We start from the raw sequence: 90,129 nt of genomic DNA on the forward strand, positions 1-90,129 counted from the left end.
GCACTATCCACGAGCAATAAAAAGGCGACCGCAACGTTATCCGATGCGGTCGCCTAGAAAAAATGCTAGTCGTTAGCTTAACTGACAAGCATTAGCCCTAAGGCAGCTCTTCATAACTCAGTAACATATTACTTAGTTGGAACCACTTTTACAGTGATGTTAGCGAACACGTCAGCGTGCAAGTGTAGTTCGATTTCAAACTCACCTACTTCACGCAATGTGCCGTTTGGCATAAGTACTTCGCTCTTCTTCACTTCAACGCCAGCCGCAGTAACTGCGTCCGCGATATCACGAGTACCGATAGAGCCAAATAATTTACCTTCGTCACCCGCTTTAGAAGCGATAGTAACAGATTCCAAAGCATTGACTTTTTCAGCGCGCGCTTGAGCTGCAGCTAATTGGTCAGCCAATTTCGCTTCGTAGTCAGCACGACGTTGCTCAAAAAGCTCAACGTTTTCTTTAGTTGCAGGAACCGCTTTACCTTGTGGGAACAAGAAGTTACGCGCGTAACCTGACTTAACAGCAACCTGGTCGCCTAAGCTACCTAGGTTAGCGATCTTATCTAATAAGATGATATTCATTTTCGCTACCTCTAAATCTTGGTATCCGAGCCTTTGCTAACTTACTGATGTGAATCAGTGTAAGGCAGCAAAGACAAATAACGAGCACGTTTGATAGCACGTGCTAACTGACGCTGATACTTAGCTGACGTTCCAGTGATACGGCTAGGAACAATCTTGCCAGATTCAGTGATGTAGTTTTTTAGCGTAGCGATGTCTTTGTAATCGATCTCTTTTACGCCTTCAGCCTTAAAACGGCAGAATTTACGGCGACGGAAAAAACGAGCCATTATGGCCTCCTTAAATCATTTCTAGATGCTGAGCGTGAAGAACTAGCTTGGCTAACCCTTGCTTGTCTTCATGACGATGCAAGAAACCCTCGGTATGTACTTCACTGCCCACCGTCAATTTATCCAACCAGTGCGTAAGCCCTTCGCCACTCATGATGACTTGTAAACGAACAAATGATTGTCGGCTCATTCCTGCTTCTGCTTGCATTGAGCGGTGCTCAAGAGAGAATTGGATGTGCTCAATACCTGATGGGCTCTTTTCGAGTCGAGCAGGTTTACAAACGTGTCCAGTTAAATGAAGTCGATTCATAGTTGCTAAAGGAGCAAAACCTCAATTAAGCGGCTTCGCTATCACCTTTACGCTCTTCCTTTTTAGTTAAAGGAGATGGTTCAGTGATCGCTTCTTTTTTACGCATAACAAGGTTACGTAAAACAGCGTCGTTGAAACGGAAGGCTGTTTCCAGCTCGTCAACAACTTCTGCGTTCGCTTCAATGTTTAGCAACACGTAGTGCGCTTTATGAAGCTTGTTGATTGGGTAAGCTAGTTGACGGCGACCCCAGTCTTCTAGACGATGGATCTGGCCACCACCTTGCTTGATCGTTTCGCTGTAGCGCTCGATCATGCCAGGTACTTGCTCGCTTTGGTCTGGATGGACCATAAATACGATTTCGTAATGACGCATTACTGCTTCCTTTTGGTTCAGTAGCCTCTGTTCAGTTCAGCCAAACTGACATAGAAGCAAGGAATACTCTATTTAAAAAGATAAAACGGCTGATTTGAGCCGCGCGAGTTTAACTAATTTATGCACAAAATGCAATGATTAATAATCTCGCACTTCAGGGTGGGACGCTTTGTGTGCTGCGCTGACTTCGTCGGTCACTAAAGATACTAATCGCCCTGCCAGTTCAGTTTTGACGCCTTCTGGCCCTCTTACCATGACTCTATCAAGAGGCGTCTCGGACCGAACGATGTCGGCTTGTAATGTCAAGAAATCATCTTGCTTATCCACTTCAACACGAATCGCATATTCCGCATTCTTCGCCGATTCGATATGCCATTCGTGTCTCACATCAAACCGATTCTGTAAATCTTCGAGCACCTGATTAACAATCGCCTCATCTGTTTTCGATTCGTAACTGATGCTGACATAAGGCTTAGTTGATCGCACAAAGGTACTTTCATTCCAATTTGGCGTCCAACTGAGGAACAGTAAACCAATCAGTGCCAGTGCGATAATTATCGGAAGTAAACGGCGGCTAATTGGCATGACGCTGTCTCACCGCCTCAAAAAGACAAACCCCACTGGCAACAGATACATTTAAACTGCTTACAGAGCCATCTAATGGGATAGATGCCAATTCATCGCAAGTTTCACGGGTCAGTCGACGCATTCCCTTGCCCTCGGCTCCCATAACTAATGCGAGCGGACCCTTAAAATCGATTTGATAAAGTGATTTATCGGCTTCACCTGCTGTACCAACCACCCACACATTGAGCTCTTGCAGTGTGCGAAGCGCACGTGCCAAGTTGGTTACAACAACCAAAGGAATGTTGTCTACTGCACCGCACGCTACTTTTCGTACGGTAGGCGTAACCTGTGCTGATTTGTCCTTAGGCACGACCACAGCTGTCGCGCCAGCGGCATCGGCCGTGCGCATGCATGCACCTAGGTTGTGTGGATCAGTCACGTTATCGAGTACTAAAAATAACGGGGCACCTTGGGCTTTTTCAATCAATGTTGAAAAATCATTCTCATTTAGTGGCGGTAAAGCTTTTATTGTCGCTACCACGCCTTGATGGTTACCAAACTCGGCTCTTTTATCAAGCGCTTGACGCGGTATCCACTGAGGCCGAATACCAATCGCCTCCGCTTGACCTATCACCTCAGCAACGGAAGCATCCTGACGTTCACGTGAAACAAATAACTCTATTAACCGATCGGGGTGCTGTGTTAGCACTGAGCGAACCGCGTGCAAACCAAAAACTGTAACCTTCTGACTCATGATTTATTGCGCCCCTTACTACTTGAATGACCGCGACTATTTTTTTGACCCGATGTTTTTTTACTTGACGGCTTGCGCTTATTCGAGCGCTTACCACGGCTATTTTTGTCACCCTTTTTAGCGTTACGCTGCTGTCCTTTATTGCCTTTAGGCATACGAGATTTACCCGTAGGACTCTCAGCACTTAACAACTCTAAGTCAATTTTACGGTCGTCTAGATTGACTTGTTTAACACGCACTTCTACTTTATCTCCAAGTCGGAACACGCGGTGACTATTTTCACCCACAAGCATATTTTTGGTGTTATCAAACTGATAATAGTCGTCACCTAAATTACTGATGTGCACCAGACCATCAATTTGATATTCGTCAAGCCGCACGAATAAACCAAAGTTTGTAACCGCCGCGATAACACCAGTGAAACTTGAGCCGATATGGTCTTGCATGAACTCACATTTGAGCCACTCATCCACCTGTCGCGTTGCATCATCAGCACGGCGTTCAGTGTGACTACAATGAACACCTAAATCATCGAGCTCAGTATCATCATATGCCCATGCACCGGTCAACGCGCCCTTAAACTCGCCCTTGCGCTTTAAAATTGCCTTAATCGCGCGATGTAAAATGAGATCAGGATAGCGCCTAATCGGAGACGTGAAGTGTGAATACGATTTTAATGCCAAGCCGAAGTGACCTGTGTTATCAGGTTGATAGACTGCTTGTTGCATTGAGCGCAGAAGCATCGTCTCTATTAGTTCTCGATCAGGGCGTTGTTGAACCTCAGACAAAAGCTTGCCGAAATCCGTCGGCGTAGGCTCGTCGCCACCTCCTAATTCAAGACCTAATTCACCCAGGAAGCTACGAAAGTTAGTCAAACGCTCATCGGCAGGCGGTTCATGGACACGAAACAATGCATTGATATCGTCGACTGACTCAACCAGTTTAGCGGCCTCTACATTAGCCGCAATCATGCACTCTTCGATGATTTTATGTGCGACATGACGTTTTACCGGTTCAATACGCTCGATTTTACGCTCGGCATTAAAAATAAATCGAACTTCTTGCGTATCAAACTCGATCGCAGAGCGTTTCTTCCTGACCGAAGCCAGTGCTTTATATAGGCTATGCAACGACTCGATATTCGTTAATACATCTTTGTATTGCTCGCGTAGTTCTGTATCACCATCTAAAATTTGTTTAACTTTAGTGTAGGTTAAGCGCGCGTGACTATTCATTACTGCCGGATAGAAACGCGATGATTTCAACTTGCCGCGCGGCCCCACTTCGATTTCAGCCACCATACACAACCGGTCGACATTCGGATTGAGGGAGCAAAGACCATTCGAGAGTTTTTCTGGCAGCATGGGAATCACGTTGTTAGGAAAGTAAACGGAGTTGCCTCGATTCCACGCTTCTTGATCAAGTACCGTATTGGGCTTCACATAGTAGGACACGTCTGCAATCGCCACCCATAAACGCCAACCGCTCTCTTCGGGCATCGCTAAGACCGCATCGTCAAAATCACGAGAATCTTCCCCATCAATCGTGATGAGCGGTAATTCACGTAAATCGATACGTCCCTCATACGCTTGCTTAGGAATTTCATCAGCTATTTTATTAAGCTCTTGATCTAACCCTTCAGGCCATTCATTAGGAATGTCATGTTCTCGAATGGCGACTTCAATCTCCATTCCAGGTGCCATGTGATCACCGAGAATTTCGGTAATCTCACCAATGGGGCTAGTACGTTTGTTAGGTCTTCGTGTAATCTTGACCACAACCAATTGGCCGTGACGCGCACCCGCGGTCGCATGGTTGGGGATCAAAATATCTTGGTTAATGCGACTATCATCAGGAACAACAATACCCATATCATGATCGACAAAGTAACGTCCGACGATATCGTTATCACGGGGTTCTATAACCCTCACCACACGACCTTCACGTTTTCCTTTGCGATCTTGCCCTGACACTTTAACCAGTACCACATCGCCATGGAGTACCGAGTACATTTGGTGATGAGGAATAAAGATATCACCACCACCTTCTTCAGGCTGACAAAAACCAAAGCCTTCGCGGTGACCGATGATACGCCCTTTAATCAATTGCATTCGGTCTGGTAATCCGTAGCTATTGGCTTTGGTATACACTAACTGACCGTCACGTTCCATCGCTCGCAAGCGACGTTTGATGCCTACTTGTTGGCGTTCATCACCAAGCTTGAAATGACTTACAAATTCATCAAACGAAACAGGTTTAAGATGCTTCTGCACCAACCCAAGCAACGCTTCCCTACTTGGTATTTCAACCTCGTAGTTAGGGGTGGGTTGGTCGTTCGAATTTGTTTCTGACATAAGTTCTCTTATAAGTTGAAATTAAATATTGACTACTATGCATGCAGTATACGCTTTATAACCACTATTGTCAGTGACAGAAAAAAGAAACCCCAGCCGAGGCTGGGGTTTTGGTACGTCATGTTAATTCGCTTGTGATTGCGTAATGGTTCGTTCCTCAATGACGTTATTATCAATATCTGCATTATCAAACCAAATCGGACGCAGTTGTGGCTCCTGAGAGTACAGCTGAGTTTGGTCAATGTAGTGATCAGACAGGATATTACGAGACTGAGAATAGCTCAGTAAACCTTGAGCCTGCGGACCGTCATCGGTGAACTCCATGGTGAACATCCAGCTCGAACCATAACTGATATGATAGCCAGCACCATTTGCCGCTAGGTTTGAGCCTTCCACTTGTGGATAAATCAAGCGCGGATAAATCGTGCCATCAGAGCCCGTGTTTGCGCGGAACACGTTAAAGCCCCCTTCGATGTTATTGGCACCACCCCAGGGCAACCGATTACCACTCGGTGTTCCATCTGGAAGCGCACGCTCAACGAATTGAACCTCGCCTAGCGGGGCGTCAATCGACAAGCCTACCGACTGAATACGCGCCATAGCATTGCCTAATAGCGTCAAGACCGCTGTTGATTTCTTCAAACCGCTGGGGGTTGTGAGCGGTTGCGAGGCATCGTAGGGCACCTGCCACTGCGGGTTACGCGACCATTCTGAGGCAAACTCACGGAATAGCATCGCACCGACACTGTCTTTATTCATCGTACCATCCCACTGTGCAAGTACATCGCACCCAGGTTTAATACTCATTGCGCCAGCCGCAGTGTTGACAGGATTACTACCTTGCGCGGTACAAAGGTCAACTAAGTCGTCGAGTACCGCTTCAGCAAGAAATGCGCGGTTGCTCAAGAGCTTATTTGCAATGTCTTCTCGACTAAACAAGCCATTAACAGAGCCCCCTTCCGCTAACATTTTTTGACCCAAACGAGAGCGCAAAGACTGTTGGTTACCGATAGGTCCCCAAAGTGGGGATACGTTTTCGATTGGATTATTGGGGTTCGTTAGCCAAAAGCTGTCATTAGAGTTCTGCACGAAATCGTTCCGAAGCAGTTGTGGAGCCTTGCTAAAAGGCATTTTTCCGTCCGCTTTGTGACTGGCAGAAGTCCCCGGAACGACAGGAAACCCTGCCGACGCACTGATCCCCTGCAAAACAGCGTTGCTTTGCCACTGTGCAATCGTCTCATCACTCAAGTTAGGGACCGATGAGCCGTCCGTAAAGAACACATCACCATCTTCGTCAGCCGCCATGGCATTGTTAAATACCGTGCCCGTGTAATCGACAAATGACTGGCGATATTCTTCAATGTTGCGTGCGCGGTTCATTGCCAACCAGTGATCGAAAATTTCAAAATTAGGCAGATTCGCATCATAGATCGCGTAAGCTACGTCCTTCCCATAAGGGTCGGTACCCCAAGTTAGCGGTGAATTAGGAACTTTAATAATTGTGCCAAACTCACTGTGATAACTGGTTTTTTCAAGGGTTATTAGGCCATTGCCCGTATTCACTTGGATCTGATGTGTTTTTGTTGTCATCGGAACCGACTCACCATCGACTAGATAGTGGGTCCCCGTTTCGTCTTCTGGATCTAACGCTAGCTGATGAACGACAAACCGATTGGCCGTTGAGAACGTATGCGTCCACGCAACATGCTCATTAAAGCCGATATTGACGATACCGGGCATACCCGATAGCGATCCACCAACGACTTTTAATTCACCAGGAATTTCCGTTCCAAATTGCCAAAACCGTTGGTTCCCGGTATGTGGGAAGTGCGGGTTAGCCAACACCATGCCGTTCCCCGTCGCAGACATTTTTGAGCCGATAGCCCAACCATTAGAGCCCATTTCCGTTGGATTAGGTTCTGGCATCTCAATATGAACTGGATTCAGCGTCATTGCTTGTTGAGAAGGTGCAACCGGCTGTGGCATGTAACTCTGATTTGGTGGCGCGGCAACAAAGACGGCGCCGGTAAAGTTGCTAGCCCCTGGCAGTAGCGCAACACCCTGTGCGTACGTAAGCAGATCGATAGGTGTAATTTCTTGTACGAAAGGCTGCCCAGCGCAGGTCGGATCGATGTTGTTTACGCCTGTCTCGCTCAGGTATTCGTTGTATCCTGCCGCATAGCCCGTCAACAATGCTTGAGATTCTTCACTCAAAGAATCGAAGCCCTGTTCGGCGTTATCGCGAATACCTAGCGCAAGAAAGCCAAAATCATCTATTAAGTTTTGATTATTATTCGAACCAATCGGATTATGTGGGCCAAAGTACATTGAGCGCTGCGAATTAAATTTCACGATTTGGTCCGCTAAAATACAGATATTGTCTTTAGCAAAAGCAAAGCCAACGCCAAATCCTAAACTTTCTAGGTTATCCGCTTTTATGTATGGCACACCATAGGTCGTCCAGCGAATGTCGGCACTCAGTTCATCGTCATCGTCAAATGTTGATAAAGGATCTTGTGCTGGTAAGGGGCTACTATAATCTGGTTCTGACGGAGTTTCAGGAGCTTGATACTCAGCCACTTCGTTACTAAAGTTACAACCGCTCAGCGAGACTACACCGGCCATTAGCAAGGCTCGATATAGCAGTGAGGTTTTGTAAGTTCTCATCGCGCTTTCCTTGTGAAGTTTAAGTTATTGTTATCGCCACATGAGCGAGACTACTTTATTCGCTTGTGTACTGCCTAAATCATCAGCGCATAGTTTAGCTTAATGTAAAATACACGCATAATTTATACCCTCTGTTATAACGCGTTATTACAGCATGGTCCAACCACTAAATCGTGATTGTTCCTCGCAAATATTCGACGGCTTGTCCAAAAAGCTTCACGCGATCCTGTTCAACCTCGCAAATCACGCGACCACCTCGTGACGATAGCTGCTCCCCAATAACCCGCGTCTTATTTAATCGCTTACTCCACAAAGGAGCTAACTGGCAATGCGCTGAACCTGTAACAGGGTCTTCGTTCACATTAAGCTTTGGAAAAAAGCAACGACTGACAAACCCATCTCCTTCAACTGCGGTTGCGACAACACCTCGCGAATCGAGCTTTTTTAATTCATTGAAGTCAGGCGATAAAGCACGCACTTGCGCTGCATTTTCAAGTATCGCAATATGATCAAAGCCACGTAACAGTTCTACGGGGTCACAACCAAGTCCATGGCTGACAACTGCATTCGGGGCAATCGATTGGGGTTCTGTTGCAGGAAAGTCCATCATCATCCCCGATGATGTACGCGTGACAATCAAACTACCGCTGCGTGTATTAAAGTGGACTTGCTCAATGTCGGGGCGCAAATGGCTAAAGACCACGAACGCCGAGGCGAGCGTTGCATGACCACAGAGATCGACTTCAGCCGCCGGGGTAAACCAACGTAAATCGAATACACTGGGCGAGCGTGTTGATGATAAAAACGCCGTTTCCGATAAGTTATTCTCTTCCGCGATATACTGAAGCATATCATCAGATAGTGTATGGTCGAGTAGAGGCACCACGGCTGCTGGATTACCACCGAAGGTTCTATCTGTAAAGGCATCAACTTGATATAAAGAAAGTTGCATTGAACTATTTCCTTGTGTTTTCCTCTAAATAGGTATAAACCTATGACTGTGATCAAAGAAGAGTCATTTTTATTATCTATAAGACTCATGTTGATTGCATAAGCTGTAAGTTAAATTAGTTGAGAGCTGAACGCTAAGATGTATCGTAAATTTTTTGCTCTACTCATTGTCACTATTTCGCTACTCGCGCAACCTGCGATGGCGTCATTGAGTGCGCACAACGTTCAAAGCGTCTCTTCTGATTGTGATTTATCGGTTTATCATGCTGAGCATTCCCAAGGTATTATCCAAACCTCTGGCGCTAACGATATCGGTTCAGAACAACCCGATCATTCGCCAGCTATTACAAGTCAGAACTTTTCTCCCTCTTTAGCCATCACAGACGAGCGAGTTCAAATCACCGTTCGGTTTGTTACCGGCGTTGATTTTATTCGCCCACAACTAAGGGCTCCACCAACGACTGTTTAATTCCGCTGTATTGACATTTATTTTTAGGAATTAAGGAGTACGTTATGACTGAGTTTAAATCACTTAAATCAGTATCTCATGGTGATGCCGTTTCACTCTCTTCGCAAGCTCGCGACCCTTTCAACTGTGATTGGCATGCGAACGCCTTGCATGTGTTCGATGACTTCGAGCGCCACGATCCGTTACTACTGCGATCAAATACAAGTCTCGACCGTGCTGAGCAGCTCATGAATTCTGCGAAGGTTCGTTACGCTTGTGTCGTGAATAGTAATGAACAAATTGTGGGCTTAGTCGCGTTGCGCGAGTTTCATAGCCGTCATGCTATGCAAGTGAGTCAATCGACCCAACTCCCGTGGGCGGATCTAACTGTTGGCGACTTAATGAGAAAACTTGATGAGTTGCCGCAGGTTGAATATAAACAACTACAGAAAGCGCGTATTGGTGATACAGCAGCCACGCTTAAGTCTGCTGGGCGCGATTTCTTACTGGTATTTGAAGCAGGTTCAATCCGTGGCGTTGTGTCGTCGCTGCGCATCGCGCAAGTAACCGGAGAGTCAGTGAATATTTATCACTCGGCTTCCACTTTCGCCGAGATTATTTCAGCAGTGAATCACTCCCACTTAAATGACTAGACATTAATAACAAAATAAGGCGGTTAAACCGCCTTATTTCTTTTCGGAAGATACTTTTTACGTCGTTTTAGAAGGTATAACTTACCTCAAACCGCACAGTTCTCGGCTCCATCACGTGATAATGTAAATCTTCGACCCCCGCAGCGGGTTCCCCTTGCAAACGCGATGCATAGTAATAATCGATATCATGGTCATTACTGTCTAATAAGTTGAGTATTTGAACTTGAGCCGACCAATTCTGCCATTGCTTAGCAAGTAAAAAGTTGACCACCGTGGAGCTATCAGAACGCACACTATTATCCTCAGTCAACGGACGCTCACCGATATAGCGCACACGTAATGTAGACAACCAATTATTCCCAAACCTATGGGTTGCGCCCAATTGCAGAATATCTTCAACCGCCCCTGGAATATAATCATTAGGTAGCGCATCATCAAATTCAGCATCTGTATAAGCATATTCAAAGTCAAAGCTGAGGTTATCATTTACATTATAGTAGGCAGCCACTTCAATACCATTTCTGTATGATGGCCGACTCGCTTCCGTATTGCCCGCATCACCCACAAACAATAACTCGCTATCCTGCTCAAGCGCCCAAAGCGCGACTGAGCTGTTAAACTGGCTATTTGGACGCCAACGCATTCCAACCTCGTAACCTAAAGCACGAACAAGCGGGTCGACAGGCGCGACACGATCACCGGAGTTAGGATCAACACGCGTGACAGTGCCTCGCGCATCGTTAGAGTGAAAGCCCTGTCCCGCAGATAGGTATACTTCCATATCATCCAATAACAGATAATTAAGGCTACCTTTTAGTGACCATAATGCATCGGATTCTTGACCATTGTTATGGGTTAACTGAACATCATAAATATTTTGTTGCAGTCGGCTGTTCACATCAAAGTCAAAGTAATCATAACGGAGTGATACGGTACTACGCAGTCGCCCTGTCCACTGGTAATCATGTGTCACATACGAGCCAAAGCTCCACTCATCAACACGGTCACTGCGCACGGCTCCAATACGCTCGCGTGCCTCGCTTTTATAAAGCCCGACTTCGCCGATATCGTCATAGCGCGTATCAAACCCTACCGTGAAATTATTGTTGATATGCCAACTACCTGAGGCACCATAAATCATTCGATCGTCGACCTGTTCAAATTGGTCACCATTGACAGGATCATCAAGGTAGTATGTGAAATTAGAGAAAAGAGACAAACCATAGTCGATGGCATAAGCGCTTAATGCGTAGTCCGCTGTCGTGTAAATAGCGTTGAGACTGTAACGATGTGTCTTACCACCGAGTGTCGGGTCAATCGAGCCGAGCTCATCAATTAATCCAGACTCCACTGCACGAGCAGGAATTTGATCAGCACTATTCCACTCATTATGGTAGCCCATGGCTCCGAGTGTTAGAACACCGTCATCTAGGCGAATACTATGTCTCAAAACACCGTTGAGCTTATCAACATCCTCATCGATATCAGACCACGGTCCATCATAAGTTTGATACTCAAGCGCATACAAGGTCGCATTCCGGCTTCCTGAATTCACACTATCAGCTACCAAAGCACGTCGATAATTATCTTCGCCTAGGGTCACGGATGCGAGCCCATTGCGCCGCGTCATTTGAGTGCTAAAACCAACACTGCCTGCTCCGGAGAAATCACCTACATCTCCATAATAAGTGCCCTTTTGATACGTCACTTGAGCAATGATCTCGGGAATTAAAAAGTTAATGTCGGTATAGCCCTGACCATGACCGTGGCTACGCATATTAACCGGCATACCATCAACGTATGTAGCAAAGTCAGTGCCATGGTCTAAGTTAAAACCACGCAAAAAGTATTGGTTGGCTTTACCACTACCGCTGTGTTGCGTTGCACTCATTCCTGGAATGAGTTCCATCAGTTCACCCGTTCTTAACATCGGACGAATTTCAATTTCGGGCTGTCCTAAGACGCCTTCGGAAGCCGACATCGACTGACCTAACAAATTAGCTTGATGCCCAGAAACCAAGATACGCTCAATACCATCATGTGCTTGAACGCTCGCCAAAGGAAGCGCACTGATAAGGGCGCTAAGTACCATAGAACGTCGAAATTTGACCACGAAAACCTCATAACAAATTGAATAACTTATTTAGCATACTAAAAATTGAATAGATAAACATGAAAACTGCGAGAAAACGGGGGCATACCAGGTTAAGTGGTGCGAAGTGTGAAATACCGATTAGATTAATCGTTTTTAACAATCAGAAACCAGGGGATATATCCATAAAACTGGTCTATATTACATTGCGAAAATGGTTAAACAGTCAACATGAGGTTAACAAAATGAGTGTCACACGAAAAATGAGTATCTCACTGGTGTCGGCCGCTGTAGCACTGACTTTATCGGGTCAAGCATTAGCGCAGCAAGGTCATAACTACCACAAGAATATGCAGCAAACCGAGCAAGCTAAGGAAAATAGCTTTTGGTGGCCAAACAAACTTAATTTGGAACCTCTGCGCCAGCACAGCCCAGAGTCCAACCCACTCGATGCCGATTTTGATTATGCAGAGGCCTTTAATGCACTTGATCTAGAAGCGGTTAAAAGGGACATCGAAGCACTGATGACATCGGATCAAGATTGGTGGCCAGCCGATTATGGACATTATGGCCCTTTCTTTATTCGCATGGCATGGCACGGTGCGGGCACCTATCGTGTACAAGATGGACGCGGCGGTGCTGCGGGAGCGCAACAACGCTTTGAACCGCTTAATAGCTGGCCCGACAACGTTAGTTTGGATAAAGCACGTCGTCTGTTATGGCCTGTGAAGCAAAAATACGGCCGCAATATTTCTTGGGCTGATTTGATGGTACTGACAGGCAACGTAGCGCTCGAATCAATGGGCTTTAAGACCTACGGTTTTGCTGGCGGTCGTGAAGATGCCTGGGAGCCTGATATTGTTTACTGGGGACCTGAAACCGAGTGGCTCGGTGACAAACGCTATCAAGGTGAACGTAAACTCGATAACCCATTAGCCGCGGTACAAATGGGGCTAATTTACGTCAACCCAGAAGGTCCAAATGGCAACCCCGATCCACTGCTCGCCGCAAAAGATATTCGAGACACGTTCGGACGCATGGCGATGAACGATGAGGAAACCGTTGCATTGATCGCCGGCGGACATACGTTTGGTAAAGCGCACGGCGCGCACAAACCTGAAGAATGCTTAGGCGCTGAACCTGCTGCCGCCCCCGTAGAACAACAAGGTCTCGGTTGGAAGAATAGTTGCGGAAAAGGTAATGCTGAGGACACGATCACCAGTGGCTTAGAAGGTGCATGGTCGGTCAATCCTACTGCGTGGACGACCCAATACTTGGATAATTTGTTTGGTTTCGACTGGGAACAGACGCGCAGTCCAGCGGGCGCTATTCAATGGATACCTAAAGATGGTCAAGCGGCTAATATGGTACCTGATGCACACGTCGAAGGTAAGCGTCACGCGCCTATCATGTTTACTACCGATCTCGCACTAAAGTTCGACCCTGAATATCGCAAAATCGCGAAGCGTTTTCACGAAAACCCAGAAGAATTCGAACTTGCGTTTGCTAAAGCTTGGTTTAAATTGACCCACCGCGATATGGGTCCCAAAGCACGATACCTTGGCAGTATGGCACCTAAAGAAGACCTTATTTGGCAAGACCCAATCCCTAAAGTCGATTACACGCTGATTAACGAAAGCGAAATTAGCGAGTTAAAAAAACAGATCTTGGCCAGCAAACTGACGGTGCCAGAACTCGTTCGTACCGCCTGGGCAGCGGCTTCAAGCTTCCGTGCCACAGATATGCGCGGCGGAGCCAATGGCGCGCGGATCGCTTTGGAACCACAAATAAACTGGGAAGCGAATAACCCTGAAGAGTTGAGGCGAGTACTGAATGAACTTAAGCGCATTCGTGCTGAGTTCAATCAATCGCTCTCTGGCAATAAGCAAATATCTCTAGCGGATACTATCGTGCTGGCAGGTGCCGCTGCTATCGAAAAAGCAGCTGAAGATGCGGGCTATCGCGTAAAGGTACCTTTCATACCTGGACGCGCAGATGCGACCCAAGAGATAACCGACGTGCAGTCATTTAAGTTCTTGGAGCCAACTGCAGACGCTTTTCGAAACTATTACAGTGAAGAGAGCCGTTTGAATCCAGCGCAAATGATGGTCGATAAAGCCGACACGCTCGACTTAACTGTCCCAGAACTGACCGTTTTATTGGGAGGTTTACGCAGTTTAGGGGCGAACTATAAAGGTACTGAGCACGGAGTTTTCACGGAGCAGCCAGGTACACTCAACAACGACTTTTTCGTAAACTTGCTGAGTATGGATACACAATGGGAACCCTCTCAGGATGACGAGTCGCTATACATTGGTCGTGACCGCACTACGGGTGAGCCAAAGTACACCGCAACGACGGTCGACTTAATTTTTGGTTCGAACTCCGAGTTACGTGCAGTGGCGGAGATTTATGCCCTTGATGACTCAAAAGACAAGTTCGTCGACGACTTTATAAATGCATGGGTTAAAGTGATGCAGCTCGATCGCTTTGATCTAGAAAAGTCCTAACCGTTAATACAACGAATCTGCATGCCGGTTGATTGGAAACAATGAGCCGGCATTTTTATTTCACCGAATGAAAGCCATTGGGTAGTAATGAGTGTCGGGTGAAACGTTAGATTAGCATTGAAAACGTGATAGGAAGAGCTTACTAGAAGCTTGGTGCCGAGGGGGGGACTTGAACCCCCACGCTGTTACCAGCGGTGGATTTTGAATCCACTGCGTCTACCAATTCCGCCACCTCGGCATTAAGATAGGTTGTCTTGGTCGACGGAGGGGATTATACCCGTGACATCTTTCTAATCAAGCAAATATTGCAGAATTTTTTCGGTTTTAAGTTTGTTTGGTCATTCCTTAACCGAACCATCCTACTGCGCGTCGGTCCGGGTCATGGTAAACTCTCCCCGTTACAGGTTGTTATGGATAAAAATATGCCATCAGAAGCTCAAAAACTGCATGCGAGTTTTCCATCAGCAAACTTTCTTCGTCGGTTTGCCGCATGGATTTACGATTTTTTAGTCGCTTGTGCGATGGTTATGCTTGCCACCGCACTCGCGCTCGGAGCGTCAGCTATCGCCACCAGCTTAGGCTGGCTCACATTACCGGAAGGTATGGATCATGCGGAGTTTATTGACCAAGGTCCTTGGCTCACAATTTTTCTGCTAACCGTCTTAGCGGTGTTTTTTGGTTACTTCTGGAAAACATCGGGTCAGACCGTAGGCATGCGAGCTTGGCGCTTAAAATTACAACAGCGAGACGGTTCTCGACTCACTTACAAACAGGTAATTATAAGGCTTTTGACATGCATGTTGGGCGTAGGAAATATCTGGGTTCTCGTGGACTTAAAACACCGCCGAGCTTGGCAAGATTACGCCGCAAAAACAGAGCTGGTCACTCTATCAAAAGAAGCTAACCAGCTATTTTATTGGAAAGAGCTTTAGCTCTTCCTCTGCATGACAAAAATAGCAACACTGGCAAAGACTAAGCTCGGCAACAAGGCCCCTAGCACCGCCGGCACCTGGTAGACTTGTGCTAGGGGACCAAAAATTTCGTTACTGACATGAAACGCAAATCCTGTAATTACGCCCAACAGTATACGCGCTCCCATACTGGTTTCCCGTAATGGGCCAAAAATAAAGGACAATGCGACCAGTAACATCACTGCCACAGTCACCGGTGATAATACCTTACGCCACAACGCCAACTCGTAACGCTGAGCAGACTGCTCGTTCGACTTAAGGTAGGTGAGGTAATCAATCAGTCCCGATATTGATAATGACTCCGGTTTTATAGTGACGACGCCCAATTTATCCGGTGTCAGGCTTGATTGCCACACAGTGCTATCAAGGCGTTTTTCAATCACTTTTTGTTGTGTAAGTCGAGTCTCGACCACCTGACTTAAACGCCAAGACTCATTACTATACACAGCCGTCTGAGCGTATGTGACTGTTTCGAGTTGCTGTTGTCCATCAAAGTCGTAAATCAGCACACCATTCAAACGTCCGGTGTCTTCAACTTCCGAAATATTAATAAAATCATCGCCATCTTTCGCCCAGACGCCACGTTGAGCGGAAATAAGACTACCTCCGGAGATTTCTTGTGCACGGATTAGCCGACCTTTAGCTTCCATCGGTGGAGCAACCCATTCGCCAATGGCAATTACAGCAATCATCATAACAACTGCAGTTTTCATCACCGCACCAGCAATATTAAGCTTTGAGCGACCCGCGGCTTGCATCACGATAAGCTCAGAGTTACTCGCCAGCACCCCCATACCTATTAAGCCACCCAGTAATGCAGCCATCGGAAAGAAAACTTCAACATCACGCGGAATACTGTAAAAAACAAACAGCGCCGCGTCGATCACCTCATAACTACCTCGTCCGACCGACTTGAGTTGCTCGACAAAACGTATTAACCCCGAAAGCCCGGTCAGTACGATTAAACTCATTAGCGAGGTTTTGAGAACTGTCGCGCCAATATAGCGATCCAAGATACTAAACATCGTTACACTCTCCGGTTTCGCTGACGCCAGAACATCAAGTGTGCCCAAAATCTCAACCCGACAGGTCGTGCTCGGCTGAGCAACGCAATACCGAATACCAGCAAAGCAACATGTATCCACCACAGACCGATAAAGGTTGGGATAACTCCATCCCGTACCGCCGATTTGGCAGCCATGAGAACAAGAAAATATCCTAGATAAATTAAAATAGCCGGCGCCATTCGCGCGAATTTACCTTGTCTCGGATTGACTCGGCTTAATGGAACAGCAATCAGTGTCAATAATGGCATTGCCAACGGTATTGCTATACGCCATTGCAGCTCAGCCGCTGCCGCATTTGATTGTTCCTGCCACAACTCATTGACAGTATAAGCTTCTAGATCTCGTAACTGTTCGTCTACAGGCTGCTCTTTGATTTGCAACCTATACTGCTCGAAACTCATCAACTGGTAATGTTCACCATCGCCTGCAAAGCGTTTACCGTCGCGCAGCTCTAACCACTGAGAGCCAGAGCTTTCAGTATTCACTTCACCCGAGGTTGAAACCACCACGCTACCGGAGCGAATCCGTCCCTGCTCTGCCTGATGCTGCGCCACAAACACATTCTGCAAATCACCTTGATCATCTTGGCTTTGAATAAAAATGACTGCCTTGCCATTGCTAGATTGCTGAAAGCGACCTGGAATAAGGGCTGTTAATCCACTATCCGCGCGAGCCTTGTCCTCAATTTTTTGCTCTTGCTCCAATGACCAGGGCACTACGTACATAGTCAACGCCGCAGTCAATAGAGCCAGTATCACCGCAACAACCAGTGTCACTCGAGTCACATACCACTCACTGACGCCACAGGCATGTAATACCGTCATTTCGTTGTCTGCATAGATGCGTCCGTGAGCCAATAAAATGCCCAGAAATAAGCTCAATGGGATGATCAGTGCCAGTAGCGCCGGTAGATTCAGCGATAACAACTGAAAAATAATAGAACTAGGAATATCGCCTTCTGACGCATCCGACAGTACGCGAACAAATTTTTGACTGACAAATATCGTCATCAGTACAACCAATACCGCGATTTGAGACTTTAATGTCTCAGCAATCAAATATTTAAAAATGCGCACGTTGCTCGACTCATAACTTTGGTTTTTACTGGAATAGCTGTGATTTTTAAGTAAACTTGTTATTTTAACAACAAATTTGTTTATTAGGCTAACTATAGCAGTCCTTGCGGCCTACCGAAATAGGAGCACAGTCCATGGAGTTCAGCGTAAAAAGTGGCAACCCAGAAAAACAACGTTCCGCGTGTATCGTTGTGGGTGTCTTCGAACCGCGGAGATTATCCGGTGTCGCAGAACAACTTGATAACGTCAGTGAAGGTTATCTTAGTAACCTTTTACGACGAGGAGACTTAGAAGGCAAGACCGGTCAAGTGCTCTTACTTCATCACGTCCCTAATGTACTCGCAGAACGCGTACTGCTCGTCGGTTGTGGTAAGGAGCGCGAGCTTGATGAACGCCAGTATAAGCAGATTATAGCTAAGACGATTAATACACTAAACGAAACGGGCTCAATGGAAGCGGTTTGTTTCTTAAGTGAGTTACATGTAAAAGGCCGTGATACTTATTGGAAAGTACGTATGGCGGTCGAAGCTGCACACCAAACGATCTATAGCTTTAATCAGCTGAAAACCAAAAAAGAAGAACCGCGTAGGCCATTACGCAAACTCACTTTTAACGTACCGAGTCGCAAAGAATTAACCATTGGTGAGCAAGCGATTAACCACGGTTTAGCCGTTGCCGCAGGTATGGATAAATGTCGTGACGTCGCCAATATGCCGCCTAACATCTGTACACCGCGCTATTTAGCCGATCAAGCCCATGCCCTAGCAGAAAAATATGCTCAACTGGAAGTAACCACGGTTGAGGAGAAGGAAATGGCCGAGCTCGGTATGAACGCTTACCTAGCCGTTGGTCGTGGCTCTGAGCATGAGTCAGTACTTACACTGATGCATTATAAAGGAGCCGCTGACGATCAGGCGCCTATAGTTTTAGTCGGTAAGGGACTGACCTTTGACTCAGGGGGGATTTCAATTAAACCGTCCGCCAATATGGACGAAATGAAATACGATATGGGTGGCGCTGCCGGCGTCTTTGGTGCGATGCAAGCGTTGGCTGAAATGCAGTTACCTATTAACGTGATTGGTGTGATGGCCGGCTGCGAAAATATGCCCGATGGTAAAGCGTATCGACCGGGTGACATTCTCACCACCATGAGCGGCCAAACCGTTGAAGTGCTAAATACCGATGCTGAGGGCCGATTGGTCTTATGCGATACGCTCACATATGTTGAGCGCTTTGAGCCAGAGCTTGTTATCGACTTGGCGACTTTAACCGGCGCTTGCGTAGTGGCGCTGGGTTCACACGCCTCAGCAGTGTTAAGTCAGCACAACCCATTAGCCAGCGAAATTTTAAATGCGGCGTCACAAAGTGGCGATAAAGCATGGCGTTTACCACTGTGGGACGAATACCAATCGCAATTGGATAGCCCCTTCGCTGACATGCAAAACATTGGCGGTAAAGAAGCTGGCACCATTACTGCCGCTTGTTTCTTATCTCGGTTTACGCGTAAATATAACTGGGCGCATATGGATATCGCGGGCACCGCCTGGAGTGGTGGCGCTAATAAAGGTTCCACTGGCCGTCCTGTACCCTTGCTTAGCCAATTTTTGATCAACCGCTGCCAACAAGTGGATGCAAACGACTAGTTATGCCCAGTGCAACGTTTTTTTTAGTACAAACGACCGACGAAGACGAGAAAAATAACCTGATTTGCGATAAAATCGCCGATCTTTTTCGTCAGTATCGCAAATTGCTTGTGGTATGCGAGGATCAGCAGCAGGCCGAACTGTTCGACGAACTGTTATGGCAGCGGCCTGCCGATGGGTTTATCCCCCATGCGTTAGTAGGTGAAGCCTTGCCGAACGGTGCGCCGGTGACGCTCTCGTGGCGTCAGTCAGAGCAACAACCGCGTACAGGCATGGCTCTGTTTAACTTGGCAAGCCAAGTGCCAGAGATTGCACAACGCAGCCAACATATTTTTGACCTTGTGCCGGCGCCCGAAGATGAAAAAGCCGTCGCACGAGAGCGATACAAACATTATCGTGCTCGCGGATGCCAAATGCGCACCGAGCCGTTAACAGCAAAGCACAATTAAGGCCATTATGGACAAGACGTACTCTCCTAAAGACATTGAAGAATCGTTATATCAAACGTGGGAAAGCAAAGGCTATTTTAAGCCTTCTGGCGAAGGTGATGCATACTCAATTATGATCCCACCCCCCAATGTGACAGGTAGCTTGCACATGGGTCACGCGTTCCAACACACCATTATGGATATCCTGACCCGCTATCAGCGGATGGACGGGAAAAACACATTATGGCAGGTCGGCTCCGATCACGCGGGCATTGCAACCCAAATGGTTGTTGAGCGTCAACTTGCAGCAGAAGGCAAAAGCCGCGCCGACTTAGGTCGTGAAGCGTTTATCGACAAAGTCTGGGAGTGGAAGCAAGAGTCTGGCGGCACTATTACCTCACAAATGCGTCGCTTAGGTGATTCTGTCGACTGGGATCGCGAGCGTTTTACGATGGATGAAGGTCTGTCTAAAGCAGTGCTAGAAGTCTTCGTAAAGCTTCACAAAGAAGGTCTTATATACCGTGGCAAGCGCTTGGTTAATTGGGATCCAAAGTTACAAACAGCGATTTCTGACCTTGAAGTTGAAAATAAAGAGCAGCAGGGTCACATCTGGCATCTACGTTATCCGCTAGCGGATGGCGAGAAAACGGAAGACGGTAAAGATTATTTGGTTGTCGCGACGACTCGACCCGAGACGATGCTGGGAGATGTTTGTGTTGCCGTTCATCCAGAAGACGCGCGTTACAAACACTTAGTCGGTAAGCACATTGAGCTACCACTCGTTAATCGCAGAATTCCAATCATTGCCGATGACTATGTTGACCGTGAGTTCGGTACTGGCTGCGTTAAAATCACCCCTGCTCATGACTTTAATGACTATGAAATAGGTAAACGCAACGAACTGGGCATGATTGCGGTACTTGATGATACGGCACATGTTTTAAGTACTGCGGGTTTGTATACGAGCAAAGGAGAAGCGGTTGAGTCGCTTGGTGAGTTTAAGGGCGAACTGCCTCAACAGTTTGCAGGGCTTGAACGCTTTGAAGCACGTAAACAAATCATCGCCGCGTTTGAAGAGCTCGAGCTCCTCGATAAGATTGAGAAGCATACCAACAAGGTGCCTTACGGCGACCGCGGCGGCGTACCAATTGAACCCCATTTGACGGATCAGTGGTATGTGCGTGTTGAATCATTAGCTAAACAGGCGACTGAAGCTGTTGAAGATGGTCGCATCGAGTTCGTACCCAAACAATACGAGAATATGTACTTCAGTTGGATGCGTGACATCCAGGACTGGTGTATTTCACGTCAACTGTGGTGGGGACACCGCATTCCAGCATGGTACGACGAACAAGGTAACGTCTATGTTGGACGCTCTGAGGAAGAGGTGCGCAAAGAAAACGACCTAGGCGACATCAAATTGTCTCAAGATGATGATGTCCTCGATACCTGGTTCTCCTCTGCGCTTTGGACTTTCTCGACGCTAGGTTGGCCAGAGCAAACTGACGATTTAAAAACGTTCCACCCGACTGATGTGCTGGTCACCGGTTTTGATATTATTTTCTTCTGGGTTGCGCGCATGATTATGATGACCATGCACTTCCTGAAAGATGAAAATGGTCAGCCTCAGGTCCCCTTCAAAAAGGTCTATGTCACTGGGCTTATTCGCGATGAAGAAGGCCAGAAGATGTCTAAGTCGAAAGGTAACGTACTGGATCCATTAGACATGATCGACGGCATTAGCGCTGATGCATTAGTCGAAAAGCGTACCGCTAATCTCATGCAACCTAAAATGCGCGAGAAAATTGCTAAAGCAACACGCAAACAGTTCCCTGAAGGCATCGCTGCACATGGTACCGATGCGTTGCGTTTTACTCTGACTGCGCTGGCTTCGACGGGTCGTGATATTAACTGGGATATGAAACGTCTTGAGGGTTATCGCAACTTCTGTAATAAGTTATGGAACGCTAGCCGCTATGTGTTGATGAACACGGAAGAACATGATTGCGGCCAGTCAGGTGAAGACTATCGCTTATCGCTCGCAGATGAGTGGATTATTGCGCGCTTCAACCACACTGTTAAAGAGTTCCGTCATGCACTCGATACCTATCGGTTTGACCAAGCCGCAGCGATTGCTTACGAGTTTACTTGGAACCAGTTCTGTGACTGGTATTTAGAGTTAACCAAGCCCGTACTTAATAATGGTACTGAAGCAGAGCAACGTGGCACGCGCCGTACCTTGGTCACTGTACTCGAGCAACTATTACGACTACTGCATCCTGTGTTGCCTTATATCACCGAGACTATTTGGCATCGTGTCAAACCGTTGGCCGGGGTTGAGGGTGAAACGATTATGTTGCAACCGTTCCCACGAGCAAACGCCGATGTCGATCATCAAGCGATGCAGGATATGGAATGGTTAAAACGGGTGATCTTGGCGATCCGAAATATCCGTGGTGAGATGGATTTATCGCCTAACAAACCATTACCGTTGCTAATATCTCATTATGATGAGATGGCACGGGGCCGTATTGAAGCCAACAGAACATTCTTGCAGAGCCTGGCCAAACTTGAGCAAATCGACTACTTGAATGAAGGCGATGAGCCGCCAGCGAGTATGACAAGCCTTGTGGATAGTATGCAGTTGCACATCCCGATGGCTGGCTTAATTGACAAGGACGCCGAGTTAAAACGTCTCGATAAAGCCCTGCAAAAAGCCGAGCAAGAGCAAAAGCGCCTAAGCGGCAAGCTCAGTAACGAAAACTTCGTGAGTAAGGCACCTGAGGCCGTCATTGCTAAAGAGCGTGAGAAGCTGGCAGAAGCTGAAGAAGCGTTAGCTCAACTCAAGCAGCAGCACGCCAAAATAGCCTCTCTGTAATAGGTTTCGAGCATAAGTGAAGGCGCCTTTATGGCGCCTTTTTTCATCCAATTATCATCTCTCTGCGTAGAACATAAAACGCTTAACTTAAGGAGAGAGCAATGAATATCTTTGACGAACTTAAGACCGATCATGATAAGCAGCGCGCATTGTTGGACAACTTGAGCGACACGCAGGGGGATGAAGCAGAACGTCGCACCCAATTCAACGTTTTGAAAGCGCAACTTCAAGCACATGCTACGGCTGAAGAAAGGTATTTCTACTCACCATTGATTAACAACGATAGTACCGTCGACTTATCACGTCACGGTATTGCTGAACACCACGAGATTGACGAGCTCATTGAGACGATAGAGCAAACCGATATGTCATCGCCAGCTTGGCTTCAGCACTTGAAAAGCCTCAAACATAAAGTGCTTCACCACCTCGAAGACGAAGAACAGGGCTTTTTTCAGCAGGCAGGTAAGGTGCTTAGCACCCAACAAAAATCAGAGTTAGGTAGTGACTATCGCTTAGAAATGGATCAACAAGGTATATAGCAATAAGTTCGAGGACGAATTATTCGTCCTCGAAATCTTCCTCGTCTTCGTCAAGGAAAGTACCCCAACCGTCGTACTCAACTTCACATTCTTCAGCCACGACTAAAATCTCGCGAATTTGACGCGAAAGGACATCTCGGTCAAGCGTACTTTCTGTGGAAGCTGCAAAAGCAAACCACCGCTCGCCTTGCTCGTCCTCAAACTCGTCCGCATCATCAACGTGATAGCCTTCTTTTACCATTTCTACAGCGGCCTTTTCGAGCTTGGTAAAGTCCTGTGACGCCAAATGATGCTCTATTAAATAGTATTCACTTGGATCGACACCATCTTCTAGCATGGCATCAATTGTTTCATTACTCTGCTCGAGCAAGACATCTAGCATTGAACTCATAAATTTCCTTCATCATTTTCACTGACGTGTTTATCTAGTAGAGCAATTTTGTTCTTCATCACCTCGTGAGTCTCACGAGAGAGTTGTCGTAGTGATTCTTTTGAGTAATTGGCTATGTTAATAGGTTCAAGGAACTCTATTTTTAATACACCGTTGCTCCAACGATTCATTTTAATCTTTTCGTGTAAATTTGAAACACATACGGGAACAATATTTACTTGAGCTTTTAGTGCGGTGTGAAACGCGCCATTTTTAAATGGAAGCAGCCCTCTTCCATAACTTCGCGTTCCTTCAGGAAACATCCACACTGAAATATCTCTACGTTTAATCGCATCAGCCGTTTGCGCAATCGTGCCGTGTGCACGCCCTTTATTCTTTCTATCAATTAGAATATTGCCGGCGAGCCAGTATAATTGACCGAAGAATGGGATGTAACGCAGACTTTTTTTGCCGACCGTGACGGTATTTGGCGGTAGCATCGCCGCAATAGTAAAAATTTCCCAGCTATTTTGATGGTTGCAAATATAGACATAAGGTCCGCCCGTCGGTACATCAGGGTGCACCTTGACCTCGAGTTTTACACCCAATATGCGTGTAACCGAGCCGAAGATACGTGCCCATACGTATGTATTATTACGATGAAATGGCCTTAATATACAGAATATACAGCCGATAACTCCGAATAGGACGATAAAGATCCCTAAAAATATCCAGCGTATCGCAGCTAACATCATTACTCCTTGTTGTTTTGCTCGGCTAGTATATCGTGTTTATTCAAAATAAAACTCCGATCAGTCAAATATTAGGTAAGCTATGGCTCTATTTACCCGACCCGATATCTCAACCGATGTTTATATCGAGCTTATGGATGAGATTAAAGAGCTCCATCAACAAGCAGAGAACAGCGTAATTGCTCTAGAGTCTTCGCCAGACTCCGTTTCTCACCAAGCATCACTGTACCGCGCGATCCATACCATCAAAGGCGACTTAGGCATTATCGGGCTTACCCCCTTAATACCGCTCATCGGTGCTGTTGAAAATCTGCTGGACGACGTTCGCAATCAACGATTCTCTTTTAACGCGAGCATGGGTGACATCGTATTTAACTTAATCGATCACGTTTACAACTTTGTTCAATCTTGTAAAGACAGTGTTCGAGTTGAGTATCCAGACCAGCGCTATCAACGGGTAATTGGACTATGCCAAGCACTGGACTACAAACATATTGATACCGCTTTACGAAAAGTTCTAGTAACGCTAGCGCCTGAGCTAGTTATCACCGCCGACCTCAATAATAAGCCAACTTATACCCTCAATGCCCAAGACAATGCAGAAGCGGACTTATCGTTCTTTGAATCACTCATAACTCATGCGGAACAACGTTCAAGTTATTGGCAAGGTAGAGCCCAACGCCAACTAAAACTTGCCCTAATTATTAACAGACATGCAGGCTCACCAGTTGATGATAGACAATTAACAGCCGCATGCTTTGTACACGACTTCGGAATGTCGTTTTTACCTCTGTCCATTCTTCATGCGAAAGATGCGTTATCAGATGCGCAAAGTAACACGTTAAAAACGCATGTTTACCTGTCAGCCAAGTTACTCGAAAATCTACCACAATGGCAAAAAGCAAAACAAATGGTGTTACAACATCATGAGCGAGTCGACGGAGAGGGTTACCCCAATGGACTCAAACAATCCGACATCTGCGATGGCGCTAAAATATTAGCGATTGTTGACACATTTGACGCTATGACCCATGAACGCGCCCATAATCATCATTTAAAGAGACCGTATAGCCGAGCCCACGCTGAAATAAAACGGTTAGCAGGGACACAACTGTGTCCCTATTGGGTGACTGTATTTAATGAAGCGATGACTGAACTCATTAGAGTAAAACGGACGCTCTAGATTTAATCCTCGCTCGCATCGGTTTCCGATGATGAGTCGATCGTGTTACTAACCGCCTCTACTTCGATCCTATCGACACGTTGTAGACCACGCGGTAATTTATTGCCTCGACGACCACGTTCACCATGGTAATGCGCAAGATCAGCAGGCTTCAGTGTCAACTTACGGCGGCCTGCATGCAAAGTTACCGTGCTCTCTGGGCTTGCAACACTCACTGCGACCACATACTCCTCCCGCGACTGAGCTCGCAATGTTGGAATACTGATCATTTTGTTACCTTTACCTTTTGCTAACTGTGGTAGGTCAGCTATCGGAAACACCAGCATGCGTCCCTCATTGGACACAACTATCACCTGTGCTTGTGCGGTATCTTTTACCTCTACAGGCGGCATTACCTTGGCCCCTGTGGGTAGCGTCAGGATCGCCTTACCATTTTTATTGCGTGAAACTAAATCTTTAAACTGACACACAAAACCATAACCAGCGTCAGAACTTAGTAGATAATACTGTTCGTCTCTAGCCATCAGTGCATGCTGAACCATTTCTCCCGCCACCATATTAAAACGGCCTGTTAACGGTTCACCTTGGCTTCGAGCCGAGGGCAATGAATGGGCTTCGCAAGAATAGCTGCGCCCCGATGTATCAAGAAATACGACCGGTAGGTTGCTTTTGCCCTGAGCTGCTGCTTGGAAACTGTCGCCCGACTTGTAGCTCAGTTTCTCGCCATCGACATCATGCCCTTTGGCACAACGCACCCAGCCTTTAGCAGAGAGCACTACGGTCACCGCTTCAGCAGGCGTAAGTTCGGTTTCACTGAGAGCTTTAGCTTCAGCGCGTTCAACTAGAGGCGAACGACGCTCGTCGCCATACTTCTCGGCATCAGCAAGAATTTCTTTTTTGATAAGAGTTTTTAAGCGACGGTCTGAGTTGAGTAGCTGTGAGAGTTTTTCACGCTCTTTTTCAAGCTCCTCTTGCTCGCCCTTTAACTTCATTTCTTCTAAACGCGCTAAATGGCGTAATTTCAACTCCAGAATAGCTTCTGCCTGAGTATCCGTCAGCGCGAAACGCTTGATTAGTTCTTTTTTCGGCTCGTCTTCATAACGAATAATTTCAATGACTTCGTCAATATTCAAAAACGCTATTAATAGACCCTGCAAAATATGCAAACGCGCTTCTACTTTGTCGAGACGGTATTGCAATCGCCGCGTTACCGTTTGCTTACGGAACTCTAGCCACTCACCCAAAATACCGACCAGAGGTTTAACTTGTGGCCGACCATCCAAGCCAAGGATATTAAGGTTTACACGGTACTGCTTCTCGAGATCTGTGGTAGCAAACAAGTGCTTCATCAACTGCTCTGTATCAACACGATTCGAGCGCGGCACCACGACCAAACGAGTAGGGTTTTCGTGGTCTGATTCATCACGTAAGTCAGAAACTAAGGGCAGTTTTTTGGCTTGCATCTGTGCGGCTATCTGTTCCAACACTTTCGCGCCAGAAGCTTGATGAGGTAATGCAGTGAGTACGATCTCGTTTTCTTCAAGATGATACTTAGCACGCATTTTTATCGTCCCACGCCCCGATTCGTAAAGCTTTTTTAGATCCGCTTTCGGCGTGATAATTTCCGCGTCCGTTGGATAGTCAGGTCCTTGTAAGTGCTCCATCACCTCATCTAAATCTGCGCTCGGCCTATCAATTAATAACGCACATGCATTAGCCACTTCACGGGCATTATGCGGCGGAATATCTGTTGCCATACCGACAGCAATACCAGTAACCCCATTAAGCAGAATATGGGGTAAGCGTGCCGGTAACATTTTCGGCTCGCGCATCGTGCCATCAAAGTTGGGAATCCAGTCGACCGTGCCTTGCCCAAGCTCGCTCAACAGTACCTCGCTAAAGTGCGATAACTTAGCTTCGGTGTAACGCATGGCAGCGAACGACTTAGGATCATCCGGCGATCCCCAGTTTCCTTGACCATCAACGAGTGGGTGACGATAGCTAAATGGTTGCGCCATCAGTACCATTGCTTCATAACAGGCGCTATCACCATGCGGATGAAACTTACCAAGTACATCACCCACGGTACGAGCAGACTTTTTATATTTAGCCAGAGCCGAAAGCCCGAGCTCTGACATTGCGTAAATAATTCGACGTTGCACCGGCTTTAGGCCATCGCCAATATGCGGTAGCGCACGGTCCATAATGACGTACATCGAGTAGTTGAGGTACGCATCCTCAGTAAACTTACTCAGCGGTGTGCGTTCGGTTACTTCACTCGACATTGAGCTGTTCTCCATTTAAATTCATTTCGCGCAGTGGTCATTTTTATAATTCTGCCAAATCGGCCATATTGCCTTTGCTCTCTAGCCAAGTACGACGATCGGCTGCACGCTTTTTCGCTAATAACATATCCATCAATTCCTCCATCGCCTCAGCATCGTCAATAGTGAGCTGTACGAGTCGACGGGTATTAGGGTCCATGGTCGTTTCACGGAGTGTCAATGGGTTCATTTCACCTAACCCTTTGAAGCGCTGCACGTTGACTTTTCCTTTGCGCTTCTCCGCTTCGATACGATCAAGAATGCCCTGCTTCTCGCCTTCATCAAGGGCATAGAACACATCTTTGCCAACATCAATGCGATACAGCGGAGGCATTGCCACAAAGATATGCCCATTTTCGACCAAGGGTCGGAAGTGTTTTACGAACAAAGCGCACAATAAGGTGGCGATATGCAGACCATCCGAGTCAGCATCAGCAAGAATACAAATCTTGTTGTATCTCAGCTTGTCCAAATCCACCGAGTTCGGATCAACCCCCACGGCGACGGATATATCGTGTATTTCTTGGGAAGCAAGGATCTGTTCTGGGTCGACCTCCCAGGTATTGAGAATTTTTCCTCGTAACGGCATCACCGCTTGAAACTCACGATCGCGCGCCTGTTTAGCTGAGCCGCCTGCAGAGTCACCCTCGACCAAAAATAGCTCACTACGCTCACTGTCTTGACCCGAGCAGTCTGTCAGCTTGCCGGGAAGTGCAGGGCCAGACGTTACTTTTTTACGAACAACCTTTTTACTGGCTTTCAAGCGACGCTGCGCATTAGAGATACAAAGTTCTGCAAGCGCCTCAGCTTGTTCGGTATGCTCATTGAGCCACAGGCTGAATGAATCTTTTACGACACCTGAAACAAAACTCGCCGACTGGCGAGACGACAAACGTTCTTTAGTCTGCCCGGCAAATTGCGGGTCTTCCATCTTCAGTGAAAGAATATAACTACACCGCTCCCACACATCATCAGGCGTCAATTTAACACCGCGCGGCGTTAAATTACGGAATTCACAGAATTCTCGCATGGCTTCTAACAAACCTTGTCGCAAGCCATTGACGTGCGTGCCGCCTAAAGCAGTGGGAATTAAGTTCACATAACTTTCAGTAACCGCTTCACCACCTTCTGGTAACCAAGTCACTGCCCATTCTGCCGCCTCAGTTTTACTGACAAAGCTCCCGTCAAAGGGCGCCTCCGGCAGTGTGGGGTATTCTTCAACGGCTTCTCGTAAGTAGTCCGTTAAGCCATCCTCGTAAAACCAGCTTGTTTCCTCGCCGTCAACATGATTGATAAAGCGAATGGTCAATCCCGGACAAAGAACCGCTTTTGCACGTAGCAGATGGGTCAGCTTTAAAACTGAAAATTTACTTGAGTCGAAATACTGTTCATCGGGCCAAAAGTGAACGCGGGTGCCCGTATTACGTTTACCACAGGTACCGGTGACGTCCAGTTCTGAAACTTTGTCACCGTTTTCAAACGCCATTTCGTACACTTGACTGTCACGGCGAATCGTTATTTCGACGCGTTTGGATAACGCGTTAACAACCGAAATACCGACGCCATGAAGACCACCTGAAAATTGATAGTTCTTATTAGAGAATTTCCCACCCGCATGGAGCTTACTCATTATCAGCTCCACGCCGGGGATTTTCTCCTCTGGGTGAATATCAACAGGCATGCCTCGACCATCGTCAGTCACTTCGAGTGACTGATCTTTGTGTAATACCACTGTAATGGTTTTAGCATGCCCTGCGAGCGCTTCGTCGACACTGTTATCGATAACTTCTTGGCCAAGATGGTTAGGGCGCGACGTGTCTGTATACATACCCGGTCGACGTTGGACCGGCTCAAGGCCGTTTAAGACCTCGATCGAATCGGATTTATAATCTGTCATGGTTATGATCTAATTTTTGGACCAGCGCGACACATTGTCGTGTATATGGTTATTATTGTGGATTCAATGTACCGCTATTATCGGTCTATTTGAAGTCGTGTGGTAAAAATTTATCTAAGCGTAGCATCGGCACTTGTCCACGCGTTTTAATGAGCATCAACCAATCTGCTAGGAACTGATTCACTTGATGTTTTTCATCAGGATGTCGCATTTCTGGATTGGGCTGCTGATAGTTTACACGCAGCCGACTCACCCCCTGACTCGAGAGCACCTCTGCCATCCGAACATCATGATATAGACGCACGTCGAGTTGTGTCAGTAAGTAATCAGCTGACCAATGCTCTCGCTTTTGCGCAATGCGGACATCACTGGTGTATTTTGACTCACTCAACTGAGTAATTTCAAACGTTAGGTGCGCGCCAGCACGAATGACATGTGGGTGTTCTGAGTCCGGTACAAGTCGTACCAACCCGGCATAGTTGCGTTCATTAATACGATGTAACTCAGCTACATCAATAACGTACCGCTCATCTCTCATAGTCGACGCTTTACACCTTAATTATTTGGCAAATGGTAGCTTATTAATATGTAATTGAAGCCATTGTAGACCAATCACACTAGCCGCATTATTAATGCGCCCTTGCTCTAACCATTCTATCACGCTTTCGAAGGGTTTGACGTGCACGCGGATATCCTCATGTTCCGACTCGACTCCTGCTAGCTCAGCCGCTTGGCTGGCATCGACTTCAGCAATATAAATAGTTAAGCGCTCGTCAGTCCCCCCGGGGCTTGAATAATAACTCAATGCTTTGACTAACTGCTTAGCGCGCAGCCCCGCCTCTTCAAATAATTCACGATGCGCCACTTGTTCGGGCGTTTCATCGCCATCAAACATGCCAGCAACAAACTCTAACAACCAAGGACCGTATTCGTTTTTCATAGCTCCCATACGAAACTGCTCTAAAACCACGAGTTCCTGAGTGATTGGGTCATAGGGAATCACCACTACGGCATCACCGCGCTCCATCAGTTCGCGCGTAATCGAGGGTCCCCACCCGCCAGCAAACAATTTATGTTTGAGTGTGTACTGGTTTACCGACAAAAATCCCTTATAAAGTGAATCTTTACTTTCAATTTGAACATCATCTTTACTAAACTGTTTCACCATGACTCCTAACTAACGCTAAAAAGAAGCAGCTCATCTATTTGCATACATTCTGTTACACTTAAGCGTGATCTGAAACCTTCTTTCGCTTAAAGTTAAGCCAGATTAAGTTTAAACTGGTAATCATTCAAACGTGTATGTAAACTTATTGAATATTCAAAGCGACTCATACACTGATTACACTGTCGAATACCATCAGCACAGGGCAACGTTAGCAATGAAAAAACATTTAGTGTCCATTACTGTTGGCTTAGCGCTAGCCACAGCGAGTTTTACTACCAGCGCAGAAGATTTACGTGACGTATACCAGTTAGCTGTGAAGAACGATCCAGCTTTACTCCGGGCAGCCGCCGAGCGTGATGCCGCACAAAAGAACGTCGATATCGCTAATTCCGCATTCTGGCCACAGATCGCGGGCGAAGTTGGCATCAGTGATTCTTCATCAGAATCATTCCAGCCAGGCTTAGGCACATACAAGCGCGATTCAAATGGCTGGAGCGCTGGCGTTAGCTTAAATCAAAACATTTTTGACTGGAGCACATGGAAAGAGTCAGATATCGCTAACAAACAAGCCTATCGCGCTGAAGTCGCTTATCAAGCCGCGGAACAATCATTGCGCTTACGCGTCGTAAACGCCTACTTTGGTGCACTGCAAGCAAAAGACGACTTAGCCTTTGCCCAATCTGAAAAACGAGCAATCGAGCGCCAGCTAGAACAGACTAAACAACGGTTTTCAGTCGGTCTGACTGCGATTACTGACGTTCATGAAGCGCAGGCTCAATATGACAGCGCTGTTGCTCGCGAAATTCAAGCGCGTAACGCCGTTGAAATTGCGATGGAAAATATTCGCGAAATCACAGGTCAGTATCCGCAATCCTTAGCCGGTCTCAATACCGATACTTTTTCGCCTTCTGACCCTCAGCCTGCGGAAGTCCTCCGTTGGGTTAAAAAGGCTGAAAATAACAATCTAAATCTCATGCAAAGCATGGTGAATGTTGACATCGCCGAGCAGCAGATCGAAGTTAATCAAGCCGGTCACTACCCGACTGTTGGCTTAACAGCAAGCTACAGTACTCAAGACAGTGAAACCACGATCGACGGTACCACCATAGACTTACCTCGACTTGACACGCGCTCTATTGGTGTAAAAGTTTCTGTACCAATCTTCAGCGGTTTCCGGACCTCATCACAAGTTGCTCAGGCACGCGACAACTATGTTGCTGCAAGCCAATCAATGGTGGAAACTCAGCGCTCGGTTGAGCGTCAAGTTCGCAATGCCTACTACGAGGTCAATGCATCAATTGCGAGTATCCGTGCATTCCAGCAAGCAGTAACCTCAGCCGAGAGTGCACTAAAAGCAACGGAAGCAGGCTTTGAAGTGGGTACTCGGACTATCGTCGATGTACTTAACAGTACCCGTAATTTGTTCGATGCACGCCGTAATCTAGCGCAGGCACGCTACGGCTATATTCGTCAGCGTATCAACCTCGAACAAACGGTTGGGGAATTGCAAGCTGATGATTTGCAAGCCATCAACGAAAGCCTCTCTGAAAATGTTGATAGCACGGCGGCTGAATAAGTCGTTCAATTAAGCTTCAACACTGAACGTGCAGTGAATGGTCGGTTCACTGCACGTTTTTGATTTGTGTTAATCTACGTATTATTCGTTCCAAAATAAGAACTGTGTCCGTGATCGAACAACCCAAGTTTAAACTCTATTTTTTACACCCTAAGTTCTGGCTAACTTGGCTCGGTGTTATTTTCCTTTATTCTGTTTCATGGTTACCGTATCGCCTACAGATCGCCATGGGTAAAGGCTTGGGCCGATTGTTAATGAAGGCGTTACCGCGTCGAGTCGCCATTGCACGCCGTAACTTAGCACTGGCATTTCCCGATAAACCGGCCGATGAGATCGAACGATTAGTTAAGAAAAACTTAGAAAATACGGGAATCGCCTATTTCGAAGTGGGTATCGCGTGGTGGTGGCCGAATTGGCGTATCAAACGCAAGCTGCACGTCCATGGCGAAGAAAACCTAAGAGATGCTCAAGAAGGCGGCAAAGGCGTATTAATGCTCTTGTTCCACTTCTTGAGTTTAGAGGTTCATGCACGTTTACACGGCTTTGTTGAGCCTGCAGTTGGACTCTATCGTCCTCACAACAATGCCGTTATGGAGTACTTACAGACTAAAGGGCGCGCGCGTTCAAACAAGTATATGATCCAACGTCGCGATGTAAAAGGCATGGTCAATGCTATCAAGAACGGTGAAATAGCCGGTTATTTACCGGATCAAGACTATGGCCGTCGCCGCGTCGTATTCGCTCCCTTTTTCGCAGTCCCTGACGCTTCTACAACCACCGGCACCATGCTGTTCGCCAACCACAAAAACTGCAACGTTATTGTCAGTCGTTGCGTTCGACGTGAAGATGGCACGGGCTACGATGTTTACTACGAGCCTAAGTTAGTCAACTTCCCGATAGGCGATGACCTCGCCGACGCAACGCTCATTAACCAACTGGTTGAGCAAGCCGTATTGAAAGCGCCTGAACAGTACCTATGGGTCCATCGACGCTTCAAAACACGACCCCAAGAGGATATGCCGAGCTACTACAGCTAAATGCCGCTCGCATTTTCGCTCAGTAAACGCGACCAAACACGACGAACTGCATCACGCTCTGTGGTTAAGTCGTGTTGGCTTAACGCATCTTCGCCCTGTAATGCCAACGCATGGCTCTCACAGCGAAAAATTTGATACGCGTTGATAAGATCTTGTGCTTCCACAGGATCGATTAAATGACACTGTTCGGCGCAAGTTAGGATACGAATATTGTCCGAATACTCGGTCAATTGTGGATAATCATGCGCATAGTTGAGTACTAGATACTGCGCAATAAACTCGATGTCCGCTATCCCGCCTGGATCTTGCTTGATATCGAAGTGAGTGCCCCCGCTTGAAAGATGTGCCCGCATCTTTTGGCGCATCGCAAGAATATCTTCCCGTAAGCTAGTTGCTTCTCGCGTACGCGACAAAATGGCGCAACGGATATCTTGTAAGTCAGCTTGCACAGCATCGGTCCCGTATATCGGGCGCGCACGCACCAAAGCCTGCAACTCCCAAGTCCATGCATCATCGCGTAAGTAGCGGATAAACGAATCTAACTGCGTTACCAATAAGCCAGCTTGACCAGAGGGTCTTAAGCGTAAATCAACCTCGTATAAAACTCCCGCCACGGTTCGTGTAGTAAATAAGTGCAGAATACGCTGCGCCAATCGCAAGTAAAATTGTTGCACTTCGATAGGTTTGGCACCATCAGTGTAGCCTTCGTACTGCGCGTGAGTCACAAAGACCAAATCAAGATCTGAGCCATATCCGAGCTCCAACCCCCCTAGCTTACCGTATGCCAGTACGCCAAAGCCCGTATCCTGTATCGAACGTCCTGGCGGTGTGCCGTGACGCTGCGCCATTTGTCGCCAAGCCAGATGCACGACTTCTGCGGTCACCGCCTGAGCCAAATAACTCAAGTGGTCACTTACTTTCATAAGCTCTAAGCCACCCGTGATATCCGCAGCCGCAATTTTAAGCTGCAACACCTGTTTCGCTTGCCGTAACGCATCCATTTGTGATTCTAAATCATCTTCGGGCGTGCGTATCAGAAACTCATTGAGTACGCTTGGGTAATCAGTCAAATCAGGTAGTTGGTACAAGTGCTGCGGATCGATCAGCTCGTCGAGTAAAATAGGATGCAGTGCCAATTGCTGCGAAACCCACGGTGAAGCGGCACACAGACGACAAAGTTGAACTCGGGCGCCTGGGTTTTCGGCCAACAACTCAATGTAAGCTGTTCTACTCATAATGGCGCGAATAACAGTAAGCACACGCTCAAGAATCGTCATCGATTGAGGTTGCGCTATCATCTGCCGAAATAACAATGGCATTAAACGCGCTAATGCGGCTCGACCTCGCGGCCCCGAACTTCGCTTACGAGCTTCACTGCGAAAATGCTTGATTAAACGCCAGATACCGTCAACATCTTGCTCACCTTCTGCAGCAATAATTTCCAGTGCCGCGTCGTCTTCGAGCATATCTTGCCATAGTACTTGTAGACTTTGCTCTTCCTCGTCGCACTCAGATCCTTCACCTACCACTTGCTTAAATTCATTGTGAATAAAGTCCATCGCTTGAACAATGCGTTGTTCAAGCTGAGCAAAGTCTTCCTCACCCATGAGATAAGCAAGTTTCTTTTGCGCTGATTCATCGTGAGGTAGCTTTTGCGTTTGCTCATCAGCTAGTTGTTGCAGTCGATGTTCAACTTCACGAAGCAACTCATAGGCTTGCAGTAGACGTTTTGCCACTGACCCTTGGAAGATGTCGAGGTTGACCATTGCCTCGTATGCACGATAGATTGAGCGCGTTTGTAACGACTTCTCGCGTCCACCACGGATCAACTGATGGGCTTGGGCAATGAACTCAACTTCTCGTATCCCACCCGCTGCTAACTTAATATTACCCTGTGCGCCCTGTCGCCTGGTCTCCTGAGTAATCAGAAGCTTCATTTTGCGCAGCGCTTCAATAGCACCGAAATCAATGTAACGTCTGTAGACAAACGGTCGGATGAGTTCTTGAAATGCATTTGTCTGCTTCTTGCCTAAACGATTGAGCAGCCGTGCCTTTACCATCGCATAGCGTTCCCAGTCACGCCCTTGCTCCTGATAGTAATGCTCTAAAGCCGCTAAGCTCGTGACCAGCGGGCCTGACTGTCCAAAAGGCCGAAGCCGCATATCGACACGAAACGCTTGACCATCAAACGTGTTTTCATCCAAAACAGCGATTAACGCCTGAGCTAACCGAGTAAAAAACACGGAGTTTTCTACCGACCGCGAGCCGCCCTGTGTTTCACCCTGCTCTGGATAATAAAAAATAAGATCGATATCAGAGGAAAAGTTAAGCTCGCGACCGCCGAGCTTGCCCATACCGAGCACATAAAGATGCTGCAGTTCGCCATCAATATCGAGCGGACGCCCTAAACGTTGATAAAAGCGCTGTTCAAGCCAGTGTAATGATTCGATAATCAATGTATCGGCGAGTTCCGAATAAAAGGCGAGTGATTCAGCTAAGCTGCGTTGACCTTGCCATTCTAATAGCGCACTCGCTGCCATGTGAGCATGCCTGAATCGCCTCACAGCAGCTTTTAGTTCATTCTCGGACTCAACCGCTGCAATATGAGTTAAAAAAGCCGCTCGAATCTCATTTGCCGAAATCGGTTCAAGCCACGCTGCGGCTAACGCTTCGGGATACCGCTCAGCTACCTCGCCAATAAAAGAGGATACGGCGACACCATGACGTAGTGAATTGAGCATGCCTTGCGGTAAACGGATCTGCTCGTGAATACGCTGCCAAACTGGCTCCGAGGCTTCAATAAAGTGTTTTGCCGGTACTCGGTCTAATCGATTTTGCATGGTCACCCACTTATTGTTGCCAATAAGGTTCACGACGTAATGCCGCCTTGCGTGAGTACTCTAAAGCAGTTAGTAAGGATTCGCGTTGAACTTTTTGCCATTCCAGTAATTTCTCATCGGCAAGATCATCACTGTTTTTTACCATTTCATGTAGAATGTGGAGCGCGTTAATTTCACGAATCCCCCGCGCTAGGTCAAGCCACGGCGAACGGAAGTTATCACGCTGCTGAGCATCGTACAGCTGACCTAAGCAGGTACCTAGCATTAAGCTATGTTGTAAAGCCGGCAACAACTTTAAATAACGCTCTTCTGACATATCCTCAACTTCCTCGAACGCCGCTTGAACGTCTTTCCAGTCGTTGCGTAAAAGTTCTGTACTCCAACTTTGACAAGGCTGCTCAAGCGCCTCGTTAGTCGGCTTTTCCATTAAAAATTGAGACAAATCGAGCAATACACATTGATAACTATCAGAACGCACCACCTTGACCAATTCTGCTAGTTGTATCACTTGCTGTTGAGTATCCTCTACATGCTCGTACAAACTTGATTGCTTTTTTAACGCTCGATGATAAGCGCCATCTTCGGCCGTGAGCTCAGCCAATCCTTCAAAACGCTTTAGCCAGCTTAGCGACTGGTGGATTTCCGCTAATTGTTCAGGCAGATCGCGACAGTCAATGTCGAGACTTCTCAGCTGATCAATGACTGCGCGGCAAAGATAAATTCCGTCGGCCATACCTTGAGCAGCGCGAACGTGGGCGTGATACTCCAGACATGCCTCGTTGTGTTGCCAATGGCGCAAACCGTACTCGAGCGCCTTATAAAGTGCGTCGGCGAGCGAATAATCCGAATTAATATCAACAAAGTGTGTTTGAACAAAGGGTTCCAACGCACTCTTTCCTGCTAATAAGTAACCACGCGCGGCTTTACTGAGAGAACCCATTCGTGCGTTCGCTTTTTTCACGAGACGTTCCGCTAAACGATAGACATCAGCAAGGTCGCCGCCTTGTAGCTCTAGCTCCATCTCAACGATTCGTTCTGTTTTTTCACCCGCGACAATCTCACCCATATCAAGCACAAGTTCAATCTGACCATCCCCGCTTGGAATGTGCCATTTGTGGCGAGTGAAGTCCGTTTTGAAAAGCGCTTGTAGATCGCGCTGGATATCGTATACAGGGAAATCATCCGGCCATATCCCCTCATCAAATAAGGTGATATCCGGCTCCATCGAGTCAACATTAAGGTTATATTCTGGTCGTTCGTGCATGCCACCAAGAACTCGACCTGCCAACTTGATTGTTTGCTCTAATTGATCTCCTGAACGTCTGATACGTAAACCCATATCATACTGTCGTAATCGCAGATCGCTGGTATCAAAATATGCGTTCGCCAATTCGAGCGCCTGATAAGACGATTCTGCTCCGTGCTCTTGAGCCACGGTTCGACATTCATTGAGTGTATTCTCACGCTGTTGTGGCTCAATTAATAGTTTGAGCTCAATTTCTTGTGACATGTTGGGGTACCCAGTGCTGGAAGCTTTGTGCTAAAGGTACTGACTTGTTTCCAAAGGGTCAATAAACATTGTTTTCAAGGCTTTATTGACAGCCATCGAGAAAATATGCAACGTAGCTTTGGAAAGTCTTTACCGGCGCAAAAATAATCGTATACTTGCGCCCGATTCCCATCGTTGGGGAAGCACGCCGAGCTTCGGCCTGGCCAAACAGGAGATGCTATGTTCAAAGCGAGTGAGGTGCTATCCAAAAGCCATCAGGCAGAGGATCTGAAGTCCTTGCAGCAAGCAATAACCGACAATTATATCGTCGATGAAGATGCATATATGCGTGAGTTGTTGCCGCTGGTGCCGTCAGATGATGACGCGGTTAGTACAGTGACGGAGCGCGCCGCCAAGTTAGTCGAGCAAGTGCGAGAGCAAGCCGACAACGGTATGGTCGATTCGTTTTTGCAAGAGTACAGCTTAGACACCAAAGAGGGTATTATCCTCATGTGTCTCGCCGAGGCTCTGTTACGTATTCCCGATGCAGCCACTGCAGACGCCCTGATACAAGACAAATTGTCAGGCGGTGATTGGCAAAAGCATATGGGCCAAAGTGCTTCATGGTTAGTTAATTCCGGTACTTGGGGGTTAGCGCTTACCAACGGCGTTATCAATCCCACCGGAAAAGCGATGGAAACGCCACGAGGCACCTTCCGCCGCATGATCCGCAAGCTAGGTAAACCCGTGGTTCGTAAAGCAACGTATGCCGCGATGCAAATTATGGGTAAACAGTTTGTTTTAGGCCGTACGATTGAGGAAGCCTTAAAAGAAAGTCGTGAAAATCGCGACAAAGGCTATACCCACGCTTACGATATGCTCGGCGAAGCCGCATTAACGATGAGTGATGCAGAGTACTACAAGCAACAGTACGTCAATTCGATTAAAACCATCACCAATGAAAAATTCAATAATCCGGATGCACCGCGCCCCACGATTTCTATCAAACTATCGGCGCTGCACCCGCGTTACGAGGCATCGAACCACGAACGCGTATTAACTGAGTTGGCGACGACGCTCACCGACCTCGTCAAGCTTGCGAAAGAAGCTGATGTTGGCGTGACCATCGATGCTGAGGAGGTGGATCGCCACGAATTATCACTCGAGTTATTCGAAAAAGTGTATCGGAGTGGTGTGTGTAAAGGCTGGCCGCGCTTTGGTTTGGTGGTTCAAGCCTACTCTAAGCGCGCATTGCCCACCTTATGCTGGATTACTGCGCTTGCCCGCGAGTGCGGCGATGAAATTCCTGTACGTTTAGTAAAAGGTGCGTACTGGGATAATGAGATTAAATGGAGTCAAGAGAATGGTGTCACAGGATATCCTGTGTTTACCCGCAAGGCTCACAGTGATCTTTCTTATATTGCCTGCGCACGTTACTTACTAAGCGATGATACGGATGGTGCCATCTATCCACAGTTTGCAACTCATAATGCGCAGACCATTATGTCTATTGAGCACATGAACGAGACGCATAAGCGCCGCATTGAGTATCAACGCCTACATGGTATGGGTGATAATCTTTACGACACGCTGATGAAGCAGAAGCCAGGTATGGTTGTGCGCATATATGCGCCCGTGGGTCCTCATCGCGATCTATTACCTTACTTAGTGCGCCGCTTACTCGAGAACGGTGCTAACTCGTCATTCGTTCATAAGCTACTTGATGCTGATACCCCCGTCGACGAATTGGTTGTACATCCGCTGAAGACAGCAATGCGTCACGAAGTTTATGCTAACGACAAGATTCCACTTCCTCCTGCAATGTATGAGGAACGCAAAAATTCATTAGGATTGAATATGAATATTCACTCACAAGCAGATGATTTCATTGCCGCGGTACAACAGTATCGCGACAAACAATGGCAAGGTGGCCCAATTGTTGACGGTAAGACCGTAGAGACCGACCACCAAGTAAGCATCACTAGCCCGCAAGAGACTACAAAACAAGTGGGTAGTATTTATTGGGGCGATAAAAAGCTTGCTGAACAAGCATTGCAAAGCGCTAATAAAGCCTATCGTGCATGGCGTGAGGTGCCGGTTGACGAACGTGCGACCTGCCTCGAAAAATTTGCCGACTTAATGGAAGCTAACCGTAATGAATTAATTGCGCTGTGTTCCGTTGAGGCGGGCAAAGGCTTGCAAGACGGTATTGATGAAGTCCGTGAAGCCGTTGATTTCTGCCGCTACTATGCGAAAGAAGCGCGTAAATTAATGGACGGCGAGATTCAGTTGCCAGGCCCCACAGGCGAAGACAACAAACTGAAACTCGAAGGTCGCGGTACCTTTATTTGCATCAGCCCGTGGAACTTCCCTCTTGCTATTTTCGTTGGCCAAGTCGTCGCTGCACTGGTAACCGGTAACTCTGTTATCGCTAAACCAGCTGAGCAAACTGGGCTTATAGCATATCGTGCAGTACAACTTGCTCTGGAAGCCGGTGTGCCAGGCAATGTCTTGCACTTTATGCCAGGTAGTGGTGCCGAAGTCGGTAGTTTCCTGACTTCTCAGGAAGACATCGGCGGTGTCTGCTTTACCGGTTCAACTTATACCGCTCAAGCGATTAACCGCGCTTTAGCAGCGCGCACTGGTCCTATCGTGCCGCTGATTGCCGAAACAGGCGGTCAGAATGCCATGTTAATCGATTCAACGTCGCTACCTGAGCAAGTGGTCACTGATGTTGTCGCAAGTGCATTCCAAAGTGCCGGACAGCGCTGCTCAGCACTGCGTGTTTTGTTTGTCCAAGATGATATTGCGGATCGTATTTTCGACTTACTGCGCGGTGCGATGGAAGAACTTGAAGTCGGCGATCCGTTGTTGCACGAAACCGATGTCGGTCCAGTCATTGACGGTATTGCTAAAACTAATTTGGAACAGCATATCTCAGATATTCAACAAGCGGGTCGTCTGATCGCTCGAGCGCCGATGCCTGATTATACTCAAGGCGGCACTTTTGTTGCGCCAACGGCTATTGAAATCGACAGCATCAGCCAGTTAGTCAAGGAAAACTTTGGTCCAATTCTTCATGTCATCCGCTACAAAACTGAAGAGTTGGATGATGTAATCGACAGTATCAACGGCACAGGTTACGGCCTTACATTTGGCATCCATAGCCGTAACGAAACGTTCGCGTATGACATCGCAAGCCGCGTTGATGTCGGTAACGTTTACATCAACCGTAACCAAATCGGTGCGATTGTCGGCGTTCAACCATTCGGTGGACGTGGTATGTCAGGTACTGGGCCGAAAGCAGGTGGACCGCACTACCTCACGCGTTTCATTACTGAAAAAACGCGTTCCGACAACATCACTGCTGTCGGTGGTAATGCGACACTACTCTCGCTGGACGACTAATCGATCGAGTTGTCTATCGATGCAAACAAAAGCGGCGGCGCCTCAGGCGCCGCTTTTTTGTAGGCTATCGGTTATCCTTAATAACAATGTCGGTTCCCTCAAGCTGCTGCTCAAGAGCTTCATCGTAAATAATATAAACTTCATGTTTACCACCTCCGTCACTAAATTCGACGGCGGCTATATCCGCCTCATGACGGACAACCCGCGGTGGTTCATTTAGCAGATAGTGTTTGGGTGGCAAGATAAAACGCCTTTCAACGAGTTCTCGCCCGTCCCAATACGCAGCTTCCTGTTTTGGTCGGAACTTAATTACGATAATAATAAATATCGTCATCGTTAACAGTACGCCAATAGCTATCAGCCACAACGGAACCTTTCCACCAATATAAATCGCCATCCATAGGGCTAAAAAAAAGCCGCCCCAACCTTGGGGGCGGCGACTATCGCGGTAAAAGCTAATTGTTTGTTTAGAAGTCTTCGTCGTCATGTAAATATAAACTCTCACTACCGTCTTCGATGGCACTGAGCAATGACGAAATACGTGGCAATATCCGCGCAAAATAAAACCGTGCTGTCTTAATTTTGCTCGCCAAGTAAGGCCGTTCGCCTTGTTTTGTCTCTGCAACCAATGCCATACGTAACCATAAGTATGCATACGCAATATAACCGACCAAATGCAAATACTCCACCGCAACGGAGTTGACTTGATTCTCATCATTTTGCGTGCGCTCAATGATTTGTCCGGTCACGCGTTCTAGTTCATCAACGGCCTGCTTGAGTTGATTAAATTGAGCATTCCAGTTGTCGGTGGCAGCTTCATTAACAAATGCTTTAATCTCGGCAACAAATGGATGTAGCAGCTGACCTTTAGAACCAACCACTTTGCGCCCGAGTAAGTCGAGTGCTTGAATACCATTGGTGCCTTCATAAATTTGTGCAATGCGGGTGTCACGAATGAGTTGCTCTTGTCCCCACTCCCGAACATAGCCGTGACCGCCGAAAATCTGTTGTCCATGAATTGTTGACTCAAGACCCGTGTCCGTCAAAAAGGCTTTTGCAACAGGGGTTAGCAGTGCCACCATTGCGTCCGCCTGTTGCTTCACTTCATCTGACTCACCGTATTTTGCTCGGTCCAATTGTTGCCCAACCCAGGTTGAAAACGCACGTCCACCTTCGGTAAGTGACTTCATGGTTAACAACATCCGACGGATGTCGCCATGCACCAATAAAGGATCAGCAGCTGCACTCATATCACGCGTCGCTTTTGCACCGCGTCCCTGAATACGTTCTCTCGCATACTCCAACGCATTTTGATAAGAGCGTTCTGCGGTACCAAGACCCTGAATCCCTACTCCCAGACGTTCATAGTTCATCATGGTAAACATCGCAGCCAAACCACGGTTAGGCTCACCGACCATCCAGCCGCGTGCGCCGTCAAAGTTCATCACGCAAGTAGCTGAACCATGGATTCCCATTTTATGTTCAATGGAGCCACAACTGACCGCATTACGCTCACCGACTGAGCCATCGTCGTTGACTAAAAATTTCGGTACTACAAAAAGCGATATACCTTTCGTGCCAGCGGGTGCGTCAGGCAGTTTTGCCAGCACTAGGTGTACGATATTATCGACCAAATCATGTTCACCACCGGTGATGAAAATCTTGGTTCCTGAAATGAGATAGCTATCGTCACCTTGTGGTTCGGCTTTAGTTTTTATAATCCCTAAGTCAGTACCCGCATGAGGTTCAGTTAAGCACATGGTGCCGGTCCACTCGCCTTGCACCATTTTCTCTAGATAGGTTTGTTTGATGTCGTCGCTACCATGCAAATCAAGCGTCATGATGGCGCCAGAGGTTAGCCCAGGGTAAAGGGAAAAAGCGACATCGGCCGAACACAGCATTTCTTCATACTGAGCTGAGAGTGATTTCGGTAGCCCCATACCACCAAAATCTGGGTTTGCGGTAACCCCGACCCAGCCACCTTCAGCTAATTGGCGGAAGTTTTCCTTATACGCTGCGGGCGTCGTGACTTCACCGCCATTAAAACTCACGCCTTCCTCATCAGCTTGACGAGATACCGGCGCGATGAGCTGCTCAGCGACCTTTGCGGCTTCATCAAGAATCGCTGACGCTGTGTCTTGATCCATCATCTCCGCAAGCATGTCGCTTTTTTGCCAATCGGCGGTGACATTAAATACATCATGAAGGACAAAATCCATGTCATCTCTTGGCGCACGATAATCGGCCATGACCTACCTCTCTTTATACAAAGTTGAACCCGTTCGACGTTTTTCAAACAGGCGTTTAATTCAGTTGTTTAAAGAGTAAAAAGGTCACGCTCAATTGTCAATCATTGGGCGCCTTTCCAATCAACCAGCGCTTCGACCGCGAAAAGCTTACCCTGTCTGCGTAAAACCACTCGTTGTGGCTCGATCTTTACAACTTGCATGTCGCGAAATTGATCGCCAACCATTAGTTTTTGTTGATCAAGCTCTATCCACCGACGACTCTCATCAGAAACGTACATATGTGCATCGTACGTGAACGCACGAATCTGTCGCTGTAACGACGGATTGAGTTTCGATAAAGTAGGAATCACGCTATCGACGTCATTTTGCTTAGCATCGGCCGTTGCTTTAACAGCTTGTTCAAAGCGACTCAGCAAATCCTCAGAAATGCCCTCAGTAGCCAACGCATCTTGCTGACTTGCTGGCTGCTGAGCTGCTTGTCCTCTTGGATTAACAATTATCGGCTCGGGTTCAGCCGGCTTAGGCTCAGGTGCTGCCGCCCAATCGATGGTAGGTACTGTAGCCGCATCTCCCCAACGATAGACCTCTGGTTGCTGGGCCTGTTGCGCTACCGCGTTGTCTTGTTCACCCAAAGGGAGATACAAAACCACTAAACTGCAGGCTATGGCAGCTACACAAGCACCGATAGCCCACTTGGCAGCCCCTGAAGCCGAGTTTTTTTGCGCTGCGAATAGCTCGTTATTAAGTTGGCTTTGTGTGCGCACGATGGGGGACTGCTGTTGCTTTAGCGCTTTTAAGATAGAAGACATCAGTTAACCTCCTGTAAGCGCGGACCGGATTCAAAGTAGCGTGCACTTAACCACGCCAATGTAACTTGATTTAACTCGCCAGTGATCGGTAGTCCAGCTTGTCTTTGAATCGCTTGTAATTGTGCTTGCGCATTCAAACGCTGCTGGGTATCGCTTAAATAACGCGCCAGTTGCTCCTTAACCCATTGTGTCAAAGCTTCAGATTCCGTAGCCCCATCTTGGTATCGAATATCGGGTCGCTGATATAAGCCGATGACTTCTCCTGTCCACCCCTGGGTATCAACCGGTTCCATCGACTTCAATACGATGCCTGTTTGAGTATCTCGCAACAATAGCGCCGGGTAGTTTATTTGCTGTAATTGCGACACGCTGACCGCATTGGTTTTTAAGCAAGCGAGCTGATAATTCTTTACCCAATCACAAAAGGCTTGTTGCCGAGGCGGTTGAGGCAATTGCCACGCAGTCGCCAGTAATTGCGCATTTTGATAGTCATAGTTGCTAATCGGTTCTTCCACCTGAATCTCGGGAACCGACCACCAGCGCATCAGAGCGGCTATTATTACTGCCGCGATTGGCAGTAGAAGCCACGGCCAACGTGACGCCGTCTGAGCGCGTTGTTGAGGCTCGTCAAATTGGCCCAGCTCTTGTGAGGCGCGTTTAACATGCGCTTTGTCGACTTGCATTTGACCATCTGCGTAAGCAACTAAGAGCGCGCGATCGCAGAGTAAATTTAATAGCCTGGGTACTCCGCCCGTCAGTTTGTGGGCCGTCATCGCCGCAGGCTGAGTAAACAGTGCTCGGTTGGCGCCCGCCATCTGACAGCGATAAGCGATATATCGTTCGGTATCGTAGTTGGTCAATGGTAACAAGTGATAACGGGCTGTAATGCGCTGCGCCAGCTGTCGAAGCTCTTGCCGTTTTAATAAGGTTTGTAGCTCAGGCTGTCCGATTAAAATGACCCGTAGTAACTTATTTTTTGTCGTTTCTAAATTGGTGAGTAACCGCAGCTGCTCGAGTACTTGGGGCTTTAAGTGTTGCGCTTCATCAATCAGCACGACACACTGACGATCCTGTTGATGAGCGTCGAGTAGAAACTGACTGATTTTATCGGTCAGTACTTTACGTGTTGCACGTCCTTTTTGATAGCGGATCCCCCACTCATCACATAACGTCGCCAACAACTCATCCTCGTTAAGCATCGGGTTTAGGATAAAGGCAATTTCTGTCGACTCGGGCAGTTGCTCAAGTAACGCACGCGATACCGTGGTTTTTCCCGTACCGACTTCTCCGGTCAGTAGAATAAAACCACCACTGCCTTGCAACCCCTGCACTAAATGCGCGAGCGCTTCTTGGTGACGCTCACTATGATAGAGAAAGTGCGGATCGGGCGCGATCGAAAATGGTTCTGCGGTTAATCCAAAATGCTGTTGATACATAGTCATGCCAAACTTTTTTAGCCTCAGTGTAACGAGTTACTTGCGCTTAAACTAGTGATTCGCGATCATCACCTTAAAGCATGGAGGTGCACTTGGATATATATTTAGTCGGTGGAGCCGTTCGAGACCAGTTATTGGGCTGTCCTGTCGGTGATAAAGATTATGTTGTGGTGGGCGCAACCCCTGACCAAATGCTCGCTTTAGGTTATCAACAAGTGGGTAAGGACTTTCCTGTGTTCTTACACCCACAGACACGGGAAGAGTATGCACTGGCGCGTACTGAGCGTAAGCAAGGACAAGGATACACGGGGTTTCAAGTTAATACAGAGGCCACGATAACGCTCACCCAAGACTTAGAGCGTCGAGATTTAACCATTAATGCCATCGCTGAAGACGAGCACGGACACCTGATCGATCCCTATGGCGGACAGCAAGATATTGAACGCAAGCTATTGCGTCACGTTTCGCCTGCGTTTGTTGAAGATCCCTTGCGAGTGCTTCGCGTGGCACGGTTCTATGCACGATTTAAACCCTTGGGCTTTACGGTCGCACAGGAAACCAAAAACCTGATGAAAGCCATGGCTCGTTCGGGCGAGTTAAAGACACTCGTTGCAGAACGAGTATGGCGAGAATGGGAAAAGGCGCTCGCCACCGATGCGCCAGCAGCGTTTATTGAGCTATTAGTCGAAATTGATGCATGGTCGCAGGTGATGCCTGAATTGACGATATCGCCCTCATCAGTGAGCGACCTACAACAAATTAGCCAAGTCACACAGTGCACTCACACACGATTTGCAACGCTCATGTTACGTCAAGGCGATACTTTTGAAATTAATTTGTTGAGTCAAAAGCTACGTCTGCCCAATCAGTATAAACGGTTAGCACAAGCAGTGTTTGGTAGCCGCAAGTGGTTATTGCAACCCTCACCACTCAGTCCCGCACAACTATTAGAGCTTGCTAATGGCGCTGATATGTGGCGCCAACCAGAGCGTATCGAGCAATTGGCACACATCCGCCATATCGCACGACCTAATATCAGTGATGGCTGTATTGTAAGTGCCTTGACTCAGGCAAGATCGATTGATGCCTCATCTATCGTTGCACGAGGCCTTAAAGGGCCTGAGGTAGGCCAAGTACTGAATGAGGAGCGCTTGTTAGCGATAAAACGTGGCTTAATTTAAAACGGCAGCCAACGCTCATCTTTGAGCGGAGCTAGCTGTTGTGTTCGGTTATAAGTTTGCCACAAAGCACGATAGGTTTTGCCGTTAACCGGATGTCTGCGCATCGGTGCGATATCCGCTAGGGGCAATAAAACGAAGGCATTCTCTAAAATTTCAGCACGCGGTAATTGAGGCTCTGATTCGCGAACCAAGTCATCGTATAGCAGTACGTCGATATCCAACGTACGGGGACTAAATTTAGGCCCCCCGTGAGTACGTCCATGTGCTTTTTCAATCGCCTTACACTGCTGAAGGACCGATTCGACATCGAGCGTTGTGGTTACTTCAACTACGAGGTTATAAAACGCATGTCCTGCAAAGCCAACCGCTTCACTTTCATAGACCTGGGAACGCTGCACCCAGTTAAAGTGCTCGTTGATATCAATCAGCCCATTAAGAATGTGGCGCTCTCGGTCGGAGTTCGAACCCACACCTAAAAATACACGTGCCATCGCAATTATCCGAACGGTCCGTCTACACGGGTCCGCTGTATTTTTACAGCTACATTGTTTGCCGTTGGCACAGCGCCAGGCTTACTGACCTTTACCTGGACTTCATTAACACCAAAATCTTTAAATAATAACTCGGCAATACCTTCTGCAACGGTCTCAATTAATGCTCTCGGCTTCGCTTGAATCCAACGTTCAACGGCTTGGCTGACTGCGGCATAATCGAGCGCATCATCGATACTGTCCGACTGACCTGCGCGCTGGCAATCCCATGCCAGTGTGAGATCAATGATCAGCTTTTGTTGAATATCTTGTTCCCAGTCGTAAACGCCGATAGTTGCGTCAACTTCTAGCCCCTCAATCAGTACTTCATCTAATCCTTGTTGGGACATAAATTTCCTCATTGGTAATTCGACTAAAAACCGCTTATTCTAGGTCTATAAAGCTTAACCTAATCTTAGGAAGAATCGAACCCTATGAGCGCACTGACTTTACTGATGATACTCGCTGCCTATCTACTGGGCTCGATCAGTAGTGCCGTGCTCATTTGTAAGCTTTGGCGACTGCCCGACCCCAGATTATCGGGTTCCGGTAATCCCGGAGCGACCAATGTATATCGAGTTGGGGGTAAACTGCCCGCAATATTGACGCTTCTGTTCGACGTGCTCAAGGGGATGATCCCTGTCTGGAGCTCCTATTTTTTAGGGATCGAACCGTTTTTTCTTGGCTTAATAGCTGTCGCCGCTTGCCTGGGCCATATCTTCCCCTTGTACTTTAATTTTCGTGGCGGCAAAGCCGTCGCAACCGCCCTAGGCTCAATGTTTCCTGTGGCTTGGGCGATGGCGCTGTTGCTGATCGCGACCTGGCTTCTGGTCTTCAAGCTGAGTCGCATTTCTTCTCTTGCTGCGCTCGTTACCGTGTGTCTTGCGCCGTTTTATGCATATTGGATAAAACCTCAATACACCGTGCCTGTAATTATGATTTCAGCGCTCATTCTGTGGCGCCATCAAGCGAATATTATACGACTCACATCAGGTAAAGAAACTTCATTTCGTAGAGATCAATAACTTTAACAACCGTGCGCAGCAAGATCAGTTAATGGCCAACGCGGGAAAGTTTTGATCGCCAACCCTGTTTTTTCGCCCGCCTCCAAACGAAGGGCGCCTGCTAACGCAATCATGGCACCATTGTCAGTGCAAAACTCTGTTCTTGGATAGAACACCTGCCCTTTCAATTTCTTCATTAAATGTTCAAGTTGTTGACGCAAGTGTTTATTAGCGCTCACCCCGCCCGCAACAACTAGTCGCTGGCGTCCAGTTTGTTTGAGCGCACGCTTACATTTAATAGCCAGAGTATCAACGACAGCATCCTCGAATGCGCGGGCAATATCAGCTCGCGTTTGATCATCATTAGGACTGCTCGCCAACGTATTGGCGGTAAACGTTTTTAAGCCACTAAACGAAAAATCGAGACCTGGACGATCGGTCATTGGACGCGGAAACTTAAAACGTTCAGAACGCCCACTTTCAGCAAGTCGAGCCAGTCGAGGTCCTCCCGGATAATCCAGCCCCATCAATTTGGCTGTTTTATCAAACGCTTCACCAGCCGCATCGTCGACCGACTCTCCAAGCAACTCGTATTGTCCAATTCCTTTCACATCAACTAGTTGCGTGTGTCCCCCAGAAACGAGTAGCGCGACAAAGGGAAACTCGGGACGTGCATCTTCTAACATCGGAGCCAGCAGGTGCCCTTCCATGTGGTGAACGCCCACCGCTGGAACATCCCAAGCGAAAGCGAGGCTTCGACCTATACAACTACCGACAAGCAAAGCTCCGACTAGACCCGGGCCACAGGTGTAAGCTATCGCATCAATATCTTCCCGCGATAGCTCGGCTTCGGCAAACGCTTCCTGTATAAGCGGCAACACTTTACGAACGTGGTCCCGGGAAGCCAACTCCGGAACTACACCACCATAATCTGCGTGCAGTTTTACTTGTGAGTATAATTTATGCGCCAGTAGCCCGTTCTCAGTGTCATAAATAGCGATCCCCGTCTCGTCACACGACGTTTCGATACCCAGAACTTTCATACCTATACAACCTGCTATAAATCTCAATATTCCGCTATTCTACCTTATTTTTTCTCGCCTTACCTAAGAAGGTGTGCGATTTTAGTGCAACATAAAAATAACAGGGATGAACTCGATTATGGCTCTATCCAAACTTAGCAAAACAACCTTATCACTCAGCTTGGCTTTAGCGTTAACCGCATGTCAAACGTTGCCGACAGAAACGAATCCCGCCACGGTCAGCAGCCAACAAAGTGAAGCCACGTTTCAATTCGCACATGCCGATTATCTAACGATTCAAGACGCACTAGCACAAGGCGAGCTCTCTTCAGCGGAACTGATAACGCATTATTTACGTCAGATAGAAGCAAACAACCAACAGGGCGCTCAATTGCGTGCGGTTATCAGCCTTAACCCTGATGCGTTAAATCAAGCTAAAATGTTAGATAACGAACGTGAACAAGGCAATGTCCGCGGTCCTCTTCACGGAATTCCTGTGTTACTGAAAGATAATATCGATACAGCGGATGGACTCGCCAATACCGCGGGATCCGTTTTATTTGCCGAGAACTATCCCGAGGATGACGCCACTTTAGTGACAAACCTTCGTAAGCAAGGTGCAATTATCTTAGGCAAGGCCAATTTGAGTGAGTGGGCTAACTTTCGTTCAACACGTTCAAGCTCGGGATGGAGTGGTGTTGGCGGCTTAGCGCGTAATCCATACGATCCTACCCGCTCCACGTGTGGCTCAAGCGCAGGCTCAGGAGCGGCCGTCGCTGCCGACTTCACCACCTTCGCAGTCGGTACTGAAACCGATGGTTCACTCGTCTGCCCCGGAGCGGTAAACGGTATTGTCAGCATCAAACCAACGTTAGGTTTAATTAGTCGTGACGGCATCATCCCTATCTCGCACAGTCAAGATACCGCAGGTCCAATGGCACGAACCGTGGCGGGCGCAGTTACACTAATGCAGGCAATGGCATCCTACGATGGGAGCGATTCCGCTAGCTTCCGCTCCGACACCGTGTTGACCGACTATTTGAACGAAGATGGGCTCAAAGGTAAGCGTATTGGAGTCGTTCGTAATTTAATGGGGTATAACGAATTACTTGATCAGCAGTTCGAGCAACAATTGGACGTGCTAAAAGCGCAAGGCGCTACGCTAGTTGATGTGGAAATGCCAACTTATGGTGAGTACGGCGATGCCGAATTCACCGTTTTGTTATATGAATTCAAGCACGATATGGCGGCGTACCTTGCGACCACTAATCTGCCGTACCGCAGCATGTCGGACTTAATTGAGGCTAACAATCGGATGGCAGATAAAGAACTCCCGTATTTTGGTCAAGAGCTCTTTATCATGGCAAACAATATGACCGCTGCTGATGAATCTCGCTATTTAGATGCGCTGGAGAAAAGTAAGCGTCTAGCTGGACCCGAAGGTATCGATAAGATGCTTACTGAGCATGATCTGGATTTGTTAGTTGCGCCCACGACCGGTCCTAGTTGGAAAATCGACTTGGTGAATGGTGACCATTACGCTGGTTCCGCAAGCTCACCGGCAGCTGTTGCGGGGTATCCGCACATTACCGTACCGATGGGCTATATTGAACTTCCCAAGCAGCCAAAACTACCCGTTGGCATTAGCTTCTTTTCCACGGCGAATGCAGAGCCTGTATTGATCGAGGCCGCCTACAGCTACGAGCAAGCGACCCAGCATCGTCAACCGCCACAATTAAACATTACTGCAAGTCACGCAAATTAATTGTCGTTTGAGTCAATGGCCGCCCGTTGACGTCTCTCAATGAGAGCGTCACGGTCGGTTGTTCTGACCATGTAATCTCGATCATACCAAACCGCGTACTTGGCTCGCCCAAACCTTGTCGCTGACTAAACTGATACGGCGTCCCATTGTCTCTATTAATGGTGCCCGAACTGACTTGCCAAACAGGATAGTCTAGTAACTGAGGCGCTTTGACAATTTGACCAAAATGAATACCACCATGCCCCAGCACAACATGTTTTACATTTAGGTTTTTTAACAGCGCAAACAGTCGCTTCTGCTCCTGCGTAAACAGAGCCCAGCTCGGGTATCCGTTCTGTGGTGCTAAAAATGGCATTTCAGAAAGCAAAATACGTATTTCTGCTTCTTTCGACAGTTGCTGTTCTAACCACTGCCATTGGCCTTCACCCAGCAGTCTATTGGCGTCACCCACTTGTAGGGGACCATTATTGTCATCGAAGTAAAGGCTGACTCGCTCAAGCAAACCTCTTTTCTTTAACGGCTCGCGCGCCCAGCGCGTGTCCAATAAAATCACCTGAACCCGCTGCGGCGCTTCCCCGATGATAAAGCTTTTAGCAATACCATGCTCTTGGAACATACGTTCAGACGTCAGCGGCTCACGCCAAAAGGTCAAAAAGTGATTGCGTACCGCATAACGTTGCGGGTTGTCAGCACCGACGTGTCCATCAATACTGTAATCATCCTCTCCCCACGTCGAGACAAAAGCGCTGTTTCTGCGTAGCATCCGCGGACCTCGGTAACGATTAAACACCTCGTACGCCGCAAGTAAGTCATCCATATCATCAGCGTTTGCAGCAACCCCATTACCGAGTAAAGCAAACACCTCGGGTTCAGCCAGGTTCAACGCATCCCATACCGCCTGTCGCTCACTCTGGTCGACACAACAACCTAGCGCAATACGTGTAGATTGCTGCGCCTGAACAGCCAGCGAAAGGGTCAAAATGACAACCGCGCACCCGAGTCGTATCACTAGAAATCCTCTTTATTCGCAGCGCAACGACGCGCCTCTTCACTATCTATATCGCCTCGCGAGAGTAATTTCTTTAACGACTGATCGAGTGTTTGCATTCCTTTCTCCTGTCCCGTCTGGATAACAGAGTACATTTGTGCGACTTTATCCTCCCGAATCAAGTTCTTAATCGCCGGGGTTGTCAGCATGATCTCATGTGCCGCCACACGACCTCCGCCCACGCGTTTTAATAAGCTTTGCGAAATGACTGCCCGTAATGATTCTGAGAGCATCGAGCGCACCATGGGTTTATCGTCTCCAGGGAACACATCAATAATACGATCAACGGTTTTAGGCGCTGAAGTGGTATGCAACGTACCCAACACCAAATGCCCGGTTTCTGCCGCAGTCATGGCTAAGCGAATGGTTTGCAAGTCGCGCATCTCACCGACCAAAATGACATCCGGGTCTTCCCGCAACGCCGAGCGTAAAGCGGCTTCAAAGCTGCGTGTATCACGATGCACTTCGCGTTGACTGATTAAGCTTTGTTTATTCTCATGCACAAACTCAATCGGATCTTCAATTGTTAAAATATGTTGTGAACGTGAACGGTTAATGTAATCAACCATCGCCGCCAACGTTGTTGACTTACCCGATCCCGTGGGTCCTGTAACCAACACCAAACCGCGAGGCGCATCGACAATGTCTTTAAATATCTCTGGCGCATTGAGCTCTTCTAAGGTCGTAACTTCGCTTGGGATGACCCGGAAGGCAGCCGCGATACCGTGCCGTTGAGTGAAAACGTTGACACGGAAGCGCGCAACAGACTCAATGGAAAACGAGAAGTCACATTCGAAACGCTCGTTAAACTCTTCCTGCTGACCTTCTGACATAATATCGAACAACATGGTACGAAGTTCTTGATGTGAATGAGGGTCCATTTTAAGTGGTCGAATATCACCATCCACTCGTATCATAGGCACACTGCCTGCAGAAAGATGCAAATCTGAAGCCGATTGCTTCATACTAAAGGAAAGCAGTTCGCTTACATTCATCGTTGAATTCTCTATCTGATAAACAAGGAATAATGGTGACCAAGGTAGCAGAAAATATTGTCAAAAGTCTTGGACAAATTCGTCAAAACATTAACGCTATGGCCGAACAGACTACCTATAGGGAGTCCGTGCGGCTGCTCGCTGTGAGTAAAAAGCATTCAGCCGAAGCTATTCGGGTTGCGTACGAAGCCGGCCAACGCGAATTTGCTGAGAATTATGTTCAAGAAGGGGTTGCCAAGGTGCAACAGCTGCAAGCGCTGGATATAACCTGGCACTTTATTGGTCCGCTACAGTCCAATAAAACTAAACTTGTCGCTGAACACTTTGACTGGGTTCAAAGTATCGATCGAGAGAAAATTGCTCGTCGTTTAAATGACCAGCGTTCAGGTGCTTTGCCCCCGCTCAATGTACTCTTACAGGTAAATATCGATAACGACCCGAATAAATCCGGTGTAAAAAAAAGTGATATTAATGCACTCGCAAAGTTTGTCAGCAAGTGCCCGCACTTGAAACTACGCGGCATCATGACCATCTTAGAAGCAGATACCGATGAAAAGCAGCAACTTGATAGCTTCACGAGCATGCGTGAACTTTACCAACAGCTGCAACAACTGCACCCATCTGTTGACACCCTTTCTATGGGAATGAGCGGTGATATGCGACAAGCAATACACGCAGGTGCTAACATGGTACGTATTGGAAGTGCAATTTTTGGACAACGGGAGTGATAATGAACGATATTCGTAAGATCGCATTTATTGGCGCAGGTAACATGACACAAAGCATCGTTGGTGGCATGTGCAAAAGTGGCTATCCAGCTGACCATGTTTTTGTCAGCAACCCGAGCCCTGAGAAACTTGAAAAGATGAAGTCCAACTTAGGCGTCAATACTAGCCAAGACAATATTGAGGTTATTGAGCAAGCCGACGTTATCGTGCTCTCAGTTAAGCCGCAATTAATGGAACAAGTTTGTGCTGATATTAAAAGCAAAGTCAGTAACCTTGCCGACAAACTGATTATCACCATCGCTGCTGGTATTCGTATGCCGAAATACCGCACTTATTTAGGTGATGACATCACCATCATCCGCGTGATGCCTAATACGCCATCGTTGGTCGGTCAGGGCATGTCAGGTTTAGTGACCGATAGCGCCGATGACAAAGATAAAGCCTATGTGACTGACGTATTCGATGGCGTGGGTGATACCTTGTGGGTCGCCGATGAGGATCAACTCGATATCCTAGGCGCCGTAGCGGGCAGTGGCCCAGCGTACTTCTTCGAATTTATGGATAGTTTAGCCAAAGGCGCAATGGAACTCGGCTTTGACCCAGAAAAAGCGCGCGCTATGGTTCAGCAAACCTGTTTAGGTGCCGCTCAAATGGCGAAAGAAAGCGACTTAACATTAGAAGATTTACGCAAGCAAGTAACCAGTAAGGGCGGCTCAACCGCAAAAGGCGTAGAAGTCTATCAACAACGCGATCTGCACAACATTTCGGCCGATGCTGTGAAAGCCGCAGTGAAACGTAATCAAGAAATGGCGGATCTGTTTTAGGAGCGACCATGAATAACGCAATGCAGTTTCTTCTGACCACCTTAATCGAACTTTACTCGATTGTGGTTATTTTGCGACTCTGGATGCAAGCTGTTCGAGCGGATTACTATAATCCGCTCAGTCAGTTTGTTGTCAAAGCAACCGAGCCTTTGTTGGGTCCCTTGCGTAAAGTGATTCCATCTAAAGGCCGCATAGATTTAGCGTGTTTAATACTCGCTATTGCGCTAGGCATGCTCAAAATCGGAGCGCTGGTTTGGTTAAATGACATCCCGGTGAACCCCTTGGTAATTGTTGTTCAGGGCTTACTGTCTACCGTTAGTGCATTTTTAACCACCCTATTCTGGATCCTGATTATCCGCGCACTGTTGAGCTGGTTTTCCCAAGGCTATAACCCGATGGAAGCGATGTTGTATCAATTGACAGAGCCCTTTCTTGCGCCCGTGCGACGTATCATTCCGCCGCTAGGAGGCTTAGATCTATCGGTGTTAATTGTCATTATTGCGATTCAGTTCTTACGCATCTTAATTGGCGTATAGGAGCACACAATGCATCAATTGAGTCGTTATTTAACCTTCACACTATTATTGGCAGCGAGCACCTTTACCGGTGCTTCGCTTGCTGAACAAAAACAGCAGTTGGGCGAGTGGGATGTTCATTACAACGCGTTTAACTCGACGTTTCTAACGCCCGAGATCGCTTCAACCTATGACATCCAGCGCAGTGAGAAGTCAGGATTGGTAAATATTGCGGTCTTGAATCGTTCTAACCAACAGTCGGTCGCTGCAGACTTAAAAGGCCACGTGATAAACCCTCGCGGTGGCGTACAGACATTGCAGTTCCAAAAAATTGATGAGGGCACAAGCGTCTATTACATTGCCGATTTTTTATTTGGTGATGAAGAGTTAATGCGCTTTAAAATTGATATCCGCGATTCAGCGGGTCATAGCCATCGCCTCGAATTTGAGCAAAAAATGTATCAAGAGTGAGCGCCTGCTCACTCTTTTGCTTTAACACCCACCGCTTCAATATCACCTGTTTTATTTAAGCTACGCACTGTCACTGTCAACGCGCCAATAACCAAGCTATCACCGATAACTACGCGACGATGGAACTTGTCCTTAAAGTGGTCATTAAGAGTCATGCTGAGGATAGATTCATCCACATCGCCTGCCGGATATACGCTCGCCAGCTCGGCAATGGTCAAGTCGCCCCTTAAAGTAAAGTCACCGAAGAAGCCTTTATCACTCATCTGCATGCCCTTACCGCCGGATGCTAAGATACGACTCACCTCATCAATATCTTTGACTGTTGCAGTCACTAGCAGTACATCCCCCTCACGCACAATAGGTTGTGTCTCGGGTTGCAGCCAGTCACCGTCACGAATAACACCAACAAAAGTCGCAGGGGCGGTCAACTTGAGCTCTTTCCACGCGTGATCACAGGCGGGAGAATCCTTATCGATAGGATAAGACCAAACCTCGAGTGCTTCGCGACTCGAAACAGACGCCAATGGCATCCGTTGCGCCGGTTCCGGACGTTTGGGAACTTCTAACTGTAACCAACGCGCCACAGGCGCGATAGTCCAGCCTTGAATGATTAGAGAGATGAGCACTACGACAAATGCGACATCGAAATAGAGCTCTTGTTGCTCAACACCACTCAACCATGGAAATAGGGCTAAGATAATAGGTACCGCCCCACGTAATCCGACCCAGCTGATGAACACTTGTTCACGCCAGGGAAAGCTGAATGGGAGTAAACTCACCAAGACTGCTATCGGACGCGCTACGAATATCAGCGTAAAGGCAACACCCACTGCGACAGGTAAGTATTGAACAACATGTGAAGGTGTTACTAATAAGCCAAGTATAAGAAACATGCTAATTTGACTTAACCAAGCTAGCCCATCCTGTACATGCAGAATATGCACAAGTTGTGGTAGACGCGAATTGCCAATAACGAAGCCCATTAAGTACACCGCTAAGAAACCGCTGGCACCCAAAAATGCAGTCAGTGCATAGATCATCACGGCACTGGCAATCGCCAATAAGGGTAGAAATGAGAAACTCAGCGGTAATTTCCTGGCTGCAATAATGAATGCACGACCCGCTAACCATCCCATCGCCAAGCCACCTGCAAGCTGCCAGGCGACATTTCCCACCATGTGATACCACGCTGAAAATTCGCCAGATGCGGCAGCGCTGGTCATGGTCAGCGTGAGGATAACCGCCATCGGGTCGTTGCTACCTGACTCTATCTCAAGTGTCGCACCGACCCGCTCTTTAATCTGTAAACCCTGCGACTGAAAGATACCAAATACAGCGGCCGCGTCGGTAGAACTTAAAATGGCGCCTATCAATAAGGCAGCCGTCCAAGGTAGATCGAATAAATATACCGCTGTCGTTGCAACCAAGGTGCAGGTTAAGGCCACCCCGATAGTTGCCAAACTAATAGCGGGCCAAAGTGCAACCCTAAAGCGCTCAGGATTGGTGCGCATGCCACCATCAAATAGGATAATCACTAATGCGATAGAGCCGATGAAAAACGCAATATTAGGGCTATCAAAACTTAACCCGAGCACACCATCGGTTCCCGCGAGCATACCCACGACAAGAAACACGAGTAGAATCGGTGCACCCAAGCGATTAGAAATAATTCCTGCAAGGATACTCACCACTAACAAAAAACCACACACTAAAATCAGTGTATTTGCAGCATCCAAGTGCATTCTCCTTTTATTCTTTTATTTTATCCGTGCCGCTTATTATGAATCATTGATTTTAAAAGGCACGTTCAAACGGTATCATGATGTCACCGATTTGACTTGAGATTTTTCTATGATAACAAGCGACTTTACCCTAGTGCTCGCAACTGGAAACCAAGGAAAAGTGAGCGAGCTGCAAGCGATGTTGGCGAGCCAACAGGCAACTCAGTCTTGGCAAGTCCGACCACAGAGTGAATGGAACGTGCCCGAAGCAGAAGAAACCGGCACAACGTTTGTAGAAAACGCCATCATTAAGGCGCGTAATGCCTGTCTACATACGGGATTACCCGCCATAGCGGATGACTCTGGCCTCGAAATTCCTGCGCTCGACGGTGCACCAGGCGTTTACTCGGCGCGTTATGCGGGCGAGCATGCGACCGATCAAGATAACATCGAGCGTGTACTTGCGGATATGTCGAGCATAAAGCAACGCCAAGCTCGCTTTCATTGCGTACTGGTTTATATGCGCCATGCTGCCGATCCAACGCCGTTAATCTGTCACGGGCAATGGCACGGCGAGCTCTTAACGCACCCGCAAGGTGACCACGGTTTCGGGTACGATCCAATTTTTTATATCGCTGACCAGCAGTGTTCAGCAGCCCAGCTCGATAAAGCCGCTAAACAGCAATTGAGTCACCGTGGTAAAGCACTCTCCCAATTACTGCAACACATAGCAGAACAGGCCTAATATGTCACTTACGCTTCCACCGTTATCGCTCTATATCCATATTCCATGGTGTGTCGAGAAGTGCCCCTACTGCGACTTTAACTCGCACAAAATACAAGGTAGCATTCCTGAACAAGCTTATATAAGTCGCTTGCTAGATGACCTATCAGCCGATCTCGGCGGCGTGCAAGGTCGCGCTATCCAATCTATTTTTATTGGCGGAGGAACCCCAAGCGTGATTACTGCGGAGGGGATTCAACGGTTACTTGATGGCGTGCGCAAACGCCTGACTCTTGCCAGTGATTGCGAGATCACGTTGGAAGCCAACCCAGGCACTTTCGAGGTAGAGCGCTTTGCGGGCTTCATCAACGCGGGTGTCAACAGACTCTCTATCGGTATTCAAAGCCTCAATGCAGAACACTTACGTACACTCGGTCGTATCCATGACCCGCTGCAAGCTCGCATCGCGGCAGAGCACGCCAGTCAGTTACCTCTGAAGAGCTTTAACCTGGACTTGATGCATGGTTTGCCCGGTCAATCGGCGCACGACGCACTGAGCGATCTTGAAGGTGTTATTGCACTAAATCCACCTCATATTTCATGGTATCAGCTGACCATCGAGCCCAACACTATGTTTGCCAGCCGACCGCCTCAACTGCCCGATGACGATACGCTATGGGCCATCTATCAACGCGGTCACGAGAGATTACTGAAAGCTGGTTATCAGCAATACGAAGTCAGTGCTTACTGTAAACCCGGGCACCAAAGTCTACACAACACTAACTATTGGGAGTTTGGTGACTATTTAGGTATCGGTTGTGGAGCACACAGTAAAATAACCCTCCCAGAGCAACATAAAATACGGCGTTGCGAAAAGGTGAAACATCCTCAGGGCTATCTCGATTTGACGCGCGCGTTACGTTATCGGGAGTGGGATGTTGACCCCGAAGAGCGAAGCTTCGAGTTCTTCATGAACCAATTTCGTCTATTTCAGCCTGTATCTAAACAGCAGTTTACTGACTTTACCGGCTTACCGATCGAACACGGTGACCGTGCACTAGACGAAGCCAAGAGAAAAGGCTGGGTCGAATCAGACGGTGACCATTGGCAGCTAAGTCAGCTCGGTCACCGATTCCTGAACGACGTTTTAACTACTTTGCTTTCTGAAACTTAAGGTCCCAGACACCGTGGCCTTTAGTTTCACCACGTTGTTCAAACTTGGTTTTAGGACGCTCTTCTGGGCGCGGAATAAAGTCACCCGCGGTCGATAGGTTGCTCAAACGTGGCTCGCCGGACAACACCTCAAGCATATGTTCGGCGTAGTTTTCCCAGTCGGTCGCCAAGTGAATCACACCGTTGGGTTTGAGCTTTTTACACAGGTGAGCAACAAACTCCGGTTGAATTAGTCGGCGTTTATGATGACGCTTCTTATGCCATGGATCAGGAAAGAAAATTTGCACCTGCTGTAAGCTCTCGTCAGCAATACACTGCTCAAGTACTTCAACTGCATCGTCATTGAATAGGCGTAAATTAGTAACACCAGCATCCTCTGCAGCCATCAAGCAGGCACCGACGCCGGGTTCATGGACTTCGATACCGATGAAGTTTTGCTCAGGTGCATTCTTTGCCATTTCAACCAACGAGTGCCCCATACCAAAGCCTATTTCTAGAGTGACTGCGTTGCTGTTATTGAACACTGTTTCAAAGTTGAGCAGACCTTGCTCTAGCGCAAGACCAAGTTGTGGCCATTGACGTTCAATTGCGGCCGCTTGGCCTTTAGTTAATCGCCCCTCACGCTTTACAAAACTGCGAACTCGACGTACATATTTTCCAGCCGCTGCGGCTTCTTCAGCGCTTTTAAACTGACTCATTTATTTACACTCAACTGTTGCTGTCACCATAATAAAAAAGCAGGCTCATTTTCATGAGCCTGCTCTCTATTATCACCTATTCAAGGTACTTAACGCAATTTACTTCTCAATGACAGGTACACGTGTCATGACTTTCAGTTCAGCTTCAATGCGACGATTTTCTTGACGATCTGCAGGGCTGTCACCTTTAACTTTAGGCTGACTCTCGCCATGACCGACTGTGTTAATGCGGCTTGCTGAAATGCCGTAGCTTTCAACCAGTACATTTTTGACTGACTCTGCACGGCGCTGCGACAACCACTGGTTGTACTCTGCATCACCGATTTTGTCGGTATGTCCATGTATTGTCAGATCTAACTGCGGATGCTCGTTCATAAATTCCGCCATTTCCGCAATAGGTTCCATCGCATCTTTGCGAACTTGCGAGGAATCAAAATCAAATTCAACGAGCAGCTGTTCGCGTACAGTTTCATTTTCATACATGGTGCAACCGTCTGCATCCACTGAGTAACGACGAGGCGTATCAGCGCACTTATCGCGGCTGTCTATCACGCCGTCGTTGTCACTATCCATCGTTTGCTGCGGTGCAGGTGTCGTTTCAGTTGGCTGCGCAGCCGCTGGACGAGGTTTCGCCTCTGTTACAGCATTGCGTCCGCCGAAGAAATACTGAAGACCAACGTTCGCAAAACCTTCGGTGTAATCTTCATCAAACCCTTGCTGAACACCACCTTCTACGCGCCAAGCTAAATTGTTATTGATGAAAGAACGGTGACCCACCGTCAACCGAACCGATTTGTCCGCGATATCTCCGATATCAGTACTCGTTAGGCCTAAACCACCGTAGACCATATCATTAAAATGATACAGCACATCAGTACCGTAACTTTTACCGTAAGCAGTGCCGCTCGGGTCTAAATCTGCTTCCATATAGTCATAATAAACGCGTGCTTCCCAAGCTTCGGTTAACATCACACCTAGCTCAAGACCGCCGGTCCAAGTGCTCAAACCATTATCTACCGGCACACCAACATTGTTTTGCGCAGCGACACGCTCCGAGTCAGGCGCAAAAACTCCCAAACGCGCTCCCACATAAATATCGTTTTTTTCTACTTGAGATTGTTGTGCAAGTGCAGTCCCAGACACACCGGCGCTTAAAAGGGCTAGAACAATCGCGTTTAGTTTTTTCATTGCAATCTCCTTATTCATGCAATCTGTAAATTCGTACGTCTCACTGTGAGTACGACAAATTAAATATGTAGATCATAATGATCATTCATAATTATTAAAATTATAGTGCTATTTTTTTATTTGTCAGATAGGTTTGCGGTTTATTTACACAGCTTTAGACAATAAACTAAATAGAACTAACGTAACTTGATAAAAGTCAGAGGCCTTAATGAATGAGCAGTTTTCAAGCCATGTATTAAGTTGGTTTGATAAGTTCGGGCGCAAGACGCTTCCATGGCAACTTAATAAAACGCCTTATCGGGTGTGGTTGTCAGAAATTATGCTACAGCAAACCCAAGTCAATACCGTTATCCCCTATTTTAAGCGATTCGTAGAGCGCTTTCCATCACTTCCCGACTTAGCCGAAGCCGAACAAGATACCGTGCTCAGTTTATGGACGGGATTAGGCTACTATGCACGCGCTCGCAACCTCCATAAAGCCGCACAGCTCGCTGTCGAGCGATATGACGGCCAGTTACCCGACTCTCAGGCTGAACTCGAGACGCTACCCGGCATCGGTCGTTCTACAGCAGGCGCAATATTATCGCTAGGTTTTGGCAAGCCTGCAGCTATTCTCGACGGCAATGTAAAACGTGTGCTAGCTCGCTATTTCGGTGAGTCAGAATGGCCCGGTAAAACAGCGGTACAACGATCGTTATGGCAACACTCTGAAGCGCTCACACCCGCTCACCGACATGATGATTATAATCAGGCAATGATGGATTTGGGCGCTCTGGTCTGCACGCGAAGCAAGCCGGATTGTCAGGCTTGCCCTCTTAGGAGCGATTGTCTCGCGTATCAAGAAGACACGGTCGCGACTATCCCAGCGCCTAAGCCTAAAAAGGAAAACCCGACTCGCACCGTTTATCTGCTCATTCAACGGGATATCCAAACATTATCCATTTTGCTAGAGCAGCGACCAGCAACAGGAATTTGGGGCGGACTTTGGAGCTTTCCAGAGTACGAGAGTAAATCAGCACTCTTGAACTCAGCCCCAGCTCATCCCGAACAATTGATCGAATTATCACCATTTAAGCACGTTTTTAGTCATTTCACCCTGCATTGTTATCCGATCGTAGTTGACAGTCACGCTACAGATGCCATTAATGAAAGAAAGCAACGCTGGGTGCCACTCCATGAGGATATTGAACTGGGGTATTCGGCAGTTACAGTAAAACTATTTAAAAAACTAAAGGTACTAAAATGAGCAGAACCGTTTATTGCGAATTTTTACAAAAGGAAGCTGAGGGACTCGATTTTCAGCTCTATCCTGGTGAGCTAGGTGAACGTATATTTAATCACATTTCCAAAGAAGCTTGGGGCGAGTGGCAGAAGAAGCAAACTATGCTAATTAACGAAAATCGTTTAAATATGATGGCGGAAGACGATCGAAAATTCCTTGAAGAACGTATGAAAGAATTCCTATTCGAAAGAAAGGATGTCACGGTTGAGGGTTACACCCCGCCAAGTGATTAATGGATGCACAAATTCACTAACACAGTGATTTATTTTTGACTAATATATTGACAATAGCTTTGGCTTATGAAGCTTTAAAGCTCTGTGAGTAGAGAAAAAAAAGCCAATCTGTTAGACTACTAACGAATTCATGAAAAGGGAGTCTATATGAAAGCGCCATCCTGGCGAAGAGCCGTCCTAAAGGTAGGCAGTGCGCTCATTGCGCCAGATGAAACCGGAGTGAGTACCAAGTACCTACTGCCAATCGCTCGTTTCATCAACGAGTGTAGAGAACGCGGCCAAGAGGTCGTACTCGTTTCTTCAGGCAGTGTTGCCGCTGGAAGAAAGCATATTCCATTTGAGCATCAAAAGTTACCCGTCACCGTTCGTAAAGCCATGTCAGCTGTAGGACAGAACGAAATGATGGCGTATTGGTCGCGCTTTTTTGACTTTCCATGCGCCCAACTCTTGATGACGCACAGTGATTTACGTGACCGTGCACGTTACGTAAGTATCAAAAACACACTGAATAGATTGTTAGAACACAACATTTTACCTGTTGTGAATGAAAATGATGCACTTGCCACTGATGAAATGAAAGTGGGCGACAACGATAACTTGGCGGCGATGGTCGCAACGCTCGTTGACGCAGATGCATTATTTATTTGCTCAGACATCGATGGACTTTATGACGCCGATCCGAATGTGAACCCAGACGCCAAGAAAATTCCTGTGGTTGAGCAAATCGATGAAAGTATTTTCTCGCTAGCAGGCGGCTCTGTCAGTGCGGTTGGCACAGGCGGCATGAGAACAAAAGTCGAGGCTGCAGAAAAAGCGACTTCACACGGTATTGATACCTATATTGTGAACGGCCGCAAAGGCGAGACTTTTGAATCGCTGTTGCAAGGCGAGATTCCTGGCACTTTATTTAGACGTCAATCAGACCCCATTAGTAACAAGAAGCACTGGTTACGTCACACGCTCGTCGCGCAAGGCGAGATTTTAATCGATGAAGGTGCAGAAAAAGCTTTATTAGAGAACGGTGCGTCACTGTTAAGTTCCGGTATTGTCGATGTTCAAGGCGACTTTGACCGAGGCGATGCGGTACTCGTCCGCAGCGCAAATGATACAGACGCAATCGCTAAGGGTATTTGCCAATACAGTTCTCACGAACTATTACACATCAAAGGTCAGCAGACGGAAGATATTGCTGAACAATTTGGTTACAGCCCAATTACAGAAGTGATTCACCGTGACGATTTGATGATTTTGGAGGACTCATGAGTCAAGATTTAGCACAACAGATTGCCAAACGTGCGGCCGATGCGGCACACGCGGTGGCAACACTGTCAGAACAAGAGAAAAACGCCGTACTACAGAAGATGGCGAATGCGATTCGTGCACATAAAGATGAAATTCTTAAAGTGAACGAAACGGACATGAAAACAGGCAAAGAAAAAGGTCTGAGCGATGCAATGATGGATCGTCTTCATTTAACTGAAGAACGTGTTGAAGGCATGGCGACGGCTATCGAAGAAATTATCGACCTAAAAGATCCAGTGGGTGACAGCTACCTGTTAGAAGAACGCCCTAACGGATTAAAAATCGAAAAAATGCGTATTCCGCTGGGTGTCATTTGCATGATTTATGAAGCACGCCCGAATGTCACAGCGGATGCGGGAGCACTGTGCTTTAAATCTGGTAATGCAGTCATCTTGCGTTGTGGTCGCGAAGCAATCGAAAGTAGTAAAGCTATCGCTGATGCACTGCATGAGGCTTTAGAGCAAAGCGGTTTACCAAAAGATGTGATCACTGTAGTACCAACGCCAGATCGCGAAATCATGACCGAGCTACTGCAGCAGAAAGACTACATCGATTTGGTGATTCCTCGCGGCGGCGAAGGCCTCATTCATTTCGTGAGCGATACCAGTAAGATCCCAGTGATTCAACATTACAAAGGCGTGTGCCATCTTTATGTTGATAAAGATGCCGACCTTGATAAAGCGCTCGCCATCTTGCTTAATGGCAAGACCCAACGCACAGGTGTATGTAATGCGCTGGAAGGTCTGCTAGTCCATCAAGATATCGCTGATAAGTTCTTACCGATGGCAGCCAAAGCATTGGCAGAAAAAGACGTGACCATTCACGCTTGCAACAAATCGGTGGGCTATTTTGACGGTGCTGATGAAATTTCAGTCGATGATTTCGGCCAAGAGTATCTTGCGCTTGAAATCGCTGTCCGTACCGTTGATGACTTTGATGGTGCACTTGAGCACATCAAACGTTTTGGCAGCGGACACACCGAAGTCATCGTCACTGAAAACGATCAGACAGCTAAGCGTTTCATTCGCGAAGTTGATTCTGCAGTGACCATGGCAAATGCATCTTCACGCTTCTCTGACGGCGGTCAGCTTGGCTTAGGCGCTGAGATTGGTATCTCAACCAGTAAGCTGCATGCATACGGTCCAATGGGCTTACAAGCGCTTACAACTGAGAAGTTCGTAGTGACAGGTAACGGACAGATTCGCGACTAATCATTTAGGTTGCGACGGTACAAAAAAGGCCTGCTAAGTTAAACTTGGCAGGCCTTTTTATTAGACGTTTAGAGTAAGTGCTAACCTTTTTCGTAACCGGTCAATAACTCGGGCCAATCACGGCTCTCTTTCCAATAAAAGGTATCGTACTTAGCTTTTTCTTTCTTCAATGAGCGCAGTAACCTGTCTAAGTTTTCCTTTTTCCACTCACCGGGCTCTCTAAATCCACACTTATCAAAATCAACGATCCAAGGCTTATCATTATCATCGAGCATGATATTGTGGCAATTCAAGTCTGAGTGGAACACGTTCTTATCGTGCAACTGACGTATCGCAGCACCTAAAGACTGCCATTGCTCTACATTCAATTGACGTTCACGGAGCAATCGGTAAACATCCACAGCGCCAGGAATCACTTCAACTAAAATATCTGCGGTGTAACTCATGACACCCACTTTGCGCATACGTGCAGCAATAGGCCGAGGTACAGGTAAATTTTGATTGCGTAGCTTTACCAACAAATCAAACTCTGCGATAGCACGGCTTCGCTCTACCGGCTCTCGCATAAACTTATCTTTATTGACCTTACCTACAAGTCCACCGCGATAATAGTGCCTCAACACCATGCCGTGATCCCCCTGTTGAATAAACCAAACAGTTGCACGGCCCGTCGCATTGCCTGCTATGGCCTTTTTCTGCTGCCAATATTTGGCAGAAAAAAAGTTATCCTCAAATTCTGGCAACACGTCCTTATCAAACTTAATCACATCACGTTTTGTCGTAAATGTCGCTATCATTTGCTGTCCTATATCGCTAAATCTTTGCGCATGCTTAAGCATACGTCGACTGGCGCCCTGATGCGTGCTAAGCACGTTTTCAGCGGCACTTACGCTCGTTTTTCTCAATGAATCATTATCAAATAAATATTGCAGTGGTGTGGCAAGATCTAAGTCCTTAACCCAATGCACAGCCCGCTGCTCGTCTAACAGCCGATACACCTCGGCAAAATTAAATATCTTTCTTCCGCTAACGACAGCTGAACCTGCCGCTACGGCTTCAAGCGGATTATGTCCGCCGCGCTCAATTAAGCTTCCACCGACAAAAGTCACTTGAGCAATACTGCACCACTTCAACATCTCGCCAATTGAGTCGGCTAGCAACACATTACAGTCCGATGGGACACCTTGATCACTCAACTCACTACGGCGCATCCAAACGAGTTCAGAACTCTGAAGTTGCGCTGCAACTTCATCAAACCGCTCAGGATGACGTGGTGCCCAAATCAGCAGCATCGCTGGATACGTTTCTAACAGTTTTTGATGCGCGCTCAGTACCGCTTGTTCCTCGCCTGGGTGCGTACTTGCAGCCAGCCAAACTAAGTGTTCTCCGCGCAATTTCAGTAATTCCTCTGCGGCTACTTTTTCTGATGTGGGCACGGAAACATCATATTTCAAGTTACCATCAATATAGAGCCTCGTATCTCTTACCCCCAAACATAACATACGCTTTGCTGTGGCACGCGACTGTGCGCCAACATAAGCTAGGCTGTGCCAGCTTTCACGCATGAGTTTCCCGACTCGGGCGTAACCGCGTGCTGAACGTTTTGATAGACGGGCGTTGAGGAGACTCACAGGAATATGACGTTGGCCGGCGTGATACAACAAATTAGGCCAAAGCTCAGTTTCCATCACCCAAATCGCGCGCGGTCTGAGCTTCGACAGGAAGCTTCGCACTGCACAAGGGTGATCGATAGGCAAGTAACACACAGACACCCTATCACCAAAGCTTTGCTCGATGAGACGACGTGCAGTAGGCGTCATGCAACTAATCGTGATGGGGCTATGCGGAAACTCTTCAATAGCTTGTTGAATCAACTGACGCGCAGCGATGGTCTCACCCACCGATACGGTATGGATGAGTAATCCGTTTTGCTCAGTGTCAGTAACCTCCGAGCGACCCAGTCGCTCCCAAAGATGCGCTCGATAACCAGCATCTTTTCGGCCTCTGTAATAAAACCAAGCAAGCGCCAGCGGTGCGACACCTGTCATCACACCGCTGTAGAGCCAACGTAACATGCTTATTGCCAGTATTCAGCTATCCAACGGGTTGGTAGCACTTTACGATACCACTTACCGCTACGACCCGCTAACGCATCATCGGGATGTGGCTTACCGTGGAAAATAATAACGCGCGCATCTTCGGGGATCCGCGGCTGTTGGAAAAAGCTCAACGGGAACGGTCGAATACAATGACGCTTGAAGCTTCGACACCACTTCTCTGGCCAATACTTCAGACGATTTTGGCGGTCGACAAATTGTGTAATGTACTCTTGTTCGTTGCGAACAGACTCCGTTGCTTTCTCGGGATCGGCCTTTAAATAATCCAGCGCATCCTCGTGAGCCCCCGCTTCAAAACGGAATACCGAGGTATTACCGGTAGCATCTGACTTGTCCCACTCTTTAATAACCATGAAGTCACCTTCCGGTTTAAAAAAGTCATCGAGCGAACCAACAATGACGATGTCCAAATCAAGAAACAATGTGGGTCCGGTTAAATCAGAGAGAGGATTCGCAAAACACGTTAACTTCAACCACCCATGCGCTTTCGCCCATGCTTTCTTCTCGTCGAAGTCTTCAAACCCAATTTTTGGAATCGGCTTAACTTCGACCTCATCACGAATACCTTCTGCTTCGTCTGTAAAGCATACAAACCGATAGGGTAAGCTAAGGTTACGGCTGACCATCGAGTACAATGTATTGACGTAGTCGTTCCCGTATTTGTCACCCCATTTGATGCAGATTACATTAACTTTTTGTTGTGCGTCGCTCATAACGGCTCCCTAATCATTTAATCTGCCCATAATGCCACAAATTAAAGCAGTTCGGTATTAGATCCTATCCCTAGACTAGCACGTAACTGAAAGCAAAAGAGGAGTATTCAACTTATGACAAAGCATATCGCTCAGGCCGACTTGGCTAATATGGATAACCGTCATCGTGTTAATTTCATCAACTCATTATCCGGTTATAAAAGCGCTAACTTAATTGGTACTAGTAGCCGTAAAAATGAAGACAACTTGGCAATCGTCAGCTCAGTGGTTCATTTAGGCGCTAACCCTCCCCTCATTGGTTTCATCATGCGCCCCGATTCAGTTGAGCGCCATACATTGGAAAATATCGAAGAAACAGGTGTTTATACGATTAATCATGTATCCCAATCGATAGTTAAAGCGGCACATCAAACGGCAGCGCGATACGATAGAAAGGTATCGGAGTTTGAAGCAACCGGCTTAACGCCTGACCGTTGTAATGGTTTTCACGCCCCCTTCGTTAAAGAAAGCCCGCTCTCAATGGGCGTAAAGCTCGTCGAAATTACCAATATTACGCACAATGGTACCGACTTTGTCATTGGCGAAATTCAATGGATTCAAACTAATGAGGAGGCGATCCAAGAAGATGGCTTTATTGATTTGAACACATTAGAGACCGTCGCGGTATCTGGTCTTGATAGCTATCACAGCGCCTCGAGACTATTTCGACTCAGTTATGCTAAACCCGATAAAGCCCTAGAGGAGATCCCTCTCAAGGGGGCAGACACGTACGATGAGTGACATAAGGGAAGTTCGCTTAGTATTGGGCGACCAGCTTAACGCGAAGCACACTTGGTGGCGAACGCAGCATGATAACGTGCTGTACGTGATGATGGAGATGCGCCAAGAAACTGATTACGTCAAACACCATATACAAAAGATCGTTGCCTTTTTTGCCGCGATGCGTAATTTTGCCAGCGCCATTGAGCAAGCAGGTCATCGAGTTCATTACATGAAACTGGATGATGCAAACAACACCCAGTCACTTACGCAGAACTTAGCGGCCATATTAGCCCAGCACCCCAAAGCGAGCCTGAGTTGCATGCTGCCCGACGAATACCGGGTTGATCATCAACTCCGTAGCTGGGCTGGGAAAGAAGATATACACATTGACTGGGTCGACAGTGAGCACTTCCTTACCCAACGAACTGTTTTGGCTGAGTGGTTTCCCGATCGTGATAATTTTTTGATGGAGAGCTTTTACCGTCGCGTACGAAAGCAGTTCGATATCATGATGGACGGCGACAAACCCGAAGGTGGCCAGTGGAACTATGATCATGATAACCGTAACAAGCTACCAAAAAGTAGCTCTGTTATTGCCCCAAGCTGCCCAGCGAATGATGTCACAGATATTCACCAAATGGTGACCCAACAGGATATTAATTACTTTGGAGAAATCGACCCTCAACACTTTATTTGGCCGACCACACGCAAGCAAGCCCGAGATATTTTATCATTCTTTTGCCAACACCAATTAGCTCACTTTGGCACCTACCAAGATGCGATAACGGATACTGAAGTGCACGATCACGCATGGAGCTTGTACCATTCGCGTTTATCGTTTGCGATGAACAGCAAAATGTTACATCCAATGGAAGTCGTGAACGCAGTTCTCGCTCATTGGCGCGAAAATGAAGACACCATCAGTATCAATCAAGTTGAAGGGTTTATTCGACAAATTATTGGTTGGCGAGAATTTATCCGTGCCATTTACTGGCATCACATGCCTGAATATAAGAATCTTAATGCGCTCGAACATCAACGCGATCTGCCGAAGTTTTTTTGGGATGGTGAGACACACATGCGTTGTCTATCGCAAGCCATTAAACAGTCTTTAAAGTACGCTTACGCACACCACATTCAACGTCTTATGCTGACTGGAAATTTTGCACTATTAGCGGGCTGCGATCCCGATCAAGTCGATGAATGGTATCTCGGCATTTATATCGATGCACTCGAGTGGGTAGAACTTCCTAATACCCGTGGTATGAGTCAATATGCTGACAATGGTGTGCTAGCCACCAAACCCTATATTTCAAGCGCAAATTATATAAAGAAAATGAGTCACCATTGTTCTCAGTGTCGCTATAATCCGGATAAGAAAACTGGCGAGGGGTCATGTCCGTTTAATTCGCTTTATTGGCAATTCTTGGCTCGACATGAATCACACTTTAGTAATAATCAACGCATGGCGATGATGTATTCGGTGTGGAACAAAAAAACGCAAGAAGAACAAAAAGCGCTTGCCAAGCAAGCAGAATATTATTTAAACAACATGGATGATTTATAATCATGAGTTATTTAAACAAGTCGTTACTCGGTCTCTTATCTTTATTTGTGTTGTTCGCCCTAACCGGCTGCAAATCTGACCCGACGCCCGTGGCGCCGACAGTAAAACAGTTCTCAGCGGAAAAATATTTGGGCAAATGGTATGAAATTATCCGTATGCCGCACAGCTTTGAAGAAAACCTGCAAGGTGTCACCGCAGAGTACCGACTCAACGCTGACGGCACTATCGAGGTGACTAATCGCGGTTATAATGTAGTGGATGACGAATGGCAGACCGCAATTGGCAAAGCCGAGCCGGTAGAAGGCATGACAGCCGCTTACAAGGTAACCTTTTTCTGGCCGTTTTATGGGGGATACTATGTCAGCTGGTTATCACCCGACTACAAAATGGCGATTGTTACGAGCGATTCACACGACTATTTTTGGTTTTTGGCGCGCTCACCTAATGTCGATCAAAGCGATATTGACTTTGCATTAGCTAAAGCAAAACAGTGGGGATATGATATCGACCAGATGATTATCACACAATCTCTGGCCGACATCGGGGTAGCTAACGCCGATTAATTGAATCGACGTGCAGCAGGTTGACCTTTACGCGGAGCGCGGCGGCGATTGTCGCCGTTGCCTTTACTCGCGCGAGGCGGCATTTTCTTAAGCGGACTATCAGATAACTCAAGTGCCATCGGCTGCTGACGCACGCGTGTGCGTTGCAACGCTTTCTTCAATTCAGCAGGCATCCCTTTGGGCAGTTGTACCAACGAGTGCTGTGCGAACAGTTGAATCTGACCAATGAATTGGCTATCGATCTCAGCTTCATTGGCGATGGCACCCACGATATCGCCTGGACGCGCACCGTGGTCACGGCCGACCTGAATCTTATAAGTATCGAACTCGCTATCCGGAACACGTTTAGTGGTCGCGCGTACACGCTTTTCACCACGCTGAGGACGTCCGTTATCACGATCAGCACGCTCTGCGCGTTCAGGACGCGGACGACGCTCCTCTTTTACGAATAACGGCTGCTGCTGGTTACGCTGAGCCAATAGGCTAAGCGCGATCTGTTCAGCGGTCATCGACCCGTCAGCTAACCAACTACTGAGAAGCTTCTGAATGTTGCTGTCAACATCCGACTCAAGCTGCTTCAATAGGCTTTGCTGCAATTGCTCTTGGCGGAAGCGACTCAGTTCTTCTGCTGAAGGTACGTCAAAGTATTCAATTGAACCGTTCGTCAGTTTTTCATAATGACGTAATAAGTGACGCTCTTTACCGCGATAGAACAAGATAGCCTCGCCGCTACGACCTGCACGACCGGTACGACCGATACGGTGAACGTATGACTCGGTGTCACTCGGTAGGTCGTAGTTAATGACGTGAGTAATTTCGGGTACATCAAGACCACGCGCGACAACGTCTGTTGCTACGAGCACTTTAATGTGGCCGCTACGCAATTGAGTGACTGTTTGTTCACGTTGTGCTTGGTTCAAATCACCACTCAAAGGCGCTGCACGGAATCCTTGACGCTGTAAAAGCTCTGCCACGTCCATAGTATCTTGACGCGTACGCACGAACACTAACGCGCGTTGATATTCAGTCACTTCTAAAAGACGAGTCAATGCTGTCATTTTAGTCATGCCCATGACTTTCCATGCGCGCTGACGAATGTTCGCCTTCGCCTGCTCTACGGGAGCAATACGAATGTTCACAGGATCCGTCAAGTACGTTTTGGCTAACTTACGAATAGCGGTTGGCATCGTCGCCGAGAACAACGCACGTTGTGCGGTATCCGGCACCGACTGTAAAATAGTTTCGATGTCTTCAATAAAGCCCATGTTTAGCATTTCATCGGCTTCATCCAACACAGCAAAGCGCAGTCCGTCAAGCTTCAACACTTTCTTGTTGAGTAAGTCGATCAATCGACCTGGCGTACCAACAACCACAGACGCGCCACGTTTTAGCGCTTGAATTTGTGGCCCAAAGGCGCTGCCACCATAAACGGTTGCGACTTCCATACCCTTCATTTGCTTAGAGAAGCTTTCGATGGCATCAGCGACCTGGATCGCGAGCTCACGGGTCGGCGTCACGACAAGCATCTGAGTTTGACGTTGATTCGCTTCAATTGAAGCTAAAGCTGGCAGTGAAAACGCGGCGGTTTTACCCGTGCCGGTTTGCGCTTCACCCAATACATCATTCCCTTCTAATAAGCTAGGAATCGCTTGTTGTTGGATAGGTGTAGGTTGTGTAAAACCTAGCGCTTCAAGTTGATTTAAGACAACAGAAGGCAATGCCATGTCTTGGAAAGACACAGCGGTAGTATCATTTTTCATAAAAATCTCAAAGTCATAAGGTGGTTATAAACCACGATGTGTGTTCGAGGGTTTCGCCCGGCCACCATTATGCTTTTGAGCATCTCTAGAAATTAGGCTTACCCTTACTCGGTCGCAGATTGCGTGTTTCATATTCACGGATAACTGCGAGGCGCGAATTGTACCTAGTTATTGGAAAATTACAACTCATTTGTATACGTTTTATGCATTTACACAGAGATAGTCATTTATTTTTCTAAAAAACTGAACCATTCCATTAGTTTTTGCCTACATTGATATACTAACCCGAATAACAGGAGGCGTTATGTCATCTCACTCTATGTCGTCACTCACAAAGCAGGATTGTTTCATTGAGGGGCATTGGGTACCGACGGAAAAACGGTTCGCCGTTACAAACCCTGCCAATGGCGAGGTAATCACAGAAGTGGCCGACGCCGATGGCGATCTCACGAAGCGAGCCATCAACGCCGCTGAAGTGGCACTCGCTAAATGGCGTGCCACATCCACTCAAGAGCGCGCAGCACTGTTGCGCAAGTGGTATCAAGCCATCATGGACAACAAGCAGGCTTTGGGCGAACTGATGAGCGCCGAGCAAGGCAAACCTGTACCTGAAGCTGTTGGTGAGGTCGAGTACGGTGCCAGCTTTGTCGATTGGTTTGCCGGTGAAGCGGAACGCATCAACGGCGATATTCTACCCATTACCGATAACAGCAAGCGTGTCATGGTGATCAAACAACCGGTAGGCGTATGCGCCGCCATCACGCCTTGGAACTTCCCGAACGCAATGATCACGCGCAAAATCGCGCCTGCGTTGGCAGCTGGTTGCACCATCGTTGTTAAACCACCACAACTGACACCCTTATCAAGTCTCGCACTGGCTCAGCTTGCGAGCGAAGTCGGTATTCCGGACGGTGTCATTAATATTTTACCGACCACGGATTCAAAAACCGTGGGCGAAATTCTGGCAACATCAAAACAAGTTAGAAAACTGTCTTTCACTGGTTCAACGGGTGTCGGCAAGATCTTAATGAAGCAATGTGCCGAGAACGTTAAAAAGATCTCGCTCGAACTCGGTGGCAATGCACCCTTTATCGTGTTCGATGATGCCGATTTAGATGCAGCCGCCGAACAGTTGATGGCGTGCAAATTCCGCAACGGCGGTCAAACTTGTATTTCAGCGAACCGTGTGTTGGTGCAAGATAGCGTGAAAGAAGAGTTCATTAAGAAAGTAGTCTCTAAAGTTAAAGCGCTTAATGTGGGTCCAGGTGATAAAGAAGACGTCGATCTGGGACCATTGATTGATCAAGACGCTGTCGATAAAGTTCAACGTCTCGTCATCAGTGCTAAATCCGATGGCGCAGAGATAGAAGAAGGCGGATCAGTGATGACCGATCTGGGCGACTTATTCTATGCTCCGACGGTGATTTCGGGTGTGACTCAGGACATGGAAATCACGCAAGAAGAAATTTTCGGTCCCGTCATCGCAATTTCGAGTTTTGAAACTGAGGAAGAAGCGATTCAACAGGCGAACGACACTCCGTTCGGTCTTGCTTCCTACTTTGCCGCTAAAGATACTGCACGCATATTCCGAGTCAGTGAAGGGCTTGAATACGGCATGGTCGGTGTCAACACAGGTGCGATTTCCCACGCCTATAACCCCTTTGGCGGAATTAAAGAATCGGGTATTGGACGTGAAGGGTCAAAATACGGTATAGATGAGTACTTGGAAATTAAGACCATCACGTTAGGCGGCCTTGAATGAGCACGACCCCATCAATAGCTGAGTTATTTGATTCACTCAGTAACACCCACAAAACCGGGCTTTCACGCCCGGTTTTTTGGCGTAAACAACAGCTAGAAGGCATTAAAAACTTTCTCACAAAAGAGCAGTCTTCGATCGAGCGCGCCCTCACGCAGGACTTGGGTAAACATCCAAGCGAAAGTCGATTAACTGAGCTCAACTATTTATTAAGTCACATCGATTACACACTGAAGCACCTCAATAAGTGGGTTAAACCGACGCGTGTGAAAACGCCGTTATTGGCGTGGCCTGGATCAAGTCAACTCTATCCTGAGCCGCTCGGTACCGTGCTTATTTTAGGGGCGTGGAATTATCCACTGCAGCTACTTATCGCGCCAGCTATTGCCGCCATTGCTGCTGGAAATTGTGTAATACTGAAGCCATCAGAACATGCGCCAAACACCGCAGAGGTCATCGCCAATAAGCTGGGCTACTATATCGACAACCATGCGATTAAGGTTGTCACCGGGGATGTCTCGGTTGCTAACGAACTCACCCAACAACCTTTTGATCATATTTTCTACACTGGCGGTAGTAATGGTGCTAAAGCTGTTTTACGTAACGCGGCGCAACACCTGACACCCACAACACTAGAGCTCGGTGGTAAAAGTCCGGCGATAGTAAGTGAAGATTGTGATATTGAGGTCACCGCTCGACGCTTGGTCTGGGGCAAATACCTTAACGCCGGTCAGACCTGTATAGCACCGGATTATGTGCTGGTTCAGGACAGCATTCGCGATACGTTGATAAGCAAAATCAAAGAGCAAATCGAACTGTTTTACGGCAATGACCCGCAACAGAGCGATGATTACGGTCGGATTATTAGTGCCAACCATTGGCAACGTCTTGTAAAGCTACTCGACGACACAGACATCATCAGTGGCGGAGACTATCAGCGTAAAGATAACTATATCGCGCCCACACTCATCAACTTAGATGGACTGGACAGCGAGCACCCGCTTCATCACGAAGAGATCTTTGGTCCGTTACTCCCAATCAAATCAGTGACGTCCATACAAGCCGCCATTGATTACGTGATAGCAAAGCCCAAGCCTTTAGCCTGCTATGCTTTTAGTAAAAATAATCGCACCCTAGAACAAGTTAAGCACCAAGTCAGTGCCGGAAGCTACTGTGCAAACGATACATTGATGTTTATGCTGAACGAAGCGCTTCCGTTTGGAGGCGTTGGCCAAAGTGGCATGGGTCGTTATCACGGTAAATTTGGTTTTGACACGCTCAGTCACCAAAAGGCAGTCATGAAACGCTCCTTTAAGTTCGACGTAGCGCTGCGTTATCCTCCTTACACCAAACTTAAAGACAAGCTGCTGGCGTGGCTCAAGTAATGATGCCATTGAATTTTCTATGGGTTGCCCCGATGTTGCTATGTATTGATACAATTAAATAAAGGCTGACTCATGGCACAAAGTAATATTGTCGACATTACGCTACAAAATTTTCAGCAAGTTTTATTAGAAGGCTCCAAAGAGCGATTAGTGATCATCGATTTTTGGGCTGACTGGTGCGAGCCTTGCAAACAATTAATGCCGGTATTAGAACGTATTGCGAGCCAATACCCCGACGACATTACCTTGGCAAAAATTAATTGTGACGAGCAACAAGAGCTTGCCATGCAGTTTGGCGTTCGTAGTTTGCCTACCGTAGCCTTCTTTAAGGACGGTCAGCCTGTTGACAGCTTCGCAGGGGTTAAATCTGAAACTGAAATCATGACAATGCTCGAACCTCATTTGCCAAGCCCAGCCGATAGTTTTATTCAAAATGCACAACAAGCGCTTGCCGAAGGCAACGCTGCAGAAGCTTACACTCAAGCCAAACAGGCTTTTGACATTGATAGTAGCAACATGACTGCCATCAAATTACTGGCAGAAGCAGCGGTCGACCACGGTCGTTTAGCACAAGCTAAGGAGCTCGCGGCGACGATCCCAATGGTCGAGCAAGATAGTGACTATCAACGGATCATGAGCAAAATCGAACTCGCTGAAGATAGCGCCGACTCGCCAGAGATTAAAGCACTACAAGCGCAGGTCGAGGAAGAGCCAGATAATAGCGAATTAAAAATCAAACTCGCGCTACAATTGCACCAGTCGCACCGAGATGAAGAAGCCATTTCATTGTTATTTGAAGTGATGCGCAAGGATCCCGCACGCACTGAAGCTAAAAAATATGCACTCGACGTTATCAATCAATTACCTGACGGTGATCCGCTTGCATCGAAGGCGCGTAGAACTCTTTACAGCATGATGTATTAATGGCTGTTCACTAGCAACGAGTTCGGCCGGTTCCCTCAACCGGCCGCTTTTTTATGATAAAGACACAGTATCAAAGCCTTATTCACTCAGGAAAATTGCAAGCGGACACACTGCAAGAATCGGTGTGCGCTCGTCTTGATATTCTGCGCCAGCAACTTGTTCAATCGGCGCATCCACAATCTGTTTATATTTACGGTCCCGTTGGTCGCGGTAAGTCGATGTTGATGGATTTGTTTTATCGCAGCCTAGCCGTACCGAGCAAAATCAGATTGCATTATCACCACTTCATGAAGCGCATTCATGATCAGCTCAATCTACACCAAGGCGAAGCGGACCCCTTACTAACTATCGCTGACGCATGGGCGCGAGAATATCGAGTGATATGTTTAGATGAGTTTATCGTCGAAGACATTGGTGATGCCATGCTGTTAGCTAACCTCTGGCAGGCGTTGTTTAGTCACGGTGTCACCCTCGTCACAACCTCAAATACGCCACCGTCGGAGCTGTATCGGGGCGGCCTTGCACGGCATCGCTTTGAACCCTTCATTCAGTTGCTCGAGCGCCAATGCCAAATCATTGACCTTGATTCAGGTATTGATTACCGCCGACTAAAACAGGGTGAAGCTCCGTATTACTTTATTGAGCAGTCAGCACAAGACTTTAAGCAGCAAGTCGCCGCACACTTTGGTCAGTTATCTGATAATAAGCCAGTAACCATCATGAACCGCGAGTTACCTTGTATATGTCGTTCAGAAAAAACGATTCTATTTGACTTCGCTCAGCTCTGTTCGGGTCCAAGAAGCCAGCGTGACTATATGGAACTCGCGGAGCACTATAAGCAGATCGCCGTTGATAAGGTTCCACGTTTTACTTTTAAGCCAAAAAATTCGACGCAACAAGGTGTCGAGGACGGCTACCAACGCGACACAACGCATCAACACGAAAGTCACTTGGACAATGAGGCTCGCCGTTTTATCGCGTTAGTCGATGAGTGCTACGACCGAGATTGCTTACTCATACTTAATGCTGCCGATGAGCCCGACCGCCTGTATCAGGCTGAGCTACTTAAGTTTCCGTTCCAGCGCTGTGTGTCACGAATTATAGAAATGCAGTCTTGGTAAACCGCAGAACCTCTTAAATTTCCTTATTAAACCTACGCTTTACACCTTTAATCGCAGAACAGGCGGGCGCATGCTTGCCGAGCGCCCTGCCCCTTGCTAGGATTGCTTAAATTTTTGGCTCGCTATACAGAGCTCTACAATAACAATTAAAAAGAAGGAAACTAATGAGCGAACAACGCGATCAATTCAGTTCCAAGATCGGGTTTATCCTAGCTGCCGCAGGTTCAGCGGTTGGTATTGGTAACCTGGTTGGATTCCCTGTCGCTGCAACTAAAAATGGTGGCGGAGCGTTTCTTTTAATCTATGCACTCTTTGTTGCATTTATATGTCTACCCGTCATGCTTGCCGAAATGGGGCTTGGCCGAAAAGCTCAAAAAAATCCGCTCGGCTCTTATTTAGCATTGGGCAGTGGCAAACCATTTTGGAGCTTTTCAGGCTTCTTAGCTGTTCTCACTCCTTTCATGATCGCTATATTTTATATGGTCATCACTGTCTGGATTTTCGGTTATCTTTACCATGCCGCTATCGGTGACCTCAATAAACTAGCGGACCCGAGTTACTTCGGTCAATTTGTCAACGACTACAGCTTTGTTGGTTTCCTTATCGCGGTGACGTTAATCGTCAACATTATTCTCATGGGCGGCGTTCGCCAGGGTATTGAGAAAGCGGCTAAATTCCTGATGCCAGCGTTATTTATTATGCTGATTTTACTCGTTATCTTTGTACTTTCATTAGATAACGCATCACTCGGCATTCAGTTCTACTTAGTTCCTGACTTTAGCAAAATTGATGGTTCGGTAATCAGTGGCGCCCTGTCACAGGCATTCTTCAGCTTGTCACTCGGTATGGGCATTCTCATCACTTATGGCTCTTATTTCAGCCGTAAGGACGATATTGTAACCTCCGGTAAGCTTGTCGCGATAACAGACACCGCGGTCGCTTTCACCGCTGGTCTCATGACCTTACCGGCGATATTCGCAATTAATCCAAATACAGACCCTAACTCACTCAGCGATTCTTCGGTAAGCATGATCTTTTCATTCTTCCCACAAATTTTTATCGCGTTAGAAGCATCGATTGGATATGTTGGCGCCAGCATCGCGGCCACCATTTTCTTCTTGCTCGCTTTTGTGGCAGCCATTACCTCGTTGGTTTCTATTATCGAGGTACCGACGGCAGCCATCATTCAACAACGTGGCACGTCGCGTAAAAAAGCACTATCAATTATGTGTGCAGCGACCACAGTACTCACAATTATCGCAGCCACTTCATTTGGATTCATTCCTGCATTTACCGAGTTTGTTAGTTACGGCGGCGCTACAAAGTCTGTGTTTGACGTCATTTACGATGTGTTTTATGACACCATTTTACCGCTTAACGGTTTGCTCATTTGCTTATTTGTATGGTGGCACTGGCGTTATAGTAGCCTTGAAAAAGAGTTATCTGAGGGTAATAGCAATTACCCCAATACCTTCTTAGCTAAATACGTACGTGTGTCCATTACCACCTTTATTCCAGCTATCCTATTTGTGGTATTCATCAACACCGTATTAAGCAAATTCTTTGGCATCACGTGGTTCTAAAACATACTGGCTTTAGGCAATTACATATCATTTCAGATGGGGCTCTTTTGAGCCCCTCTTTCGAAACATGCCCCAACAACCTTTCGCTTTATTTATCTGACTCTGATACCGCAGCCCATGCGGCCACCAACCGTTATAGAGACTTCCTTGGACACGAGTTCAACCAGGTCGTCATTGACTGTCGAAACCAACTGAATTTTGATGCCATAGCCGCTTTGTGTGGCACTTTGATGGCCGGTGGCGAGCTAGTTCTACTGACGCCACAACAGCCTTCTCCCGCGTTAAATCGGCTCATCGATTGTTGGCAAATGCGTTCGCCCATTGAGGCCACAAGCGATGCTAAACCACCTTCACTACCTACGGCAGCCCAACAGGACCTTGTCCAACAGTTGCAGGACAAGGAATCTGTGCATATCGTTATTGCATCACGAGGTCGTGGTAAAAGCAGTTGTTTAGGGACAGCGCTTGCTCAAGCCGACAACGCAAGCCAATGTATTGTCACAGCGCCCAGAAAAGCTAATGCTCAAGTATTACTGAAACACGCACCTCATGCTCACTTTGTTGCATGGGACACACTGATTGAGCAACCTGGCTCAACAGAGCGACTCATTATCGATGAAGCGGCAGGTATTCCTTTATGGGCGATTCAAAAGTTGGTGCAAAAGTATCCGGCGTGGATGCTAGCGACAACTGTAGATGGTTATGAGGGGTGTGGCCGAGGCTTTGCTATTCACTTTGTCGAGTGGGCCGAACGGACATTTGCTCACGTGAAGATGCACACATTACAAGACCCCATCCGTTGGTTAACGGGTGACCCTTTAGAGTATTGGCTACAGCAAGCATTACTGCTGAATGCGGCGCCACGACAATTAACCCAGTCAATAGATAGCGGCGTTTATCATGCCAGCGAGCTACCTGAGGATGCTCTGCACCAAGCGTTTGAGTTACTACTCGAAGCCCACTACCAAAGTAGTCCAAATGATCTCAAACTATTACTCGATGAACCGCAGCATTACCTTTACTTGCACGTTAACAATGGCTCTGTCATCGCGGTTGCTTGGCTCGCGCTAGAAGGTCCACTGGCAGATGACCTCGCTTTGCAAGTGCAATTAGGCAAACGACGTCCACCTGGAAATTTATTGCCTCAAAGTCTCACCTACTTTCTGCAAAGCCCCCGTCTAGCGGCATTACGATGGTGTCGAGTGAGTAGAATCGCCGTTCAAGAAAGTCACCGTCGACAGCATATCGCCTCGAATGTCCTCAATGCCGTTCGACACTGGGTAGCAACGCAAAACGTGCATGCGCTCGGTACAAGTTTTGGTTACGAGCCAGGTTTAGCTCAGTTTTGGCGTGCCAACGGCTACCACCTGGTCCGACTCAGTAGTAAGCAAGATCGCGTCAGCGCTCGCTATGCTTCGCTTTGGGTCTCTCCAATAACGCCAGACGCCGAAGCGCTGTGTACGCCTCTTTGTGAATGGGGAGCAGCGCAACAACGTTGGTGGTTTAACGGCCAGATTCCATCAAACACACTCGACGCTACCACAAACGCTTTACTCAGCGCCTTTAAAGAAGCCAATTTGCCGCTAGACAGTGTGCTATTTGCCTGCGCGTTAGTCAGCAAGCATGATGCGCTCACATTTACTCCATCTGACTTTGCCGTTCCTCAAAACGCGATGCAGTCACTCAAACATACTTATAAAGCAGACTCCTTCAAACAACTCAGCGCACTAATGCGTTCAGATATCGCTAAAATTCTGTAAAGCGATTGAGTCACTGAGTCAGGGTTCATAGAATAGTACGTTCATTTCACCAAAGGGATATCCTATGAAGCACACACGGTTTGCTAGCCTGTTAATTTTCGCTTTAGTCTCAGCGTGCTCGAGCCAGAACGAAAAACCAGCAACCAAGCCTGAGAATCCCTATGGCTATCCCCCGCTTGCCTCACAATCCGTGACCGATAACTATCACGGCGAAGAAGTCACTGACGACTTTCGCATCCTAGAAGACGAACAGCACTCGGAAGTAGTAAAGTGGCTGGCTGCAGAGGACCGTTATACAGAACAACGCTTAGGTCAGTTAAGCAGCGCTGAGTTTATTCGACAACGGCTGACCGAGTTATCAAATTACGAACGTACCAGTGCGCCTACCGAAGTCGCTGGACATTGGTTCTATCTGCAAAACGATGGCTTGCAAGATCAGTCGGTACTCTACGTGCGTCAATCAGACTCGGGCGCACCACATATCGTGATCGATCCAAACCAACTTGATCCCTCTGGCACGACCTCGATTCACGACTATAGTGTATCGCCTGATGGCAAGACTATCGCTTACTCGTTGAGCGAACAAGGCAGCGACTGGGTTGATTGGTACATCACGCCAGTTGTCGAGCCAAACCCGCCCACACAACCAGTCATCAGTGGTGTGAAATTTACTCAGCTCGCCTGGACCAAGGACTCGAAGGGGTTCTACTACAGCCGCTATCCGAAAACCAGTGATGGCGGTTATGATGGCCAGGCACCGGTTCAAACATACTTCCATAAGCTAGGTTCGGCACAAACACAAGACAAACGGATTGCAACCGGGATAAAAAATGACAGCTATATCTATACGTTACCCGATACCTCTGCATTATTGATCAAAGAGACGTCTGGCTTTGACAAAAATCGTTGGTACTTACTGGCTGATGTAAAGCAGCCCAACGAACTGATTGCCATAAACTTTCCTGATAATGAATTTGCCACGTTTATCGGCCGCAGCGGACAATCACTTATATTTAAACTGCGGGGTAAGCAAGGTCGAGGGTTACTCGCTGCATTAGATATCCAGCAACCGCGGCAATCTCAGAAAATCGTGGTAGAGGAACAACAGCAAACGTTAGCTGACGCCGTTGTGATTGATGACCAGATCATTGCTCATTATTTAGATAAAGCTCAGTCACGCTTAGTTATTTTGAATTCAAAAGGGCATGTATTAAGGGAGTTAGCGCTACCTGGGCAGGGCCATATTTCGGAGCTCACAGCAGATAAAGTCGGACGCGAGGCTTTCTTTAAATTTGAACAGTTCACTCAACCTGGCAGCATCTATCGCTACCAAGCAGCACAGCAACGCACGACACTTTGGCGTTCGTTCAAACAGCCGGCAGGGGTCGACAACTACCAAGCAAAACAAATTACGTACACCTCCACTGATGGCCAGCCGATCCCAATGTTTATCGTTGGTAAAGATGTTAAATCCGAGCCAACAGCACGTCCTACGCTGCTCATCGCTTATGGTGGTTTTGGTATCTCGATGCTTCCTACATACAACCCTGCTTGGTTGACGTGGTTGGAACTCGGTGGCCAAGTCGCAATTGCCAATGTCCGCGGTGGTGGCGAGTTCGGCGAACAATGGCATGATGCAGGCCGATTAGCGGGTAAGCTACAGGTGATTGACGATATTGAAGGCGCCGCTCAGTACCTGATCAAACACCAATACACCACACACACTCAGTTGGCGTTTTACGGACGCAGTAATGGTGCAATGCTTGGTGCTGCAGTAATGGTCGAGTCGCCCAAGCTATTTAACGTCGCGCTACTTGATAATGGGTTATTTGACATGCTGCGCTATCAAACCGCCAACGCCAAAGCCTGGTTCACCGAATATGGACTGAGTAGCGATGCGTCGCAATTCAATACGCTCTATAACTATTCGCCACTGCACAATATCGATAAAACAAGCTGTTATCCGGCGACTATTGTCAGCACATCCCAAAATAATACTCGCGTGGCGCCCTGGCACAGCTATAAGCTTGCTGCAGCTTTGCAACGCGCGCAAAACTGCGACAAACCGATACTGCTGCTTACACAGCCTTCTGCTGGTCACTTAAATGATCGACCAACATGGATGACCATCGAACACGTCAGCAAGCTTTGGACATTTGCGGCAAATAAGCTCAACATGACAGTTACACAAGGCAAAGATAGCGAATGAAGCACTGATAATTTTATGCTATCTTTCGCAGCAAGAAATGATACTGCATTTACGATAGAGGATAGAGCGAATGTCTAAGGTTTTAATCATTGGCGCGGGCGGTGTTGCCGGCGTAGTTGTACAAAAATGTGCCAAGCTGCCAGAAGTGTTCTCAGAAATTCATTTGGCAAGCCGTACCCTTTCTAAGTGTGAAGCCTTGCAGGAACAAGCCGGCGCCGATCGCGTAGTAGGTGTGTATCAGGTCGACGCTGACGATTCTGCTAAAGTCGCGGATCTGATTCGCCAAGTGCAGCCTAAACTAGTGATCAACGTAGCCCTGCCATACCAAGACTTACCAATCATGGACGCGTGTTTGGAAACCGGCGTGCACTACCTCGACACTGCTAACTATGAACCAAAAGATGAAGCTAAATTCGAATATTCTTGGCAATGGGCTTATCAAGAACGCTTCAAAGAGAAGGGTCTGATGGCGCTGTTAGGCGCGGGATTCGATCCGGGTGTGACTAACGTATTCACAGCCTACGCTGCTAAACACTACTTTGACGAGATTCATTATCTCGATATCGTCGATTGTAATGGCGGTGACCACGGACAAGCCTTTGCGACCAACTTTAATCCAGAAATCAATATTCGTGAAATCACGCAAAAAGGTAAGTTCTGGGAAAATGGCGAATGGCACGAAACCGATCCAATCAGCGTCCGCAAGGATTTAGATTATCCCAATGTTGGCGAACGTCCGTCTTATCTGCTGTATCACGAAGAGCTTGAATCTTTGGTTAAGCATTTCCCAACCATTAAGCGCGCGCGTTTCTGGATGACCTTTGGCGACCAATACTTGACGCATTTGCGCGTATTAGAGAATGTTGGCATGACGTCAATCAAGCCCGTTCAGTTCCAAGGACAAGACATCGTACCGCTTGAGTTTTTAAAGGCCGTATTGCCTAACCCAGGCTCGTTAGCAGAAGGCTACACCGGTAAAACTTGTATTGGTACCTATGTAACAGGTATGAAAGATGGCAAAGAGAAAACCATCTTTATTTACAATAACTGTGACCATGCTGAAACCAACAAAGAAGTGGGCGCACAAGCGGTCTCATACACTACTGGCGTACCCGCTATGATTGGCGCGGCAATGATGTTGCAAGGCGAATGGATGAAACCAGGTGTTTGGAACATGGAACAATTCGACCCAGATGAATTCATGAATCGCCTAAATCAGTATGGCTTGCCTTGGCACGTTACTGAGTGTGAGCAGCCGTTCGGTGAGTAATATGAACAAGTACCTGCGTGAGGATATACCCTCGCCTTGTTACGTACTCGACGAAGCATTGCTGCGTAACAATCTAGAGTTGATGAAACGTGTGCAAGTAGAAAGTGGCGCCAGTATCATTCTGGCGCTTAAGGGCTACTCGATGTGGTCTGCTTTTCCGCTTATCAAGCAGTATTTGAAAGGATGTACAGCAAGCTCGGTTTGGGAAGCTCAACTCGCTGCCGATAAGTTCGGCAGCGAAGTCCATGCTTATGTTCCAGCCTACAAGGCTGAGGATATCAAACAGTTGTTGCCGATTGTTAATCACATCTCTTTTAATAGCATCTCGCAATGGGAAGCCTACGCCGACCAAGCAAAGGCGGCAGGCGTATCCGTTGGTTTGCGGGTCAATCCCGAACACCAAGAGGCCGATACCGAACTCTATGATCCCAGTGCACCGGGATCACGACTGGGTGTACGCGCAAGTGAGCTTGAAAACGTCTCGCTAGACGATGTAGAAGGCATACACGTACACAACCTATGTGAATGCGATTCCTATGCTTTAGAGCGGACGCTCGCAGCCGTAGAGAACAAGTTTGGCGATTTATTGCATCAGGTGAAGTGGTTAAACCTGGGCGGCGGTCATTTAATGACGCGCGAAGGGTATGATGTTGACCATCTAATTAGCCAGTTGCAACGGTTAAAAGCGACTTACAACTTGGACATTATTTTAGAACCCGGATCAGCAGTTGCTTGGCAAACGGGTCCATTGGTCTGTGAAGTAGTGGATATTGTCGAGAACCAAGGTTCTATCGCACTGTTAGACATCTCCGCTACTGCGCACATGCCCGACGTTCTTGAAATGCCATACCGACCGCATATCGAGGGTGCAGGGTTACCTGCTGATAAACCTTACCGATACCGCCTCGGTGGCAACAGTTGTTTGGCAGGTGACGTCATCGGCGAATACAGCTTTGATGAGCCGTTAAAACCCGGCGACCGATTAGTCTTTGCCGACATGATGCATTACACCATGGTAAAAACAACGTTCTTTAATGGTGTACAACATCCAGATATTGGCATTCTGCGTGAAGACGGCAGTTTTGAACGTATCCGTCATTTTACGTACGAAGATTTCCGCTCTCGCTTATCCTAAGAAACCTGAAAGCCCCTAATTTAAGGGGCTTTTTGCTTCCTCTACGACTGACGGCGGCATCAACTCTGCGAGTTGCTCCATTCGTTGCGCGATTGCCTGATGAGTCCTTTTATCGGCAGTAACTGATTCATGTAACCACCGGTAGACGCTTTTGAAGTCGTAAGGACTGCCCTCGCCCGCAATTAAAATATCCGCGACACGAAGTTGCGCGGGAACATTACCGAGTGATGCGGCTTCCCTCAAATACAAAATAGCCTTATCGATATCTTTTTGAACGAGGGTTCCCTTATGATAATAGCGACCCAGCTGTTCTAACGCAGCAATAAGACCTTGCTTTGCTGCCTTTTCCATATACAAAATGCCCAACGCTTCATCTTGTTGATAGCAAACGCCCCAAGCAAGCATATCGCCATATAAAAATTGATACGTCGGACGCTTTTCAATATCAGCTTGCGCCTGAATATCTTGTACTAATTGACAGCGATCTTCAATTTCCACGCGGTGAAGATGGGTGTTTTTTGCGAACATATCCACTAATTCAGCATCACTATAAAGCTGAACCGCCTCGATTTCTCCGCTTTGCTCTTGCGCCTCAGCATAGGTTGAGCAAAACATCGCAAGGGCGAGTATGATAACAGCGTGCCTCATTGCTTTACCTTTACTATCGTCTCAATAACTCGTTATCGGCAGCAGCCAGCAAACCCTTGAACACTAAATCATCTTTTCGAATGTAAGAGATCGACTCTATACGATTGAGTGATTGAATTAATCGTTCACCATCACCTCCGGTAACAACGATATCAAAGGGCTCGTTATTAAAACGTTGCCGGCTAACATGCAATCCTTGGCTTATAGCGCCGACAAGCGCGTAATGGACACCATAACTCATTGCAGTCACCGTACTCGTCGCGGGTTCCCGAAAACACGCCTCCGTAAGCTCACCCTTAACTAATGCAGTTTTCTGATGCATCGATTCGTGCATTAAACGACGTCCTGGGACAATCCATCCGCCCAAATGCTGACCCGACGCATCCATCCAGTCGATCGTCATCGCCGTACCTGCATCGATAATCATGCAATTGTTATGCGCTTCTGAGCGGTAACCTAACAAAGCGAACCAACGATCAGCACCGAGTTTTTCGGGTTCCGAATAGCCGTTTTTTACGTCACGCCACGTCGTCGTACTGACTAACCAATTCACTGAGATTGCAAGCCGACGGAGTCCCTGTTCAATCGCACTCTTAACTTCGAGACTTGCAACAGAACAGCCACAGCATAACTTTATATCAGCCGCAACATCCTCGAGATCGACAGTCCACAGCTCGTTGGCAAGTAGATCAGCGTTTACATATTTATATTCACGGACGAGTTGGTCATTCCGATAAATGGCCAGTTTACTGCGCGTGTTACCGCTATCAATGACTAGTCGCATCACCGGGCCTCACAGATATTTCTCCTCCAAAAAAGCGCTTCACGCTACCGTCGACCTCAACTAAAAGCGCGCCGGTCTCATCGACACCGCGGCAAAGACCGTCAACTTTTCGTTCCCCTAGTAATAATCGAACCGGCTTGGTATCGAACTTATCGTATTCTCGCCATAATGTGGCAAACTGTCCAAAGCCCGAGTTTTCATAGTCCGTTAGCGTTCTGACGAGATACTGATGTAAGCGACCTGCGAACCGATTACGCTGGAGTGGCAACGCTAAATGGCTATTCACGTCAGTCCACGCTTGATCAATAGACTGAGCGACTGTGTCAGGTAGGGTTAAATTGATGCCCACACCAATCACACAACGTGCACTACCATCCTCAAGACTATCGATATCAATCAAAATACCAGCCACCTTTTTATTTTCAATGTACACATCGTTGGGCCACTTAACTGACACGTTTTTTATATTAAGCTGTTCTCGAAGTACGCGTGCTATCGCTAAACCCACCGCTAAGCTGAGACCCATAGCTCGTCCCAGACCTTCTTCTAACCGCCAATACAGACTGATATACAGATTGGTACCGAATGGTGAGATCCATTGTTTTCCTCGCCGGCCACGGCCCTGTGTTTGAGCCTCTGCCAGTATTGCATAACCCTGCGGTAATTGTTGTGTGTCGCTTAATTGCTTGAGGTCGTCATTGGTCGAGCCAACTATTGAGCTTACGTTTAACATGCTTTTCGGCAACTCGCTTGCCGCTGCTATTTGTTCAGCATTGAGTAAGTCAATAGAGCTTGCAAGCCGATAACCTTTACCTGATACCGAAAATACGTCAATTCCAAGTGCGTCTAACCTTTCAATGTACTGATTAATAGCCGCACGCGAGACAGACATTGCTTGACCAAGTGATTCGCCCGAGTGAAATTCGCCATCATTCAGTAGCTTTATCAGCTGCTCTAGCCGTTGTTCGATTTTCATACTCATAATCCTTGATAGTTCGCTACGTCATCTATCAGACCATTACGACCGATCAGACGAACTTCTGGCTCGAGCATAACACTGAATGCCTGTTCAACACGCTGCTGAATAAGCCGACACAACGCCAACACGTCATCTCCTGTCGCATGTCCTCGATTAACAAGCACGAGTGCCTGCTTATTATGAACACAACAGTCACCACAACAAGTCCCTTTTAAGCCTAAGCACTCGATTAGCCAGCCGGCGGCTAGCTTGTAACCAGAGTCGACTTCAAACCCGACGAGATTCGGGAAGTCCCCTATGAGTTGTTGATAGCGCTCCACAGAAACAACTGGGTTTTTAAAAAACGATCCTGCATTGGGTATTTTATTAGGGTCTGGAAGCTTTGACGACCGAATAGCAATGACAGTGTCTGCAATTGTTCGTGCCGATATCGAGGCTTGGCTCTTAAGATCTGCGAGTGCAGGATAGCTTAAATTAGGTTGCCAAGCTTTTGGGATATAAAAATTAACGTGGGTAATAAGCCAACTACGCGGGTTCCTTTTAAATACACTATCGCGATAGCTAAAGTCACATTCATCGTTGGCTATTGTGTGAACTTCGCCTGTGGAAATGTGAATGGCTTCGACGCTTTGGATATACTGGCTCACCTCTACTCCGTACGCGCCAATATTTTGAACCGGTGCAGCACCCACTGAGCCAGGAATCAGCACAAGGTTCTCTAGTCCGTACATATTTTTAGCCAATGTCCACGTAACAAAATCGTGCCAGTTTTCCTGCGCACCAACGCGAATATGCCAGCCAGACTGACTTTCTTGAAGCGATATACCTGTAATGTCGCTTTTTACTATAACGCCATCATAATTATCGACAAAGAGGGTATTAGTGCCTTCTCCTAAGATTAAGAAGCTATCCAAATCGACCACACTTCGTGCATCGGCAACGCTCGTAACGTTAAACACTTCTGAAGCATAATTATTAATTTTAAAGCTGTGATGAGAAGCTAAAGGCCACACAAAAAAACCCCAAATCCAAAATAATCATCAGATTATATCATAACGCCGTAGCGTGCGCCTTGGGCGCACGGTGCGATGTGGGTTGTCGCGCAAGATGCGCGACGTACGCGGCGCGGTCGTAGCGTGCGCATTCTGCGCACGGCGCGATGTGGATTGTCGCGCACAATGCGCGACGTACGCGGTGCGGTCGTAGCGTGCGCCTTGGGCGCACGGGTCGGTGTGGATGGTCGCGCACAATGCGCGACGTACGCGGCGCGGTGGTAGCGTGCGCCTTGGGCGCACGGGCCGGTGTGGATGGTCGCGCACAATGCGCGACGTACACGGTGCGGTCGTAGCGTGCGCCTTGGGCGCACGGGGCGATATGGATGGTCGCGCACAATGCGCGACGTACGCGGCGCGGGCGTAGCGTGCGCATTCTGCGCACGGCACGATGTGGATGGTCGCGCACAATGCGCGACGTACAGGGTGCGGGGGCGACGTGCGTCTGGCGAGCAGGCATAAAAAAACCCCAGCCGCTTGGCTGGGGTCATTCTATTTGAAGTCTGGCGCCGCCACAGGCGCTCGCAGAGCTCGCACCGTTCAAGCGGCGTCTTGCCACATGGGTGGCAAGCCGAATTCCCGCTTTCACCCTACTCTCACGTAGCACACCACCAGAAAATAAAAAATCCCCCGTGCTTGCGCACGAGGGATTGTTTATTTGAAGTCTGGCGGTGTCCTACTCTCACATGGGGAGACCCCACACTACCATCGGCGCTGGTATGTTTCACTTCTGGGTTCGGAATGGAGCCAGGTG

The 90,129-nt window shown here is 47.5% G+C and carries 76 protein-coding genes, 1 tRNA gene and 1 rRNA gene; 37 read left to right on the top strand and 41 right to left on the bottom strand.

Annotated elements, in window-relative coordinates; translation table 11 throughout:
* Positions 1-128 precede the first annotated feature (128 nt).
* The 9 genes from rplI to AWU56_RS07220 form a co-directional block, all read right to left on the bottom strand.
* Positions 129-581 carry a 50S ribosomal protein L9 gene (gene rplI / locus AWU56_RS07180; RefSeq protein WP_272977924.1) on the bottom strand — a complete coding sequence of 151 codons (453 nt, stop codon included), beginning with the start codon at positions 579-581 and terminating at the stop codon, positions 129-131.
* Positions 582-622: 41 nt separating this feature from the next.
* Positions 623-850 (bottom strand): 30S ribosomal protein S18, encoded by a 228-nt coding sequence (rpsR, locus tag AWU56_RS07185; protein ID WP_006956988.1) that lies wholly within the window; start codon positions 848-850, stop codon positions 623-625.
* Positions 851-860: 10 nt separating this feature from the next.
* Positions 861-1,160 (bottom strand): primosomal replication protein N, encoded by a 300-nt coding sequence (gene priB, locus AWU56_RS07190; protein ID WP_006956989.1) that lies wholly within the window; start codon positions 1,158-1,160, stop codon positions 861-863.
* Positions 1,161-1,185: 25 nt separating this feature from the next.
* Positions 1,186-1,533 (bottom strand): 30S ribosomal protein S6, encoded by a 348-nt coding sequence (gene rpsF, locus AWU56_RS07195; protein WP_006956990.1) that lies wholly within the window; start codon positions 1,531-1,533, stop codon positions 1,186-1,188.
* A 138-nt stretch (positions 1,534-1,671) separates the two neighbouring features.
* Positions 1,672-2,118, bottom strand: a complete 447-nt coding sequence (locus AWU56_RS07200) for a signaling protein (RefSeq protein WP_286682127.1) — start codon at positions 2,116-2,118, stop codon at positions 1,672-1,674.
* Complete coding sequence (gene rlmB, locus AWU56_RS07205; RefSeq protein ID WP_286682128.1) at positions 2,108-2,854, bottom strand: 23S rRNA (guanosine(2251)-2'-O)-methyltransferase RlmB; 747 nt, start codon at positions 2,852-2,854, stop codon at positions 2,108-2,110. Before rlmB ends, AWU56_RS07200 begins: the two co-directional genes overlap by 11 nt.
* Positions 2,851-5,208 (bottom strand): ribonuclease R, encoded by a 2,358-nt coding sequence (gene rnr / locus AWU56_RS07210; RefSeq protein ID WP_286682129.1) that lies wholly within the window; start codon positions 5,206-5,208, stop codon positions 2,851-2,853. Before rnr ends, rlmB begins: the two co-directional genes overlap by 4 nt.
* 123 nt (positions 5,209-5,331) lie before the next feature.
* Positions 5,332-7,875, bottom strand: a complete 2,544-nt coding sequence (locus tag AWU56_RS07215; protein ID WP_286682130.1) for an acylase — start codon at positions 7,873-7,875, stop codon at positions 5,332-5,334.
* Positions 7,876-8,041: 166 nt separating this feature from the next.
* Positions 8,042-8,827, bottom strand: a complete 786-nt coding sequence (locus tag AWU56_RS07220) for a PhzF family phenazine biosynthesis protein (protein ID WP_286682131.1) — start codon at positions 8,825-8,827, stop codon at positions 8,042-8,044.
* 138 nt (positions 8,828-8,965) lie between these two features.
* On the opposite strand from AWU56_RS07220, the gene AWU56_RS07225 reads away from it, so the two are divergent.
* Positions 8,966-9,295, top strand: coding sequence for a hypothetical protein (locus tag AWU56_RS07225; protein WP_006956996.1), 330 nt, complete (start codon positions 8,966-8,968; stop codon positions 9,293-9,295).
* Positions 9,296-9,339: 44 nt separating this feature from the next.
* On the top strand, positions 9,340-9,927 hold the full coding sequence (locus AWU56_RS07230) for a CBS domain-containing protein (protein ID WP_071463958.1): 588 nt from the start codon (positions 9,340-9,342) through the stop codon (positions 9,925-9,927).
* Between the two features lie 67 nt (positions 9,928-9,994).
* Here the strand turns inward: AWU56_RS07230 and AWU56_RS07235 are convergent, their stop codons facing one another.
* A complete protein-coding gene (locus AWU56_RS07235; protein WP_286682132.1) occupies positions 9,995-12,040 on the bottom strand; it encodes a TonB-dependent receptor in 2,046 nt (681 codons plus the stop codon).
* Positions 12,041-12,264: 224 nt separating this feature from the next.
* Here AWU56_RS07235 and katG point away from each other — a divergent pair, with 224 nt between their 5' ends.
* Positions 12,265-14,529 carry a catalase/peroxidase HPI gene (gene katG / locus AWU56_RS07240; protein ID WP_286682133.1) on the top strand — a complete coding sequence of 755 codons (2,265 nt, stop codon included), beginning with the start codon at positions 12,265-12,267 and terminating at the stop codon, positions 14,527-14,529.
* A 151-nt stretch (positions 14,530-14,680) separates the two neighbouring features.
* On the opposite strand, the gene AWU56_RS07245 is transcribed toward katG, so the two are convergent.
* Positions 14,681-14,767: transfer RNA gene (locus tag AWU56_RS07245), tRNA-Leu, on the bottom strand.
* A 184-nt stretch (positions 14,768-14,951) separates the two neighbouring features.
* Here AWU56_RS07245 and AWU56_RS07250 point away from each other — a divergent pair.
* Positions 14,952-15,461 carry an RDD family protein gene (locus tag AWU56_RS07250; RefSeq protein ID WP_040488268.1) on the top strand — a complete coding sequence of 170 codons (510 nt, stop codon included), beginning with the start codon at positions 14,952-14,954 and terminating at the stop codon, positions 15,459-15,461.
* On the opposite strand, the gene lptG is transcribed toward AWU56_RS07250, so the two are convergent.
* Both lptG and lptF read right to left on the bottom strand, forming a co-directional pair.
* Positions 15,458-16,525 carry an LPS export ABC transporter permease LptG gene (gene lptG / locus AWU56_RS07255; protein ID WP_006956972.1) on the bottom strand — a complete coding sequence of 356 codons (1,068 nt, stop codon included), beginning with the start codon at positions 16,523-16,525 and terminating at the stop codon, positions 15,458-15,460. The genes AWU56_RS07250 and lptG overlap by 4 nt on opposite strands.
* A gap of 2 nt (positions 16,526-16,527) precedes the next feature.
* A complete protein-coding gene (gene lptF / locus AWU56_RS07260) occupies positions 16,528-17,643 on the bottom strand; it encodes an LPS export ABC transporter permease LptF (RefSeq protein ID WP_006956973.1) in 1,116 nt (371 codons plus the stop codon).
* A gap of 134 nt (positions 17,644-17,777) precedes the next feature.
* On the opposite strand from lptF, the gene pepA reads away from it, so the two are divergent.
* From pepA to AWU56_RS07280, 4 genes are all read left to right on the top strand, one after another.
* Positions 17,778-19,286: a leucyl aminopeptidase gene (pepA, locus tag AWU56_RS07265; protein WP_006956974.1), complete on the top strand. Its 1,509-nt coding sequence runs from the start codon at positions 17,778-17,780 to the stop codon at positions 19,284-19,286.
* Positions 19,287-19,288: 2 nt separating this feature from the next.
* Positions 19,289-19,735 carry a DNA polymerase III subunit chi gene (locus AWU56_RS07270; RefSeq protein WP_006956975.1) on the top strand — a complete coding sequence of 149 codons (447 nt, stop codon included), beginning with the start codon at positions 19,289-19,291 and terminating at the stop codon, positions 19,733-19,735.
* 7 nt (positions 19,736-19,742) lie between these two features.
* The gene (locus AWU56_RS07275; RefSeq protein WP_006956976.1) at positions 19,743-22,592 is read left to right on the top strand and encodes a valine--tRNA ligase; all 2,850 of its coding nucleotides are present in this window, start codon (positions 19,743-19,745) and stop codon (positions 22,590-22,592) included.
* Positions 22,593-22,693: 101 nt separating this feature from the next.
* Positions 22,694-23,131 (top strand): hemerythrin domain-containing protein, encoded by a 438-nt coding sequence (locus AWU56_RS07280; RefSeq protein ID WP_006956977.1) that lies wholly within the window; start codon positions 22,694-22,696, stop codon positions 23,129-23,131.
* 19 nt (positions 23,132-23,150) lie between these two features.
* On the opposite strand, the gene rraB is transcribed toward AWU56_RS07280, so the two are convergent.
* Positions 23,151-23,522: a ribonuclease E inhibitor RraB gene (gene rraB, locus AWU56_RS07285; RefSeq protein WP_006956978.1), complete on the bottom strand. Its 372-nt coding sequence runs from the start codon at positions 23,520-23,522 to the stop codon at positions 23,151-23,153.
* Entirely contained in the window at positions 23,519-24,253 is a 735-nt protein-coding gene (locus tag AWU56_RS07290) for a 1-acylglycerol-3-phosphate O-acyltransferase (protein WP_006956979.1), read from the bottom strand. Before AWU56_RS07290 ends, rraB begins: the two co-directional genes overlap by 4 nt.
* An 82-nt stretch (positions 24,254-24,335) precedes the next feature.
* Here AWU56_RS07290 and AWU56_RS07295 point away from each other — a divergent pair, with 82 nt between their 5' ends.
* Positions 24,336-25,436 carry an HD-GYP domain-containing protein gene (locus AWU56_RS07295; protein ID WP_006956980.1) on the top strand — a complete coding sequence of 367 codons (1,101 nt, stop codon included), beginning with the start codon at positions 24,336-24,338 and terminating at the stop codon, positions 25,434-25,436.
* A gap of 2 nt (positions 25,437-25,438) precedes the next feature.
* Here the strand turns inward: AWU56_RS07295 and parC are convergent, their stop codons facing one another.
* The 4 genes from parC to AWU56_RS07315 form a co-directional block, all read right to left on the bottom strand.
* Positions 25,439-27,721, bottom strand: a complete 2,283-nt coding sequence (gene parC / locus AWU56_RS07300; protein WP_006956981.1) for a DNA topoisomerase IV subunit A — start codon at positions 27,719-27,721, stop codon at positions 25,439-25,441.
* Between the two features lie 43 nt (positions 27,722-27,764).
* Complete coding sequence (gene parE, locus AWU56_RS07305; protein WP_006956982.1) at positions 27,765-29,657, bottom strand: DNA topoisomerase IV subunit B; 1,893 nt, start codon at positions 29,655-29,657, stop codon at positions 27,765-27,767.
* Between the two features lie 85 nt (positions 29,658-29,742).
* Positions 29,743-30,195 carry a DUF1249 domain-containing protein gene (locus AWU56_RS07310; RefSeq protein WP_006956983.1) on the bottom strand — a complete coding sequence of 151 codons (453 nt, stop codon included), beginning with the start codon at positions 30,193-30,195 and terminating at the stop codon, positions 29,743-29,745.
* A gap of 21 nt (positions 30,196-30,216) precedes the next feature.
* Positions 30,217-30,825, bottom strand: coding sequence for an NUDIX domain-containing protein (locus tag AWU56_RS07315; RefSeq protein WP_272977943.1), 609 nt, complete (start codon positions 30,823-30,825; stop codon positions 30,217-30,219).
* 214 nt (positions 30,826-31,039) lie between these two features.
* On the opposite strand from AWU56_RS07315, the gene tolC reads away from it, so the two are divergent.
* Positions 31,040-32,401, top strand: coding sequence for an outer membrane channel protein TolC (tolC, locus tag AWU56_RS07320; protein WP_286682134.1), 1,362 nt, complete (start codon positions 31,040-31,042; stop codon positions 32,399-32,401).
* 110 nt (positions 32,402-32,511) lie between these two features.
* Entirely contained in the window at positions 32,512-33,438 is a 927-nt protein-coding gene (lpxL, locus tag AWU56_RS07325) for an LpxL/LpxP family Kdo(2)-lipid IV(A) lauroyl/palmitoleoyl acyltransferase (RefSeq protein ID WP_006956102.1), read from the top strand.
* Here lpxL and glnE read toward each other — a convergent pair.
* Together glnE and AWU56_RS07335 are read right to left on the bottom strand one after the other, a co-directional pair.
* Positions 33,435-36,278: a bifunctional [glutamate--ammonia ligase]-adenylyl-L-tyrosine phosphorylase/[glutamate--ammonia-ligase] adenylyltransferase gene (gene glnE / locus AWU56_RS07330; protein ID WP_286682135.1), complete on the bottom strand. Its 2,844-nt coding sequence runs from the start codon at positions 36,276-36,278 to the stop codon at positions 33,435-33,437. The two genes, lpxL and glnE, sit on opposite strands and share 4 nt — an antisense overlap.
* Positions 36,279-36,288: 10 nt before the next feature.
* Positions 36,289-37,788 (bottom strand): CYTH domain-containing protein, encoded by a 1,500-nt coding sequence (locus tag AWU56_RS07335; protein ID WP_286682136.1) that lies wholly within the window; start codon positions 37,786-37,788, stop codon positions 36,289-36,291.
* 219 nt (positions 37,789-38,007) lie between these two features.
* Between AWU56_RS07335 and putA the strand changes: the two genes are divergently transcribed.
* On the top strand, positions 38,008-41,175 hold the full coding sequence (putA, locus tag AWU56_RS07340) for a bifunctional proline dehydrogenase/L-glutamate gamma-semialdehyde dehydrogenase PutA (protein ID WP_286682137.1): 3,168 nt from the start codon (positions 38,008-38,010) through the stop codon (positions 41,173-41,175).
* A gap of 64 nt (positions 41,176-41,239) precedes the next feature.
* Here the strand turns inward: putA and AWU56_RS07345 are convergent, their stop codons facing one another.
* From AWU56_RS07345 to AWU56_RS07360, 4 genes are all read right to left on the bottom strand, one after another.
* On the bottom strand, positions 41,240-41,662 hold the full coding sequence (locus AWU56_RS07345; protein WP_272977751.1) for a hypothetical protein: 423 nt from the start codon (positions 41,660-41,662) through the stop codon (positions 41,240-41,242).
* Positions 41,643-43,424: an acyl-CoA dehydrogenase C-terminal domain-containing protein gene (locus tag AWU56_RS07350; RefSeq protein WP_286682138.1), complete on the bottom strand. Its 1,782-nt coding sequence runs from the start codon at positions 43,422-43,424 to the stop codon at positions 41,643-41,645. Before AWU56_RS07350 ends, AWU56_RS07345 begins: the two co-directional genes overlap by 20 nt.
* A 101-nt stretch (positions 43,425-43,525) precedes the next feature.
* A complete protein-coding gene (locus tag AWU56_RS07355) occupies positions 43,526-44,233 on the bottom strand; it encodes a general secretion pathway protein GspB (protein ID WP_286682139.1) in 708 nt (235 codons plus the stop codon).
* Positions 44,233-45,675, bottom strand: a complete 1,443-nt coding sequence (locus AWU56_RS07360; RefSeq protein ID WP_370244556.1) for an ExeA family protein — start codon at positions 45,673-45,675, stop codon at positions 44,233-44,235. Before AWU56_RS07360 ends, AWU56_RS07355 begins: the two co-directional genes overlap by 1 nt.
* An 86-nt stretch (positions 45,676-45,761) precedes the next feature.
* Between AWU56_RS07360 and AWU56_RS07365 the strand changes: the two genes are divergently transcribed.
* The gene (locus AWU56_RS07365) at positions 45,762-46,850 is read left to right on the top strand and encodes a tRNA nucleotidyltransferase/poly(A) polymerase-related protein (protein WP_286682140.1); all 1,089 of its coding nucleotides are present in this window, start codon (positions 45,762-45,764) and stop codon (positions 46,848-46,850) included.
* Here AWU56_RS07365 and folK read toward each other — a convergent pair.
* A complete protein-coding gene (gene folK, locus AWU56_RS07370; RefSeq protein WP_006956146.1) occupies positions 46,847-47,341 on the bottom strand; it encodes a 2-amino-4-hydroxy-6-hydroxymethyldihydropteridine diphosphokinase in 495 nt (164 codons plus the stop codon). The two genes, AWU56_RS07365 and folK, sit on opposite strands and share 4 nt — an antisense overlap.
* 5 nt (positions 47,342-47,346) lie before the next feature.
* Positions 47,347-47,730: a dihydroneopterin aldolase gene (gene folB / locus AWU56_RS07375; protein ID WP_006956145.1), complete on the bottom strand. Its 384-nt coding sequence runs from the start codon at positions 47,728-47,730 to the stop codon at positions 47,347-47,349.
* Between the two features lie 84 nt (positions 47,731-47,814).
* Here folB and plsY point away from each other — a divergent pair, with 84 nt between their 5' ends.
* Complete coding sequence (gene plsY, locus AWU56_RS07380; RefSeq protein WP_006956144.1) at positions 47,815-48,405, top strand: glycerol-3-phosphate 1-O-acyltransferase PlsY; 591 nt, start codon at positions 47,815-47,817, stop codon at positions 48,403-48,405.
* A gap of 2 nt (positions 48,406-48,407) precedes the next feature.
* Here the strand turns inward: plsY and tsaD are convergent, their stop codons facing one another.
* Positions 48,408-49,427 carry a tRNA (adenosine(37)-N6)-threonylcarbamoyltransferase complex transferase subunit TsaD gene (tsaD, locus tag AWU56_RS07385; RefSeq protein ID WP_286682141.1) on the bottom strand — a complete coding sequence of 340 codons (1,020 nt, stop codon included), beginning with the start codon at positions 49,425-49,427 and terminating at the stop codon, positions 48,408-48,410.
* 118 nt (positions 49,428-49,545) lie between these two features.
* On the opposite strand from tsaD, the gene AWU56_RS07390 reads away from it, so the two are divergent.
* Entirely contained in the window at positions 49,546-51,171 is a 1,626-nt protein-coding gene (locus tag AWU56_RS07390) for an amidase (RefSeq protein ID WP_116287559.1), read from the top strand.
* On the opposite strand, the gene AWU56_RS07395 is transcribed toward AWU56_RS07390, so the two are convergent.
* Together AWU56_RS07395 and AWU56_RS07400 are read right to left on the bottom strand one after the other, a co-directional pair.
* Entirely contained in the window at positions 51,149-52,180 is a 1,032-nt protein-coding gene (locus AWU56_RS07395; RefSeq protein ID WP_272977745.1) for a metallophosphoesterase family protein, read from the bottom strand. The genes AWU56_RS07390 and AWU56_RS07395 overlap by 23 nt on opposite strands.
* On the bottom strand, positions 52,180-53,214 hold the full coding sequence (locus tag AWU56_RS07400) for a type IV pilus twitching motility protein PilT (protein WP_006956140.1): 1,035 nt from the start codon (positions 53,212-53,214) through the stop codon (positions 52,180-52,182). The genes AWU56_RS07395 and AWU56_RS07400 overlap by 1 nt, the downstream gene beginning before the upstream one ends.
* Before the next feature lie 32 nt (positions 53,215-53,246).
* On the opposite strand from AWU56_RS07400, the gene AWU56_RS07405 reads away from it, so the two are divergent.
* Genes AWU56_RS07405 through AWU56_RS07420 form a run of 4 tightly spaced genes read left to right on the top strand, consistent with a single transcriptional unit; the run spans position 53,247 to position 55,752 of the window.
* Entirely contained in the window at positions 53,247-53,942 is a 696-nt protein-coding gene (locus AWU56_RS07405) for a YggS family pyridoxal phosphate-dependent enzyme (protein WP_006956139.1), read from the top strand.
* Between the two features lie 2 nt (positions 53,943-53,944).
* On the top strand, positions 53,945-54,766 hold the full coding sequence (gene proC, locus AWU56_RS07410) for a pyrroline-5-carboxylate reductase (RefSeq protein WP_286682142.1): 822 nt from the start codon (positions 53,945-53,947) through the stop codon (positions 54,764-54,766).
* 8 nt (positions 54,767-54,774) lie between these two features.
* Positions 54,775-55,302 (top strand): YggT family protein, encoded by a 528-nt coding sequence (locus AWU56_RS07415; RefSeq protein ID WP_006956137.1) that lies wholly within the window; start codon positions 54,775-54,777, stop codon positions 55,300-55,302.
* Positions 55,303-55,311: 9 nt separating this feature from the next.
* Entirely contained in the window at positions 55,312-55,752 is a 441-nt protein-coding gene (locus AWU56_RS07420) for a DUF4426 domain-containing protein (RefSeq protein ID WP_006956136.1), read from the top strand.
* A gap of 8 nt (positions 55,753-55,760) precedes the next feature.
* On the opposite strand, the gene AWU56_RS07425 is transcribed toward AWU56_RS07420, so the two are convergent.
* A complete protein-coding gene (locus AWU56_RS07425) occupies positions 55,761-57,494 on the bottom strand; it encodes a potassium/proton antiporter (RefSeq protein WP_006956135.1) in 1,734 nt (577 codons plus the stop codon).
* A 109-nt stretch (positions 57,495-57,603) separates the two neighbouring features.
* Here AWU56_RS07425 and rdgB point away from each other — a divergent pair, with 109 nt between their 5' ends.
* Complete coding sequence (gene rdgB, locus AWU56_RS07430) at positions 57,604-58,218, top strand: RdgB/HAM1 family non-canonical purine NTP pyrophosphatase (RefSeq protein WP_286682143.1); 615 nt, start codon at positions 57,604-57,606, stop codon at positions 58,216-58,218.
* A 1-nt stretch (position 58,219) separates the two neighbouring features.
* Positions 58,220-59,371, top strand: coding sequence for a radical SAM family heme chaperone HemW (gene hemW, locus AWU56_RS07435; protein WP_286682144.1), 1,152 nt, complete (start codon positions 58,220-58,222; stop codon positions 59,369-59,371).
* Here hemW and trmB read toward each other — a convergent pair.
* Together trmB and AWU56_RS07445 are read right to left on the bottom strand one after the other, a co-directional pair.
* Entirely contained in the window at positions 59,349-60,068 is a 720-nt protein-coding gene (gene trmB / locus AWU56_RS07440; RefSeq protein WP_286682145.1) for a tRNA (guanosine(46)-N7)-methyltransferase TrmB, read from the bottom strand. The genes hemW and trmB overlap by 23 nt on opposite strands.
* A 99-nt stretch (positions 60,069-60,167) precedes the next feature.
* Positions 60,168-61,256, bottom strand: coding sequence for an OmpA family protein (locus tag AWU56_RS07445; protein ID WP_006956131.1), 1,089 nt, complete (start codon positions 61,254-61,256; stop codon positions 60,168-60,170).
* A 208-nt stretch (positions 61,257-61,464) separates the two neighbouring features.
* On the opposite strand from AWU56_RS07445, the gene mutY reads away from it, so the two are divergent.
* From mutY to AWU56_RS07465, 4 genes are all read left to right on the top strand, one after another.
* Positions 61,465-62,502: an A/G-specific adenine glycosylase gene (gene mutY / locus AWU56_RS07450; RefSeq protein ID WP_006956130.1), complete on the top strand. Its 1,038-nt coding sequence runs from the start codon at positions 61,465-61,467 to the stop codon at positions 62,500-62,502.
* Positions 62,499-62,771 (top strand): oxidative damage protection protein, encoded by a 273-nt coding sequence (locus AWU56_RS07455; protein ID WP_272977735.1) that lies wholly within the window; start codon positions 62,499-62,501, stop codon positions 62,769-62,771. Before mutY ends, AWU56_RS07455 begins: the two co-directional genes overlap by 4 nt.
* A 147-nt stretch (positions 62,772-62,918) precedes the next feature.
* Positions 62,919-64,034 carry a glutamate 5-kinase gene (gene proB, locus AWU56_RS07460; RefSeq protein ID WP_006956128.1) on the top strand — a complete coding sequence of 372 codons (1,116 nt, stop codon included), beginning with the start codon at positions 62,919-62,921 and terminating at the stop codon, positions 64,032-64,034.
* Entirely contained in the window at positions 64,031-65,284 is a 1,254-nt protein-coding gene (locus tag AWU56_RS07465) for a glutamate-5-semialdehyde dehydrogenase (protein ID WP_286682146.1), read from the top strand. Before proB ends, AWU56_RS07465 begins: the two co-directional genes overlap by 4 nt.
* 80 nt (positions 65,285-65,364) lie before the next feature.
* Here AWU56_RS07465 and AWU56_RS07470 read toward each other — a convergent pair whose 3' ends face one another.
* The gene (locus AWU56_RS07470; RefSeq protein ID WP_286682147.1) at positions 65,365-67,359 is read right to left on the bottom strand and encodes a 3-deoxy-D-manno-octulosonic acid kinase; all 1,995 of its coding nucleotides are present in this window, start codon (positions 67,357-67,359) and stop codon (positions 65,365-65,367) included.
* A gap of 2 nt (positions 67,360-67,361) precedes the next feature.
* A complete protein-coding gene (locus AWU56_RS07475; protein WP_006956125.1) occupies positions 67,362-68,114 on the bottom strand; it encodes a hypothetical protein in 753 nt (250 codons plus the stop codon).
* A gap of 114 nt (positions 68,115-68,228) precedes the next feature.
* Between AWU56_RS07475 and AWU56_RS07480 the strand changes: the two genes are divergently transcribed.
* The 3 genes from AWU56_RS07480 to AWU56_RS07490 are packed head-to-tail and all read left to right on the top strand — an operon-like array spanning position 68,229 to position 71,006.
* Positions 68,229-68,894 carry a flavin reductase family protein gene (locus tag AWU56_RS07480; RefSeq protein WP_286682148.1) on the top strand — a complete coding sequence of 222 codons (666 nt, stop codon included), beginning with the start codon at positions 68,229-68,231 and terminating at the stop codon, positions 68,892-68,894.
* Positions 68,887-70,443, top strand: a complete 1,557-nt coding sequence (locus AWU56_RS07485; RefSeq protein ID WP_286682149.1) for a cryptochrome/photolyase family protein — start codon at positions 68,887-68,889, stop codon at positions 70,441-70,443. Before AWU56_RS07480 ends, AWU56_RS07485 begins: the two co-directional genes overlap by 8 nt.
* A 2-nt stretch (positions 70,444-70,445) precedes the next feature.
* Positions 70,446-71,006, top strand: a complete 561-nt coding sequence (locus AWU56_RS07490) for a lipocalin family protein (protein ID WP_272977732.1) — start codon at positions 70,446-70,448, stop codon at positions 71,004-71,006.
* On the opposite strand, the gene AWU56_RS07495 is transcribed toward AWU56_RS07490, so the two are convergent.
* Positions 71,003-72,766, bottom strand: a complete 1,764-nt coding sequence (locus AWU56_RS07495; RefSeq protein ID WP_286682150.1) for a DEAD/DEAH box helicase — start codon at positions 72,764-72,766, stop codon at positions 71,003-71,005. The genes AWU56_RS07490 and AWU56_RS07495 overlap by 4 nt on opposite strands.
* Before the next feature lie 304 nt (positions 72,767-73,070).
* Between AWU56_RS07495 and AWU56_RS07500 the strand changes: the two genes are divergently transcribed.
* The 9 genes from AWU56_RS07500 to nspC all read left to right on the top strand — a co-directional run bounded on the left by AWU56_RS07500 (position 73,071) and on the right by nspC (position 85,912).
* On the top strand, positions 73,071-74,528 hold the full coding sequence (locus AWU56_RS07500; RefSeq protein ID WP_414653228.1) for an NAD-dependent succinate-semialdehyde dehydrogenase: 1,458 nt from the start codon (positions 73,071-73,073) through the stop codon (positions 74,526-74,528).
* Entirely contained in the window at positions 74,525-75,910 is a 1,386-nt protein-coding gene (locus AWU56_RS07505) for an aldehyde dehydrogenase family protein (protein ID WP_272977730.1), read from the top strand. The genes AWU56_RS07500 and AWU56_RS07505 overlap by 4 nt, the downstream gene beginning before the upstream one ends.
* Positions 75,911-75,982: 72 nt before the next feature.
* Entirely contained in the window at positions 75,983-76,834 is an 852-nt protein-coding gene (gene trxA, locus AWU56_RS07510; protein WP_286682151.1) for a thioredoxin, read from the top strand.
* Positions 76,835-76,887: 53 nt separating this feature from the next.
* On the top strand, positions 76,888-77,955 hold the full coding sequence (gene zapE, locus AWU56_RS07515; protein WP_286682152.1) for a cell division protein ZapE: 1,068 nt from the start codon (positions 76,888-76,890) through the stop codon (positions 77,953-77,955).
* Between the two features lie 164 nt (positions 77,956-78,119).
* On the top strand, positions 78,120-79,538 hold the full coding sequence (locus AWU56_RS07520) for a sodium-dependent transporter (protein ID WP_272977728.1): 1,419 nt from the start codon (positions 78,120-78,122) through the stop codon (positions 79,536-79,538).
* 47 nt (positions 79,539-79,585) lie between these two features.
* Entirely contained in the window at positions 79,586-81,298 is a 1,713-nt protein-coding gene (locus AWU56_RS07525; RefSeq protein WP_272977727.1) for a tRNA(Met) cytidine acetyltransferase TmcA domain-containing protein, read from the top strand.
* 64 nt (positions 81,299-81,362) lie between these two features.
* Positions 81,363-83,507, top strand: a complete 2,145-nt coding sequence (locus AWU56_RS07530) for a prolyl oligopeptidase family serine peptidase (RefSeq protein ID WP_286682153.1) — start codon at positions 81,363-81,365, stop codon at positions 83,505-83,507.
* Between the two features lie 70 nt (positions 83,508-83,577).
* The gene (locus tag AWU56_RS07535) at positions 83,578-84,777 is read left to right on the top strand and encodes a saccharopine dehydrogenase family protein (RefSeq protein ID WP_006956113.1); all 1,200 of its coding nucleotides are present in this window, start codon (positions 83,578-83,580) and stop codon (positions 84,775-84,777) included.
* Between the two features lies 1 nt (position 84,778).
* The gene (gene nspC / locus AWU56_RS07540) at positions 84,779-85,912 is read left to right on the top strand and encodes a carboxynorspermidine decarboxylase (RefSeq protein WP_286682154.1); all 1,134 of its coding nucleotides are present in this window, start codon (positions 84,779-84,781) and stop codon (positions 85,910-85,912) included.
* 15 nt (positions 85,913-85,927) lie between these two features.
* On the opposite strand, the gene AWU56_RS07545 is transcribed toward nspC, so the two are convergent.
* The 5 genes from AWU56_RS07545 to rrf form a co-directional block, all read right to left on the bottom strand.
* Positions 85,928-86,560 carry a tetratricopeptide repeat protein gene (locus tag AWU56_RS07545; RefSeq protein WP_286682155.1) on the bottom strand — a complete coding sequence of 211 codons (633 nt, stop codon included), beginning with the start codon at positions 86,558-86,560 and terminating at the stop codon, positions 85,928-85,930.
* Between the two features lie 13 nt (positions 86,561-86,573).
* Positions 86,574-87,344 carry a type III pantothenate kinase gene (locus AWU56_RS07550; protein ID WP_006956153.1) on the bottom strand — a complete coding sequence of 257 codons (771 nt, stop codon included), beginning with the start codon at positions 87,342-87,344 and terminating at the stop codon, positions 86,574-86,576.
* Complete coding sequence (birA, locus tag AWU56_RS07555; RefSeq protein ID WP_286682156.1) at positions 87,328-88,320, bottom strand: bifunctional biotin--[acetyl-CoA-carboxylase] ligase/biotin operon repressor BirA; 993 nt, start codon at positions 88,318-88,320, stop codon at positions 87,328-87,330. Before birA ends, AWU56_RS07550 begins: the two co-directional genes overlap by 17 nt.
* A 2-nt stretch (positions 88,321-88,322) precedes the next feature.
* Positions 88,323-89,336 (bottom strand): UDP-N-acetylmuramate dehydrogenase, encoded by a 1,014-nt coding sequence (gene murB, locus AWU56_RS07560; RefSeq protein WP_006956155.1) that lies wholly within the window; start codon positions 89,334-89,336, stop codon positions 88,323-88,325.
* 702 nt (positions 89,337-90,038) lie between these two features.
* Positions 90,039-90,129 (bottom strand): 5S ribosomal RNA (rrf, locus tag AWU56_RS07565); the annotation flags it as partial.

This window comes from Idiomarina sp. T82-3, assembly GCF_001577655.1.
In the GTDB taxonomy this organism is placed as follows: Bacteria; Pseudomonadota; Gammaproteobacteria; order Enterobacterales; family Alteromonadaceae; genus Idiomarina; species Idiomarina baltica.

What these genes read in the sequence shown, in the direction of transcription:
- rplI (WP_272977924.1), bottom strand. Translation starts at nt 581, where the DNA reads ATGAATATCATCTTATTAGATAAGATCGCTAACCTAGGTAGCTTAGGC.
- rpsR (WP_006956988.1), bottom strand. Translation starts at nt 850, where the DNA reads ATGGCTCGTTTTTTCCGTCGCCGTAAATTCTGCCGTTTTAAGGCTGAA.
- priB (WP_006956989.1), bottom strand. Translation starts at nt 1,160, where the DNA reads ATGAATCGACTTCATTTAACTGGACACGTTTGTAAACCTGCTCGACTC.
- rpsF (WP_006956990.1), bottom strand. Translation starts at nt 1,533, where the DNA reads ATGCGTCATTACGAAATCGTATTTATGGTCCATCCAGACCAAAGCGAG.
- AWU56_RS07200 (WP_286682127.1), bottom strand. Translation starts at nt 2,118, where the DNA reads ATGCCAATTAGCCGCCGTTTACTTCCGATAATTATCGCACTGGCACTG.
- rlmB (WP_286682128.1), bottom strand. Translation starts at nt 2,854, where the DNA reads ATGAGTCAGAAGGTTACAGTTTTTGGTTTGCACGCGGTTCGCTCAGTG.
- rnr (WP_286682129.1), bottom strand. Translation starts at nt 5,208, where the DNA reads ATGTCAGAAACAAATTCGAACGACCAACCCACCCCTAACTACGAGGTT.
- AWU56_RS07215 (WP_286682130.1), bottom strand. Translation starts at nt 7,875, where the DNA reads ATGAGAACTTACAAAACCTCACTGCTATATCGAGCCTTGCTAATGGCC.
- AWU56_RS07220 (WP_286682131.1), bottom strand. Translation starts at nt 8,827, where the DNA reads ATGCAACTTTCTTTATATCAAGTTGATGCCTTTACAGATAGAACCTTC.
- AWU56_RS07225 (WP_006956996.1), top strand. Translation starts at nt 8,966, where the DNA reads ATGTATCGTAAATTTTTTGCTCTACTCATTGTCACTATTTCGCTACTC.
- AWU56_RS07230 (WP_071463958.1), top strand. Translation starts at nt 9,340, where the DNA reads ATGACTGAGTTTAAATCACTTAAATCAGTATCTCATGGTGATGCCGTT.
- katG (WP_286682133.1), top strand. Translation starts at nt 12,265, where the DNA reads ATGAGTGTCACACGAAAAATGAGTATCTCACTGGTGTCGGCCGCTGTA.
- AWU56_RS07250 (WP_040488268.1), top strand. Translation starts at nt 14,952, where the DNA reads ATGCCATCAGAAGCTCAAAAACTGCATGCGAGTTTTCCATCAGCAAAC.
- lptG (WP_006956972.1), bottom strand. Translation starts at nt 16,525, where the DNA reads ATGTTTAGTATCTTGGATCGCTATATTGGCGCGACAGTTCTCAAAACC.
- pepA (WP_006956974.1), top strand. Translation starts at nt 17,778, where the DNA reads ATGGAGTTCAGCGTAAAAAGTGGCAACCCAGAAAAACAACGTTCCGCG.
- AWU56_RS07270 (WP_006956975.1), top strand. Translation starts at nt 19,289, where the DNA reads ATGCCCAGTGCAACGTTTTTTTTAGTACAAACGACCGACGAAGACGAG.
- AWU56_RS07275 (WP_006956976.1), top strand. Translation starts at nt 19,743, where the DNA reads ATGGACAAGACGTACTCTCCTAAAGACATTGAAGAATCGTTATATCAA.
- AWU56_RS07280 (WP_006956977.1), top strand. Translation starts at nt 22,694, where the DNA reads ATGAATATCTTTGACGAACTTAAGACCGATCATGATAAGCAGCGCGCA.
- rraB (WP_006956978.1), bottom strand. Translation starts at nt 23,522, where the DNA reads ATGAGTTCAATGCTAGATGTCTTGCTCGAGCAGAGTAATGAAACAATT.
- AWU56_RS07290 (WP_006956979.1), bottom strand. Translation starts at nt 24,253, where the DNA reads ATGTTAGCTGCGATACGCTGGATATTTTTAGGGATCTTTATCGTCCTA.
- AWU56_RS07295 (WP_006956980.1), top strand. Translation starts at nt 24,336, where the DNA reads ATGGCTCTATTTACCCGACCCGATATCTCAACCGATGTTTATATCGAG.
- parC (WP_006956981.1), bottom strand. Translation starts at nt 27,721, where the DNA reads ATGTCGAGTGAAGTAACCGAACGCACACCGCTGAGTAAGTTTACTGAG.
- parE (WP_006956982.1), bottom strand. Translation starts at nt 29,657, where the DNA reads ATGACAGATTATAAATCCGATTCGATCGAGGTCTTAAACGGCCTTGAG.
- AWU56_RS07310 (WP_006956983.1), bottom strand. Translation starts at nt 30,195, where the DNA reads ATGAGAGATGAGCGGTACGTTATTGATGTAGCTGAGTTACATCGTATT.
- AWU56_RS07315 (WP_272977943.1), bottom strand. Translation starts at nt 30,825, where the DNA reads ATGGTGAAACAGTTTAGTAAAGATGATGTTCAAATTGAAAGTAAAGAT.
- tolC (WP_286682134.1), top strand. Translation starts at nt 31,040, where the DNA reads ATGAAAAAACATTTAGTGTCCATTACTGTTGGCTTAGCGCTAGCCACA.
- glnE (WP_286682135.1), bottom strand. Translation starts at nt 36,278, where the DNA reads ATGCAAAATCGATTAGACCGAGTACCGGCAAAACACTTTATTGAAGCC.
- AWU56_RS07335 (WP_286682136.1), bottom strand. Translation starts at nt 37,788, where the DNA reads ATGTCACAAGAAATTGAGCTCAAACTATTAATTGAGCCACAACAGCGT.
- putA (WP_286682137.1), top strand. Translation starts at nt 38,008, where the DNA reads ATGTTCAAAGCGAGTGAGGTGCTATCCAAAAGCCATCAGGCAGAGGAT.
- AWU56_RS07345 (WP_272977751.1), bottom strand. Translation starts at nt 41,662, where the DNA reads ATGACGACGAAGACTTCTAAACAAACAATTAGCTTTTACCGCGATAGT.
- AWU56_RS07350 (WP_286682138.1), bottom strand. Translation starts at nt 43,424, where the DNA reads ATGGCCGATTATCGTGCGCCAAGAGATGACATGGATTTTGTCCTTCAT.
- AWU56_RS07355 (WP_286682139.1), bottom strand. Translation starts at nt 44,233, where the DNA reads ATGTCTTCTATCTTAAAAGCGCTAAAGCAACAGCAGTCCCCCATCGTG.
- AWU56_RS07360 (WP_370244556.1), bottom strand. Translation starts at nt 45,675, where the DNA reads ATGACTATGTATCAACAGCATTTTGGATTAACCGCAGAACCATTTTCG.
- folK (WP_006956146.1), bottom strand. Translation starts at nt 47,341, where the DNA reads ATGGCACGTGTATTTTTAGGTGTGGGTTCGAACTCCGACCGAGAGCGC.
- folB (WP_006956145.1), bottom strand. Translation starts at nt 47,730, where the DNA reads ATGTCCCAACAAGGATTAGATGAAGTACTGATTGAGGGGCTAGAAGTT.
- plsY (WP_006956144.1), top strand. Translation starts at nt 47,815, where the DNA reads ATGAGCGCACTGACTTTACTGATGATACTCGCTGCCTATCTACTGGGC.
- tsaD (WP_286682141.1), bottom strand. Translation starts at nt 49,427, where the DNA reads ATGAAAGTTCTGGGTATCGAAACGTCGTGTGACGAGACGGGGATCGCT.
- AWU56_RS07390 (WP_116287559.1), top strand. Translation starts at nt 49,546, where the DNA reads ATGGCTCTATCCAAACTTAGCAAAACAACCTTATCACTCAGCTTGGCT.
- AWU56_RS07400 (WP_006956140.1), bottom strand. Translation starts at nt 53,214, where the DNA reads ATGAATGTAAGCGAACTGCTTTCCTTTAGTATGAAGCAATCGGCTTCA.
- AWU56_RS07405 (WP_006956139.1), top strand. Translation starts at nt 53,247, where the DNA reads ATGGTGACCAAGGTAGCAGAAAATATTGTCAAAAGTCTTGGACAAATT.
- proC (WP_286682142.1), top strand. Translation starts at nt 53,945, where the DNA reads ATGAACGATATTCGTAAGATCGCATTTATTGGCGCAGGTAACATGACA.
- AWU56_RS07415 (WP_006956137.1), top strand. Translation starts at nt 54,775, where the DNA reads ATGAATAACGCAATGCAGTTTCTTCTGACCACCTTAATCGAACTTTAC.
- AWU56_RS07420 (WP_006956136.1), top strand. Translation starts at nt 55,312, where the DNA reads ATGCATCAATTGAGTCGTTATTTAACCTTCACACTATTATTGGCAGCG.
- AWU56_RS07425 (WP_006956135.1), bottom strand. Translation starts at nt 57,494, where the DNA reads ATGCACTTGGATGCTGCAAATACACTGATTTTAGTGTGTGGTTTTTTG.
- rdgB (WP_286682143.1), top strand. Translation starts at nt 57,604, where the DNA reads ATGATAACAAGCGACTTTACCCTAGTGCTCGCAACTGGAAACCAAGGA.
- hemW (WP_286682144.1), top strand. Translation starts at nt 58,220, where the DNA reads ATGTCACTTACGCTTCCACCGTTATCGCTCTATATCCATATTCCATGG.
- trmB (WP_286682145.1), bottom strand. Translation starts at nt 60,068, where the DNA reads ATGAGTCAGTTTAAAAGCGCTGAAGAAGCCGCAGCGGCTGGAAAATAT.
- AWU56_RS07445 (WP_006956131.1), bottom strand. Translation starts at nt 61,256, where the DNA reads ATGAAAAAACTAAACGCGATTGTTCTAGCCCTTTTAAGCGCCGGTGTG.
- mutY (WP_006956130.1), top strand. Translation starts at nt 61,465, where the DNA reads ATGAATGAGCAGTTTTCAAGCCATGTATTAAGTTGGTTTGATAAGTTC.
- AWU56_RS07455 (WP_272977735.1), top strand. Translation starts at nt 62,499, where the DNA reads ATGAGCAGAACCGTTTATTGCGAATTTTTACAAAAGGAAGCTGAGGGA.
- proB (WP_006956128.1), top strand. Translation starts at nt 62,919, where the DNA reads ATGAAAGCGCCATCCTGGCGAAGAGCCGTCCTAAAGGTAGGCAGTGCG.
- AWU56_RS07465 (WP_286682146.1), top strand. Translation starts at nt 64,031, where the DNA reads ATGAGTCAAGATTTAGCACAACAGATTGCCAAACGTGCGGCCGATGCG.
- AWU56_RS07470 (WP_286682147.1), bottom strand. Translation starts at nt 67,359, where the DNA reads ATGTTACGTTGGCTCTACAGCGGTGTGATGACAGGTGTCGCACCGCTG.
- AWU56_RS07475 (WP_006956125.1), bottom strand. Translation starts at nt 68,114, where the DNA reads ATGAGCGACGCACAACAAAAAGTTAATGTAATCTGCATCAAATGGGGT.
- AWU56_RS07480 (WP_286682148.1), top strand. Translation starts at nt 68,229, where the DNA reads ATGACAAAGCATATCGCTCAGGCCGACTTGGCTAATATGGATAACCGT.
- AWU56_RS07485 (WP_286682149.1), top strand. Translation starts at nt 68,887, where the DNA reads ATGAGTGACATAAGGGAAGTTCGCTTAGTATTGGGCGACCAGCTTAAC.
- AWU56_RS07490 (WP_272977732.1), top strand. Translation starts at nt 70,446, where the DNA reads ATGAGTTATTTAAACAAGTCGTTACTCGGTCTCTTATCTTTATTTGTG.
- AWU56_RS07495 (WP_286682150.1), bottom strand. Translation starts at nt 72,766, where the DNA reads ATGAAAAATGATACTACCGCTGTGTCTTTCCAAGACATGGCATTGCCT.
- AWU56_RS07500 (WP_414653228.1), top strand. Translation starts at nt 73,071, where the DNA reads ATGTCATCTCACTCTATGTCGTCACTCACAAAGCAGGATTGTTTCATT.
- AWU56_RS07505 (WP_272977730.1), top strand. Translation starts at nt 74,525, where the DNA reads ATGAGCACGACCCCATCAATAGCTGAGTTATTTGATTCACTCAGTAAC.
- trxA (WP_286682151.1), top strand. Translation starts at nt 75,983, where the DNA reads ATGGCACAAAGTAATATTGTCGACATTACGCTACAAAATTTTCAGCAA.
- zapE (WP_286682152.1), top strand. Translation starts at nt 76,888, where the DNA reads ATGATAAAGACACAGTATCAAAGCCTTATTCACTCAGGAAAATTGCAA.
- AWU56_RS07520 (WP_272977728.1), top strand. Translation starts at nt 78,120, where the DNA reads ATGAGCGAACAACGCGATCAATTCAGTTCCAAGATCGGGTTTATCCTA.
- AWU56_RS07530 (WP_286682153.1), top strand. Translation starts at nt 81,363, where the DNA reads ATGAAGCACACACGGTTTGCTAGCCTGTTAATTTTCGCTTTAGTCTCA.
- AWU56_RS07535 (WP_006956113.1), top strand. Translation starts at nt 83,578, where the DNA reads ATGTCTAAGGTTTTAATCATTGGCGCGGGCGGTGTTGCCGGCGTAGTT.
- nspC (WP_286682154.1), top strand. Translation starts at nt 84,779, where the DNA reads ATGAACAAGTACCTGCGTGAGGATATACCCTCGCCTTGTTACGTACTC.
- AWU56_RS07545 (WP_286682155.1), bottom strand. Translation starts at nt 86,560, where the DNA reads ATGAGGCACGCTGTTATCATACTCGCCCTTGCGATGTTTTGCTCAACC.
- AWU56_RS07550 (WP_006956153.1), bottom strand. Translation starts at nt 87,344, where the DNA reads ATGCGACTAGTCATTGATAGCGGTAACACGCGCAGTAAACTGGCCATT.
- birA (WP_286682156.1), bottom strand. Translation starts at nt 88,320, where the DNA reads ATGAAAATCGAACAACGGCTAGAGCAGCTGATAAAGCTACTGAATGAT.